Source organism: Novosphingobium sp. (genome assembly GCF_027486195.1).
GTDB lineage: Bacteria > Pseudomonadota > Alphaproteobacteria > Sphingomonadales > Sphingomonadaceae > Novosphingobium.
The window spans coordinates 1-84,004 of sequence record NZ_JAIXPP010000124.1; the positions used below are offsets into that span (position 1 = coordinate 1).

The following is an 84,004-nucleotide window of genomic DNA, read 5'->3' on the forward strand; positions in this document are numbered from 1 at the left end:
AGATGCGCACACGAATCTCGCCGCGCGGGCCGGGGATCATCCGGTCTTCCACATGCGCCACATCCGGGCGCGGCGCCTTGGCGATCAGCGCCTCGTAATTGGCGCGCAGCACGGCGGGTGCGACGCTTTCCATCGGCGGCAGGCCGGCAGAGGCATCGACGATTGCCTGAAGCTGGGGATGCAAGGCCATGTCAGTCTCCATTCGCTATCTGAAAGCCGGCGTATCCGCTGGCCGCGACCGCGTCGCAAATCGCCCGGTAGCGGCCGATACCGCCAACAAAGGGCATGAAAACACGTGGTTTTCCCGGAATATTGGCTCCGAGATACCAGGAGTTCGCCTGCACGAAGAGCGTCGATTCCGCCGCATCGTTGACCTGCTGGACCCAGGCGTCTTCCGCTTCGGGTTCAGGCTCGATCCGCGTGGCACCGGTTTGCGCCAAGTGATGGATGCACCCGGCGATCCAGTCGATGTGCTGCTCGATACCCACCACCATGTTGACGAGCACCGAGGGGCTGCCCGGGCCGGTTACGACGAACATATTGGGGAAGTCCGCAGTCATCAGCCCGAGGTAGTTGCGCGGCCCATCAGCCCATTTGGCGCTCAGCGCCGCACCGCTACGCCCGCGGATATCGATCTGTGCCAGCGCACCGGTCAGCGCGTCGTAGCCTGTCGCACAGACGATCACGTCGACCGGCAAAACGGCTTCACTAGTGTGGATCGAATGCGCATCGATCATCGTGATCGGGTCGAGCTGCAGATCAACGAGCGACACGTTCGGGCGGTTGTAGGTCTCGTAGTAGTCAGAGCCGACGCAAATCCGTTTCGCCCCCAGCGGATAGCCGCGTGGGCAGAGCTTCTCAGCTGTCTCGGGATCATCGACCAGTTCACGGATGCGGGCATGGACGAAATCGGCGGCTGTCTGGTTGGCGGCCAGATCGGTCATGATATCGCTGAACGCGTGGACGAAGTTGACCCCGCCCAGTTCCCACCGGCGGCGATACTCCGCCTCGCGCGCATCGGCGCTGACCGAAAGCGCAGGGGTCTGGCTAAAATCGTAAAGGGTGCCAACTTGCCGCGCCTGCGCGCGGTAATCAGCATAAGCCCCCTTCCAGGCCGTCTGCTTCTCATCACTCAGCGGCTGGTTGCGCGCGGGCACCACGAAATTGGGCGTGCGCTGCAGGACCACCAGCCGCTCGGCCGAACGGGCGATTTGCGGAATGGCCTGCACGCCCGACGAGCCCGTGCCGATGACTGCAACAGACTTGCCCGCAAAGTCCGCGCCGTGATGCGGCCAGGCTCCGGTGTGCAAGATCTGCCCGGCGAACGTTTCGATCCCGGGGATATCGGGCAAGCGCGAGGCCGACAGCGATCCGCTGGCCATGATGCAGAAGCGCGCAGTGACCGCATCGCCACGATCGGTTGTCACATGCCAGCGGTCCAGCGCCGCATCGAAATGCGCCGATGTAACCCTTGTACCAAAGGAAATCAGCGGCCGCAGTTCGAACCGGTCAGCCACATGATGCAGGTAGGCCAGAATCTCGCCTTGTTGCGCATAGCGCTCCGACCAGACCCATTCTTGTTGAAGCGCATCATCGAAGGAGTAGCTGTATTGCAGGCTTTCCACGTCGCAGCGCGCACCGGGATACCGGTTCCAGTGCCATACCCCGCCAACATCGTCAGCGGCCTCGAACGCTTGGACGGCAAGGCCTTGAGCCCGCAGCTTGTGCAGCGCGTAGAGGCCAGCAAACCCCGCCCCCACGACAACAACGTCCAGTTGACGTGTCATAGGCCCGGTTCCACGCATAGCGGCGCGCGCAGCGCGGGGCGCTGGCCATTGAAGGTGGCGGGAAACAGGGTCTGCAAGGCACCATCGGCACACTGGACAAGGCCGCGTGCGCGCACCTGCTCGGAAGAGAGCGCTTCGCTCAGATCGAGCACGGGTGAGAGGCAGCAATCCGCATCGGCGAACTGCGCCGCAATCTCAGCCAGGTTTCGCCCGGCAAAGAACGCGGTGATTTCTGCGATCAGACCCGTTTGGGGCAGCGAGTCGTTCTGCCGCTCTACCCAGTCGGGCCGTTCTGCCGCCGCGCAGAAGTTCTGCCAGAACCGGGGCTCGACCGGCCCCAGCATGACATGCCGTCCGTCGGCGGTCCGGTAGAGGTTGTAGTAAGCCGCAGCCCCGTTGAGATACGTCGAGCCACGTTTCGGCACGGTGCCGTTCGCGCCCCATTCGGCTACCTGCATCGATTGCAGCGGCATCAGGGTGTCGGCAAGGCCAAGCTCGATATGCGCCCCCTCGCCCGTCCGCTGCCGGGCATTGAGCGCGCCGAGAATGGCAATCGCCGCATAGAGCGCGCCCGCCATATCCGCGATCGGCGGGTCGAAGAACACCGGAGCATCGCGGCCGTTGCGGTCCAGAATGCCGCTTTCCGCCAGATAGTTGCCATCATGGCCGGCCGCGTTGGCCAGCGGACCATCGGTGCCATAACCGCTGATCGAGCAATAGATCAGCGCCGGATTGCGTGCTGCCAGCGCCGCGTAGCCAAACCCGAGCCGCGCCATGACACCGGGCCGGAACCCTTCGATCAGCACATCGGCATCGACCAGCAGGCCTTCCATCGCACTGCGCCCATCAGCGGATTTGAGATCGAGCCGTCGCAGCGATTTACCCGCATTCAGGCTGGCGTAGAACACCGGCTCTCCATCCGCGTCCCGCGGCCCCAGATCGCGCATCCCATCTCCGGCGGGGGGCTCGATCTTTATCACCTCGGCGCCCATGTCGGCCAAGATCTGGCTCGTGACCGGCCCCGAAATGTACTGCGAGAGGTCGAGAACTTTCACGCCCGACAGGAAGGAACCGACATCGCCCAAAGCGCTCACCCCAGCGGGATCAGCCCCCGCTTCTTTTAAAACATTCTGACTGGATAGAAACCATACCAACGGGTATTATGCAAGCGCGATTGCCATCAGTTCGACCATCCACCGTCGATTATATGGCACTGGCCGGTGGTGAAACGGGCAGCATCGCTGGCCAGATAGAGCGCGAGGCTGGCAATCTCGTCTGCCTGCCCAAATCGGCCGAGCGGTTGCCGCGCGGCGAAGGCAGCGCGGGTCCGGGCATAGTCTCCACTTGCCTGCATCCGCGCCTCCAGCGCAGGCGTCTCGATCGTGCCCGGACAGATCGCATTGGCGCGGATGCCTTGCGCCGCGTGATCTGCCGCGAGCGCCTTGGTCATGCCGATGATCGCCGCCTTGGTTGCGCCATAGGCAAAACGGTCGGGTACACCGCGAACCGAACTGGCAACCGACGACATGGTGATGATCGAACCGCCTCCTCGCGCGATCATCCCTGGCAGCAAGGCGCGGATCATCCGGAACATGGCCGTGACATTGAGAGCAAACGCCCCGTCCCAGTCCTCATCACTGCAATCAAGCACCGTGCCGTAGGGCACCGTGCCTGCGCATAAGAACGCAACGTCCACTGTACCCGCCGTCCGTGCAAACGCTCCGACCCCGGCGGCATCAGTCAGATCGAGGGCGAAAGGCTCGCATCCGCAGGCACTCTCAAGCGAAGCCAACGCATCCGCGTTGATATCCACCGCCAGCACGCGCGCACCTTCGCGCGCAAAGCGTTCGGCACTGGCCCTGCCGATCCCCTGCCCGGCACCGGTGATGATCGCGGTCTTGCCATGCAAGGCGCCGGGGCCGCTCAATAGGGCGATTCCAGCCCGGCCAGCACCATCTCAGCGTAGATCTTGCCGATTTCCTCGGCGCTGACGTCGCTTTCCGCCGGCCTGAACCAGCGGTGCGTCCACCCGACAATGCCGAGCACGCCATAGGCCACAACCTTGGATGAACCAACGTTGCGGAAGGACTTGTCGGCATAGCCCTGCTCGATGATCGCGATCACCGCATCGGACATCTGCCTGTTGAGATCGCGCATGTAGCGCGACCACTCTGAGCGCTTGTCGCTGACATTGCTGAGGTTTTCGCGAATGTAGATATACATCAGCGGGTAGTGTTCGCCGTAGGACGACATCAGCGCGATGATCAGGTCGCTGAGCTTGCGCCGCGGACGCATGTCGCTGGCCTGAATCTTCTGCGCCAGTGCCACGTTGCGCTCCACCACGGTACGCACGATCTCGTCGAAGAGCTCCTCCTTCGACGAGATATAGTAGTAGAGTGACGCCCGATCGATATTCAATTCGGCCGCGACAGCAGTCATGCTCGCCCGCTGGAATCCCATCCGGTTGAACACCCGGATCGCCGCTTCGCCGATTTCCTTGCGGCGTTGCTGGTGCGAAACGCTGGAATCTTCGCGCGCCGCAGTGCGCCGTTTGCCGATACCGCTTTCGGAGGGTGCCATCATTGGCTTGCCGTGTTTCATCATGCGCCGCCAATTACGCGATCATGCGCGCCATTTCCAGTTGCAGGGCTCATCCGCGTGGCCCTCCGGCAACATAGAGCACTTGCCCGGTTACATAGCCTGACCGTTCATCGACGAAGAATGAAACCGCATGGGCAATATCCTCGGGCTGGCCGACCCTGCCAACCACCGTTCCGGCAATCGCCTGTTGCTTCATGTCCTCGAACGTCATGCCGACCCGCGCGGCCACTTCCGCCGTCATGGCGGTCTCGACAAAGCCCGGAGCAACCGCGTTTGCCGTGATCCCATAGCGACCCAGTTCGATGGCCAAGGTCTTGGTCAGTCCCTGCACACCGGCCTTGGCTGCGGCATAGTTGGCCTCGCCGAGATTCCCGAGCGCGGCCGTGCTGGAAAGGTTGACGATCCGGCCCCAGCCCGCAGCGCGCATGTGCGCTTGCACCGCACGGCTCATCAGGAAGGCGCCGCGCAAGTTGACGTTGATCACGAGGTCCCAATCCGCCAGCGACATCTTGCCGATCGTGCGGTCACGCAGAATGCCTGCGTTGTTGACCACAATCGTGGGCGGCCCGAGCGCAGCGGTCACATCAGCCACTGCCTGCTCAACAGCGGTTTCGTCCGCGACGTCCGCGCCGACCGCAAGGGCCCGTCGCCCGAGTGCCTCGATCCCGCGCACGGTTTCGCTGCAGGCCAACGCATCGAGATCGATCACGGCAATGTCATGGCCATCTGCGGCAAGGCGGAGCGCAATGCTCGCGCCAATGCCGCGCGCGGCCCCGGTGACAATTGCGACCCGCGTTTTGCTAGCGCCTGCCTCGCTCATGCCGCCTCCACCATGCGAGCGACGGCTTCCGCCAACATGAACTTGCGGGCGCGGCCCGATGCGGTTGTGGGAATGTCCGTTGCCTTCACAAAAAACAGGTGACGCGGTACCTTGAAGCGCGCGAGGCGTTCTCGAACGAGAGCCAGCAGCGCCTCACTCGTAATCTCTGCACCATCACATGGCACAACCAGCGCCACGCCAACTTCACCCATGCGTTCATCGGCCAAGGGCACGACATGCGCCTGCATCACATCGGGATGCGAAGTCAGTACGTCCTCCACTTCACTAGGCAGCACCTGCTCCCCCCCGCAGCGGTAGGATTCCTTGAGGCGCCCGGCCAGCGTGAGATAACCCTCGCCGTCGATCCGCCCCAGATCGCCGGTGCGAAACCAGCCCTCGGCATCGAACGCCGCCGCCGTCTCAGCCGGCTTGTTATAATACCCGCGCGTCACGCCAGGCCCCTTCGCGCGCAACTCACCTACCGCGCCGGCAGGCAGGACCGCCTCGCTGTCCGGATCGACCACCCTGTACGCGACCAGTTGGCCGCCAAGCGCCGGATCGCCGGCCACGCCCGCATCGCGCAGCCGGCCGTTGGTCTCGAGCAGCCGCTCGAACGGGTCATCGGGCCGGGTGACGGTGGAGGATGCGGTGACCTCGGTCATGCCGTAGCCGGTCGTGATCTCGGCCACGCCCAACACGCTGCCGATTTCCCTCCAGATCCGCTCGGGAGCACGGGTGCCGGAGGAAAGAACCGAGGTAAGAGAGGAGAGATCGCAAGCAGCATCCCGCGCCGCATCGATCACGGCCAGCGTCATGGTCGGCACCAGCAAGGCATCGGTGACGCGGTGCAGCGCGATGGCCTGAAGCAGATCCGCCGCTTCGAACCGCAACCGCGGAACGATTGCACCGCCGACGAACAGCACCGGCAGCATGCCCTCACCGTAGCCATAGACGTGGTACATCGGCAGCGCGAACACGATGCGCCGTGCGTCTTCGAATGCTCGCGACAAGGCACTGGCGAAGGCAGTGCGCAAGACCTGATCGTGGCTCAGCATCACGCCCTTGGGCGCCCCGGTGGTGCCAGAGGTATAGATGATATCCGCAACAGCATCCGGGGACGAGGAAGGGAAGGCCAGCCCCTCGGGCGCGCGATGCTCCAGCGCGGCCAAGGGTGTGGCCTGGGCCCGGGCTGGCTCCGAACCCGTGGGAAACACGACGACCGTCCGCAACTTCGGAAAGGCCTGCCCGCCACCGTGCTGCTCCCAGCCAGGCATGAGCTGATCGAGCATTGCCAGGGTATCGAGGCCCCGAAAGCAGTCCATGGTCACAAGCATGACCGCATCGGATTGGGCCAGAACATAGCCCAACTCCGCCTGCCGGTTCAGGATATTGATCGGCACGGCCACTGCCCCGACCCGCGAAATAGCGAACTTGAGCGCAACGAACTCAGGGTAGTTGGCCATGAGCAGCGCCACATGGTCACCTGGCCGTACTCCTGCCGAAATCAGACCGGCAGCCAGCCGCAGTGACCAGTCCGCCAGCTCACGATAGGTCCAGGACCGTTCGTCCGTGATGACATACGGCCGGTCGGGAAACTCCCCTGCTGCCGAATCCAGCATGCCGTCCAGCGAGCGCGCAATACATTTCGGAAAGCGCGTCGCCAGCGCGGCTTGTCGGTCCAAAGCGGACGACCGCAGGGCAGCCTCTGCCGTCACGCGTCCGCAGGGCCGCGATCTCGTTCGGCCTCATAGGCCTCAAGATACGTGCGATAGGGCGCGAAAGGCGCATCGCGCATGCGCACGGCCGGGCGGACCCCGCCCTCGCGCCACACCTTGGTGAACTCTTCCATCCCCGGCCCGGCAATGCCGAGCGCATCGAGATCGTTGGCCGCAGCCATGCCGGCCTGCATGCCGGCCGCCTCGAACCAGCGGTTGGTCACTTCCTTGTGACTGTAGATCGCATCGAGCGGCACATTGGATACGCGCTTGGCATAGGCCATCGCCACGGCTTCCAGTTCCTCGCGCGGCACAGCCCGGTTCACCAAGCCCATTTCGGCCGCTTCAACGCCGGTCATGTTGTCGCCGGTGAACAGCCACTCCTTGGTCTTGCGCATGCCGAGATGGATCGGCCACATCGCGAAGACATGAAGCTCACCCATGGCGCGTGCCTCGGGCTGGCCGAGCAAGGCATCTTCGGCGGCAAAGGCAATGTCGCACACGCCGATCAGATCGAGTGATCCGGCAACGCAGTGTCCGTGGACCACCGCGATCGTGCACTGGCGCAGGCGGAACAGGCGCATCCAGCGCTCGCGCGAGAGGTGGAACTCGCGACGCGACCAAACCGGATTACGGCGATGTGGGCGACGCTGCACTTCATTGATCGCGCTGTCGGCATCCCAGAGGTAGGAGAACTCCTTGAGATCATAACCCGTGCCGAAATGGGCACCGTTGGCCTTGATCACCAGGACACGCGTCTCGTCGTCATGATCAAGATCGTCCATCACCCGGTCAAGCTCATCGCGCAGCTGCACCGAAATCGCGTTGCCGGTGTGCGGCCGATTGAGGGTGACTGTCGCGATGCGATCAGCCTTTTCATAGATCAGGGTTTCAAACTGCATTGCCAGCATCCTTGGTTGTCATGTTCTCTGGTCACGATGGCTATCGCCGAGGAACGCCTTAGTCAACATATACGTTGATTTTATCCATCCGAGCCCGAAAACCGAGGCTTTAAATGCACCGAAAGCGGCTCGATCAACATAAGTGTTGATAGATGATCGCAGAAGAGATATCCGATTCGCCATGACGAATGATCTATCCCACGCCACTGTTGACATCCTGATCGTAGGCGCTGGCCTCGCCGGACTCCGCGCGCTCTATTCCATGCGCGAGGCCGGATTCTCGGTCGCCGTGCTGGAGGCGAGCGACGATCTGGGCGGGGTCTGGCACCACAATCGCTATCCCGGCGCACGCTGCGATGTCGAAAGCTACGACTATTCTTACATGTTCTCGCCCGAGCTTGAGCAGGAATGGCGCTGGAGCGAGCGCTACGCGACTCAGCCCGAAGTGCTTTCGTACATCCGCCATGTGGCGGACCGCTTCGACTTGCGCCCTGCCATCCAGTTCAACACGCGCATGGCGCGTGCCGAGTTCAATGAGTCCAGCAATCGCTGGTCCGTGACTACCGAGGATGGCCGCACTTGGGATGCGGACACTCTGATCATGGCGGTTGGCCAGCTTTCAACGACCAAGCAGCCCACTCTGCCAGGGCAGGAAAGCTTCACGGGCGCGATCTATCACAGCGCCGCCTGGCCGCGCGAGGGCGTCGATTTGGCGGGGAAGCGAGTCGGGATCATCGGCACAGGCTCCTCCGGCGTACAGATGACGCCGCTGATTGCCGCCGAGGCCGCGTATCTCACCTTGTTCCAGCGCTCTGCAAACTTCAGCATTCCGGCCGCCAATGCACCGATCTCGGCTGAAGAGGACGCGGCGATAAAGGCGGACTATCGCGCCCGCCGCACCCGCGCGCTCAATTCTCCCAGCGGCCTCGGCTTCGTGCCTAATGGCGCATCGGCCCTCGAAGCCTCGGCAGACGAGCGCCAGGCGGTCTATGAAGCGGCGTGGGTCCGGCTCGGCTTCGGCTTCGCCCTGGCCTACAAGGATATCCTGCTGGACGAGGCCTCGAACGAGACGGCTGCAACGTTTATCCGCGACAAAATCGCCGCGCAGGTGAAGGATCCGTCGACCCGCGAACTGCTGACCCCGCGCGGCTTCCCCTTCGGTGCCAAGCGGCCCTCGGTCGACAGCAACTACTTCGCCACCTTCAACCGCGACAATGTGGCGCTGGTCGATATCAAGGCCGATCCGATCGAGGCCCTGACCCCGACCGGCCTCAGCACCGGAAATGCACACTATCCGCTCGATGTCCTAATCTACGCGACCGGATTTGATGCGTTCACCGGCTCACTGCTGCGCCCCGACATCATCGGCCGGGACGGGCTCAGCCTCCGGGACAAATGGTCAGCCGGCCCGGCGACCTACCTCGGGCTTGGAGTCTCTGGGTTTCCCAACATGTTTGTTCTGGTCGGCCCCGGCAGCCCATCGCTTCTCAGCAACGTAATCCTCTCTATCGAGCAGCAGGTCGATTGGCTGACCCAGATGCTGGTCCATGCAAAGACACTGGGCGCAGCACGGATCGAAGCCAGCCCAGATGCCGAAGCGCGCTGGGTCGATCATGTCAACGAACGCGCGCAGGAAACCCTCTACCCGAGGGCGGCGTCATACTATGTCGGTGCCGAGATTGAGGGCAAGCCGCGCGTCTTCATGCCCTATTCGGGCGGCGTGCGCGGTTACCGGCGCGAGTTGGAGCGCGTGGCCGCGAACGGCTACGCCGATTTTGGGATACCAAGCAAAGCCTCAGCAGGCGGGGGCACACCTGGGGGCATTCAGAACAATTGAATGAGAATTCCCATTTTTTTACATTTGTTTAAGCCATTTTCTAGTCTCCCTCCGTCTCCGCCGCCGATCTGGCGCTGCCGCCGCCTGCCGAGGGGTCAGACGCGGTGGCTGCGCGCGTTGCGGCGGCGCGGCGTGTGCAGACCGCAAGGCTGGAGGGCAGCGGGCGACGCACCAACGCCGAACTGGAAGGCGATCTTCTCGAACGCTTCGCCACGCCCGACGAGCCGGGGCGCAAGCTCCTCGCCCAAGCGGCGGAAGCTATGCGGCTATCGGCGCGCGGCTACACCCGCATGCTGCGCGTGGCGCGCACGATTGCGGATCTGGCCGGGGCAGAGACGATTGGCCGCGTCCATGTGGCCGAAGCGCTGAGCTATCGGCGGATTGCGCCCAGAGCCTGACGACGCAGCTAGCGCCCCGCCATCGCTTTCGCCTTGGCCAGATAGGTCCGGCCGATGCGCAGCAGTTCGCCGTCCACCAGCTGTGCGGACCAGACGCCCAGCCCATCGTGCTTCAGCCCCGCAATCCGGTCGCGGCGCACGATGGTCGAGCGGTGGAGGCGGATGAAGCGTTCGGGGTCGAGCCGGTCTTCGAGGCGTTGGATCGTGTGGAGCAGGAGATAGCTTCGGGTTCCCACATGCAGGCGCACATAATCGCGCTCCGCGTCGATGCGGTCGATATCGCCTGCGGCAATGCGGATCAGCTCGCTGCGATGGGGGACCCAGAATTCCTCGATCCACGTGCTTTCCGCCGGAGCCGCCTCGGCGGGTGCAGCGGTATCGCGGCGGGCGAGGGCGCGCTCGACCGCGCGTTCGAGGCGGTCCTGCGCGACGGGCTTGAGGACATAATCCACCGCATCACAATCGAACGCCTCGACTGCAAAATGATCGTGCGCGGTCACAAAGATCACCGCAGGGCGCGGCGACATCCGCACGAGCCCGCGCGCCACGCCGAGGCCATCGACTTCGGGCATCGTCATGTCGAGCAGCACGAGTTCGGGGCCAAGCGCTTCACACAGACGCAGCGCCGCCGCGCCGTCGCTCGCGGTGCCGACCACGTGCAGCGCCGGGATGCGCGCGCAGAGGATCTGCATGCGCTCCACCGCGAGCGGCTCATCATCGACAATCAGGGTCTTCATTGGCGGCATAGGCATCTGTCCCCCGGTCTCCATCCTCAATCGCAGATCGACCGCACCAGCGGGATCGTCAGCACGGTGGCATAGCCACCCGCAGGCAGCGCCCCGCTTTCCACCCGCGCCTCATCACCGAAGCGCGCCGCCAGCCGGTTGCGCACGTTCTCGAGCCCGATGCCGGTTCCCGCGTTCGCGCCGGTCTTGCCCGGGCCGTCGTCCGCAACGGTCAGCACGAGCTTGCCGCCCGCTTCCTGCGCGGCGATGCGGATGGTGACAGGGCGAGTGCTTGCCGAGACGCCGTACTTGATCGAATTCTCGACCAGCGGCTGCAGGATCATGCCCGGCACGCAGGCGCTCTCAAGCCCCTGCGGCACATCGAATTCGCAGACCAGCCGCTCTGGAAAGCGCACAGCCTCGATTTCCAGATAGTGGCGCTGCAGCGCAATCTCATCGGCCAGCGGCACATCCGCCGTGGGATCGCCGGCGAGGCTGTGGCGATAAAAGCTGGAGATCGTCTGAATCATCTTCTCCGCCTGTTCGCTGCGGCCGACCATCACCAGCGCGGACAGCGAATTGAGCGTGTTGAAGAGGAAGTGCGGATTGACCTGATAGCGCAAGCTCCGCAGCTCTGCCGCCTTGGCCGCGCGCTTGTATTCCCCTTCGCGCCGCTCCGAAGCGCGCGCCATCTCGGCATTGCCGAGTGCGATATAGAGCCCGGCCCAGGCGATCAGCAGGAAATAACGGCCGAGCGCCACATCGGTGAGCTGCTTCCACAGACCCTCGTCCTCGATCATCTTGCTGATGATCGCGCTGTGCATCTGGGTATCACTGTCGGTGGCGGCGGGAGCGGGAGGCGAGGCCGGCGATGCACTCGCGATCGGCGCAGGTGATGGGGTCGGTGACGGCACGGTTGCGGGGGCAGCCTTTGCCGGGGACCGGGTCGCCGCATGACGCACAGGAGGCCGGGGCTTGCTGGCGCGTGCCTTGTGTTCCTTTACGCCGCGCGCGCGCACTTCCTTCACCGCTTCACCGACAGGACCAGCAGGGGCGGGCGGTACGTCTTTCTCTGCAATCAGACCCGCATCGGCGAGGCCGCGCAGCACGTTCCAGCGCACCGCGCTGATTCCGGCAAGGCGCGACTGCGCGACCGAGAACTCCGCCTCGCTCCGCGCACGCTCCATTTCGCGCTGCGCCTGGGCAACTTCGCGCTGGGCCTGCGCCAGTTCGTCGGCGAGTTCATCGGCATGATCGGCATCGGTGGCGATCCGCCGAGGCCCGACGCGCACTTCGGCGCTGCCATCGCTGCGCTTGATGATCGAAACGCCGCCGGGCGCCGTGATCACGGCTTCTTCGTCGCCGTCGTCCCCGCTGCCCGGCTCCTCACTGGCTTCCGGGGATGGCACCGGCGGTGCCTTTGCGGAGTGCGGAGAGACTGGCGGTGCCGGAGGCGCAGGCGGTTCGGGGGGCGGCAAGGGTGCGGGAAAGGCCTGCGGCGGATCGGCGACGTCGATCAGGACGTTGCCCGAAACATCGTGCCGGACGCGTACACTCGGCAACGGCACGTCCGACGGCGCATCGCCGGGCACAGCGCCCTGCCCGGCGCGGATCGCCTTGGCCGCCGCCTCGGCCTGCGCCTGCGCCGCGCGGGCCTCGCGCTCGATCAGCTTCTTCTCGACCGGCGCAAAGCACTGCTGGTTGATTGCCGCGAGGGCCAGGGCCGCGGGGAGCATGATGATCAGCGCCGCACCGATTCGCACCCCGTTGCTGCGCCCGTCGAACCGGCGCAGCACCGGCCATGCCATCACCGTGATCGCAATGCCCGCGAGCGTGACGACCGCGCGGCGCCAGAGCAATTCGTTGAACTCGCCGAGATCGACCACGATCCCGCGCAGGGTGATCAGCAGGAAATAGGTCAGCCACAGTGCCGCCGCAGACAGCAGCACGGCGCGCGTGGGCACGTGCGGTCTCTCGGCAGCAATATCGGCGGGAACACTGGCCATTCGGTCACTCTTACGCCCAACTGCCCGGCCAGCGCCAGCCGGACAGTCGAGCGCAGTCAACCGTTGGTCGATGGATCAGGCCGGGAGCAAGCCTTCTTCCGCAATCTTCTTCTTCCACACGAGCGGTGCAAGCTGGTGCACGTTCTGCCCGGTCGAATCGACCGCGACCGTCACCGGCATGTCCTCCACGGTGAATTCATAAATCGCTTCCATGCCGAGATCGGCAAAGCCGACCACCTTCGACTGCTTGATCGCGCGGCTGACGAGATAGGCCGCACCGCCGACCGCCATGAGATAGGCGGACTTGTGCTTCGCGATGGATTCGGTCGCCGCCACGCCACGCTCCGCCTTGCCGACCGAGGCAAGCAGGCCGAGGTTGAGCATCGTGTCGGAGAACTTGTCCATGCGTGTCGCGGTGGTGGGGCCGGCGGGGCCGACCACTTCCTCGCGCACGGGATCGACAGGACCGACGTAATAGATCACGCGGCCCTTGAAATCGACCGGCAGTTCCTCGCCCTTGGCGAGCATGTCGGCAATGCGCTTGTGCGCGGCATCGCGGCCGGTAAGCATCTTGCCATTGAGCAGCAAGCGGTCGCCCTGCTTCCAGCTCTGCACCTCTTCCGCCGTCAGGGTGTCGAGATTGACGCGCTTGGCCGCTGCATCGGGCGTCCAGTGCACGTCGGGCCATTCATCGAGCTTGGGCGCTTCGAGGAACGCAGGGCCCGAACCATCGAGCGTGAAGTGGGCGTGGCGCGTGGCAGCGCAATTGGGGATCATCGCCACCGGCTTGCCCGCAGCATGGCACGGCGCATCCATGATCTTGACGTCGAGGATCGTCGAAAGCCCGCCGAGGCCCTGGGCACCGATGCCCAGCGCGTTGACCTTGTCGAAGATATCGATGCGCAGGGCCTCGATATCATTTTGCGGCCCGCGCAGCTTCAGTTGCGCCATGTCGATCGGCTCCATCAGCGCCTGCTTGGCGAGCAGCATGCAGTGCTCCGCCGTGCCGCCGATGCCGATGCCGAGCATGCCCGGCGGGCACCAGCCCGCGCCCATCTGCGGCAGCATCTCGACCACCCAGTCGACGATCGAATCGCTGGGGTTCATCATCTTGAACTTCGACTTGTTCTCGCTGCCGCCGCCCTTGGCCGCGACATCGACCGAGACCGTGTGGCCCTTCACCATCTCGACATGAAGCACACACGGGGTATTGTCGCGCGTGTTACGGCGGGTGAACGCGGGATCGGCGAGGACCGAGGCGCGCAGCTTGTTGTCGGGATCGAGATAGGCGCGGCGCACGCCTTCATCGACGACATCCTGCAGGCTCTTGTCGCTTTCCAGCCGGCAGTCCTGACCCCACTTGATGAAGACGTTGACGATGCCGGTGTCCTGGCAGATCGGCCGGTGCCCTTCGGCACACATGCGGCTGTTCGTCAGGATCTGGGCGATCGCATCCTTGGCGGCAGGCCCTTGTTCAGCCTTGTAGGCTTCACCCAGCGCGCGGATGTAGTCCATCGGGTGGAAATAGCTGATGTATTGCAGCGCGTCGGCCACGCTCTCGATGAGGTCTTCCTCCCGGATCGTCGTCATCGTCGTTGTCATCCCTGGCATCGCCGGGTCCTTCCGCTGGTTTCTGCCCGCAGCGCGCGGGCGTAATCGATGAACCGCCGTTTAGCCATCGACCAGCGTCATGCAAAGCGCTTGGCGCGCCGTGGACGATATTCTAAGGGCCTGTAATCAAGAGTTCGATGGATTTGGCCGCAGCGCAAGGCGCGGCCCACGGTCAGGATTGCACCGGCCCCAGCGGCCACGCAGTCTGGCCCCGCAAGTGAGGGAATTCATGACGGTAGTGGAAGAGCGCGCGAACATTGCAGATGCCGGCGGTGAGACCGCACGCCGTGCGATGATCGATAGCCAGCTGCGCGTGAGCGGTATCAACGATCCGGCCATTCTCGCCGCGTTCCTGGCCGTGCCGCGTGAGGACTTCGTGCCCGAAGCACGCCGCGCGGTGGCCTATGCCGATCGCGCCGTGGCGCTAGGCGGCGGCGAAGTGCTGTCCCCAGCGCTGACTTACGGCCAGATGCTGACCGCTGCGGAACCGGCGGCTGACGACAGCGTGCTCGTGATCGGCAACCCCGGCGGCTATCTCGCCGCGCTCGCCGGGAAGCTGGCCGCAAAGGTCACGCTCGTGGCTACCACGGGCGAATGGGCCAAGGCTGGCGCAAATACGCTGGTGCTGGTTGACGGCGCGATCGAGGAACTGCCTGCCGCGCTGGCCGATGTGGTTTCGGCGGACGGCCGCCTTGTCACCGGCGTGGTGGAGCGGGGCGTGACCCGTCTGGCGCTTGGCCGCAAGGTCGGCGGCGCTCTCGTACTGACCGTTCTGGCCGAGGCCGACTTTGCGCCGCTTGCCGCATTTGCGCCTCGCCCGAAGTGGAGCTTCTGAACCTCATGATTCGTTCCACGGCCAATTGGCCCCTGATACGTCGGCTGAAGGCCGGCCCTGCGCTGGCTGCGCTCGCCATCGCCGCCGCCGCGACGCCAGTTCACGCCGACGACCTGCAGGGCGCGCTGGCCGCTGCCTATGCCACCAACCCTGATCTTGCCGCCGCCCGCGCCAACCAGCGCGCGACCGACGAAGGCGTGCCGATCGCCCGCGCACCCGGCCTGCCGAGCCTTACAGGTACGGCAACCTATACCGAGTTTCTCAAGGTCGGACCCAACAGCTTCATCGCACCGAAGCGGTTGCTGACCGTCGATCCCTCGCTCAGCGTGCCGATCTATTCGGGCGGTTCGGTGCGCAATTCGCTCGCAGCCGCCAAGATTCGCGTCGAAGCCGGGCAGGCAAGCCTGCGCGGCACCGAAGCGGGCGTGTTCAGCCAGGTCGTTGCGGCCTACATGGACGTGATCCGCGATGCCGCAACCGTGGGGCTTAATCGCAACAATGTGCAGGTGCTCGAGGTCAACCTCAAGGCGACCAGCGACCGCTTCGAGATCGGCGATGTGACCCGCACCGACGTGGCGCAGTCCAATTCGCGCCTCGCTCTGGCGCGCGCCGATCTGCGCAGCGCAGAGGCCGCACTGGTGGCCAGCCGCGAACGCTATGTGCAGGTTGTCGGGCTGGCCCCGGCAGATCTCCAGCCGCCGCCGCCGCTCGCCGGACTGCCCGCGACGCCGGACGAAGCCGTGCAGACCGCGCTCGACAACAACCCCGATCTCGAAGCGGCGCGCCAGCGCACAAAGGCGGCCGGCTATGACGCCAAGGCCGCCGGTGCAGGCCGCCTGCCGACGATCTCGCTCTATACCTCGGGCGAATATTCGACCTACTTCAACTCGCTGGGCGGCGGCGCAGTCGGTGGCAATTTCGTCCAGAGCCAGACGACGGCGCAGGCCGGCGTGCGCGCCTCGATCCCGCTGTTTCAGGGCGGGCTGCCTGCTGCACAGCAGCGCCGGGCCCAGGCCACGGCGAGCGCGACCGAGGAGCAGGAAATCTCGACCGAGCGGCAGGTCATCGCCAATGTCCGCTCTGCCTATACGCAGTGGCGCGCAGCGAACGACGTCATCACCCTCAACCAGACCGCAGTCGATGCCGCGGCATTGAGCCTTGAGGGCGTGCGCGCGGAAAACACCGTGGGCAACCGCACGATCCTCAACATCCTCGATGCCGAGCAGGAACTGCTGCGCGCACAAGTGGGTCTCGTGGCAGCACGCCGCAATGCCTATGTCGCAGCCTTCAATCTGCTCGCCGCGATGGGCAAGGCGCAGGCCACCGATCTCGGCTTCGATCCGGCCTCGCTCTACGATCCCGAGGCGAACTATCGCCGGGTGCGCGGGCGGGTGTTCGATTGGGCGCTCGATTCCCCGACACTGCCCAAGGCCACTCGGACGGTTGACACTCCGGCCCAAACTGCAACAATTCCTCCACAACCTGTTCCTTGATGGTACAGGGCCGCCCGGGGGCGCCTGATTCGTTCAGGCTGGGCCGGCCAGATTGATGACCAGCTGGTAGATTGTGTGGGGATAAGCATGCGTCAGGCTTCGGAACCTTCGGTCGAGGAAATTCTCGAGTCGATCAAGAAGGTGATCGCGCGCGACAACCGCGCTGAAGCAGCGCGTGAGCGAAACCGCCGCGACGCAGCGCCGGAATCGGCTCTGGCCCCAGCTCCGGCGCAATCGACGCGCGTTTCTGCCCGTTCGGCTGTGCGCGGCGAAGGTCGCCCGGCGTCATTCCCGGCCGACGTGCTCGATCTCAGCGTCGTTGCGGCGCAGATCTTGAACGAGGATCGCGGCGCATCCGTCGAGGCGGAAGAGGATGACGACGCACCGCTGATCGCGGAACAGGCCACCGCTTCGATGCGCGATTCGCTCGCCGCACTGGCAATGCTCTCCGCACCCGGCGCATCGCCGCAGATCGTCCGTTCGGGCGAGACTTCGCTTGAAAGCCTGGTGCGCGAAATGCTGCGCCCGGCGCTGGCCGAGTGGCTCGACAAGAACCTGCCGCCGATGGTTGAGAAGCTGGTCGCAGCGGAAATCGCGCGGATTGTCGGCAAGAAGGGCTGATCCTGCCCATTCGGCTATGCTAGGGCGCGGCCATGGCCAGACCTGATCCCGCGCTGCTCGATCCCGCGCGCTACCCTTTCGGCAATGCCGTCACCACGCGGTTTGCCGATCTCGATCCCAACGGGCACATCAACAACGTGGCGATGGCCGCAGTGTTCGAGGATGCGCGGCTGCGCTTCATCACGGCAGTCGGAATGCCGAAGAACACCGATGGCGCGCGCTTCATGGTCGCCAACGTGACGATCGACTATCTGGCGCAGGCCTATTACCCGGCGGGCCTCGAATGCCGCGTCGGCGCGCTGCCCGGCGGGCGCAGCAGTTGGAGCCTCAGGCAATTGCTGCTGCAGGATGGCCGTCCGGTGGCGACGGCGCAGGTCACCATCGTATTCACCGATGGCGAGCGGCCGCAGTCGATCGACCTCGCCCTTCGCGAAAGGCTCGATGCATGGTTGATCCGGTGAAGCCTGATGAGGTCACGCTGGCGCGACAGGCCGTGGCCGGGCTGGGCGGTTTTGCCCCGCAGCGGCACATCCTGCTCTGCGCCGGTCCCGATAAGGACAAGTGCGCCCCGCGCGAGGCGGGCGATGCCGCGTGGAACTTCCTCAAGAAGCGGCTGGGCGAACTCAAGCTCGGCGGGCCGCAGGGCGTGCTGCGCAACAAGGTCGGCTGCCTGCGCGTCTGCGCGGCGGGGCCGGTCGCGCTCGTCTATCCGGACAACGTCTGGTACCATTCCTGCACGCCGGAAGTGCTGGAGCGGATCATTCAGGAGCACGTGATCGGCGGGGTGCCGGTCGAGGACTACCGCCTCACGCCGCCCGAGTGACCTTCATTTCCACCACTCATCGACATGCTGCTCGAGGCCGTTGTCCACCGCCTCATCATGGCCGGTGCCGCTGGACAGAAACACGAGGCCCATCAGCGCGGCCATCAGCATCATCGTGAAACCGATGCCGAGCATGGCCGCGATATAGAGGTGGATCGAGACGAGCCCGACAGCCTCGTAGAGGTAGAAGGCAGCTGCCGCCATGACCGCCAGGGTCAGGAGCCCCATCCAGCGCATGACGCGGAAATAGCGGCCCCACGCGAATTGGGCGTAATCCGGATCATCGAGCGGAGAAGGGCGAACGGGGTTGGCCATGGCCGGTTTCATGCGCCGCTTGCCCCGCCAAGGCAATCGCTTTCCCCGCCTGCCCTTTGGTGGCATGATCTGCGAATCGGCAAGCTTTGGAACGACTTGCCGGAGAAGTGGGATCTCCCGAAAGGGGAGAAGGAGGATGCCATGTCGATCGCGCTGCTGATCGCCGGCCGTTCGGGAGAGGTATGGCACTGCCATGCCGACGACCTCGTTGCCGACGCTGTCGAAACCCTCGCCTCACGCCGCATCGGGGCCTTGCCGGTCACCGATGCGGGAAACGAGGTGGCCGGGATCTTTTCCGAACGCGACGTGCTTTATGCTCTTAAGCTTCACGGCGGCACCGCGCTGCAGATGCGGGTCCGCGATGTGATGACCGCGCCGGTCATCTCGGTCTCGCCCGATCACAGCGCGCTCGAAGCGCTGGCGCTGATGACTCGCCGCCGTGTTCGCCACCTGCCGGTGCTCGACAACGGCAAGATGGTCGGCTTCGTCTCGATCGGCGACCTCGTGAAATTCCGCATCGACCGGATCGAGGCCGAGGCCGAGGCCCTGCGCGAGTATATCCAGACGGCTTAGCTTGAGAGTGCGGCCGCCCTGCCCTATCTTGGAGTCATGACCACGCTTATCCAGGATTCCGCACTTTCGGGCAGCGTCACGCTCGCCCCCAGCGCAGCGGCGCGCATCGCCGCGATTGCTGCGAAGCAGAACCGCCCCGCCGTGCTGCGCCTCGCGGTCGAAGGCGGCGGCTGTTCGGGCTTTCAGTACAAGTTCGAGATGGGGGACGAGCCCGAGTCCGACGATCTCGTGAGTGAGACCGATGGCGTGCGGCTCCTCGTCGATCCGATGAGCCTTGAACTGATCGCGGGCGCGACTGTGGAATATGTTGAATCGCTCGGCGGCGCTGCCTTCCGCGTCACCAATCCGCAGGCGGCCTCAGGCTGCGGCTGCGGTTCGAGCTTTTCGGTGTGAGTATCAAGGTCGCTTCGTTCAACATAAACGGGATCAAGGCGCGGCTGCCGCGCCTGCTGGAATGGTTGGAGGAAACCCGGCCATCTGTCGCCTGCCTGCAGGAGATCAAGACCCAGGACGCGGACTTCCCCGCCGCCGAGTTCGAGAAGATCGGCTATCACGCGATCTGGCACGGCCAGAAAGGCTTCAACGGCGTTGCCATTCTGGCTGACGGCACCAAGCCGGTGGAAGTGCAGCGCGGCCTGGCCGGAGAGCCTGAGGACGAGCATTCGCGCTATCTTGAGGCCGATGTCTTCGGGCTGCGCGTGGTGTGCATCTACCTGCCCAACGGCAATCCCCAACCGGGGCCGAAGTTCGATTACAAGCTGCGCTGGATGGAGCGGCTGCGGGCGCGCATGGCCGAGATCGCGGCAGAGGAAGTGCCCGCGCTGGTGATCGGGGATTACAACGTGATCCCGGAGGACAAGGACGTGTGGGATACCCGCGCGATGGCAAGCGATTCGCTGATGCAGCCGGAATCGCGCGATGCCTATCGCCGTCTGCTCAACGACGGCTGGACCGACGCGCTCGATCTCCACCATCCGCGCGGCGGCCTGTGGACTTTCTGGGATTATCAGGCCGGGGCGTGGCAGCGCGATCACGGGTTCCGCATCGATCACGCACTGCTTTCGCCCGAACTGGCCGACCGCCTGGTGGGGGCTGGCGTCGACAAGGCCTATCGCGGGCGCGAGAAGGCCAGCGACCATGCGCCGGTGTGGGTCACGCTGCGCGAACCGGCCTAGTTCAGCACTTTCCAGAACCGGATGTGCGATCCGGGAGCGATGTCTACCGGCTGGAGCCATGCGGGCGCCTTGCCATCGAGCAGTTGTGCCATCAGGCCGTTCGGGGCGCGGGTGGCATAGACGGCCGGCTCGTAGATATCCGGGCAGACCGCGATCAGCGTCGTATGGCGTTTGCGCACAATGGCATGGGCTTCCGCTGCGGGTGCAATGAAGGCGGCGATCACATCGTGCATGCCGGCCGCCCCGCGGTGATGGCCGGTTGCCACCACGCGGGCGTGCGAATTCACGATGAGGTCCGGCCCGATATCGAGCGGGGCGAAAATGTCGGTTGCAGGCATCTTGTTGAGCGCGGCGCCGGCGAGGTCATAGCGGCACTTCGACATCCCGATCGCGCCGACCTTGATCCCGGCGATCGACTGGACCGTGGTGCCGGATGCCGAATTGGCCGAAGCCGGATTGACCGCCCCCATCGCCACAACCACAGGAAGCCCAGGCGCCAGAAGCGAGACGACGAGCGCATAACCGCCAAGGCGCGGAAGGATCGCCACGCTGCGCAGACGGTAGACCCAGCCGAGGATCAGCGCCGCTGAAGGCACGGCGGCAAAGACCAGCGCGGTTGCCGAAGCGCGCGCCACCACCACGCCGATCAGCCAGGCACCCGCAAGCAGCAGCATGTGATCGAGCCACAGCAGCCGCGTCGGTGCGTCCTTGGCTTCGCGCCAGAGACGGAACGTGCCGTAGACCCCGACCAGCGGCCCCATGAGGATCGCCGCCGCCATCGGGGCGCTGGTGTGCCAGAAGGGCATGCCTTCAGCGACCGAATCGTACCAGTAGCGCTTGACCAGCGGATCGAGCATCACGAAGGCACCGCCACGGCATTCGGGCGCGACACCGAACATGATCACCGCAGCGCCCGCCCCCATTACGGCGAGGCCAGCGAGCTGCCCGACCAGCGTGCGCGGCGTGGCGAAGCGCAGCGCCGCAGCGCCGGCCGCAACCCACGCGAACAGCGCAAGGTGAACCGGCGAAATGGCGTCGCAATGCGTGATCAGATCATAAGTCCCGCGTGTGCCGAGGAAAATCGCCACGCTTGAAAGTGCAAGACTCATGCTGGCGGTGCAGAACCAGTCGAACCGGGCGGCGGGGGCACGCAGGCCGCGCAGCGCACAGATACCGAGGAACAGCGCCGTCAGTGGCAGACCCTCGATCGAGATTGCCAGCAAGGCCGCGAGCGCGGCGCCGATCACCGCGCCGCCCTTCAGCGCGTCTTTCGCGTGGAGCCCGCTCAACGCAACGAGCGCGAGCACGATCTGCCAGCCATGGTGATCGATGCGCATTGGCGTGAACTGGCACAGCACCGTCGGCGAAAGGCCGATCATCAGGCACGCAAGCGCTACGACTTCATCGTTGAACCAGCGCGCGGCAAGGCGGCCCAGCAGCGCCATGGCGCAAAGCAGCGTGAGCAGCGGCACCGCGATCACCGTGGCGAATTCAGCGCCAGCCGTTCCCAGCAGCGGACGCAGCAACAGAATCATGGCGGCGATCGGAATGTCGACCAGCCGCGACCAATGCATCGCGACGCCTTCGGGGGCGGCGATGCGGTACTGGTGGACATCGAACCACGATTGCCCCGCGAGCAGATCGCGCACCTGCAGCAGGCGCAGCGCGTCATCGGGATCGCCGAAGCGCAGCATGGCGATGAGCCGGAAGTTGATGAGAATCATCGTCACCGCCAGCAGCGCCCAGGTGATCAGGACGCGCCGGTATGGACCCTTGGCGGGATCGGTGACGAAAGCGGTCTGCAACGAGGCGGCCTCGCCCCCGGCATAAAGCGTTGCCATCAGCGGAACACCACGCGCTTGCGCAGGAGCCAGGTCACCGCAAAGCTGACGACGATGGCGCAAAGCTTGGCAGCACGGGGATCGAGACCTGCCGCGCTGGCCCCGCCGACGATAAGGGTGGTCACGCCAAGGCCGATCAGCGCCGAAACGACGAACATCGCTTTCTGCCTGGTGCGCGCGATCCCGCCTTCCGCAACCTGATCGGCAAAAACCTTCCGGCTCGACAGGATCCAGTGGACCATGATGCCGAGTCCATAACCCAGCGCCGAAGCTGCGACGGGCGGAACGCCGGCGGAGAGCAGCGCGAGGAACGTGCCCATATCCACCGCCAGCGCCCCCACGCTGGCGAGGATATAGCGCACCAGCACGATCTGGCGGATGCGATGAAGCGGAGCGATATCGAGCACAGTCACGACAAAATCCTGTTCAGCACGGCATCACGGGCGGGCCCGAAAGGTGGCGGTCAAGCCGCAGCGCGATCCCTGCCGGATGCCGCCTCGGATCCGGCAATCCGCGTCGGCACGTCGCGCAGCGAAGTGAGCGCGGCGGCCTGGTCCTCGCTCACGGCGCGGGCGGGGATAGCGCTTTGGGCCCCCTCATCGCCCGCTTCGTGATACTCGGCGTCCTCGTTCACGCACCAGATGTCGTAAACGCGGCTGCCTGCGATGATGTTTTCGACCGTAAGCATCGCGGTCATCATCGCGTGGTCCTGGTTGTTGTAGCGGTGCATGCCGTTGCGGCCGACAAGGTGCAGTGTCGGGTGGCTGGCTTCCAGTTCGTGGCGCATCGCGGCGACGTTGGCGGCGTACTCGTCGTCGTAGACCGGGTAGGCCTTTTCCTGACGGACGACTGCGCCGCCGATCACCTTGGCCGGATCGACGAGGCCGAGAATGTCCATTTCCTTCGTCGCGAGCTTGATCAGGTCCTCGTCGCTCGAGGCCCAGAGATCATCGCCCTCGAAGCAGAAGTATTCGAGACCGACGCAGGCGACGCTTTCATCGGGCACCATTTCGGGCGACCACGAGCGGAAGTTCTGGACACGGCCAACGCGGACCTTGCTGTCGTGAATGTAGATCCAGTTGTCGGGGAACAGGTCCTCGCTCTGGATCTTGAGCGCCACGGTGAGGAAGTCGCGGTACCTGAGGCGGCTGGCCTCCAGTGTCGAGGCCGGCAGCGGATGGAGGCGCGCGGCGAGTTCACGCATCGGTGCAGAGCTGATGGCATGCCTGGCGCGGATCACCGTCTCGCCGCCATCCTCGGCGCGGGTCGCCGAAAGGCGCCAGCCGCCCTGGCCGTCGCTGGCAAGCTGCTTCATGGCATGGCCCATCAGGACGTGGCTGCCAGCGGCGACGATCTTGTCGCGCGCGGCTTCCCACATCATGCCCGGGCCTTGGCGCGGATAGCGGAAGGTTTCGAGCAGGGTCTTGGTCTGCATGCCGTCGTTCGGGCGCTTGTTGAGCCCGAGGCTGCGCTTCACGCCATCGAACACCGCAGCGCCGAGCGAGAGGCCCTTGATGCGCTGCGCGGCCCAGTCGGCGCTCATCTCGTTGCAGGGCATACCCCAGACCTTCTCGGTGTAGGTCTTGAAGAAGATCGAATAGAGCTTCTTGCCGAACTGGTTGCTGGTCCAGTCCTCGAAGCTCTTCACCTCCCGAATCGGGAACAGCTTCGTCCAGGCATAGCTCGCCATGCAGGTGGTCGAGCGCCAGATGCCGAGGTTGCGCAGCGCTTCGAACGCGCGCAGCGGGTAGGAGTAGAACTTGCCCTCGTAGTAGATGCGGCTCATGCGCGGACGCTGGATGAAGTCGTCGGGCAGGATCTCGTTCCACAAATCGACAACTTGCTGCGACTTCGAGAAGAAGCGGTGGCCGCCGATATCGAAGCGATAACCCTCGTGCTCCACCGTGCGGCTGATGCCGCCGACGTAGCGCGTGTCCTTCTCGATGATCGCGACCTTGAGGCCCTTCTTCGACAACAGGTAACCGGCGGTCAGCCCAGCAGGTCCCGCGCCGATGATCGCAACATCGACCTGAACCTCGCTGCTTTCCCCCTGCAGACCCGTGAAACCGTTACCCATCGCTAGCTCCCGCTCAAGCGTTCATGCCTTGGCAACGGAAGTGAACGAAAATGGCTAAGAGACGGTTAACAATGCGGGCGGGATCAGCGAAACTCCCGCAAGGTCAGGCTTCACCGGAGGAAGGCTGATTCGCATGCGGCTTGGCGTGCTCTTCCAGAGCCTGCGCGAATTGCAGCGGTGCTGAAATGCGGGCCAGTTCTTCGAGCCGGAATGTGTGCTCGAAGATCAGGCCATAGCGCGGATGGCTGCGCCAGCGGACCTTGGCGTAGAGCGGCTGCGTTACACCGGTCTCGAGGCGGATCAGCTCGTTCATCAGCAGCCACTTTTCCGATTCCACGCAGGCACCCTGCTGTGACAGGTTGCGGAACAGCACGGGCACAGCCTCGCCACCCGAATGCAGCACGCCGCTGAGCGCGATCTGCAAGCGGATCTGGCGTTTGGGGAACGTGCCGCGCGATTCGTCGAGCAGCCGTTCGACATCGATTTCCTGCGGGAAGCGAAGCCCGGCATAGTCGTCTGCATGCCAGACCAGTTCGACCGGGTAGCGATCGCCGGTCATCAGTTCGACGGCGAGGTCCCTTGCGTGCGGCAAAGGCGAGAAGAGGCGGATCTTGAGGCCGGTGGCCGAGGCATCGCGGATAATGCAGAGAAATTCGCGTCCGTCGGCGATGATCTTGGCAGTGCGAATCAGCAGGGCATAGCGCGGTGCGGAGCGAAGCTCCGAACCGGGGGGCGCACCCATCTGATTCTGTCGGGAGTTCCCCGGCAGTTGCTGATCCTGTGCCAAGCCTAGTTTCCCCTCGCACATCCTTCCGGACCCTTCCGGCCAGATGTGCGCTCCGCTGTGCGGACAGCCTTCTAACGCACTGATCATTGACATGTTGTTACCCGAGGTAAGTCGCCCAGGTTACCAGAGCACCCAGGCTTCGGCCTTTTCCGACTTGAGAAATGTCTCCGCCTCTCGGCCCAGCAACATCGCCAGAGTGGACAGTGTACCGGCCTGCACACAAGTCCGCGCCGCCACGGTGACCGAGCGCGGCGGGCTTTCCACCGGCCAGCCGGTGCGGGGATCAAGGATGTGGCTGTAGCGCCTGCCCTGCTTCAGCAGGAAGCGCCTGGCATCCCCGCTCGTCGCGATGGCGCCTTCGCCGATCTGGAGGAGCCCGCCAGAGGCCTTGGCCGGATCGAGCGATTCGATGGCCACTGCCCAGCGCCCGCCCGCCTTGGCCCGCGTTGTGCGCAGATCGCCGCCGAAATTGATCAGGGCCGGGCAATCGGCGGCCGCCATGATCGCCATCGCCGCGCGATCGACCGCGTATTCCTTGCAGATACCGCCGAGATCGATTTCCATGCCTGGTGGCAGGATAAGGCGGGGGCACTCCCACTGCACCTTGCCCCATCCGACCAGCGGCATGAGCGCGGCGACCTGCTCCGGCGCCGGCACACGGTCCGATCCATCAAACGTCCACGCACGGCGCAGCACGCCCGAGGTCACATCGAAGCGCCCTTCGCTCAGCGCATGAACCTGCGCGGCATAATCGATAAGACCAGCGGTCTCCTCGTCCACCTCGACCGGCTTGCCGCCAGCGTTGTTGATCGCCCAGACCACGCCGGTCGGCTTGTAGCGGGTGTACTTTTCCTCGATCCGCCGGGCTTCGGCTTCACCGATTCGCGCCAGTTCCGCCGCGAGCAGACTGTCGCGGCTTTCCACCTGCACTTCACAAGGCGTACCCATCGCAGTGAAGCGATGCTTGTGGACTCCTGTCGATTTCATCGCCTTGGCCATCGCCAGTCCACCGATCTTCTAATGCCAGGTATAGCGCACTCCGGTGATCAGACTGGTGGATCGGGTGCCGGCAAACAGGTCGGTCCGCGCCAGCACACCGGGGGCCGACCGATCGAACCGCAACCCTTGCTGCACATATCGCTCTGCCACGCCATAGACTTCCAGCCGCGAGGTCAGCTGCGCTCCGGCCTTGAACGAGAAGGTCCAGGCACGAAACCGCGAGAGACGGCTGTCCGCACTGACATAGCGCGGGGCGGGTACGTCGATGCCGAGGTACGGCGCGAAGAAGCGTGCGGCGGTCTGGCGATAGAACCGCAGCCCTGGCTCGAGATAGGCCGCTTTCCCCAGCGGCAGGTGCTGCGAAAGCGCATAAGTCATTGCCGTGATGCCCCAGCTATCATCATACCAGCGCACCGAAGCGTCCGTGACCGCAGAACCGAGCGCAAACTTGGTCGCCCCGTAAATGCTGCTGCGTCGGCGCACGCCGGGCCGTTCCTCGTAGATGGTGTAGAACGGATCACCGGTGGCGCTGTCTACCAGCGTGAAGACCTTGTAGGGATCGGTGTGATAGCCGCGACTGACGCCGTAGCTGTAGTTCAGCTGCACCAGCCAGGTGGGGCTGAGAATCTGCGTGACCCCGGCGACGAGGCTGGCGACGCGCTTGACCCGGGATCGCGCCACGATCTGATCGCCCATGAACGACTGGGCGCGCGGAATGCCGGTGAAGGGCCGCACCGTGTCGTGCTCGAAATTGAAGCCCATCGAGAGCGTGGTGTTCTTGCCCCACAGGTCCTTGGCGACCGAGGCGCGTGCCGACCAGGATGCATAATCGGTTTCGAACGAAGCAGCCCCGCCCAGGCCGAGCTTGAAGCCATCCTCGAGCGGGAGTGTCACCCCCAGATCATAGGCCTCGCGGTGATCCTTGAACCCCTTGTCCACCGGCAGCTGGCCCGGTGCGACGGTGTAACGGCCGGACGCGCCGGTCTGGGTATCGGGGTTGGTCCCCAGCCCGCTGCCGATGCTCGGCTTGCTCGGCGGGTAGAAATTCTGCGGATAGCGCGATCGGACACCGCCATTGGGCGTCGCGCCGGTCAGTGCATCATAGGTCAACCGGCCGGAGACGACGGCGCCGCTGGCTGCGTTCCAGGTGATGGTGGAGGAGGCCTCGACGGCGCGGACACGGTCGTCGTCCTCCTGGTAGATGAGGAGCGCGGAATCGGCGACCATGGTGCCAGGTTCGCTCGCCGTCTGGTCATAGGCGTTGGCGGCGGCCCCATCGGCTTGTGCTGCAACCGGCTGGGCGCCCAGCAGCGCCCCGGCGAGCATGCCGAGCGTTGCGGACAGCCCGCCGCCGTTCAATTGCACCCGCAGCCTCCGCCATCGAAGCTGCGTCCGCCGGACGCTGCCTCCTTGCTGAAATAGGTGTGCTCGTCGAAGGCAATGATCGACGGATCACGCCCGAGCTGCATCGATTTCCTCGCCAGCACGTCACGCTGCCAGGGCTGGGCACCGACATGCGCGCAGGCACCCAGCAGCGGCAAAACTGCGATGATCAGGAGACGGGCGCAGCGCATGGCCTCAGGCCTCCTGCAAGAGCTGGGCAACATGGCCCTCGTATTCGCGCACCTTGCCGGGAAAGAACCCCTGATGGCGGAAGCGCATCGCGCCCTTGCGGTCGAACACCAGCGAGGTCGGCATGTCGGCCACCTTCCATGTCTGCGCCAGATCGCCGGCCGCGTCATAGATGACCGGCAGGCTGGAGCGGACCTGCCGCAGGAAGGCATCCGCCGCCCCGCGCTGGCGGTCCACGTTCACGGTCACCACGGCAAGGTCGCCCGCCGGATAGCGCCCGGCGAGCTCCTGCATGAAGGGAAAGGACAGCTTGCAGGGCCCGCACCATGATGCCCAGAAATCCACGTAGACGACCTTGCCGCGATACCTGGCAAGATCGAGCGAGGCAGCCGCTTCGACAGGCGTGCACAACCCCGCCAGCGCCATGCCGGCAAGGCCGCCCAAGACCGCGCGGCGCGATGCCGGAACCTGTGCATCCATCAACCCGAAGCGCCCCCCGCGCAGAAACTCACAAAACGAAATCAGTCGATGTCAGCGTGTGGATTCCAAGGATCTTGATGCAGAAATCCGCCGTCGCATCCCCGTTCGTGCTGCCATAGACATAGGTGTTGCCGCCGACGACATCATAGCGCAGCTCCCGGCCCGTCTGGATGTGGAAGCGGTTGTGCCCGATGAACACGAAGGCCTGATCGCCCGGCTGGTTATAGGGCGTGGCCGTGCTCACCGCGTCGACCAGGCTGAGGTCGATCTTGTCGCCCGCCGTGAAGTCCACGATCACGTCAGCCCCGGTCGAGGTCTTGCTCGCAAAATCGCCATCGGCGAAGACGAACCTGTCGTTGCCCGCACCGCCGGTCATCGTATCCATGCCGGTGCCGCCGATCAGCTGATCCGCCCCGGCGCCCCCGTCGAGAATATCGTTGCCAGCAAGTCCCTTGAGGATGTTGTTCCCGCTGTTGCCGGTCAACGTGTTGGCCAGCGCGTTGCCGGTTCCGTTGATGGCAGCCGTGCCCGTCAGCAGGAGATTTTCGACAAAGGCGCCCAGTGTGAAGCTGACGCTGGCCTTGACCAGATCGATCCCTTCGCCGGTCAGCTCGATCACCTTGTCGTTCACGGAATCGACGATGTAGATATCGTCGCCCGCGCCGCCGTACATGGTGTCATCACCTGTGCCGCCGTCGAGCAGGTCGTTGCCGCCCAGTCCTTTGAGAATATCAGAACCGGCAAGCCCGGTAATCTGATCGGACCCGGTCGTCCCGTTCAGCGTATCGGCGTTGATCGTACCTTTGATGACCGCCATGGCCAGCCCCCCTGCAGCGTTCTGCCGGTGTGTGGGCGGCGTACATTAACCCGCAGGCAATAAGTATTCTTACTTGGTCCTAACCAAGTTCCTCTGCGGCGGAGGGAGCAATGGACGCGGCGAGGCGAACCCGCGTCCGGATTGCGCCACCTGGTACGGACGGCGGGACTCGAACCCGCACGAGCTGAGCTCAAGGGATTTTAAGTCCCCTGCGTCTACCATTCCGCCACGTCCGCGTTTGATGGGCAGGGCTGCTCGATGGCACAGAGGAGCGGGCACGGCAACGCCCGACGCGGTCCTCGCGCCGATGGTTGCCGTCTGGACGCCGGGTAGCCGCGGGAAAGCCCCGCGGCCAGCCCACCTTACTCGGCGTTGAGCCGCAGCCGCATGTCCTTGCCGGGCTTGAAATAAGGCACGCGCTTGCCCGGAACCTCGACGGAATCGCCGGTCCGCGGATTGCGTCCCTTGCGCGCATCGCGCTCACGCGTCGAAAACGCGCCGAAGCCGCGCAGTTCCACGCGGCCACCTTCGGCAAGGCGCTTTGCTATCTCGTCGAAGAACACGTCGACCACGCGCTCGATCTCTTCGCCGCGCATGCCTGGGCTTTGTTTGGCAAGCGCCTGCAACAATTCGGATCGGATCATCCGCATCCCCCCTACTTGCATGCCGGGAACAGCGGGTGCCCTTTAGGCTTGATCCGCGCCGCCGACATCACTCCTTCCGGGCGAGTCCCGGTCCGCTGGAGCGATGCAAGTGTGCCAGACCACATGCGGTGCGGCAACTTATCAATCGTTATACGGCAAGGGATTAGCGCCAAGAGTGCTCAGGTTCGTTCCGGCTCGCCCAGCAGCGCCGCCGCATCGAGATGGAGCCGCCGCATGCGCACCCTGATTTCGGGCCATTCGTGGTGCAGGAATGCCTCCCGCTCGCGCGTCCGAAGCGCTTCTGCCGCGCCCGGCGCGACGAACATGCCCACCCCGCGCTGGACCTGTACGAGCCCTTCGGTCTGAAATTGCTGGTACGCCTTGGCCACTGTGAGCGGATTGGCCGCCTCCGCCGCCGCGTAGGCGCGCACCGACGGTAGCATGGCGCCTTCCGCAAACGTGCCGTCCAGTATCGCGGCCGCGATCTGATCGCGCAGCTTCAGGTAGACGGGCCGTCCTGCGGAGGAACTCGGAGATGCCATAGGTGATGCGGTGCCATAATACAGCGAGACGCGCAACCGAGCGCAACAAAATTACACATTGCGGCCGTTCCGCACGCTGTCCGATCCCGGGGGATGCACATCGCGCACGAAACCACCTTGTCGTCTGATTCCGCTAGGAAAACTGTGACAAGAACCTTCCCAAGACGCGGTTAGACGCTAATCATGCTCGCAAATTCCGCACAGGATGCGCGAGGGGAGCTTTTTCACGCCATGACAGAACCGCTTGGAGCCGCAGTCGACGCCGAGCCAACCCGAGCCGCGCGCGATGCCAGCTGGTTTGGCCACCCGGCACAGCTGGCCCGGTTGTTCACGACCGAGGCGATGGAACGGTTCGGCTACTACGGCATGCGCGCGTTGCTCACGCTGTATCTCGCGCAGCATTTCCTGTTCAGCGACACGACGACGACGGGCCTCTACGGGGGCTTCACCGCGCTGGTTTACCTGACCCCGCTGATCGGCGGCATGATGGCGGACCGGTTCCTCGGCTCCAAGCGTTCGGTCAAGTTCGGCGCCATTCTCATGAGCCTGGGCTACGCGGTGCTCTGCTTCTCGAGCACCGGCGGCGCGGCCAAACCCTACGCCACGATCGAGGGCACACGGTATGAAGTGACCGTCGAAGGCAACGGCGAAGCCCGGCGCCAGTATATCAGCGACCACGGCGCTGCGCTTCGGATCAAGGGCAACGAGGACAAGACCGTCTCGCTGCTGCGCGAGGACGGCAGCGAAGCGCGCCGCATTCCGGCAGGCGGGTTTGAAGCGGGCGGAGAACGCAATCCGCTCTATACCTTCCTCCTCATTACCGGCCTCGCTTTCGTCACCGTGGGCAATGGCTTCTTCAAGCCCAACATTTCCACCATCGTCGGTGAGCTCTATGAACAGGGCGACCGGCGGCGCGATGCGGGCTTCACCATCTTCTACATGGGCATCAACCTTGGCTCGCTGTTCTCGCAGATCCTCTGCCCGCTGCTCGCAGTCGGCATGGGCTCGTGGGGCGGGCTCGGCTGGTGGGCGGGCTTCGCGCTGGCGGCGGCGGGCATGGCGGTCTCGTGGCTGCTGTTCCAGTTCGATGGCGGCAAGCTCGATGGCTTTGGCGAACGGCCAGCGGGCGCGAACCCTTCGCGCGATGTCCTCGTCTACATCGGGGCGATCCTGGCAGTCCCGCTCGCCTACCTGCTGTTCGCGAACCTCATGGCCTATGCGAAACCGCCCGAGGGCAGCGGGCTCATCGGCTACATCGCCAGCCTGCCGATCATGGGCAAGATCATGTTCGGCACCTTCATCATCGCCATCCCCGGCATTCTGGTGTGGTCATGGCAGAACGGCGACAAGCGCGAGTTCGAGATGATGGTTGCGGCGATCGTGCTCATCACCTTCAACACTGTGTTCTGGACCCTGTTCGAGCAGGCCGGTTCCTCGCTCACGCTGTTTGCCGATCGCAATACGGACATGAGCGTGTTCGGCCTGTTCTCGATCACGGCGGGGCAGACGCAATTTTTCAACGCCCTGTTCATCGTGGTACTGGCGCCGCTGTTCTCGATCCTGTGGGGCGCACTGGCGAAGCGGGGGATGGAGCCGGGCATCCCGGTCAAGTTCGGCCTCGCACTCGTCGGCGTCGGCGCAGGCTTCCTGTTCCTGGTCTGGGGTGCGCAGTTTGCCGGGCCCGATTTCAAGGTCGCGCTGTGGTGGCTCGCCGGGCTCTACCTGATCCACTCGATGGCCGAGCTGTGCATTTCCCCGGTCGGCCTCTCGATGGTGACCAAGCTTTCGATCGCCCGGATCGTCGGCCTGATGATGGGGACGTGGTTCCTCTCCATCGCGGTGGCGCAGTATGTCGCTGGTGTTGTTGCACAATTCGCCAGTGTGGAGACGGTTGGCGGCGAAGTCACCAACCTCAAGGTGAGCCTTGAGACCTATGTCGGCGTGTTCCAGACCATCGGCGAAGTCTCGGCGGTGATCGGCCTGGTCCTGCTGGTGCTTTCGGTGCCGCTGAAGCGGCTGATGCATGGAGTGAAGTGACAGGCATGCACGGGATACGAGCGATGGGCCGCGTGGCCACGCATATGCTGGCGGGTCTCGCCCTGCTCGCATCGCCCATGGCGGGCATGGCCGAGACGAAGCCTGCCCCGGCCACCGGGCCAACCTGGCAGGAAAACCCCTACCCCTCGACGTACAAGGCTTATCCGGGCGAGCCCACCGCGATCGTTGGCGCCACGGTATTCGATGGCACCGGCGGTGAGATCGCCAACGGCACCGTGCTGCTTCAGGGCGGCAAGGTCGTTGCCGTGGGCGACGCGCGGCTCGCGGTGCCCGATGGCTATCGCCGCATCGATGGCGCGGGCAAGTTCGTCACCCCCGGGGTGATCGACATTCACAGCCACCTCGGTGTCTACGCCAGCCCGCAAGTCGCCGCGCATTCCGATGGCAATGAGGCGACCGCGCCGACCACGCCGCAAGTCTGGGCCGAACACAGCGTCTGGCCGCAGGACCCGGGCTTCAGCCGCGCGCTCACCAACGGCGGTGTGACGACGATGCAGATCCTGCCGGGCTCGGCCAATCTCATCGGTGGGCGCTCGGTCGTGCTCAAGAACGTCTACGCCCGCACCGTGCAGGCGATGAAGTTCCCCGGCGCGCCCTATGGCATGAAGATGGCCTGCGGCGAGAACCCCAAGCGCGTCTATGGCGGAAAGGGCCAGATGCCCTCCACGCGCATGGGCAACATGGCGGTGGACCGCCAGACATGGATCAAGGCGGCCGAATACCGCAAGAAGCGCGCCGAGGGTAAACTGACCGACCGCGACCTGGCCATGGACACGATGGCCGATGTGCTGGACGGCAAGATCCTCGTCCAGAACCACTGCTACCGCGCCGACGAGATGGCCCAGGTCATCGATATGGCCAAGGAATTCGGCTACAAGGTCACCGCCTTCCACCACGCCGTGGAGGCCTACAAGATCGCCGACCTGCTCAAGGATAACGGCATCTGCGCCGCGATCTGGGCCGATTGGTGGGGCTTCAAGATGGAAGCCTTCGACGCCATTCCCGAGAACGCCGCGCTGCTGGCCGATACGGGAGCCTGCGTGATCATTCATTCGGACGACGCCAACGGCATCCAGCGGCTCAACCAGGAAGCCGCCAAGGCACGCGCGGCAGGCAAACGGATGGGCATCACCATTCCCGATGGTGAGGTGATCCGCTGGATCACGCTGAACCCCGCCAAGGCGCTCGGCATCGACAAGCAGACTGGCAGCCTTGCGCAAGGCAAGATGGGCGATGTCGTGCTGTGGAACGGCAATCCGCTCTCGGTCTATTCCCGCCCCGAAAAAGTGTGGATCGACGGCGCCCTGCTGTTCGATCTCGGCGATCCGAAGCGGCGGCCGGTCAGTGATTTCGAACTGGGCCTGCCGGGTGAGGGAGACGTGAAATGAAGCGGACCGCCCTTCTCACCGCCGCGCTGCTGCTCGCCGGCACCGCGCTTCCGGCCCGCGCAGCCGATGCGCCCGCCGCTCTGCCATCCGGTGATTTCGCCGTCACCAACGCCATGATCGCCATCGGTGATGGCAGCGCGCCGATCCCGGGAGGGACCGTGGTGGTGCGCGGCGGCAAGATCGTGGCCGCCGGCAAGGCCATTGCGGTCCCCGACGGCATCCCGGTTATCGATGGCACCGGCAAATGGGTCACGCCCGGCCTCGTCACCGCGATGACCGATCTTGGCCTCGTCGACGTCGGCGCGGTCGATGAAAGCAACGACAGCTATGCCGGCACCGCGCGCTTTTCGGCCGGGCTCGATGTTTCGGTCGCGATCGATCCTGATGCGCCGCCAGTCGCCATAAGCCGTGCCAGCGGGATTACCCGCGCGGGCGTGGCTCCGGTCGCCGCGAACGCAATCTTTGCAGGGCAGGGCGCCGTGATCGATCTGGCGCAGAACGGCCCGGGCACGGTCGAGCCCCGTGTGTTCCAGCTCGTCGAACTGGGCGAGCGCGGTGCCGACCTTGCCGGCGGCAGCCGCGTCGCGGCGCAAGCGCTGCTGCGCAATGCGCTGCGTGAAGCACGCGATCTTGCGCAGGCCAAGCCGGGCAAGGATTCTGCTGCGCAACCGGCCGACGCGCTGCTGACCCGCGTGGATGCGGCCGCGCTGATCCCGGTGGTGACCGGCAAGCAACCGCTTTTCGTTCATGTCGAGCGGGCAGCGGACATTCGCAGCGTAATCGCGCTGGGCCGTGAGTTCCCTGCGCTCCGGCTGGTGATTGTCGGTGCAGGCGAAGGGTGGCGGGTTGCCAGCGAACTCGCTGCAGCCAAGGTGCCGGTGCTGGCCAGCGCGCTCGCGGACCTGCCGAACACGTTCGAGACGCTTGCCGCCACCCAGTCCAACGTTGGACGGATGACTGCGGCGGGCGTGAAAGTGGCGCTGGGCGGCTTCTATGATAACGACCAGCCGCGCTATGCGCCGCAGTTTGCGGGCAATCTTGTCGGCCTTTCGCGTGTGCCCGGAGCGACCGGGCTGAGCTGGGGGCAAGCGCTTGCCGCGATCACCTCGATCCCCGCCGACATCCTTGGCGAAAGCGCCGCGTTCGGCAGCCTGAAGCCCGGCCTGGCGGCAGATGTCGTAATTTGGGACGGTGATCCGCTTGAGGTATCATCCATTCCGGTTACAATATATATAAGTGGTAGGCCGCAGCCACTGGTCAACCACCAGTCAAGGTTGCGTGAGAGATACCGCCACTCCAGTGAAGGGGCGCTGCCCAAGGCGTACGAGTGACCATGCGAAGATCTCGTATGGTTTGATGATAACAATAAGCACGGAAGGACCGAACCGTGGATACAGCAACCGTGATGCTCGCTGTAGGCATGTCCGCATTTGTCGGGACACACCTCCTTATGTCTCATCCCTTGCGCGCCGGAATGGTTCGCCAGTTTGGACAGGGCGGATTTCTGGGGATCTATTCCCTCATTTCACTGGTCGCGTTCAGCGGCGCAGTCATTGCTTTCGGCAAAGCATCATCCTCTCCGCAATTGTGGGAAGGACAAGCCGTGGTGCCATGGGTCCTTGCCTCGGTGCTCACCCTGGTGGCCACAGCTCTGTTCCTTGCCTCGCTTGCCGGCAATCCGGCTCTGGCCGGAACCGATGTGGCGGGCCTCTCGACCAGACTGCCGCATGGCGCCTTCAAGGTCACCCGCCATCCGATGATGTCGGCCTTCACGCTCTGGGGAGTGGCCCATATTCTGGTGGCCCCCAATGCGCGCACCCTGATCCTTGCCGGGGGCATGATCGCTCTCGCGGTGATCGGTTCGCGAGGGCAGGATGCCAAGAAAGTGGCACTACACGGGCAGGATTGGCGCGTGTGGATGAAGCGCACGAATTTCCTGCCAAACCCGGCGGCCCTTGGCCATCTCGGGCTCTATTGGCTGGGCGCAGTTCCGGTCTGGCTGCTGCTCACGTGGCTGCACCTCAAGATGGCGCTGATCCCCGCTGGCATCTGGGTTTGGTTCGAAGCGTACTGAAAAAGTAGAGCGCGCGCGCCGATCAGGCGCGCGCTTCTTGCACCCCGGCGCTGTTGTGGCGCAGCGCCTTGAGCACCGTATCGACGATCTGCGGGGCGTTCAGCCCGGCCGTGTCATACTGCTTCTCGGGCGAATCCTGATCCTGGAACACGTCGGGCAGACGCATGGTGCGAATGCGCAGACCGGCATCGGTCAGCCCTTCGTCGCTCGCCATGGTCAGCACGTGAGCGCCGAGGCCGCCGATCGAGCCTTCTTCCACCGTCACGATGACCTCATGCGAGGCCATCAGCCGGCGGATCAGCGCCTCGTCGAGCGGCTTCGCAAAGCGCATATCAGCCACCGTGGTCGGCAGGCCCTTGGCATCGAGCAAGTCCGCAGCCTTGAGCGCTTCGGCCAGACGTGTGCCGAGCGACAGGATCGCGACCTTGCTGCCCTCGCGCACCACACGGCCCTTGCCGATCTCGAGCCGCTCGGGAACCTCGGGCAGCGCAATGCCCACGCCGTTGCCGCGCGGATAGCGGAACGCGATCGGCCCGCTGTCATGCAGGGCGGCGGTGTGGACCATATGAACCAGCTCGACCTCGTCGGCCGCCGCCATCACCACCATGTTGGGCAGCGTGGCGAGATAGGTCACGTCGAACGAACCGGCATGGGTTGCGCCATCGGCGCCCACGAGGCCCGCGCGGTCGATTGCGAAGCGCACCGGCAGATTCTGGATCGCCACATCATGCACGACCTGATCGTAGGCGCGCTGCAGGAAGGTCGAATAGATCGCGCAGAACGGGCGCATGCCCTGTGCCGCGAGGCCAGCGGCAAAGGTCACCGCGTGCTGCTCGGCAATGCCGACATCGAACAGACGGTCGGGGTAGGTCTTGGCGAACTTGTCGAGCCCGGTGCCCGAAGGCATCGCCGCAGTGATCGCACAGACAGTGCTGTCGCGCGCGGCCTCGGCCAGCAGGGCCTGGGCGAAGACGTTGGTATAGCTCGGCGGGCCGGCAGCGCTCTTGGCCTGCTCGCCGGTGATCACATCGAACTTCTGCACGCCGTGATACTTGTCGGCCGCGTTCTCGGCCGGGGCATAGCCCTTGCCCTTCTGCGTGACGACATGGACGAGGCACGGGCCCTCCGCCGCATCGCGCACGTTTTCGAGCACGGGGATCAGCTGATCGAGATTGTGCCCGTCAATCGGGCCGACGTAATAGAAGCCCAGCTCCTCGAACAAGGTGCCGCCCATCGCCATGCCGCGCGCGAACTCGTCGGTCTTGCGCGCCGCCTTGTGCAGCGGTTCGGGCAGGCGGCGCGAGATCGCCTTGAACATTTCGCGCAGTTCAAGGAATGGCCGCGAGGACACGAGTCGCGCCAGATAGGCTGAAAGCCCGCCAACCGGCGGCGCAATCGACATGTCGTTGTCGTTGAGGATGACGACGAGGCGGTTGCCCGCTGCGGCCGCGTTGTTCATCGCCTCATAGGCCATGCCCGCGCTCATCGCGCCGTCGCCGATCACCGCAATCGCCTTGCCCGGCTGGTTCGCCAGCTTGTTGGCCACGGCAAAGCCCAGAGCTGCTGAAATCGACGTGGACGAATGCGCCGTGCCGAACGGATCGTATTCGCTCTCGCTGCGCTTGGTGAAGCCCGAAAGCCCGCCACCCTGGCGCAAGGTGCGCATGCGGCTGCGACGACCGGTCAGGATCTTGTGCGGATAGGCCTGGTGGCCGACGTCCCAGATCAGTCGATCACGAGGTGTCTCGAACACATAGTGGATCGCGGTGGTCAGTTCGACCACCCCGAGGCCAGAGCCGAGATGCCCCCCGGTCTGGCCGACCGTGGCGATCATCTCATCGCGCAATTCATCGGCGAGTTGGCGCAATTGCGAAGGTTGAAGCTTGCGAAGGTCGTCGGGCGTATCGACCGTATCGAGCAGCGGCGTAACCGGATTAGACATTAAAGCGTCTTACACCCTTGCATCGGCTCTGTCGAACCCGTCTTGCAGGTAAACTGACCAATTGCCGATCAGCCCTCACCCGCACCCACACCGCATGCCCCGCAGCGGCCGCGGATCTCGACGACCGGGCGTACGGCAGCAAACCCGGCGCGGTGTGCTGCATCACGCAATGCGCCTGTCAGCCTGTCATCGTCGATGTGCGTTGCTTCGCCGCAGGCATCACAGATCAGGAAGATGCAATCGTGGTGGCAGCCGGGGTGGCTGTTCGCGACATAGGCATTCGCGCTTTCCACGCGCCGCGCAAGATTGGTGCGAACGAACAGGTCGAGAATGCGATAAACGCTGTTCGCCGCGACCCGCTTGCCGCGCCGCGTGCCGACGCTTTCCGCAATGTCGTAAGCCGATGCCGGCTTTTCGTGGGCCGCAAGCGCCTCGAACACGTCGTTGCGCATATCCGTCCACTGCTCGCCAGCCGCCTGCAGCGCTCCGCGCGCTGCATCGACCAGCTTGTCACCGGCAAAATCGTGATGGTTGTGTTGGCCCGCCATGACAGGGAGATAAACCGCCTTGCGCCTAAGCGCAAATCCGGGGGGATACCCGTTCAGCCGCGCGTGAAATCAGGCTTCCACAGACCGGGGAAAGCACGCTTGAGTGCGGCAACCTTGGGCACATCCCACATGCGGATATAGCCGTGATCCGGGTTCTTCAGCGCGAAGTCCTGATGATAGTCCTCAGCGGCGAAAAAGCCGCGATTGGGCTCGATCGCCGTCACGATCGGCCGCTTCCACAGACCAGCCTTTCTGATCTGCGCGAGGTAGGCCGTGGTGACCCGCGCCTGTTCGGGATTCTGCGGCACAACCGCGTTGCGATACTGGGTGCCGGTATCGGGGTACTGGCGGTTGAGCTGGGTGGGATCGCTCGCCACCGAGAAAAACACCTGCAGCAGCTGATCATAGCGCACCACCGCCGGATCATAAGTGATCCGCACGGCTTCGGCATGCCCGGTCGTGCCGGAGCTGACGATCTCGTAGTGCGCGTCGGTGCGCTTGCCGCCCTCGAAGCCGGACACCACACTGCTTACGCCCTTCACATGGCTGAACACCGCTTCCATGCCCCAGAAGCAGCCGCCGGCGAACACGGCGGTCTTGAGGCCCTTGGCCTCCTTCGCCTGAACCAACGATGCCGGAGCGGAGACCCCCGACTCTGCCTGCGCGGGCTGGAGACAGGCAGCCGCCAGCGAAGCGGCAAGCGCGCCGCCTAGGATGCGGAGCGGCAATCGCATGCGGCTCATCGCGGCACCTGCACTGTAGCGGCGGGCGTCGCGGCCTGCGCCTGCGGCACGCCGAAAGTGAACACCATCGCGACCGAGCCAAGCGCGAAGCCCAGTACCAGAGAGCGAACGAGATCCTTGCCGAAAAGCGTCATTCCATTTCATCCAAACTGGCATGCGCGGGTGGCCGCACCGCTCTGGCACAGGCTCTGCCGCATTGGTTCCGGCCCGGGTGTGAACCAGGGCGCAGTGGTGCCGCAGTACCATTCGCTTGTTTCGGCCAAATGGTTACGGGCTCGCCGATTACAAGGTGCGCCGTGCCGCGAATCGGCCTGCACCTTACCGGGCCGCGAGGGTTCGATTGACCTTCGCTGCGACGCGCGCGAAGAAGGCGTCCCGCAAGCCCCCCCGAGGAGAGGAAAGACCATGCTTCGCCCTATGCTGAGCTGCATTGCCCTTGGGGCTGTCGCGCTTGCCGCCGCACCGCTTGTCGCCAGGGACAAGCCCGCGCTGCCGAAGGAGCTGCCGCAAGTGTTCGAAGCGGTGGTCAACTGCCGGGCGCTGACGTCCGACAGCGAGCGCCTCGCGTGCTATGACAGGAGCGTCGCCGCGCTCGCCGCAGCGCGCGACAAGGAAGACATCGTCGTCGCCGACCGCGCCACGATCCGCGAGACCAAGAAGGGTCTGTTCGGCTTCACCCTGCCCAAGCTCAAGCTGTTCGGCGGGGCCGAAAAGGACGGCGACGAGGTCAAGGAAATCGAGAGCACGATCTCGGCGGTGCGCGATACCGGCGATGGCTTCGCAATCTTCACGCTGGCAGATGGCGCGCGCTGGAAGCAGACCGACGGCGGCAATGCCTTCGCACGGCCCGGTGTCGGCATCCGTATCAAGCGCGGCGCACTAGGCAGCTACCTCGCCTCGATCGACAAGGGCGCTTATGTGCGCGTGGTGCGCCTTTCGCAGTAGTGCTGGCCCTGCCGGTTAGCCGGGCCAGTCTACGCCCTCAGTTCGCCTGATTGATCGACTTGCTGGTCATCGCCTCATAAGTATCGCGCGCGGTCTGGTTGCCCTGCCGTTCCATCGCTGCCCATTGCGACATGGTGTGGCACGTGAAGGTCTTGTGGACGAGCGAGCCGGTTTCCTCACTGCGGCGGCAACGGATGAAATCGGGGTCGTTGACCGAACGGCCCTTGTTGAAGGCGCGGATTTCCGATTGCGACATCGCAGTCGGATCCTTCTCGAGCGCCGGAAGCTCTGTGGCGGAAACCGCAGTGGTCGCCGCAGCAGCGGCAAGAGCGAACAGAAATGACGCAGGCATGCGTGACGGTCCTCTGAATTCGGGGAATGCGCAATTGTACCGTCACGGCACGGCGCGGGCAAGGCAGCGCGCGGGGTTAACCTAGCGCCGCATCATTCGCCGCGAAGTATGCGGTTATTGCGGCACACTCCCGTTCGGAGAGATGCGGGTTCCATGCATCGATGATCAGCACAGCGCGCCGTGCATCGCTGTCGTTCCATGCTTCATGCTCGATGGTATCGTCGAAGGCGAAGGCCTGGCCTTCAACCCATTGGCGCGTTTCACCGCCAACCCGGAAACCACAGCCCGGCGGCACATCGAGCGCGAGGTGGACGATCGCACGCGTGTTGGTCACGCCGGTGTGTGCGGGGATACGGCTGCGCGGGCGCAGCATCGAGAAAAAGGCATTCGGAGCGCGCCCGGGGATCCGCGCCAGCGGCAGGCTTTCCAGCACCCTGGCCGTGTGGGGGCAACGCTCGATCGCGGCCGCATTCGGAACCCCATATTCCCACAGGAAGCAGGCAGACCAATCGAGCGAGCCATCAAGGGCAGTCCACTTGTTCTCGGGGCTGCCCGGCTCCATGCGAACATAGGGCCGGATGGCTTCGCCCGGCTCCGCAAGCAAGGCGTCGAGTTCGGCACGGATCGCGCCGGCCTCGGCTTCCAGCACCGCGAACCACGGAAAGTGTCGCCGGTCGAAGAACTCGTCGGCAGGCAGGAACGGGTAGTGCAGCCCGGCACATTCATTGACATAGATGCGCCGCTGGCCGAGCGCAGCTGCCGCAAAGGCGTCGATCCGCCGACGTTCGGTTTCATCGCGTGCTTCGGCATCGAGGGACAGCGCCGCATGCGTGGCTTCCGCGATGCGTGCGCGCAGATTGGCGCAAAAAGCCTCGCCCGCTGCCAGTTCGGCGCGCACCGGTTCGGGCAGGCCCGGGAAATGCTGGGCCAGCTGCTGCACGCCGTCCCACGCGATCAGCGCCTTGGTCTCTTCACCTTCGCGCTGGAGAAGCTGCGCCATGCGGAGCTGCGCAGTGAAATCGAGCCGATCAAGGTCGAGCGCGCGTTCCAGCGCGAGCCGCTCGCCGGCAAGATCGCTGCCCATGCGGCAGGCCAGCGCCAGATTGATCCACAACGAAAGCGCCCCGGGATCAGCCTCGGCGGCTTCGCGCGCCGCAAGGATCGCGCCCGGTGCATCACCGGCGCGCAGCGCGGACATGGCGCGGGCGTTGGCGGCCTGGGCTCTGGCCCGATCGATAGGTTGCGATGTCATCGGCGAAAGTGTCTACAGCCCCGCGCCTGTCAGGCAAGCGGCGTTGCAGCGGCGCGATGTGCGCGGTAAGGCTGGGCGCATGGCATCCGCTCCGTTCGATCCTTTCGATGCCGAATGGCTCGCGCACCGGCTGGTCGAAGGGACCGATGCGGTCCGTTTTGCCCGCGTGCCGCGCGCGGCCCATGCCGCCATGGCGTTTCTGACCGACGATGGCTTTGCCGCGCATTTCGGCGCCATGCCGCCGCAGGTCGATGTGCCCGCCACCCAGCTTCTGGCGCGCTTTCCCGGCAAGCCCCGGCTTGGCCTGCTGTTCCACTCCGCCTTCTGCGGCTCGACTCTCCTTGCGCGCGCCTTGGCCGAACCCGGCGTGGCGATGGGTTTGTCCGAACCGGTGATTCTCAATGATGTGGTTGGCATGCGCAGGCGCGGAGCGCCGCCCGCTGCGGTTGCCCGCAGCGCAGATCTCGCCCTGCGTCTGCTCGCACGGCCATTCGCGGCGGGGGAGAGCGTGGTGGTCAAACCATCGAACCTGCTCAATCCCTTTGCCGAACTGCTGTTGGCGCTGGCGCCGGATGCGCGCGCCCTGTTCCTCCATGCCCCGCTCGAAACCTTCCTTGTTTCGGTGGTGCGCAAAGGCCTACCTTGCCGCCTCTGGGTTCGCGAGCTCATGGAGGGCTACCTGCAGGCCGGCATCGTCGCCCCGCTCGGGATCACGCCGGAAGATGTGTTCCGGCAGAGCGACCTGCAGGTTGCCGCCACCGGCTGGCTCGCGCAGCAACGGCTGTTCGCCGCGCTGGCGGCAAGGATTGGTCCGGCGCGGCTGCGCACCTTGACCTCGGAACAGCTGACCGGCGATCCGGCGCGCGTGATTGCAGCAGCCGCCGCGCACTATGGTCTGCCGTTGGACGCAGCGGCGATCGCGCGAATCGCGACGGGGCCTGCATTTACCCGGCATTCCAAATCCGGCGTGGCCTTCACGCCCGATCAGCGTCGCGGCGAATATGCTGCGGCCCGCGCAGCGCATGCGGACGAAATCGACATGGTGCATGGCTGGGCGGTCGAGGTCGCGCGCGGGGCCGGCATCGCGATGGATGCACCCCTGCCCTTGCTATAGGGCCCGCTGCTTCACGACGCGTAACCCAGCTTCTCGATCCACGGCTGCAGGATCGGCATGACCGGCGCGAGATACTCGCCATAGGGTTCCCACTGCCGCGTGCCATCGAACAGGCCGCGCCGGACCTGCCGCGCGCTGGCGGTGGAAACACCGCGCGCGCGGGCGGTGCGATCAAAGCGCCTGAGATCGTCGGTCCATGCGAGGCCGACAAACTGGCAGATCTCGTGCGTCATGACGTCAAAATCCTGCACCATGCGGTGATAGGGCACCTCGAGAACGGAAACCGGCAATCGGGCGAGGGCAAGTTCCGTCAGCCGCATCAGGGCATCATAGTGCCGCGCCGCCCCTTCCAGCGTGGTGAAATCCATCGCCGCATTGCTGAGCGCGAAACTGGTGCGGAAGCAGCTCCACACGACATCGCGCGGATCACGACGCACGAGCAGCACTTTGGCGGCAGGAAACAGACGCGCAATCAAGGGCAGGCGGATCGACTTGAGCGGGTCCATGTCGACGAGAGTGGCACCCGCAGGATCGCGACCAAGCGCTTGCCCCACACGCTGCCAGTACGCGGTGCGATAAGGGGCAAGTGCCGCCTCATCCAGTGCAGCAAACCGGGGTAGGCCGTCGGGCTCAGCAAGGAAAGCCAGGTCCGCCTCGCGCAGCGTCGGCATTTCCTCGATCGCCGCCGTACCGGGCAGCGAGGCGAGCACGTTTTCGAGCAGCGTGTTGCCGCTGCGCGGGTAGCCGAGCACGAAGATATGTGGATTTACCGGGGGCGGCGCCCCATCCGGCAAGCCCGAGATATCCATCGCGGCCAGCCCCGCAGCAACACCCTCGATGAATTCGCGGTGGGGCGGCCGCCCGGCGAACGTGGCGGCATGGATTACCGCGAAGTCCTGCTTGGCGCGGGCATAGGCGGCAAAAGCAGCGGCGGGATCGCGCAGGCGGTTGCAGGCATCGCCCAGCGCATGGAGCAATTCCATGCGCTCTGGCGAAGGCTCCGGCATCCGCGCCAATGCAGGTTCGACGAGGCGGCGCGCAGCCTGCGCATCGCCTGCTTCGAGTTCGATCGTAGCGAGCGCGGTAATCGCCCCTGTATGGGCGGGATCGTCAGCCAGCGCCGCGCGGGCATGGTGGCGGCCCGCCTCGGCCTCACCGTCGCGCGCGGCGATCGCGGCGAGCCCCGCGTGCGCCGCAGCGCGCTGCCCTGCGTGGGTGGGCGCACGGGCAAGCACCTCGCCGTAGCAGCGCTTGGCCTCGTCCATCACCCCGCCAGCGGCCATCACAAAGGCGCGTTCCAACCATGCCTCTGCATAGCCCGGCGCGATGGCGAGGGCAGCATCGCAGCGGAGCGCAGCATCACGCAGGCGGCCGGCGGCGCGATGAAGCCCGGCAAGGCCGACCATGGCTTCCACTTCGCGCGGATTCATCTGCAGCGCGCGTTCGAACAGCGCCAAGGCGCCGGCCGCATCACCCGAGACCGCACGATACCAACCGAGCGTGGTGCAATCCGCCGCCGTTCCGCGGCCTGCGCCCAGCGCAGCGGCAGCGGCCCGTGCGGCGGTTTCCAGATCTTCGGACATCGCCCAGCCATCAACCGAGCCCGGCGGAAGGTCAACTCCTGCTGGCGGCGGACACAAAAAAGGGGCGGGCATTGCTGCCCGCCCCCTGTTTGGCATTCTGATCGGTGAGGATCAGAACTTGACGCGAGCGCCGACCGCGAAACGGCGACCCAGCGCGTCGTACGACGACGGATAGGTGTTGCCGCTGTTGTACGAGGTCGAACCGATCGTGTTGCCGACGATCGGCGGCTTCGTGTTGAACAGGTTCTGCACCGTGAAGGTGAAGGTGAACTGCTCGACATTGAAGCGCGTCGTCACGTCGAGGTAGTCGAACGCGTCGATCTTGTTGAAGTCGACCTTCTGACCGCTGAGCGCACCGCTGTCAGCCGGGATCGTCCCGTTGAAAGCGTTGCCATCTTCATAGCGCGCGCTCGACTGGTGACGCCACATCAGCGACAGGTCCATACCACGGAGGCTGAACGTGTTCTGCACGGACCAGGTGTGGCGCGGCTGGATCGAGCCGGTGAACGAGCAGTTCACCGAGTAGAGACCAACGCATTCACGATCGATGCTCGTCGGGGTCGCCTTGAAGCGCGAGGAGAAGGTGACGTTCGCCACGGCGTTGAGCGTCCACTTCACCGCGCCGATCGGACGCGAGTAGTTGAGGATCACGTCGATACCGTCGGTGAACAGCTTGCCCTGGTTGGTGAGACCACCGAACAGGCCCTTCGTCGTCGCCGGGCTGCCGTCGAGACCGCCGGTCGCCGGATCGCGGCGAATGATGGTGCAAGCCGGGTCCGTCGCGCTGGCGGCAGTGACGTTACCGAAGCAGGCAGAGACAAGGTCACCCGGAAGCGGCGTACCGATCTGATCGGTGACCTTGATGTTGTAGTAGTCGACCGAGACCGAGAAGCCCGGCAGGAACGACAGGTTCTGAACCACAGCGCCGAGCGTGTAGGTCGTGGCCTTTTCCGGCTTCAGGTTGATGTTGCCGCCCGAAGTGATGTTGGCCTGCGCCGCAGTCGGGTTGAGGATCTGACCGATCGAGTTCGCCGGAGCGCCCTGCGCAAGGCAGATCGACCGGAGGTTCGCGTTGGTCAGCGGAGCTGCGCCAGCGCAAGGATCAGCCGCGAGGTTGGTCAGGCCAACGGTGTTCGGCGTGAACAGTTCGGCGATGTTCGGCGCACGAACCGCGCGCGAGTAGTTGCCGCGCAGCTTGAGCTGCTCAACCGGTTCCCAGCTGCCGCCGAACTTGTAGGTCCAGGCTTCGGTCTTCCCGCCGCCGCGGACGCTGTACTTCGAGTAGCGCACGCCGCCTTCAGCGGTCAGGCTCTTGAAGAACGGCTTGTCGGAAATCAGCGGCGCCACGAGTTCGCCGTAGCCTTCCCACACGCTGTAGGCACCGTCGATGTCCGGAGCAGCACCGCCCGCACCGCCGAGCTCGCCCGGGGTCTTCGACAGGGTGTCGGAGATCTGGGCCGCGTGATACTTGCGGTACTCGGCACCGGCTGCGAAGCCGACCGGCTCGCTGGCAGTCGGAACGGTGAAGCCGAAGTCACCCGAAAGCAGGCCGCGGACCTGGAGCAGCGAGGTGTTGTTCGCCGTGGTCGAGGGCGACAGCGTGTAGGCTGCCTGCTCCGGCGTGATCGAACCGGCACCGCCGAACAGGTTGATCGGAACGCAGCCGTCGTTGCCGCTGAGGCAGGAGTTCGGGTTGGTCGCCAGCAGGGCATCCTGCACGCGCGACTTCAGCACGTAACCGGTGATGGTCTGCAGACGGTCGCTCTCGCCGTAGCTGGCGCGAACGTCCCAGTTCACCGTCTTCGTCAGCGCGCCGCGGAAACCGAGCGAGTAGTCGAAGATGTTGGTGGTGTACTGCGAGTTGCGGGTGCCGGTTTCGACGAAGCGACGACGAACAACCGTGTTGAACGTACGGTAGTTCGGATCCGTCGGGTCGGTGGCGGCGCGGGCAGCAACGCACTCTGCATCCGTCAGGCCGTTGGCGGCGCAGAACTGGCCGGCAGCGCCGGCAGGCAGGTAGGGGTTGCTGAAGGGGATCTTCATGCTCTCGGCAAAGAGGCCCGAGGGCGCGATGATCGTCTTCACCGTGTTCTTCGAGAACAGGCCGCGGGTGTAGACTTCAACAGCGTCCGAAAGCTGGTAGTTCGCCTGGGCGAAGATGTTGAAGCGCTGGAACGGCGTCTGGAAGATGTTGTAGGGGTTGAAGTTGAACGGCGTGAAGCCGGGCTTCAGCAGGCCGGTCGACGGATCGATCACGCGGTTGGCGCCGTTGATCGAGAAGCGTGCCGGAACGGCAGTGCCCGAACCGCCAGCGGTGCCCGAGAAGCTGTCGAGCTGGATGTTCGAGAAGTCGCGCGCGCCCTGATAGACGGGGTTCGACTTCTGGTAGCCGATGCTCAGCACCGCGTTGCCGCGACCGTCGTCGAAGTTGACGCCGGTGGTCACGTCGGCGCGGAAGTAGTTGCCGTCACCCTGCTCGGTGATCTGGTCCGACACCGCGAGATCGACGCCGGCGAAATCCTTCTTGGTGACGAAGTTCACCACGCCGGTGATCGCGTCCGCACCATAGGTGGTCACGGCCGCACCGGTCAGCGCGTCAACGCGGCTGACGAGCGCAAGCGGAATGTTGTTAAGGTCGACGCGGCCCTGAAGGTCGGCCGGGACGATGCGCTGGCCGTCGAGCAGCACGATGTTGCGGTTCGAACCGAGGCCGCGAAGGTCGACGTAGTTCGAGCCGGTCGCGCCGTTGTTCACGGCCGAACCAATGTTCGGAACGATACCGGGAACCTGACGCAGAACTTCTTCCGCGGTGTTCGACTGCTTGAGGGCAATCTGGTCGGCCGTGGTCACGTTGACCGGGGTGGCCTGAACGAGGTTCGGGTTGCGGATAAGGCTGCCGGTAACGACGATCGCGGTGGGTTCGTTGGTCTCGGTAGCAGTGTCAGCCTGCGGAGCGGCTTCCTGCGCGAAAACAGGAGCCGAAACGAGCGCGAGCGCGAGGGCGAAAGGCGCGGCACCCGCCTTCAAGGCGGCGTTGTTGTTGGTCTTCACGTGTCCAGTCCCTTCAAAGGGCGGCCCCAACCCCTGATGGGATCCCCAAGGCCGCCGGAAGAAGTTCCTCGACCGACATTGCCTCTGGTCCGGTCTGCGCCGGGCATGACAGATGACATTCGATCTACGAGGAACGGTGGGGCTTACTGGTGGATTTTACGGGGGTCATGGAAGGATGTTCTGCAACACATCTGCAAAACGTCCCTGCTATGTGGCGAGAGTGCAACACACTGTCAGCACTTCGCAACGTGTCGGCAATGGCCCCGGATTGGATATCGCGCTCGGAAATTACATCCGGATCGGTTTGGCGATAATTTTTTGCGCGAACCGGGTGTTCTCAGGAAAGAAACGTGCGCAGCCTAGCAAATTCAGCGTGATGGCGAGGCAAACAGCCGGGGATCGAGCCGCCGCCCCCGCCAGGTAAGCGCCCAGTGCAGATGCGGTCCTGTCGCGCGGCCTGTCATGCCGACGTGTCCAATCAGCTGGCCCTGCATCACAGTGTCACCCTCTTGCACCACAAGATCGGAGCAGTGCAGAAACGCAGACGTCAGGCCCATGCCGTGGTCGAGGATCAGCAGGTGCCCCTCGAGCGTGAACGGTGCGGCGCTGGCCGCGAGCGTCACGACGCCGTCTGCGGGGGCCCGGATCTCGGCCCCCTGCGGCGCCGCGAGATCGATGCCGGCATGATAGGCCCCCGGTTCGCCGCGGTAGATTCGTTGTGCGCCGAATTCGCCGGAGATGCGGCCCGCCGCCGGCCAGAGCATCGTCTGTCGCCAACCCTCGGCATCGCTTTCCCTGGCGCGGGCCGCACCGATTCGGGCAAGCTCCGCTTCGCGCCGGGCCTTGAATTCGGCATCGGGCAACTTGCCGGGGCGCTTGGCCACATTGACCGATTCGATCCGCCAGCTGCGCGGAGCAACAGCCAGCTCGGTCGAGAGGGAAAAGCCGCTGGCCGCTGTCACTGCAAGAACAAGGCTGGCCGGTGCGTCCCGGTCGAACGCGGCGAAGAACGTTCCGTCAGGCGCCAGAGGAAGCGTGGTGCCGCCAAGTGACACGAGCTGCGTGCCCTTCGGAGCAGTCCCGCGAATCCATCCGCCCTGCGTAAGCCGCCCGCGATATTGCACGCCCCCGATCGCGCCAGCGGCCGGTTCGGCTAGTGCCGACGGGGCTGGCTGCGCGGTCTGGACGGTTGCTGGAACAGCCGGCGGCGATCCGGCAGAGCCCTGACTTGCGCCGCACGCGCCAAGCATTGCGATGGCTGATAACGCAACGCGCATGGACTGCGCGCCAGCCGGAAACGCTTTTGGCCCGATCATTCCTCGCCGAGCAGGCGGCGCGTCGCGATTTCGGCGCTGGCGTAGGCTTCCTGTCGCTCCACGCTCCAATAGCGCAGCATGTCGAGCCCGATGCGCGCGCCGCTCACCGCGCAGAGCACGTGATCGCCCGCACCGATCTGGCGGAAATGGCTGGGCAAGTAGTGCAGGCGCGCGAGGCGATTGGCAGGATTCATCAGCATGGCAGGCAATCTAGTGCGTCATGGCGCTCAAAGCAATTTCGGCTCACAGCAATTTCGGCTGGGCATCACCCGGCGCAGGCCCGCGCGGCTTCGGCGCAGCACGCGGGGCAGGGGCCGCGGTTGTCCCGCCCGGCACGACGTGGAGCACACCGTCACCGAACTCGAGATGGAGCAGGCTCGCCGCTTCGGCCACCGTGCGCGAGCGGACGAGTTGCCCGTTCGCATCGGTCACCAGCACATAGCCGCGCCGCAGCGGTGCCTTGGGATCGAGCGAACGCCGCACCCGGTCGAGTGCATGGAGGGCGGTTTGCCCTGCTTCGATCCGCGACTGCACGAGCGCGGGGCGCAGCCGCTGCGCGGCGAGCCGCTCCCGCCCCTGCCGCAGCCGCGCCTCGAGCACCGCAGGTCGCAAGCCTGCCGAGCGTTGCGCAAGCTGCGTTGCAGCGAGGCCAGTGCGGTGCACCAGTGCGCGGCGCAACCGGTCTCCAAGATCGTCGAGTCGCTGTGCCTGTCCGTCGAGCAAGGCCTGAGGTTCGGGCAACCGCCGCGCGCGCTGCTCCAGCCGCTCGCGCGAGAGGGCTAGCAGCCGCACCACCGCGCGGCTCTTGCGGGCGTGCAGGTCTGCGAGCCCTGCGATCAGTTCGCCGCGCACCGGCACCGCGATCTCGGCCGCAGCGGTCGGCGTGGGTGCGCGCAGGTCGGCGGCGAAGTCTGCAAGCGTTGTATCGGTCTCGTGCCCCACCGCGCTGATGGTCGGGATCGTGCTGGCGGCAATGGCGCGCACGACATCCTCGTCGTTGAAGCACCAAAGGTCTTCGATCGAGCCGCCGCCGCGTGCGACGATCACCAGATCAGGCCGGGGGACTGGTCCGCCCGGCTCAAGCGCGGAGAAGCCTCGCACCGCAGCCGCGATCTGCGCCGCCGCGCCCGGTCCCTGCACCAGCACCGGCCACACGACGACATGCGTGGGAAACCGGTCGCGCAGGCGGTGCAGGATATCGCGAATCACCGCACCCGTGGGCGATGTCACCACGCCGATCACGCGCGGCAGATAGGGCAGGGGCCGCTTGCGTGAAGGCGCGAAGAGCCCTTCCGCTTCCAGCCGCGCCTTGGTCTTCGCCAGCAGCGCCAGCAGCGCGCCTTCGCCGGCGATCTCCATCCGCTCGATCACGATCTGGTAGTTGGAGCGCCCCGGATAGGTCGTCAGCTTGCCCGTCGCGATCACTTCGACGCCGTCTTCCGGCACGAAGCCCAGCCGCTGCGCGCCGCCGCGCCACATCACCCCGTCGAGCCGCGCATTCTCGTCCTTGAGGCTGAGATAGAGGTGCCCCGAAGCAGCCCGCTTCACACCCGAAAGCTCCCCGCGCACGCGCACGAAACCGAAACGGTCCTCCACCGTGCGCTTCAGCAACTGGGAAATCTCGCTGATCGAAAGCGCCGGGGCGTTGTCGCCTGCAGTCTGGGCGGCTAACAGCCCGGCATTCTCATCACGGTAAGGCGGCATGTCTGGCATGAATATCCTGCTCATCGGCTCGGGCGGCCGCGAACATGCGCTGGCGTGGAAGCTCGCGCAATCGCCGCGTTGCACCACACTGTGGGCTTCACCGGGGAATCCGGGCATCGCCGAGGTGATTGCCGCACGCGGAAAAGGCGGCTGCGTGGCTCTACCGCTAACCGACCATGCGGCGGTTGCCACGTTTTGCGCTGAGCACGAGGTCGCGCTCGTGGTCGTTGGCCCCGAAGCGCCGCTGGTCGATGGCCTCGGCGATTCGCTGCGCGCCGCCGGGATTGCAGTGTTCGGGCCGAGCAAGGCGGCAGCCCAGCTTGAAGGCTCCAAGGGTTTCACCAAGGACATGTGCACGCGCGCGGGCATTCCGACAGCGGGGTATGTGCGCGCGAAGAGCGCCGCTGAAGCCCACGCCGCGCTGGCCGGGTTCTCGCTGCCGGTGGTGATCAAGGCCGACGGCCTCGCGGCGGGTAAGGGTGTGGTCATCGCCCAGACCGCCGAGGAAGCTGCGGCCACGATCGACGACATGTTCGGCGGCGCGTTCGGCGGCGCGGGGGCCGAAGTGGTGATCGAGGAGTTTCTCGAAGGCGAGGAAGTCAGCCTCTTCGCCATCACTGACGGCAGCGCCATCGTCCCGTTCGGTTCGGCGCAGGATCACAAGCGGGTAGGGGAAGGCGATACTGGCCCCAACACCGGCGGCATGGGCGCCTACAGTCCGGCACCGGTGCTCACCGCAGAACTGGAAGCACGCGCGATGGCCGAGATCATCGCGCCGACCGTCAAGGCAATGGCCGAGACGGGGATGCCCTATTCGGGTGTGCTGTTTGCCGGGCTCATGCTGACGGCGGAAGGCCCCAAGCTCATCGAATACAATTGCCGCTTCGGCGATCCCGAATGCCAGGTGCTGATGATGCGGCTGGAGAGCGATCTCGTGGCGCTGCTGGATGCCTGCGCGCGCGGCGAATTGGCGAGTGCCGCTGCACCATCCATGTCCGCCGAGAACGCTATGACAGTGGTCGTGGCAGCGCGAGGCTACCCGGCGACGCCCGCCAGCGGCGGCCTGATCGAGAACCTCTCCGCCGCCGAAGCCCATGGCGCCAAGGTGTTCCACGCAGGCACCGCTGCCACGGCAGAGGGCGCGCTCGTCGCCAAAGGTGGCCGGGTGCTCAATGTCACGGCCACGGGCGCGAACCTCCAGCAGGCGCGGGACCGCGCCTATGCCGCGCTGGCGGAAATCCACTTCGACGACGGCTTCTGGCGCAGCGATATCGGCTGGCGCGAACTGGCGCGCCAGCCGACCTGAATTTCAGCCCAGGCGCTCGGCCACCAGCGCGGCGAGGTCCGCCTCCGGCCGCGCGCCATAGTGCGAGATCACTTCCGCCGCGCAGATCGCGCCGAGCTTGAGGCAATCGGCAAGGCTGCGCCCGCGCACGTGGCCGAAGAGGAACCCGGCCGCGAAGAGATCACCCGCACCGGTGGTGTCGATCACGCGCTCGACCGGCTCGGCAGGCACATGAACATGTTCGCCGTGCGCGACAGCATGCGCGCCGTTTTCGCTGCGGGTGACGACCAGCACCGGCACCTTGGGCGCCAGCTGCGCGATTCCAGCGTGGAAGTCATCTTCACCGGTCAGCGCCGCCAGTTCGTGCTCGTTGGCGAACAGGATGTCGATCTCGCCTGCCGCGATCAGCGCCCGGAAATCATCGCCGTGGCGCGCAATGACGAAGCCGTCGGACAGCGTGAAAGCGACCTGCCGCCCGGCTTCGCGTGCCGCAGCGATGGCGCGGCGCATGGCACGGCGGGGCTCTTCCGGATCCCACAGATAGCCTTCGAGATAGAGCACGGACGAATCGGCGATCACGCTTTCATCGAGCGCCGAGGCGGGCAGGTACTGCGAAGCACCAAGATAGGTGTTCATCGTGCGCTGGCCGTCGGGCGTCACGAAGATCAGGCAGCGGGCGGTTGCCGGGTCATCCCCGCGCGCGGGCGTTTCGAACGCGATCCCGCCGGCACGGATGTCATGGGCAAAGACTTCGCCCAGCTGGTCATCGGCAACCTGGCCGATGAACGCGCACTGCGCGCCCAGCGCCGCGAGGCCTGCGAGCGTGTTTGCCGCCGAACCGCCGGAAATCTCGCGCGCGGGGCCCATCGCTTCATAGAGTTCGTGCGCGCGGGCGGTATCGATCAGCGTCATGCCACCCTTGGCAAGGCCCAGCCGGGTGATGTCATCCTCCGCCGCCGGAGCCATGACATCGACGATGGCATTGCCGATGGCGATCACATCGAAACGGGCGGGGGCAGGGCTCATCCGGTTACTCCAGGCTGGCGACAAAATGGCAGGACTCTTGGAGTGAGGGCGTAGCGGGCGGGGCGAGGCGGTGCAATGCTGCGCTGCGAAGAGCGGCGCTGCCAGCCGGATGCGTTGACACAAGGCAGCGCAGCGGCGATTGGCCGACGTCATGAAAGCATACCAGTGGCTTGCGCTTCCGGCGCTGCTCGCGCTGGCCGCATGTGGCGGCAGCACGGACGCGGTGCGCCCCCTGCCGGCTCCACCGCCGCCGCCCAAGGCTATCCGCCCAGCACCGCCCGCCGCGATCCAGACGCAGCGTCCCCGTCCGCACATTCAGGTCCTGCCCGGGCTCGAAGGGGTGATCGGGGCCGACGCCGATGCGCTCACCCGCCAGTTCGGCGCGCCCCGGCTCGACGTGCGCGAGGGCGACGCGCGCAAGCTGCAATGGAGCGGCGCGCCCTGCGTGCTCGATGCCTATCTCTATCCGCCTGATGGAGGCGGCCGCCCCATCGCCACGTTTGTCGATGCGCGGCGCGGTGACGGGCGTGATGTGGATCGCGCCGCCTGCGTGGCAGCGCTCAGGAAGCCTCGCTGACCGCGCAGGAAATCGGCTGCGGAAGCATGGCCCAGGGCGCGAACGCCGGCACGCCTTCACGGGAAACAGCAGCCAGCGTGTAGCGATCAAGCACGGCGAGGAAGGCCTCAAGCGCCTCGGCCAGGACGCCGCTAAGCGCGCAATCCGTGCGCAAGGCGCAAGTCGCGCAGTCCGCGAGCCGCATGCCCTTTTCGAGCGTGCGCACCACTTCACCAACGGTGATCTGCGCCGCCGGCCGCGCCAGCGCGATCCCGCCGCTGCGCCCGCGATGTGAAACAGCAAACCCCGCCGAAACCAGCGCCTGCGCCACTTTGGCGACATGGTGATAGCTCAGCCCCTGCTGCGCGGAAAACGTGGGCAAGCTGATCGAGCCCCCATCACGGGCAAGCACGATCAGCAGACGCAAGCCGAAATCGGTGTGCTGGGTGAGCTGCATGGCGCCGTCCTGATTCCATTTTTCGCTTGCCTAAATCAAGCAGATTAAATACCGGTATTTTGAATACTGGATTGGAGAGAGCCCATGCGCACCGCTTCCGAACATGCCCGCACCATCGTCAAGGCCACCGCTCCGCTCATCGAGCAGCACGGGCTCGCCATCACCACCGCGATGTACAAGCGCCTGTTCGTGAACGCGGATGTGAAGGATATGTTCGATGCCGCCGCGCAGGAAAGCGGCGAGCAGCCCCGCCGCCTGGCAAACGCGATCCTCGCCTATGCGAAGAACATCGATCATCTCGAAAAGCTTGGCTCGGCAGTCACCAAGATGGTGCGTCGCCATGTCGAAACCGGGGTGCGCGCTGAGCACTATCCCTATGTCGCCGAAGCGCTGCTGCCAGCGATTCGCGATGTCGTCGGTGCCGAAATCGCCACCGACGAAGTGCTCGCCGCCTGGGGCGAGGCGTACTGGATGCTCGCCGATATCCTGATTGCCGCCGAAGCCGAGGCATACGCCGAAGCTGCCTGAACGGGCTGACTCGGCGGTCCGGATCGCCTGCTGCGCGCCCCCCCTCTGGCGCAGCAGGCGGTCCGTCAGGCCTTACTCGGGCGCGAAGGTGATCTCGGCATGGGCGCGCAGGCGCTCGACCAGCGCTTCACCCAGCAGGGCCCCCGGCGTGGCGATCGCGCCTTCCGCCTCGCACGAAAGCAGCGCGATGCCGGTTTCGGCCAGCATGCGGCTGGTCGAGCCATAGCCCGGATCATAGCGGCCCTTGACGCCGTAGCGGATCTCGCGGCCATCGGGCATTTCGCCGACGAACAGCACGTCGTAGTGGCCGTTGAGCCGCTCTTCCGCAGTGGGGCCTTCGCCGGGCTTCGGATCGTTCGGACCACCGATCATCGGCGTCTTCGCGATATGGTCGGCAATCGCCTGGCCCTGCTCGCCCGGGCCGGTAAGCATCATCTCGTCATAGACGAAGTCAGCGCCGTAAGGGTGCCCGCGCAGGAAGTTCGTGCGGTGGACGTTCTTGGTGTTGATCACCGCCATGATGAAAGGCGCAGCCCAGCTGCCGGTCGCATCATCGAGGAACGGCTTGTCGCCCGCCGGCTGCTCCGGCCCTTCGAAACCGGGCGTGAGGCCGAAGGGGCTCGTCATGATCGGAATCAGCGCGGGGTTCGCGCCCAGCGCCTTGAGCGTCGCGCCGAGGCTTGCCGCCGTGCCACCGGAAAAACCACCCTGCATCGCCCGCACGCGGCATTTCACCCGCGGCGCCGGCGCTCCGAAGCGCGCCTTGGCTTCCTGCTGCAGCATGAAGACGCCGAGATCGAAGGGAATCGAATCGAAGCCCGACGAGAACGCCACCCGTGCGCCCGTTTCCTTCGCCTGATCGTGCAGCGCATCGACCATCTGGCGCATCCACACCGGCTCGCCGCAGAGGTCGGCATAGTCCGTCCCAGCGGCGACACAGGCGCGCAGCACCGGTTCGCCATAGAGCTGGTACGGGCCAACCGTGGTCACCACCACGCGGGCCTGCTCGGCCATCGCGGCGAGGCTGGCGGGATCGTCCGAATCGGCAACGACCAGCGGTGTATCCGCCGGCGCACCGATCAGATCGCGCACTTCGGCGAGCTTCTCCACACTGCGCCCGGCCATCGCCCAGCGCGGGCCATCCTTGCCATAATGGTGCGCGAGGTACTCAGCCACCAGCCGACCGGTATAGCCGGTCGCGCCATAGACGATAATGTCGAAGGGCCGTTCAGCCTTGCTCGTTGCCATTTATCTCTCCCGTTTTTCTCGTAATTTCAAAGTTTCGGCAAAGTTACCCCGCGCTGCCCCATGTATTTGCCCGCGCGGTCGGCGTAGCTCACCTCGCAAGGTTCGTTGCCTTGCAGGAACAGGAACTGGCACGCGCCTTCGTTGGCATAGATCTTGGCGGGCAGCGGCGTGGTGTTGGAAAACTCCAAGGTCACATGGCCTTCCCAGCCGGGCTCTAGCGGCGTCACGTTCACGATGATCCCGCAGCGGGCATAGGTCGATTTGCCAAGGCAGATCACCAGTACGTCGCGCGGCACGCGGAAGTATTCGACCGTGCGGGCGAGCGCGAAGGAATTGGGCGGGATCACGCAGACGTCCGTCTTCCGGTCCACGAACGAGTTCGAATCGAAATCCTTGGGATCGACCACCGACGAATCGATGTTGGTAAAGATCTTGAACTCGTCTGCCACCCGGGCATCATAGCCATAGGAGGAGAGGCCGTAGGAAATGCAGCCATCGCGGCGCTGGCTTTCCACGAACGGCTCGATCATGCCGTTTGCCAAGGCCTGCGTGCGGATCCACTTGTCGGAAAGAATGGCCAATGCGGCGCTCCGGTATGCTGGGAAGGGAAGAAAGACGTTCAGGCCAGATTGGCCGGTCCGAAGGCATGGGGCAAGAGGGCCGAGAGCGGCAGCCGCGTCAGCGAACCATCGGCCGCGCCGATGACCTCTGGATCGGTATCGCCCAATGCCGCGAGCTCGTGCAGCATTTGCCGGCAGCGTCCGCAGGGCATGACCGGCTCAGGCCCGAGCGCAATCGCCCCTGCCGCGTCTGCCTTGCCGCCGGCGATGGCAACCGCGACCAGCCCGCCGCGCCGTCCTTCGGTCATTGCGCGGGCCACGGCATTGGCTTCGGCGCAGAGCGAGAGGCCGTAGCTTGCGTTCTCGACATTGGCGGCCTGCACCACCGCGCCATCATCGAACAGCAGCGCCGCGCCGACGTGAAAGCCCGAATAAGGCGCATAAGCGTTGCGCGCAGCTTCGATGGCGGCGGCAACAAGATCGGTGATCGGTTCGCTCATCGGTGCACCGCCACCCACCGCAAGGGCCCGGCCACGCCGGCGACATGCAGCCGCGTCGTTGCGGTCCACATCACCCAGCGCCGCCCGGCATACGTGGGTTCGAGAAAATCGCCCGCCACCCACAGGTTGCGATCCAGCCGGGCGGCGAGATGGTAGCGCGCGTCGAACGTGCGGGAGATCATCAGGATCGCCGGGCGTTCGGTATGCTTCTCGATCTGGTTGAGGAACGTCGTCAATTCACTCTGCATCGCCGCTTCGCCCGGCGGCTGCGGGCAGGATCGCGAATCGAGATCGAGCATGACCGCGGGGGGCAGCAAGGCATCATCGCGCGGCACCACGGTGACGAAACTGCCAGCCTGCGCATCCGCCGGAGCGCAGAGATCATAGACGTGAACCGCACCCACCTGCAGCCCGGCCTTGCGCGCGGCGTCGAGGCCCGCAGTGAACGTCTCGTCGCGCCGGCCCGCTCCTTCGCTGGCGGTGAGGTAGACGAAATCGGCCCCATGCGCCTTGAGCGAGGGCCATTCGACTGCACCGTCATGCGCATCAAGCCAGGCGCCCTGCACGGGGAAGCGCGCACGGTCAGGCTCCCAGCGCCGCGATTCCCACCATGCAGCCAGCGTGGCACCGGCCAGCAGCACCACGGCCAGCAGGATCCACACGCGCCGACGCGCTGGTTTTCCGGGGTTGTTCACGCTGAGTCGCCTCGCAGAGTCTAGTCTTGGGGGCTGTTCATCCCCTGATATGCAGGACGCAGATCAGGGTGAAGAGCCGCCGTGCGGTGGCAAAATCGGTCTCGATCTTGCCCTCCAACCGTTCCAGCAGCAGTTCAGCCGCTTCGTTGTGGACCCCGCGGCGGGCCATGTCGATGGTCTCGATCTCCTGCGCAGTCGCGCGGCGGATCGCCTGGTAGTACGAATCGCAGATCGCAAAATAATCGCGAATCGGACGGCGGAAACGCCCGAGCCCGAGCACGATGGTTTCGAGCGGACTGCCGTCGTCCGCCGCAATCGCCAGCGCAAGCCGGCCATCGTCCACCGAAAGGCGCAAACGATAGGGACCTTCATAGCCCGCTGCAGCCGCGCGTACGGGGCGGAAGGTGTTCTCCTCGATCAGATCGAAGATCGCGATCCGGCGTTCCTGCTCGATATCGGCATTGCGCCACACGATCGTCGCTTCGTCGAGCTCGATATGCGAAATGCGCGGGTCGGCCATGGCGGCCAGTGTCTTGCAGACGCGTCCCGCGCGGGCAAGCCATTTGCGGAAGGAAACCGCGCTCTTTCGCGATCCCTCCCCGCTATCCACAGGCGGTGTGGCATCCGCGCCGCTTGCCGCGGAGGCAGCGCTCCTTCACAAGGCCCGCATGTCCAACGTCCAGCCGATCCCTTTGCGTGAACCCGATCATTCCGGTTCCCCCGCCGCCTCGCTTCCTGCCAATGTGGAGGCAGAGGCCGCGTTTCTCGGCGCGGTGCTGATCGACAACCGGATTCTCGAGGAACTGCCAACCCCGCTGCGCGCGGAGCACTTTTTCGCGCCGGTTCACGGCCGGGTCTATGAACGAATCCAGGCGCTGATCGACCGCAAGGCGGTGGTCACCCCGGTCACGCTCAAGCCCTACTTCGAGGCGGACGAGGGCCTCAAGGAACTCGGCGGCACCGCCTATCTCGCGCGGCTGACGGCCGACGGGCAGGGCCTGCTCGCCCCGAAGGAGCTGGCCGAGCAGATCTACGATCTGGCCCTGCTGCGCGAGCTGATCACGGTAGGGCGCAACCTCGTGACCGGCGCGATGGACACGAGCGAGACGGTCGCGCCGCTCAAGCAGATCGAGCAGGCCGAAGCCGCGCTCTATGCCGTGGCGGAAGGCGCGCAGTCCGGAAACGAGGCGCAGAGCTTCGGCATTGCCACGCGCGCCTCGCTCGAAATGATCGAGAAGGCGCTGCTTTCGGGCGGCCATATCTCGGGCAAGACGACGGGCCTCACCTCGGTCAACGAGAAGATCGGCGGGTTGCATGACAGCGACCTCATCATCCTTGCCGGACGCCCGGGCATGGGCAAGACCTCGCTCGTCACCAACATCGCCTACAACTGCGCCGCGCGGTGGATGGAAGAGGAGCAGTCCGGAACCCCCGCGAACAAGCGCGTCGGCGCGAGTGTCGCCTTCTTCAGCCTCGAAATGAGCGCGGACCAGCTCGCCACGCGTATTCTGGCCGAACAATCGGGCATCAGCTCCGAAGCGCTGCGCATGGGGCGCATCAGCCGCGAGGATTTCCAGCAGCTTTCCTTCGCCAGCCAGCGCCTCGCCGAACTGCCGCTCTACATCGACGATACGCCGGCGCTCACCATCGGCGCGCTGCGCACCCGCGCCCGCCGGCTGAAGCGCCGGCACGATATCGGCCTCATCGTGGTCGATTACCTGCAGCTGCTGCAAGGCTCGGGCCGCGCCAACGACAACCGCGTCAACGAAATCTCCGAGATCAGCCGCGGCCTCAAGACGCTGGCAAAGGAACTCGGCGTGCCGGTCATCGCGCTATCGCAGCTCAGCCGCGCGGTCGAGCAGCGCGACGACAAGCGTCCGATGCTTTCGGACCTGCGCGAATCGGGCTCGATCGAGCAGGACGCGGACATGGTCTGGTTCGTGTTCCGCGAAGATTACTACGTCGCATCGCGCGAACCCAAGGTGCCGCAAGGCACTGACGACGCCAAGGTGCAGGAAGCCCACGCCGCCTGGCAGGCGGAGATGGAGCGCGTTTTCGGCCTTGCCGAACTGATCGTCGCCAAGCAGCGCCACGGCTCCACCGGCAAGGTGCGCCTCAAGTTCGAGGCGCGGATCACCCGCTTCAGCGACCTTGCGCCCGATCATATGGCCTACGACTACGGCGACGAATGATTCGCTGAACCCGCATTTTCTTGACTTTCGGGCAGGCGCGGCCTAGCCCGCCGCTCTTCCATCCATTCCTGTTTTTACGGAGTGCCCTGCATGGCGCGCGTTACCGTCGAAGATTGCGTCGACAAGATCCCCAACCGCTTCGATCTCGTGCTGCTGGCTGCCGAGCGCGCCCGCGCCATCTCGGGCGGCGCGGAACTGACCGTCGATCGCGACCGTGACAAGAACCCGGTCGTCGCACTGCGTGAAATCGCGGAATCGACCGTGCGCCCCACGGTGCTCAAGGAAAACCTGATCCAGTCGATGCAGCGCGTGCTGCCGGACGACGACGATCAGGTCGACGAAATCGGCTCGCTCTCGCAATCGGCTGAAGCGCTGCGCATCACGGCGGCTGCTCCGGTGCGCAACACCTCGCTCGGCGCAGACTACGACGGCTGACGGCCAGGTTTGACGACTTGCCCCCTCCTCGAGACGGGAGGGGGATAAAGCCCCAAAGGCCGCTTGCACCGCGCAGGCGGCCTTGCCACATTCGAAGGCATGGCCAGCCCCTTGCCTTCGCGCGCTGACCGCGACCGAGCTCCGGTGAAGGCCGTGCTTGGCCCGACCAACACGGGCAAGACTCACCTCGCGATCGAACGTCTCTGCGCTCACTCCTCCGGCGCCATCGGCTTCCCGCTGCGTCTGCTGGCGCGTGAGGTCTATGACCGCGTCTGCAAGATCAAGGGCGAGGCCAACGTTGCGCTGATCACCGGCGAGGAGCGGATCGAGCCACCGAACGCGCGCTGGCACCTCTGCACCGTCGAGGCCATGCCGAGCAGGCCCGACTTCGCCTTCGTCGCGCTCGATGAAGCGCAGTTGGCTGCCGATCCCGAGCGCGGCCATGTCTTTACCGATCGCCTGCTCCACACGCGTGGGCGCGAGGAGACCATGCTGCTCGGCTCGGCCACACTCGAGCCCATGGTCCGCGCGCTGGTGCCTGGCGTGGACGTCGTCAGCCGCCCGCGCTTTTCCACGCTGAGCCATGTCGGCGCGAAAAAACTGAGCCGCATACCCCCGAGAAGCGCGATCGTCGCCTTCTCTGCAGAGCAGGTCTACGCCATGGCGGAGATGCTGCGCCGGTTCCGTGGCGGCGCGGCGGTGGTGATGGGGGCCTTGAGCCCGCAGACGCGCAATGCGCAGGTTGCGATGTATCAGGCGGGCGAGGTCGATTACCTCGTCGCGACCGACGCCATCGGCATGGGTCTCAACCTCGATGTCAGCCACGTCGCTTTTGCCGGCCTCTCCAAATACGATGGCCACCGCCACCGCCGCCTGACGACCGCCGAGATGGCGCAGATCGCAGGCCGCGCAGGGCGCCACCACAAGGATGGCACATTCGGCACGCTGGCGGGGATGGGCGGGCACGATCCCGAATTCGCCGACGAGGAAGTCTACGCGATCGAGGAGCACCGCTTCCCTCCGCTCACCCGCCTGTTCTGGCGCGAGGCCGAGCCGCGCTTCGACAGCCTGACGACCTTGATCGATGACCTCGAAAGCCCGCCGCCGCAGCCTGAGCTTTCCTCCGCGCCGCCGGCCATCGATCTCGCCGTGCTGAAGCGCCTTGCCGATGAGGCGGACGTTGCCAGCACAGTGCGCGGCCGCGGCTCGGTTCAGCGCTTCTGGCAGGTCTGCTCGCTCCCCGATTTCCGCCAGCAGGGCGCGGAGACTCATTCCCGTTTTGTCGCGCGCCTCTGGCAGGATCTCCGCCACGGCTATCTCGGTTCGGACTATGTCGCGCAGGCGATTGCGCAGCAGGATAACCCTTCGGGCGATATCGACACGCTGCAGGGCCGGATCGCGGCCGTGCGCAGCTGGGCCTACATCACCCAGCGGCCGGACTGGGTGCTGGCGCGCGAGGAAATGGCAGCGCGCGCCCGCGCAGTGGAGACGCGCCTGTCCGATGCGCTCCACGCCCGGCTTACCGAACGCTTTGTCAACCGCCGCACCACGGTGCTGATGCGCAAGGCCGGCGGTGATGCCTCGCTGCTGCCAGTGCGGATCAGCGAGGCGGGCGCGGTGCTCGTCGATGATGAACCCATCGGCCACCTCGAAGGCTTCCGCTTCGTGGTCGATCCGTTGGCGCGTGCGGCCGACCGCAAGCTGCTTCTCGCCGCTGCCGAGCGCCATTTGCCCGGCCTGCTCGCCGCCCGCGCCGATGCCTTGATTGTTGCGGCCAGTGAACGGGACGGCCTCGTGCTTGAAGGTGGCGCGCTCGCCTGGAACGGTCTGGTTGTCGGGCGGCTTGAGCCGGGTAAATCAGTGCTCGAACCACGACTTCGACTCGATGCGGCGCTCGGCCTGCTGTCGGCGCGCCAGCGGCCCCAATTGATCAGCGCGCTGGAAGGCTGGCTTTCCCGCCAGATTGCCGCCGATCTCACCCCGCTGGTTCGCCTCGCCGAAGCCGCGCGTGCACCGGAATCGGGGCCTGACCTGCGAGCGCTGCTGCTGCTCCTTGTCGCAGGAGGCGGCGTGCTGGCGCGCGAGGATGCTGCGCTCGAGCGGCTCGATCCTCGCCAGCGTGAAGCGCTGCGCCGACTTGGTGTGCGCATCGGAGCGCTGGATCTGTTTATCCCCGCAGTGCTCAAGCCCGGCCCGCTCGCACTCTGGTGCCGGCTTGCCGCGCTGCGCGGCGAAGCACGGCTGTTGCCGCCGGCCAATCTACCGGCGGTGGTCACCACCAGGATGCCCCCTGCCGGTTATCGCCGCGCGGGCGGACAGGCGATCCGAATCGACCTCGCCGAAAAGCTGCTGCAGGCCGCGCACCGTTGCCGGATCGGCGCGTCGGCGAAGCGGTATCCGCTCGATCCCGCACTCGCCCGTTCGATGGGCCTTGCCACGGCGGGCTATGCAGCACTGCTGCGCGCTGCAGGCTTTCGCGTGCATATGCCGCGCCTGCTTGATGAAGCAGCGCACGGCCCTCCCGCCCCGCCAATGTGGGACTGGCGCCCGCCGCGCAGCGCGCCGGTGCATGGCCCTGCGGCGCCGATGCCGCCTCCGACCGGCGCCTTCGCCGCGCTGGCCGAGCTTATCCGCTGATGGTGGGCGAAGGCTCCTTGCGTATCGACAAGTTGCTGTGGTTCCTGCGTTTCGCGGGGTCCCGCAGCCTTGCGCAGGAGTGGGTCGCAGAGGGGCATATCCGCCTCAATGGCCGCCGCATAGAGCGGGCAAGCACCGCGGTTCGTTGCGGCGACGTGCTGGTCCTGCCGCTTCGCAGCGGGGTCAGGGTGATCACGGTGGAGCAGCTTCCCCGGCGGCGCGGCCCTGTCGAAGAAGCCAGGGGTTGCTATGTGGTGCTTGACGCGGCGGGCTCACCACCTCTAGCAAGCCAATCGGATTTACCTGAACCCGCCCAAACCTGAAGCCGAGGGATTGCCACTGCCATGACCTATGTCGTTACCGAAGCCTGCATTCGCTGCAAGTTCATGGATTGCGTCGAGGTTTGCCCGGTGGATTGCTTCTACGAGGGCGATAACATGCTGGTGATCAACCCCAGCGAGTGCATCGACTGCGGAGTGTGCGAGCCCGAATGCCCGGCGGAGGCAATCCTGCCGGACACCGAAAGCGGCCTCGAACAGTGGCTTGAGCTCAATGCCAAGTATTCTGCCGAGTGGCCCAATATCACCACCAAGAAGGACGCGCCGGCTGACGCCGACGACCACAAGGGCGAAGACGGCAAGTTCGAAAAGTACTTCTCGGCCGAACCGGGGGAGGGCGACTGATCGGTAATAACGGGGACGCTTGCCCGCGTCCCCGCAAGTGCTGCGAATGTGGCGCACTATCCGCGCCCTTACCTCTGGCAATTTTATGACAGAGCTGCTATATACGCCCGCAAGCGCTGGGCGGAACAATCCTCCCGGTCGCCAACAACACGCTAAGGCAGGACAAACGGCAAACGGATCGCAGTGCTTGTAGACCGCGTTAAAGACGGTCGTTTGCCGGACCTCTCCCCCAAAGGGCCCGGATTGCTGTCCGGGGGCGTGTCTGCCCCACCTTGCCATCGTACCTGCTGCGCCGAAAGGATAAGCAATGGCAACCAAGGCACTTGCCTTCGATGTTGGGGATTACGTCGTCTATCCCAAGCACGGCGTCGGCCGTGTGGTGGAACTTCAGAACGAGGAAATTGCAGGCATGAAGCTGCAGCTCTATGTGCTGCGCTTCGAAAAGGAACGCATGACCCTGCGCGTGCCCGTGAACAAGGTTGAAGCAATCGGCATGCGCAAGCTGTCTTCGGACAAGACGCTGCGTGAGGCGCTCGATACCCTTAAGGGCAAGCCCAAGGTCAAGCGCACGATGTGGTCGCGCCGCGCGCAAGAATACGAAGCCAAGATCAATTCGGGTGATCTCGTTTCGATAGCCGAAGTGACACGCGATCTGTTCCGCGCCGATGACCAGCCGGAGCAGAGCTACTCTGAGCGTCAGATCTTCGAAGCGGCTTCTTCGCGTCTGGCACGCGAGCTTGCCGCCATGGAAAAGACGGACGAGCCCGCCGCGCTCAAGAAGATCCTCGCGATCCTCAACGAGCACGCGCCGAAGTACTACGAAACGGCCTGACGGCCAGCCGCGCCTCCCGCTTCTTTGGGGAGAGGTGGAGGCGCTGAAAAAGGGGCCGCCGGATCGTTCCGGCGGCCCCTTTCTTGTGTCCTGCTCGTCAGGCCTGCGTCATCCGGCAAACCGCCGATAGGGATCGGCAGATGACTTGGCGGATGGCGCCTCAGTGCGTTATATCGATAACACACCAGGCTCAGGGAGAGCGCCATGATCAAGGATATTGCCCGCACGCTCGGCGGGATCGCCGTAGCCGCCATCGCTCTTTCGCTCAGCGCCTGTGACGGCGCGACGGTCGAGATGGGCGGCATGAAGGGCGTACGGCTCGCCGAACTCGATCTTTCGGCCAAGGCACCCGAGGAAATCACCCTGCTCGGCCCCGACACGGTGCGCGTGGTGCAGGGCGACAAGCTCGCCATCACAGTGGAAGGAAAGCAGGATGCCAAGGACCGGCTCCGCTTCGTGCTCAAGGATGGCAAGCTTGCGATCGGGCGCGAAGGCTGGAAGATCGGCGGCAGCGACGATCTCGCGACAGTCCAGGTGACGGTTCCCGCCGCCAAACGGTTAGTCATGGCCGGTTCGGGCACGATGCACGCCGATGTGCTGCGCGGCGATGCGGCAAGCGTCAGCATTGCCGGTTCCGGCGATATCGATGTCCCTGCGATCGACACGAACGAACTCAAGATCGAAGTGATCGGCTCGGGCGATCTGAAGGCCGGAGGCAAGGCGAAGTCGCTCAAGGTCTCGGTTGCAGGTTCCGGGTCGGCCGATATGGCCAGCCTCACCGCGGAGCAGGCCAATATCGAGATTGCAGGATCGGGTGACGTGCGCTTCGCGTCGGACGGCATGGTCAAGGCCGACATCATGGGTTCCGGCTCGGTAACGGTCAAAGGCCGCGCACAGTGCAAGGTCAATTCGATGGGTTCGGGCACGCTGACCTGCGAGCCCTGATTGTAGCATCGCGTGGTCTCGGCCGGGCAAGTGTCATCGCACCGCAAGGAAACATCGGATAGGCATGGCCTGAGACCCTGACCGAAAGGCCACTGATCTTGCCTCGTCCTCTGCTGTTTCTTGCTCCGCTCGCCGCGCTGACACTCTCCGGCTGCGTTGCGAGCACCGCCGCCAAGATCGTCACCGCGCCGGTGCGCGTGGGCGCAAAGGCAGTCGACATAGCGACCACCAGCCAGTCCGAGGCCGACGAGAACCGCGGCCGCGCCATGCGCAAGCGCGACGAGAAGATCAGGAAGCTGGAGAAGAAGTACGACCGCGCCCTCAAGGCCTGCAACCGCGGCGAAACAGCGGCCTGCTCCGAGGCCAACCAGATCAGCGGCGAGATCGTAAGATTGCGCGCCGAGCGCTAGACAGCCGCGCGGCGCAGGCGGTCGTTGATCGCCACCCCGATGCCCTCAAGTGGGATCGGCGCCACCGCGATGCACGGTTCGGGTGCTGCCGCCGCTTCATGCAGACAGGCGTAGAGCCGCGCCGCCGCCTCGGTGAGTTCGCCAGATGGCGACAGCGAAACCTGCCCTGCCACCGCGCCAAAGCCGATCAGGAACTCGTCGGCCGCTGCGGCTATAGCGCCGAGCCGCACCGGCTTGCCCGGTGCATAGTGGCTGGCAAGCTGACCCGGCGCTTCGATGCGCGCGTCACCTGACGTCATGACTGCGGGATCCGTTCCGAGAACCGTAGCCAGATCCGCCTCGGACACCGGTCCCGGTCGCAGCACCTGCCAGCCCCCGTCGGCGCGCAGCGCAACGATGGTCGATTCCAGACCCTGCGGCGTCACGCCCCCGTCGAGGATAAGGTCGGCCCTGAGGCCCAGCGAGGCCGCGACATGGGCCGCGCTGGTCGGGCTGACACCGCCGCTGCGGTTGGCCGAGGGCGCTGCCAGCGGCAATCCAGCCGCGACAAGCAAGGTCCGCATCACGGGATGGGCCGGAACCCGCAGCGCAACAGTGGGAAGCCCGGCAGTCACTGCGGCAGCCAGCGGCGCATCTTCCCGGCGCGGCAGGACCATGGTCAGCGGCCCCGGCCAAAATGCTGCGGCCAACGCCCTGGCGTGCGCATCCAGCACCGCGAGCCCCTCAGCCGCCGCCACATCGGTTACGTGGACGATCAGCGGATTGAAATCGGGCCGCCCCTTGGCGCGGTAGATCGCTGCCACGGCTGCATCGCTGTCCGCACGGGCGGCCAGTCCATAGACCGTCTCGGTGGGCACCGCCACAGTCCCGCCCGCCCTCAGCAAGTGCACGGCCGCGGCAATCCCGGCGCTATCCGCGAGCAGCACGTTTGGAGACGTTTGCGTGGTCATGGCTTGCCGCTATAGGCCTGCGCAGAAGCTGCCAAGGAAAAGAGCGCATGAGCTTTATCGCCCCCACCGAAGACCAGGTCCTTGCCATGCGCATTTGCGCCGGAATCGACGAACTGGCGGACCATGAACGCTACGGCGCGGCCACGCCCGATGTGGTCGAGGCAATTGCCGAGGGCATCGGTGCATTTGCCGCCGGTGAATGGGCTCCGCTGAACCGAATCGGCGATACCGAAGGCGCGCGCTGCAAGGATGGCGTGGTTTCCTCGCCGGCGGGCTATGCCGAGGCCTACAAGGCCTTCGTCGAGCAGGGCTGGGGCTCGATTGCCGGGCCAGCTGAATTTGGCGGACAGGGACTTCCGTTCACACTCGCAACTTGCGTGCTCGAGACGCTGGGCGCAGCCAACATGGGCTTCACCCTGCTGCCCATGCTCACGGTCGGCGCAATCGAGGCGCTCGATCACCACGGCAGCGAAGCGCAGAAGGCGATGTACCTGCCGAACCTGATTTCCGGCGCATGGTCGGGCACGATGAACCTGACCGAGCCGCAGGCCGGCTCCGATGTCGGCGCGCTGCGCAGCACCGCAACGCCGATCGAGGAGGGCCCACATGCGGGCAAGTACCGCATCGCCGGCACCAAGATTTACATCACCTGGGGCGAGCACGAGCTGGCCGAGAACGTGATTCACCTTGTCCTCGCCCGCACCCCCGGCGCGCCTGCGGGCTCGCGCGGCATCTCGCTGTTCATCGTGCCCAAATACCACGTGAATGCCGATGGATCGCTGGGCGAACGCAACGACCTGCGCGCTGTCTCCATCGAGCACAAGCTGGGCATCAACGTCTCGCCCACTTGCGTCATGTCGTATGGTGACAACGGGGAATGCATCGGCGAACTGGTTGGGCACGAGAACGAAGGCCTCAAGGCCATGTTCACGATGATGAACTCGGCGCGCATCAACGTCGGCAGCCAGGGCGTGCAGATCGCCGAGCGCGCGCTCCAGCAGGCCCGGATGTATGCGCGCGATCGCGTGCAGTCCGCCCGCGCCGGTTCGCCTGACAAGAACCCTGTTGCGATCATCGAGCACCCCGATGTGCGCCGCATGATCCTGCGCATGCGTGCCCTCACCGAAGGCTCGCGCGCGCTGCTCTACTACACCGCCGGGCAAGTCGATCGCGGCCTGCTGGGCGACAAGGCGGCGCAGCAGCGCGCCGAACTGCTTGTGCCGCTGCTCAAGGCATGGGGCACCGATATCGGCTGCGAAGTCACCAGCATCGGCATCCAGATCCACGGCGGCATGGGCTTCGTCGAGGAAACTGGCGCTGCGCAGCACTATCGCGACGCACGCATCGCGCCGATCTACGAAGGGACCAACGGCATCCAGGCCGCCGATCTCGTCACCCGCAAGCTCGGCATGGAAGCTGGCGGCGTGCTGCAGGCGCTGATGGCCGACATTTCGGCCGAGATGCAGGACGTTCCCGAGGTCGCCTCGCTCGCCAAGGATGCCGCCGCGATCGGAACGTGGATGGCGAGCGGCGATGCCAGCCTTGATGACAAACTGGCTGGCAGCGTGCCGTTCCTGACCATGTGCGCCGTTGCAGTCGCCGGGTGGCAGCTCGCCCGTCAGGCCCGCGCGACCGGCAGCCACGAGAAGACCGCCGTCACCAAGGTGTTCAACCGCACGATCGTGCCCGAAGCGCGCGGACTGGGTGCGGCCGCCATGGCCGGAGCGGCGCTGTATTACGAGCTCGGCACCGAGGCGCTGACCGGATGAGCGCCGACGAGCCCCAATTCGAACTTTCTGGGCTCGACCGGATCGCTGCCGCGCTTGAGCGCCTTGCTCCGCCCGCCCCGGTGGCGCCGGATTGGCTTGCGCATCCTGCCTATGTCTGGACGGGGACCAGTGCGCGCCCGGTCGATCCGCTCGAGGCCCCGGCTCTGGCGCTGATCAGGGGTGTCGATGCGCAGAAAGCGGCGGTAGCGGAGAACGTCCTGCGCCTTGCCGCCGGTGCGGCGGCGCACGACATGCTGCTGTGGGGCTCACGCGGCATGGGCAAGTCCGCGCTTGTCCGCGCCGCCGTCCGCTCGGCGCAGGACGCCTATTCGGGCCGGATCGCGCTGATCCAGGCCGCGCCGGACGAGAGCCTTGCCACGCTGCTTTCCGAGCTGCGCGCCACGGACCGCCAGTTCCTGATCCTGCTCGATGATCTGGGCTTCGATGCGGGCGACGCAGGTTCGGCGCGGCGCCTGCGTTCGTGGCTTGAAGGCGGCGTCGAAGCGCGGCCCGCCAACGTCCGCCTCGCCGTCACCTCGAACCGCCGCGCGATTGTCGAGCGGCATATGGCCGAGCAGGACGACCCGATCAATCCGCGCGACGTCGTCGACGACCGCCTCGCGCTGGCCGACCGGTTCGGCCTTTCGCTTGGGTTCCACGCCTGCTCACAGGACGATTACCTCGCGATCATCGCGGGGTACGCCGTGCACTACGGACTCGCATTTGCCGAGGACGATGCACTCACATGGTCCAAGCAACGCGGCAGCCGGTCGGGCCGCGTCGCCTGGCAATATGTCAATGAACTTGCAGGGCGGGCGGGCCGCAGCCTCTAGTTCTGCGGCTTGGTGAGGTCCGAATCCATCGTCGGCTTGACGATGAACTTCGTGCCCTGCTTGGGTGCGGGCGGCATCGGCGTCGCCGGAATCGGAGTGATCGCGGCGGCCGGCTTTGCCCCCGGCGCCACCACGCGCCAGATCACGCCGCCCGTATCATCGCTCACCAGCAGCGCACCGTCCTTGGCGAAAGCGACCCAAGTGGGCCGTCCGTGCGTCGTATTGTCCTTGGTCAGGAACCCGGTCAGCACCGGAACTGGCGGCTTGGGCAGCGCATTGCCGTTGTTGTCGAAGGCCACAAACACGACATCGTAACCCGATAGCGGCTTGCGGTTCCAGGAACCGTGCCGCGCCACGAAGGCGCCGCTGGCAAAACGCTCGCCCATGAGGTTGCCTCCGCGGGCGAAGGCGAGGCCGAGCGGCGCGACGTGTGAGCCGAGGCCATATTCGGGCTTGCGCACGTAAAAGAACATGTCGCGCGGCATCGGATCGTTCACGCGCCAGTCGATGTTCTTCTTCCAGTAGACCCAGGGCCAGCCATACTGCGCGCCCAGCGGCACGTTGGTGAGATAGTCGGGCACAAGATCGGAACCGAGCATGTCGCGCTCGTTGACCGTGGTCCACAGCTCGCCGCTGCGAGGATTCCAGTCGAGCCCGTTAGGATTGCGCAGGCCCTCGGCATATTCGCGCGAGGTCTTGCGGTCGAAATCGTACTCATGGATCGCCGCGCGGCCCTTTTCCTTGTCGAGTCCGTTCTCACCGATGTTCGAGGAGGAACCGACCGTGACATAGAGCAGCTTGCCGTCCGGGCTCAGCGAAAGGTTGCGCGCCCAGTGATTGCCGCCGCCGGGGAGGTCCATCAGCTTTTCCGGCTTGCCGCTCAGCGTGGTCTGCCCGGGCGTAAACGGCCAGGACACTACGGCGTTATGGTTGCCGACATAGAGCCGACCTTCGCGCAGAACCATGCCGAAGGGCGAATCGAGCCCGGGGTTGCTCATCTCGAAGCGCTGATCGGCGACACCATCGCCATTGCTGTCTCGCAGCACCACGATCTTGTTCGGCGAAGCCTCGCCCGCGCCGGCGGACGAGAGCAGATAGCCCATGACGAGGCCGGTGATCCCGCCCGGCCCGCGCTGCGCGGGGCCGTTGGTCTCGGCGGCCAGCACATCGCCATTTGGCAGCACGGTCATCGTTCGCGGGTGATCGAGCTTGTCGGCAAAGCGGGTTACGATGAGCCCCTCCGCCGCCACGGGTGCCTCTCCGGCTGCCCAACCCACGGGCTTGGCGATACCGATCGTGGGAAACCACTGCGGCGCCGCTTCGGCCAGTTCGGGCTTCGGCCCGGTGGTCTTGTCGAGCGTGAGCTGCGCCGAATCGCCTCGCATGAGCCACGCGGCTGCGAGGCCGAGCACAACAAGGACGATGATGAGCCCGGTCAGGGTCTTGCGGATGGTGAACATGATCCCTTGTCTAGAAGCCGCATTGCTGTCTCGCAATGGTCCTCGCGATACGCGCCGCGCCCTGCTAAGTTCCAGCAATGTACGAATTTGCTCCCACACCGGGCCAGTCCAAGGCTGCGCTTTACGGCGACCTGATCGATGCCGCCCGCGCGATCACCCACGATGAACCCGACGCGGTTGCCAATATGGCCAATTGCGCCGCGCTCCTCGCCCAGTTTCTGCCCGATCTCAATTGGGCGGGCTTCTACCGGTTGGTCGGTGGCGAGCTCGTGCTGGGGCCCTTTGCCGGCAAACCGGCCTGCATCCGCATCGCGCTGGGCCAGGGGGTGTGTGGCAGCGCAGCTGCCACGGGTGAGACGCAGCTGGTGCCCGATGTCCACGCATTCCCCGGCCACATTGCCTGCGATGCGGCCAGCCGTTCCGAACTGGTCGTTCCGGTGAAGCGTGATGGCACCGTCATCGCGGTGATCGATCTCGACAGCCCGCTCCTCGATCGCTTCGATGCCGAGGATGCCGCCGGGATCGAAGCCCTCGCCCGCGTGCTAGCTGATCGGCTCTAGCCCCTCCCTGCCCCGTTTCGGCACATCGATGCCGCACCCTGTGGTCCAGCACGGAGCAGGATGCTAAACAGCGTGTTAACGCTGAATGCCGCCTGCGCATCGTGCGCACAAAGCGGGTTCGGATCACGCTGACAGGGGAACAAGATGGCCAGACTACTCCAGGCCCTCGTGGTAGCCGCGATGACCTCCAGCCTTGCCGTGCCGGCGCTTGCGCGCGGACATCAGACGCAGGTTGCACAAGGCAGCTGGCAGTCGGGCTATCCCGGCGCCTATCAAGGCTCATGGCAGGGCCAGTACCCGGTTCAGTATCCTGTTTATGGCGCCCCCGTCTACGCGCCGCCAGTCTACAGCGCTCCGGTCTACAACCCCCCGGTCTACAGTGCCCCAGCCTACAACGGTCAGGTCGCCCCGCCGCAGGGCTATGTGCCCGCTCCGCAGGCCGCGCCTGACGCCGATCCGCGCTACCGCGAAATGGTCGAAAGGTGCCAGGGCGTGACGACGCGCCACAGCGGTACGACCGGTGCGGTCATTGGCGGCGTTGTGGGCGGAGTCGTCGGCAACCGGGTCGCCTCGGGCAATCGCACCATCGGCACAGTTGCCGGTGCTGCCGTCGGTGCTGTCGCCGGCGGCGCGATCGGCAAGTCGGTCGACAAGAACCGCGAGCGGGAATGCGAGGAGTTCTTCAGCAGCTATGCCCCGCCGGCTCCGGCCTACTATGGCTATGGCGCGCCCGCTGGTGGCTATGCCTACGGCTATCCGTCCTATGGCTATGCTCCGATGCCGGGCGCGCCAATGACGGGCGCGCCGATGGGCTATGTCATGGTGCCGGCGAACGCGCCGCAAGCAGTCGCGCCGGGTCAAGGCGCCTGCACCGAAACGCGGACTGTGTCTTACGAATACGTCCCGGTGAAGAAGCGCTACATTGGTGCGCCACCGCGCCGTCCGGTGGTGCACGACAAGCGCGTCAAGGTGCCGTCCGGCAGCTGAACCGAGGCGGATTCCCGCCCCTTGCCCGAGGCATCGTGATACGGTGACCATGCCTCACCGTGCGGCGCAGGATTCTAGTTTCCGCTCGGCGCGTTCGGGAGGAGCGCCACCACGACGCCTACTTCATGCATGCCCCCGGACGGCAGGCGCATCAGCACGTGGCCGCCATAATCAACGTCGAACCGGGCTGCATCCGTCTGGAAGGTCCAGGCAAAGTCCGCCGAGCTCGGCACGGCTTTTCGGCCAACCGGGCGCCGCGTCCCGTCATAGGCATCGATGCGCCCGCTCTTGGTGATGTAGAAGTCGCTGGGATCATCATAGAGGATGATCCGCGCTGCCAGCCCCAGATCGGAAGCGCCATCGCCTTCGCCATCCGGATCAAACCGGACCTGGTTCATCGGCACTAGACCGCGGTTGTGGCGCGCCTGGGTAAGCGCGGCAGCGACGAGAGCCTCGGCATTTTGCCAACCGTGGACAATCGCTGCGATGCGGTCCTTGCGACCGGGATGAGTCGGGGTCGCCTGCTCCGGGAGAATCCGGGCCGCTGCCGAAGTCGTCTCGGCAAGAGACGCACCGAGACGGGCGAGCACAAAGCCCGAAAACTCGTCCGCCTCAAGCTCGTCACGCCAAGGCTCGGCCGATTGGCGCAGGGTGTGGCCGGCAAGATGATGGCCGACCTCATGCGCCAGAATACTCATGGCACCCCAGTCCGGGCAGATGCGATCAGCCACTTGCGCCATGAACCGAGGGTCGAACAGAATCACGCGGCGGCCGTTGATGATCTCGGCTGCGGCAGGGGTGGAGGGATCGACGATCATCTCGAAATTCATCTCGAGCCCGCTGACGCGGACCACGCGCTCCACTTGGGTCCGGGCCTCCGCCAGATCAGCCTGCTTCGAGGCGTTCTGCTGGCCCATGTAGCCAAGCGCGCCAAGGCCTTGCACCCGGCCCTCGGTGGGCCAGTACTCGTGCAGCCGGGCATCGGACCATTCCTTGCCCAGTTCGCACTGCCCTTTTTCATGATCGCTGACGGGTTGCCCTTGCTGATCGCGCGCAGCCTGGGCGAAAAGATGATGCGGCAATGCCGCGCTCATGGCCACGGCAACGACCAAGCGGAAGGTCCGCAGCCTCATGTGCGATCAACTGCTGGATGGGCTGGCGCCGCATCGCGGCGGTACGCAGGGAGACCTTGCGGCGCTACGCATGCGGACGACGGCAATCGCGCCGACCTTCTGCGCACGCAGCTACTCCCACTTCAATTCTTGCCTGAGCTTTATAGGCTAAACATCTCAGGCAAAATACATATATCTACTGATCCCATGTGTGGTCAATTTTTGGCAAGCAACGGAAAATAATGCCAATTCTAATTCAGGATCCGAAACGTGTAACTGTAGTGATCGCGCGGTGCATCCCGGATGCCGGTGATTGTCACCGTGTAAGTCGGGCCTGCTACAAGGCCGTCGACTCGCCAGGAGAGGCAATTGGCGACGCCGTAGCCCTCATTGTCCCAGAGCTGATCGCGGACGGGCAGGGTCCGTTCGGCATCCCGTATCGCAACCCTGGCATCGGAGAAATCAACCTTGGTGTCTGTGTCAGGGTCCTGGCTGACCGAGAACGAGAGGCGCGCGCGGGGTGAGAAAAACACGGCCGGATAGTCGCCCTGAGGCCACGCGACGATATCCGGAGCACTCGGACGGTGGGCGTGACCGGGCGACGTTCCCGGGAAGTCGAACACCTTCATGACCACCGAATCAACCCGCGCGCCCCCGGGCAGAACCGCGATGACCCGGCCGAGAGCCGTCTGGTCTAGGTAGGGATCAAGCATCCAGCGGCGATGGCCGATCTCGTCGCCCTCGCCTTCGATCAGCCATTCGGCGAGAATGGCGTTATCATCCTCGTATGTAAGGTACGGTGAGGAAACGCCCCCCAGCAGATTCGAGCTTCCTGCAGCGGCAGCGCCCGCAGCAGTCCAGCACGTCCAGTTCGGCGGGGGATCATGGCTCAGCGCGTTGTTGGTGGCCATGATCAGCGCGGCTTCACCGGCTGCAAGGTCGGCTGCTTCGTTGTAACGCACTGGTGCAAGTCCATGGCGAGCCCGCAGTGCATTGAAGGCATCAAGAAAGCGGAACTTCGTCTCCGGCCGGAGAACGCCGGCTATGCAGTGAGCCGGATCGGGCGGCTGTGCATAGAGCGACGCCGTGTTGGACCACGCATGTTCGTCAATCGGCGCGATCGCGCCGTGGTAGGGAACGGACGAAGCGGGAGAGGACGCATCGCTCTCCTCGATGATCACTTCGTCCGGCTCGGGATCATATTGCGCGGTGGCAGACACGGGACCGCCTGCCACCCACAAGGCAAAAGCTGCTGCCGAAGCACGACAAAGCGCACGCAGTTTCAGGGGATTTCCTGTCCGCGTGCGCATTGCCAATCGGCTTAGCAGCAAGGGCTGATCATGGCCGCCGCTTCAGAGCTTGCGACCGATCAGTTCCTTCATGATCTCGTTGGTGCCACCAAAGATGCGCGTGACACGCGCGCCGCGCCAGGCACGGGCAATCGCGTACTCGTTCATGTAGCCGGCGCCGCCATGCAGCTGGAGGCACTTGTCCATCACTTCCCACTGCAGTTCGGTGTGCCAAAGCTTGGCCGCCGCGCCTTCCTCGGCGGTCAGTTCGCGCTTGAGATGGCGAGCCAGCGCCCAATCGAGGTGCGCCCAGCCCACCTGCAGCTTGGACTTGAGGTCTGCCAGCGTGAAGCGGGTGTTCTGGAAATCGAGGATCGGCTTGCCGAACGCCTTGCGCTCGCGCGTGAAGGCGACCGTATCGTCGAAGGCCTTCTGCGACGAAGCCTGCGCGCTGACGGCAATCGAGAGGCGCTCCTGCGGCAGTTCGCTCATCAGGTAGATGAAGCCCTTGCCCTCTTCGCCAAGGCAGTTGGTGATGGGCACGCGCACGTCCTCGAAGAACAATTCCGAGGTATCCGCTTCGTCCTGACCGATCTTGTCGAGGTTGCGGCCGCGCTTGAAGCCTTCGCGGTCCGCCTCGACCAGCACGATCGAGACACCCTTCCATGCTGGCTGGACTTCGGTGTCGGTCTTGCAGCAGACGAGGATCAGGTCGGCGTTCTGGCCATTGGTGATGTAGGTCTTCGACCCGTTGATCACGTAGTGGTTGCCGTCCTTCTTGGCGCTAGTGCGCATGCCCTGAAGGTCTGAACCGGTGCCGGGCTCGGTCATCGCGATGGCGGTGACCACTTCGCCCGAGACCATCTTGGGCAGCCACTTGCGCTTCTGCTCTTCAGAACCATACGAAACGAGGTAGTTCACCACGATGTCGGACTGCAGCGAAAAACCGGTGGCGACGCGGCCGTAGTAGGCGCTCTCTTCATCGACGATGGCGTTGTAGCCGAAGTCGAGGCCGAGGCCGCCGTATTCCTCCGGCACGGTCGGGCAGAGCATGCCAAGCTCGCCTGCCTTGGGCCAGATCGACTTGGGTACGATGCCCGCCTCTGCCCATTCATTGGCATGCGGCGCGATTTCGGTTTCAAGGTAGCGCCGTACCGTCTGGCGAAACGCCTCATGGTCCGCGTTATAGGCAGAGCGGGGGATCAGATCGAGCGACATGGCAGGCTCTCCGGTTTCAGGTCTCTTATTGCCCTGAAGGATAGGCAAACCCGTCCGGTTCGGTCAATCAAAATTAATCGACCGGTTAACTAGTCCTTGGGGGCAGAATCCTGAGGACTTAGATCGCCCCGCCTGTGAGCCGCTGGCAGATCAGATCGAGCTGATCGAGGGTCTTGTAGCGGATCGTCACCGATCCTGTGCGCGGATCGGCATCGGCCTGGATCGTGACCTTGAGGCCGAGGAACTCCTCGAGATGCGCCTGGACCGCGGCGATATCCGCCGAGCTTGCCGGATCGCGCTCGGCCCGCGCCCGCCGCGGTGCCGATTCGGGCCGCATGACGCGCTTCGCCAGCCGCTCGACGTCGCGTACCGAATGCCCCTTCGCAATTGTCTCGCGCGCCAAGGGAACGGGATCGGGAAGCACTGCCAGTGCGCGGGCGTGGCCCATCGACAGTTGCGCGCGCTCGACCATGTCGAGCACTTCGCCCGGAAGGACGAGCAGCCGCATCAGGTTCGCGACATGGCTGCGCGACTTGTCGACGAAGGTGGCGATCTCCTGCTGCGTCAGTCCGTCCTGCTCGGACAGGCGCTGATAGGCCCGCGCTTCCTCGATGGGATTCAGGTCCTCGCGCTGCAAGTTCTCGATCAGCGCCAGTGCGGTCACTTCGCGGTCATCCAACTGGCGGACAATCGCCGGGATCTCGTGCAACCGCGCACGCTGTGCCGCCCGCCAGCGCCGCTCGCCCGCAACCAATTGATAGCGCCCGCCGCCCAAGGGTCGCACCACCACCGGCTGGATCACGCCGCGCGCGGCAATCGAGCGTGCCAGTTCCTCGAGCGCATCCTCATCGAAATGCCGCCGCGGCTGTTCCGGATGCGGCTCGATCGAAGCCACCGAAAGCGACGCGAGGCCGCTGACCACCTGCTCGCCCGGTGCTGAAACCGAGATCCGCGAAACCGCTTCCTCGCGCCGCGTCTCACCCAGCAGCGCGCCGAGACCGCGACCCAGCGCCGGCCGCTTCACCGCCTTGACCGCCGCGCTGCCGTCCGCTTCCCCGCTCATGCTGCAATCCTCCGCTCTGGCAGGCGGCCGATCAACTCGCGCGCCAGCTTCATGTAGGCCTGCGATCCGGCGCAGGCATGGTCGTAGATCAGGGCCGGCAGCCCGTGGCTAGGCGCTTCCGAAAGGCGCACGTTGCGCGGAATGACTGACTCGAAGACGAGCCCGTGCAGGCACGACCGCACGTCGTCAGCCACCTGATCCGTCAGCCGATTGCGCCGGTCATACATGGTCAGCACGATGCCCAGGATGCCGAGGTCCGGGTTGAACCGCTCCTGCACCCGCTCCACGGTCTGGAGAAGCTGGCTCAGCCCCTCGAGCGCGAAGAACTCGCACTGCAGCGGCACCAGCAGCGAATTGGCTGCCGTCATCGCATTCAGGGTGAGCAAACCCAGCGAAGGCGGGCAATCGATCAGGCAGATCTCGTGCCCCGCATCCTCGGCCAGAGCCGCACGCAGCTTGCCCGTCCGATCCGTCTCGCTGACAAGCTCCACCTCGGCGCCGGACAAATCGACAGTCGCCGGGATGAGGTCGAGGCCCGGAATCCGTGTGGGGATCATGCAGGAAGCCACACTCGCCTGCTCGATCAGCAGATCATAGGAAGAGCGCTCACGTTCCGCAGCCGAAACGCCGATCCCGGTCGAGGCATTGCCTTGCGGATCAAGGTCGATCAGCAGAACCTTCCACCCCGTCGCCGCCAGCGCCGTGGCAATGTTGATCGCCGTGGTGGTCTTGCCCACCCCGCCCTTCTGATTCGCGACGGCTATCGTGATCATCGACCTGAACCTCGTTTGCGAGTCTGTGAAGCGAGTGTGCCAGTGCGTACAATTTCGGCGCGCCCGTGGAGATGGCCAACGATGATGCCAGCCGAAAGATCGGTCAACGACTGTTCCACGTGAAACACGCGATTCCATTCCGCACCGAGCGTTTCCAGTTCATGCTGTGCCTTGGCCCCCTTCGGCAACAGCCAGAGTGTCTCCGGTGTGGAAAAGCGCCAAGCAACGTCTAGCAACCGGTCCAGCGGCGCAAAGGCCCGTGCAGATATCACCTGCCATTTGCGGTCCGGCACGTCCTCGACGCGCGACAGGACGACCTCTACATTTGTCAGGCCCATCAGCGCAGTGGCCCGTGCCAGCCACTCGGTGCGCAATCGCCGCGAATCGACCAGCGTCACCGGTCGCTCAGGCTGCAGCGCCGCGATGACCAGTCCGGGGAACCCCGCCCCGCTGCCGAGATCCAGCCATGGCCCCGCCGGAACTGTTTCACGTGAAACATGGAGAAGCTGCGCGCTGTCCAGAATATGACGCAACCACACAGACATCAGCGACGGCCGCGAAACGAGGTTCTGCCGCCCATTCTCCTCGCTCAGTGCGTCAACAAGCCGAGTAAGCCGCGCCATGGCATCGGCATCATAGCGCGCCTCCAGCCAGGCCCGCGCGTCTGCCTCGCTCTCCACGTTCATGCCGCCACTCGCCGCCGCGCGGCGACGAGCAGGCTGGCCAGCGCCGCCGGCGTGATCCCAGGCACCCGCCCGGCAGCAGCCAGAGTGTCGGGCCGCGCCAGCTCCAGCCGCTCGACCATCTCCCGCGACAGTCCGGGCACGTCCCCATAAGGGAAGTGATCGCCCAGTGGCACGCCATCGCTGGCCCGCAGCTGCTTCAGTTCCGCCTCCTGCCTCGCCAGATACGGGGCATAGGCTGCATCCTCGGCCATCTCCTCGGCAAGATCTGCGCTCGGCATGGCGTCACCCAGCCATGGAGCAAGTGCCGCAAAGTCCACCTCTGGGAAGCGCAGCCATTCCTTCAAGGAGCGACGCACGCCATCCCCCCGCACCAAGACGCCGTGATCGCTGAGCGCGCCCGGCAGCACAACCTGCGCAAGCGCCGCCTCGGCCCGCTCGCGAGCTTCCTCACGCGCAACGAACCAGGCCGTCCGCTCAGGGCCGATGCAACCAGCGGCCAGCCCAAGCGGCGTCAATCGGGTGGAGGCGTTATTCGCTCGCAGCCTCAGCCGATACTCGGCCCGAGCGGTCAACATCCGATAGGGCTCCGAAACACCGTGCAGCGTCAAGTCATCGACCATCACCGCCATATAGCTCGAAGCACGATCAAGCGGCGGCGCCTCCCGCTCCAGCACAGAAGCTGCGGCATGAATGCCCGCGACAAGCCCTTGCGCCGCCGCTTCCTCATAGCCCGTCGTGCCATTGATCTGACCCGCGCAATAAAGACCAGGCATGTCACGCAGCTCCAGACTCCGGCGCAGCGCACGCGGATCGATATGGTCATACTCCACCGCGTAGCCGGGCACGAGAATCTCGACCGCCTCAAGCCCCTCCATCGAACGCATCATTGCCACCTGCACATCGGTCGGCAACGACGTCGAAACGCCATTCGGATAGATGATATGGTCATCGAGGCCTTCGGGCTCGAGAAACACCTGATGGCCATCCCGATCGCCGAAGCGGTGGATCTTGTCTTCGATCGAGGGGCAGTAGCGCGGCCCTTGCGCATCAATCGCCCCACTGAACAGAGGTGAGCGATCAAGGCCGGCGCGAATGGCGTCATGGGTTCGCGCGTTGGTGCGGGCAATCGCGCAAAAGACCTGCGGCTGCGGCCTGGTGCCCGTAAGTGCTGACATAGTCCAATGCACGGCATCGCTCGGCTGGACTGGCAGTCGCGACCAGTCGATCGTCCGCCCGTCAAGCCGCGGCGGTGTCCCGGTCTTGAGCCGCGCCATCGGCAGCCCCGCTCCGCGCAGCTGTTGTGCAAGGCGATGCGCTGCAGACTCGCCAATCCGGCCGCCTTCCATCCGCTCTTCTCCGCGGAACAATCGCCCGCCGAGGAACGTTCCGGTGCACAACACCACCGCACGCGCGGCCAGTGCCGATCCATCGGCAAGATCGACACCGCAGACCGTCCCGCCTGCCATGCGCAGCGCTGCCGCCTCTCCGGCAACAACAGTCAGCCCGTCCTGCGCCGCCACCATCCGCTGGATCGCGGCGCGAAACAGCCGCCGGTCCGCCTGCACGCGCGGACCCTGCACCGCGCTGCCCTTGCTGCGATTGAGCATCCGGTAATGGATCCCCGCCTCGTCAGCCGCGCGGGCGATCAGCCCATCGAAGGCATCGACCTCACGAACGAGGTGTCCCTTGCCAAGCCCGCCGATCGCGGGATTGCACGACATCGCCCCGATCATCACGGGATCAAAGCTTACCAGAGCCGTGCGCGCGCCCATCCGCGCGGCGACCGCAGCCGCCTCAACGCCGGCGTGTCCGCCCCCCACCACGATGATGTCGAACTGGTGCATGCATGCGCGCGATATGCGATTCGCGCTTCCGCGTCAAAGCTGGCAAAGCCCGTCGGTTAGTGTTTCACGTGAAACATCACTTCCCGATACAGAACCGCCCGAACAGCGCATCGAGCATGTCTTCGGTCCCGGCACGCCCTACGAGCCGATCGAGTGCGAGGCGCGCGATCCGCAGCGATTCGGCGGCAAGGAGTGGATCGATCTGGAATGCCGCCTCGCTGAGAGCCGTCGCAACCTCACCCAGCAACCCATGCTGCCGCGCGTTGAGCGCTACGTCGCCCGGCGCAGGCAGAGCCGAACGCGCATGCTCGATCAGAGCTTCGCGCAAACGGTCAACACCCTCACCAGTCCGTGCAGACAGGCGGAACATTGCGGCCGCCTTCGCGAGGGCATCCGGTCTGTCGCATTGCGCTGCGATTTCCCAAAGCGCGGCGCCCGGCGGACCCACGCCTTCCGGTCCGAGCCAAAGCACAAGGTCTGCACGCCCAGCCTCATTCCGCGCTCTTTCAATGCCGATCTGCTCGATGGCACCCGCCCCCTCCTCCCGCAGCCCGGCCGTGTCGACGAAGGTGAATGGGACACCGCCCAGCGCAACACTGCGCAGCAGGACATCACGCGTCGTCCCCGGTTCGGCTGCCGTAATGGCTGCTTCATCTTCAACCAAAGCATTGAACAGTGTTGATTTTCCGGCGTTGGGCGGCCCTGCCAGCACCACCCGGAAACCCTCGCGGAGGGGTTCGGCCCGAGGGCGGCTCAGCCACGCGGCCAGTTCCTCCGCGAGTGCGGCGCAAGCCGGTGCAAAGCCGTCCGGAAGACCACCACCCACCTCGTCGATATCGTCATCCCCGGCAAAATCGAGCGAAGCCTCCAGCGCCGCCGATAGCGTCAGAACTTGGGTGCGCCACCTGCCCACCTGCTGTGAAAGTACGCCTCCCGCCATCGCCATTGCCGCGCGGCGCTGCAATTCCGTCTCTGCGGATAGCAGGTCTGCCAACCCCTCAGCTTCAGCCAGATCAATCCGTCCTTGGGCAAAGGCCCGGCGCGTGAACTCTCCCGGCTCAGCTCGGCGCAATCCGGGCAGCGCTGCGAGCGCGGCCTCGACCGCAGCGACCACAGCGCGCCCGCCGTGCAGATGCAGTTCTGCACAATCTTCGCCAGTCGCCGTGCCCGGTCCCGGGAGCCACAGCGCCATGGCCTTGTCGAGCGTGAGGTCATTTGCATCCCGCAGCACAGCCAGCACGGCTCGGCGCGGTGCTGGCAGCTTGCCCGCCAGTCGCCGCAGAGCCGACCCAGCCTCAGGCCCGCTCACCCGAATAACGGCAATACCCGCCGGCGGCGCGCCGGAACTCAGCGCGAATATCGTCTGGGTCACACTGGCAGTTCGCTCAGGTCTTGGGCTTGTCGCCGGAAGCACCCGCCTTGAAGCCGGCCATCGCTGCGCCCGCGCCCTGCTCGACAAACTGCTGAAACAGCTTGAGGCCCATCTCGCCCATCGGCGCGATCTGCTTGGCAAAGCCCTGGAGCTGGTCAACGCTGTTCATGCCTTGCATCGCCTTGGCGATCGCATCGACATAGACATCGTTGGCGCGCGTCACATCCGGCAAACCCAGAAAGCGGCGCGCCTCTTCCGGTGAGCATTCCACCTCGACATTGACTTTCATGGACGCACCTCTCGCTCTAGCACAGCAACACTGTCATGTGCTCTTGGCAAAGTCCATGGACAGCGCCAATCAGAGCCCAGAAGAACAGTTTCCGCGAACAACCATCCGAAAAGGACCAGCACCATGGGCGAGATGACGACGATCCCCACCCTCAATGGCGATAACGAGATACCGGTCTATATCGCCACGCCCGAAGACCAGACCGAGGCTGCGATCATCGTCATCCCGGAAATCTTCGGCGTGAACGCCGGCATCCGCAAGAAGTGCGACGATTGGGCAGCACTTGGCTATGTCGCGCTTGCTCCGGATATCTTCTGGCGCTTTGCCCCTGGGGCGGAGCTCGATCCCGATGTGCCAGAGCAGTTCCAGACCGCACTGGGCTATTTCGGGCAGTACAACCCGGATCTCGGCGTGCAGGATATCGAAGCAGCGATCCACTGGCTCCGGCACGAACAGGCGGTGGACAAGGTCGGTCTGGTCGGCTTCTGCCTCGGTGGGCGCATGGCCTACATGGCAGCTGCACGCACGGATATCGATGCCTCGGTGGGCTATTACGGCGTGATGATCGATCAGATGCTGGGTGAGGCGCATGCGATCGCCAATCCGCTGATGCTGCACATCCCTACGGCTGACCACTTCGTCGGGCCGGAAGCGCAGGCCGCTATTCACGCCGCATTGGATGCGCACGCCAAGGTCGTGCTCCACGACTACGTCGGGCTCGATCACGGCTTCGCGGCGGAAATGGGCTCACGCCGTGATGAAGCGGGCGCGCAGCTGGCGGATGAACGCACCCGCGACTTCTTCAAGGCCCACCTGACCTGAAGAGCAATCACGCCGCGCCGTCGTAACCTGCAATGCCTTCGAGCAGGCGGGCAATCGCGGCGCGGTCATCCTCGGTCACTTCAGGCCGCCAGATCTCGAACAACAGCACCGTGCGGGTTTCAGCACCCGCATTGCGCGCCTCGTGCTCCATGGAATCGTCGAAGATCAGCGGCACACCTGGCTCCCAGATGCGTGTCTCGCTACCCACTCGCAGCGTGCAGTTCGGCGCGGTGCGGATCGGGACGTGGCAAATCAGGCGCGTGTTGAGCATGCCGGTGTGCGGCGCGATGTGGGTGCCGGGCTTGAGCCGCGACCAGAGTGCATTGGGCGCTCGCCCCGGGATCATCGGCATCGGCGCGTGAGCCAGCGCGGCCATCGTCGCCGGGCAGCGCGCAGCGTTGGTCGCCACCGGGGCGCCATCTTTCCAGAAGTAGAATGCACCCCACGCCGGATCGCCCAGCAGGGGATTGTTCGGTGCAGGCCGGTCGTCCGCGGCTATGACATAGGGCGCGAAGGTATCCGCCGCTTCGTCGGCCGTAACAGCCGCAAGCTCGGCCTGCATTTGCGGCAGCAGAGCCAGCACGGCCTCCATCCAGCCGAACTCTGCCGGATCATAGAACCGCCGCTGCGGCAGGCCGGGAAAATAGAACAGCGAGGGTCGCTGCAGATCAATCTCGCGTGCACCGCGTAGCAGCCCCAGCGCTTCCTCCATCGCCGGTGACAGGCCTCCTGCCATCACCGTGTCGAGGTGTTGCCGGAAGGCGCTCTGCGCCTCACCGATGAATGCCTGTGCAGCTGCCGCCATGCCTTCCATGCCGCGCGGAATCCCGCTGACTGCCGCCTGCGCCAGTGCCGTGGTGTAGAAACTCACAGCCGCACGGTCATCGCGCGCATGCTGCCGGAGCTGCCCCTTGGCCAGCAACGCGCCAACATCGCGGGGAGCAAGCGACAGCTGCCGATCAAGCGCCATTTCGGCGGCGGCGTGGTTGCCCAGCGCAAGCTCCGCCTGCGCCAGCGCCGGCCAGGGCATACGCTCGGGGGCGATGCCGCCGCTAGCATTGCGCAGCAGTTCTACCGCACGCGCCGGATTGCGCGCCCTTAACGCGGCGAGTCCTTCGCTGATCAGGTTTTCCGGCGAAGCGGTTGTCATGACGCCACGACTAGCGCAAACCTGCGCTGGATCAATGGCAGGCGCGCCCCGGCGTGCCACAAGGCCTCACCACGACAGGCCCACGACAAGGAGAGACACCCCATGCACACCGGCCTCGCCGCCTGGCACCGCTACATGCAGACCGGCGACACCGACCTGCTGGCCGAGCTGATCGCGCCCGATGCGGTGTTCCACTCACCGGTCGTCCACACCCCGCAGGAAGGCCATACCAAGGTGCTGATGTACCTTACGGCCGCCGGCCAGGTCTTCGCCGATACCGGCTTCACCTATGTCCGCGAACTCGTCGATGGTCCCGAGGCACTGCTCGAGTTCACCGCGACGGTCGATGGCATCCACGTCAACGGGATCGACCTGATCCGCTTTGATCTTGAAGGAAAGATCATCGATTTCAAGGTGATGGTGCGGCCGCTGAAGGCCATGAACAAGCTTTGGGAAATGATGGCGGCGGCGCTGCAAAACACCTGAGCGCCGCCGGTTTTCCCTACTGATTCATCGTTGCGAAGAAGTCCTCGTTGGTCTTCGAGTTCTTCATCTTGTCGAGCAGGAATTCCATCGCATCGATGGTGCCCATCTGCATGAGGATGCGGCGCAGTACCCACATCTTGCTGAGCTGATCCTGCGGCACGAGCAGTTCTTCCTTGCGGGTGCCGCTCTTGCCCACATCCAGCGCCGGGAAGATGCGCTTGTCCGCCACCTTGCGGTCGAGCACGATTTCCGAGTTGCCGGTGCCCTTGAACTCTTCGAAGATCAC

At 65.3% G+C, this 84,004-nt stretch carries 83 protein-coding genes, 1 tRNA gene and 4 pseudogenes; 33 read left to right on the plus strand and 55 right to left on the minus strand.

Features of this window, described 5'->3' with window-relative positions; translation table 11 throughout:
* The 8 genes and pseudogenes from Q0071_RS20860 to Q0071_RS20895 form a co-directional block, all read right to left on the minus strand.
* Positions 1 to 190, minus strand: a pseudogene (locus Q0071_RS20860) (hypothetical protein); the annotation flags it as partial.
* Position 191: 1 nt separating this feature from the next.
* A complete protein-coding gene (locus tag Q0071_RS20865) occupies positions 192 to 1,787 on the minus strand; it encodes an NAD(P)/FAD-dependent oxidoreductase (RefSeq protein ID WP_298174261.1) in 1,596 nt (531 codons plus the stop codon).
* Complete coding sequence (locus Q0071_RS20870; RefSeq protein WP_298174262.1) at positions 1,784 to 2,881, minus strand: CoA transferase; 1,098 nt, start codon at positions 2,879 to 2,881, stop codon at positions 1,784 to 1,786. The genes Q0071_RS20865 and Q0071_RS20870 overlap by 4 nt, the downstream gene beginning before the upstream one ends.
* An 86-nt stretch (positions 2,882 to 2,967) precedes the next feature.
* The gene (locus tag Q0071_RS20875) at positions 2,968 to 3,714 is read right to left on the minus strand and encodes an SDR family oxidoreductase (protein WP_298174264.1); all 747 of its coding nucleotides are present in this window, start codon (positions 3,712 to 3,714) and stop codon (positions 2,968 to 2,970) included.
* Positions 3,711 to 4,370 carry a TetR/AcrR family transcriptional regulator gene (locus Q0071_RS20880; protein ID WP_298174265.1) on the minus strand — a complete coding sequence of 220 codons (660 nt, stop codon included), beginning with the start codon at positions 4,368 to 4,370 and terminating at the stop codon, positions 3,711 to 3,713. Before Q0071_RS20880 ends, Q0071_RS20875 begins: the two co-directional genes overlap by 4 nt.
* Before the next feature lie 67 nt (positions 4,371 to 4,437).
* The gene (locus tag Q0071_RS20885; protein WP_298174267.1) at positions 4,438 to 5,208 is read right to left on the minus strand and encodes an SDR family oxidoreductase; all 771 of its coding nucleotides are present in this window, start codon (positions 5,206 to 5,208) and stop codon (positions 4,438 to 4,440) included.
* Positions 5,205 to 6,890 (minus strand): AMP-binding protein, encoded by a 1,686-nt coding sequence (locus Q0071_RS20890; RefSeq protein ID WP_298174269.1) that lies wholly within the window; start codon positions 6,888 to 6,890, stop codon positions 5,205 to 5,207. Before Q0071_RS20890 ends, Q0071_RS20885 begins: the two co-directional genes overlap by 4 nt.
* A gap of 29 nt (positions 6,891 to 6,919) precedes the next feature.
* Positions 6,920 to 7,825, minus strand: a complete 906-nt coding sequence (locus tag Q0071_RS20895) for an enoyl-CoA hydratase-related protein (protein WP_298174271.1) — start codon at positions 7,823 to 7,825, stop codon at positions 6,920 to 6,922.
* 181 nt (positions 7,826 to 8,006) lie between these two features.
* Between Q0071_RS20895 and Q0071_RS20900 the strand changes: the two genes are divergently transcribed.
* Both Q0071_RS20900 and Q0071_RS20905 read left to right on the plus strand, forming a co-directional pair.
* A complete protein-coding gene (locus Q0071_RS20900; protein ID WP_298174273.1) occupies positions 8,007 to 9,662 on the plus strand; it encodes an NAD(P)/FAD-dependent oxidoreductase in 1,656 nt (551 codons plus the stop codon).
* A gap of 53 nt (positions 9,663 to 9,715) precedes the next feature.
* Positions 9,716 to 10,060 (plus strand): annotated as a pseudogene (locus Q0071_RS20905) (ATP-binding protein); the annotation flags it as partial.
* An 8-nt stretch (positions 10,061 to 10,068) separates the two neighbouring features.
* Here Q0071_RS20905 and Q0071_RS20910 read toward each other — a convergent pair.
* From Q0071_RS20910 to Q0071_RS20920, 3 genes and pseudogenes are all read right to left on the minus strand, one after another.
* A complete protein-coding gene (locus Q0071_RS20910) occupies positions 10,069 to 10,797 on the minus strand; it encodes a LytTR family DNA-binding domain-containing protein (protein WP_298174275.1) in 729 nt (242 codons plus the stop codon).
* A gap of 35 nt (positions 10,798 to 10,832) precedes the next feature.
* Positions 10,833 to 11,555: pseudogene (locus Q0071_RS20915) on the minus strand (histidine kinase); the annotation flags it as partial.
* 1,311 nt (positions 11,556 to 12,866) lie between these two features.
* The gene (locus Q0071_RS20920) at positions 12,867 to 14,381 is read right to left on the minus strand and encodes a fumarate hydratase (RefSeq protein WP_298174412.1); all 1,515 of its coding nucleotides are present in this window, start codon (positions 14,379 to 14,381) and stop codon (positions 12,867 to 12,869) included.
* Positions 14,382 to 14,631: 250 nt separating this feature from the next.
* On the opposite strand from Q0071_RS20920, the gene Q0071_RS20925 reads away from it, so the two are divergent.
* The 5 genes from Q0071_RS20925 (at position 14,632) to Q0071_RS20945 (ending at position 18,174) form a co-directional block, all read left to right on the plus strand.
* Positions 14,632 to 15,237, plus strand: coding sequence for a protein-L-isoaspartate O-methyltransferase (locus Q0071_RS20925; protein WP_298174277.1), 606 nt, complete (start codon positions 14,632 to 14,634; stop codon positions 15,235 to 15,237).
* Positions 15,238 to 15,242: 5 nt separating this feature from the next.
* The gene (locus Q0071_RS20930) at positions 15,243 to 16,730 is read left to right on the plus strand and encodes a TolC family outer membrane protein (protein ID WP_298174278.1); all 1,488 of its coding nucleotides are present in this window, start codon (positions 15,243 to 15,245) and stop codon (positions 16,728 to 16,730) included.
* Positions 16,731 to 16,817: 87 nt separating this feature from the next.
* Complete coding sequence (locus Q0071_RS20935; protein ID WP_298174280.1) at positions 16,818 to 17,351, plus strand: DUF2497 domain-containing protein; 534 nt, start codon at positions 16,818 to 16,820, stop codon at positions 17,349 to 17,351.
* A 32-nt stretch (positions 17,352 to 17,383) separates the two neighbouring features.
* A complete protein-coding gene (locus Q0071_RS20940) occupies positions 17,384 to 17,812 on the plus strand; it encodes a thioesterase family protein (RefSeq protein ID WP_298174282.1) in 429 nt (142 codons plus the stop codon).
* Positions 17,797 to 18,174, plus strand: a complete 378-nt coding sequence (locus tag Q0071_RS20945; RefSeq protein ID WP_298174285.1) for a (2Fe-2S) ferredoxin domain-containing protein — start codon at positions 17,797 to 17,799, stop codon at positions 18,172 to 18,174. The genes Q0071_RS20940 and Q0071_RS20945 overlap by 16 nt, the downstream gene beginning before the upstream one ends.
* A 3-nt stretch (positions 18,175 to 18,177) precedes the next feature.
* Here Q0071_RS20945 and Q0071_RS20950 read toward each other — a convergent pair whose 3' ends face one another.
* A complete protein-coding gene (locus tag Q0071_RS20950) occupies positions 18,178 to 18,489 on the minus strand; it encodes a hypothetical protein (protein ID WP_298174287.1) in 312 nt (103 codons plus the stop codon).
* A 141-nt stretch (positions 18,490 to 18,630) separates the two neighbouring features.
* Between Q0071_RS20950 and Q0071_RS20955 the strand changes: the two genes are divergently transcribed.
* Genes Q0071_RS20955 through xth form a run of 3 tightly spaced genes read left to right on the plus strand, consistent with a single transcriptional unit; the run spans position 18,631 to position 20,237 of the window.
* Positions 18,631 to 19,062: a CBS domain-containing protein gene (locus tag Q0071_RS20955; protein WP_298174289.1), complete on the plus strand. Its 432-nt coding sequence runs from the start codon at positions 18,631 to 18,633 to the stop codon at positions 19,060 to 19,062.
* A gap of 36 nt (positions 19,063 to 19,098) precedes the next feature.
* On the plus strand, positions 19,099 to 19,455 hold the full coding sequence (gene erpA / locus Q0071_RS20960) for an iron-sulfur cluster insertion protein ErpA (RefSeq protein ID WP_298174291.1): 357 nt from the start codon (positions 19,099 to 19,101) through the stop codon (positions 19,453 to 19,455).
* A 2-nt stretch (positions 19,456 to 19,457) separates the two neighbouring features.
* Positions 19,458 to 20,237, plus strand: coding sequence for an exodeoxyribonuclease III (xth, locus tag Q0071_RS20965; RefSeq protein WP_298174414.1), 780 nt, complete (start codon positions 19,458 to 19,460; stop codon positions 20,235 to 20,237).
* Here the strand turns inward: xth and Q0071_RS20970 are convergent.
* The 12 genes from Q0071_RS20970 to Q0071_RS21025 all read right to left on the minus strand — a co-directional run bounded on the left by Q0071_RS20970 (position 20,234) and on the right by Q0071_RS21025 (position 29,996).
* On the minus strand, positions 20,234 to 22,078 hold the full coding sequence (locus tag Q0071_RS20970) for a hypothetical protein (RefSeq protein ID WP_298174293.1): 1,845 nt from the start codon (positions 22,076 to 22,078) through the stop codon (positions 20,234 to 20,236). The genes xth and Q0071_RS20970 overlap by 4 nt on opposite strands.
* On the minus strand, positions 22,078 to 22,491 hold the full coding sequence (locus Q0071_RS20975; RefSeq protein WP_298174295.1) for a GtrA family protein: 414 nt from the start codon (positions 22,489 to 22,491) through the stop codon (positions 22,078 to 22,080). The genes Q0071_RS20970 and Q0071_RS20975 overlap by 1 nt, the downstream gene beginning before the upstream one ends.
* A gap of 50 nt (positions 22,492 to 22,541) precedes the next feature.
* Positions 22,542 to 24,155, minus strand: a complete 1,614-nt coding sequence (locus Q0071_RS20980; protein ID WP_298174297.1) for an NAD(P)/FAD-dependent oxidoreductase — start codon at positions 24,153 to 24,155, stop codon at positions 22,542 to 22,544.
* Positions 24,156 to 24,258: 103 nt separating this feature from the next.
* The gene (locus Q0071_RS20985; RefSeq protein ID WP_298174299.1) at positions 24,259 to 24,897 is read right to left on the minus strand and encodes a PilZ domain-containing protein; all 639 of its coding nucleotides are present in this window, start codon (positions 24,895 to 24,897) and stop codon (positions 24,259 to 24,261) included.
* A gap of 165 nt (positions 24,898 to 25,062) precedes the next feature.
* Entirely contained in the window at positions 25,063 to 25,929 is an 867-nt protein-coding gene (locus tag Q0071_RS20990) for an FAD:protein FMN transferase (protein ID WP_298174301.1), read from the minus strand.
* 30 nt (positions 25,930 to 25,959) lie between these two features.
* A complete protein-coding gene (locus tag Q0071_RS20995; RefSeq protein WP_298174303.1) occupies positions 25,960 to 27,306 on the minus strand; it encodes a DUF3570 domain-containing protein in 1,347 nt (448 codons plus the stop codon).
* Positions 27,297 to 27,515 carry a DUF4266 domain-containing protein gene (locus Q0071_RS21000; RefSeq protein WP_298174305.1) on the minus strand — a complete coding sequence of 73 codons (219 nt, stop codon included), beginning with the start codon at positions 27,513 to 27,515 and terminating at the stop codon, positions 27,297 to 27,299. Before Q0071_RS21000 ends, Q0071_RS20995 begins: the two co-directional genes overlap by 10 nt.
* A 4-nt stretch (positions 27,516 to 27,519) precedes the next feature.
* Positions 27,520 to 27,993, minus strand: a complete 474-nt coding sequence (locus Q0071_RS21005) for a TlpA disulfide reductase family protein (protein WP_298174307.1) — start codon at positions 27,991 to 27,993, stop codon at positions 27,520 to 27,522.
* Between the two features lie 28 nt (positions 27,994 to 28,021).
* Complete coding sequence (locus tag Q0071_RS21010) at positions 28,022 to 28,810, minus strand: hypothetical protein (RefSeq protein WP_298174309.1); 789 nt, start codon at positions 28,808 to 28,810, stop codon at positions 28,022 to 28,024.
* A 151-nt stretch (positions 28,811 to 28,961) separates the two neighbouring features.
* Positions 28,962 to 29,046: transfer RNA gene (locus tag Q0071_RS21015), tRNA-Leu, on the minus strand.
* A gap of 126 nt (positions 29,047 to 29,172) precedes the next feature.
* Entirely contained in the window at positions 29,173 to 29,454 is a 282-nt protein-coding gene (locus Q0071_RS21020; protein WP_067909296.1) for an integration host factor subunit beta, read from the minus strand.
* A gap of 179 nt (positions 29,455 to 29,633) precedes the next feature.
* A complete protein-coding gene (locus Q0071_RS21025; protein ID WP_298174313.1) occupies positions 29,634 to 29,996 on the minus strand; it encodes a GntR family transcriptional regulator in 363 nt (120 codons plus the stop codon).
* Between the two features lie 231 nt (positions 29,997 to 30,227).
* On the opposite strand from Q0071_RS21025, the gene Q0071_RS21030 reads away from it, so the two are divergent.
* From Q0071_RS21030 to Q0071_RS21045, 4 genes are all read left to right on the plus strand, one after another.
* Positions 30,228 to 32,033: a peptide MFS transporter gene (locus tag Q0071_RS21030; protein WP_298174315.1), complete on the plus strand. Its 1,806-nt coding sequence runs from the start codon at positions 30,228 to 30,230 to the stop codon at positions 32,031 to 32,033.
* A 77-nt stretch (positions 32,034 to 32,110) separates the two neighbouring features.
* Positions 32,111 to 33,442, plus strand: a complete 1,332-nt coding sequence (locus Q0071_RS21035) for an amidohydrolase (protein WP_298174416.1) — start codon at positions 32,111 to 32,113, stop codon at positions 33,440 to 33,442.
* Positions 33,439 to 34,773, plus strand: a complete 1,335-nt coding sequence (locus tag Q0071_RS21040; RefSeq protein WP_298174317.1) for an amidohydrolase family protein — start codon at positions 33,439 to 33,441, stop codon at positions 34,771 to 34,773. The genes Q0071_RS21035 and Q0071_RS21040 overlap by 4 nt, the downstream gene beginning before the upstream one ends.
* Before the next feature lie 74 nt (positions 34,774 to 34,847).
* Positions 34,848 to 35,516, plus strand: coding sequence for an NnrU family protein (locus Q0071_RS21045; RefSeq protein WP_366886917.1), 669 nt, complete (start codon positions 34,848 to 34,850; stop codon positions 35,514 to 35,516).
* Positions 35,517 to 35,538: 22 nt separating this feature from the next.
* Here Q0071_RS21045 and dxs read toward each other — a convergent pair whose 3' ends face one another.
* The 4 genes from dxs to Q0071_RS21065 form a co-directional block, all read right to left on the minus strand.
* Positions 35,539 to 37,458, minus strand: a complete 1,920-nt coding sequence (dxs, locus tag Q0071_RS21050; RefSeq protein WP_298174319.1) for a 1-deoxy-D-xylulose-5-phosphate synthase — start codon at positions 37,456 to 37,458, stop codon at positions 35,539 to 35,541.
* A 68-nt stretch (positions 37,459 to 37,526) separates the two neighbouring features.
* Positions 37,527 to 38,006: a transcriptional repressor gene (locus Q0071_RS21055; protein ID WP_298174321.1), complete on the minus strand. Its 480-nt coding sequence runs from the start codon at positions 38,004 to 38,006 to the stop codon at positions 37,527 to 37,529.
* Positions 38,007 to 38,059: 53 nt separating this feature from the next.
* Complete coding sequence (gene msrA, locus Q0071_RS21060; RefSeq protein ID WP_298174323.1) at positions 38,060 to 38,749, minus strand: peptide-methionine (S)-S-oxide reductase MsrA; 690 nt, start codon at positions 38,747 to 38,749, stop codon at positions 38,060 to 38,062.
* Complete coding sequence (locus Q0071_RS21065) at positions 38,746 to 38,883, minus strand: hypothetical protein (protein WP_298174326.1); 138 nt, start codon at positions 38,881 to 38,883, stop codon at positions 38,746 to 38,748. Before Q0071_RS21065 ends, msrA begins: the two co-directional genes overlap by 4 nt.
* A gap of 271 nt (positions 38,884 to 39,154) precedes the next feature.
* Between Q0071_RS21065 and Q0071_RS21070 the strand changes: the two genes are divergently transcribed.
* Positions 39,155 to 39,694, plus strand: coding sequence for a hypothetical protein (locus Q0071_RS21070; RefSeq protein ID WP_298174328.1), 540 nt, complete (start codon positions 39,155 to 39,157; stop codon positions 39,692 to 39,694).
* Positions 39,695 to 39,731: 37 nt separating this feature from the next.
* On the opposite strand, the gene Q0071_RS21075 is transcribed toward Q0071_RS21070, so the two are convergent.
* Together Q0071_RS21075 and Q0071_RS21080 are read right to left on the minus strand one after the other, a co-directional pair.
* Positions 39,732 to 40,046, minus strand: coding sequence for a hypothetical protein (locus tag Q0071_RS21075; RefSeq protein ID WP_298174330.1), 315 nt, complete (start codon positions 40,044 to 40,046; stop codon positions 39,732 to 39,734).
* Between the two features lie 76 nt (positions 40,047 to 40,122).
* Positions 40,123 to 41,298, minus strand: a complete 1,176-nt coding sequence (locus tag Q0071_RS21080; protein WP_298174332.1) for an aspartyl/asparaginyl beta-hydroxylase domain-containing protein — start codon at positions 41,296 to 41,298, stop codon at positions 40,123 to 40,125.
* Positions 41,299 to 41,377: 79 nt separating this feature from the next.
* On the opposite strand from Q0071_RS21080, the gene Q0071_RS21085 reads away from it, so the two are divergent.
* Positions 41,378 to 42,412: a hypothetical protein gene (locus tag Q0071_RS21085; RefSeq protein ID WP_298174334.1), complete on the plus strand. Its 1,035-nt coding sequence runs from the start codon at positions 41,378 to 41,380 to the stop codon at positions 42,410 to 42,412.
* Positions 42,413 to 42,423: 11 nt separating this feature from the next.
* Here Q0071_RS21085 and Q0071_RS21090 read toward each other — a convergent pair whose 3' ends face one another.
* The 5 genes from Q0071_RS21090 to xseA form a co-directional block, all read right to left on the minus strand.
* Positions 42,424 to 43,995 carry a tetratricopeptide repeat-containing sulfotransferase family protein gene (locus Q0071_RS21090; RefSeq protein WP_298174336.1) on the minus strand — a complete coding sequence of 524 codons (1,572 nt, stop codon included), beginning with the start codon at positions 43,993 to 43,995 and terminating at the stop codon, positions 42,424 to 42,426.
* A 111-nt stretch (positions 43,996 to 44,106) separates the two neighbouring features.
* Positions 44,107 to 47,046: a TonB-dependent receptor gene (locus tag Q0071_RS21095; RefSeq protein ID WP_298174338.1), complete on the minus strand. Its 2,940-nt coding sequence runs from the start codon at positions 47,044 to 47,046 to the stop codon at positions 44,107 to 44,109.
* A 368-nt stretch (positions 47,047 to 47,414) separates the two neighbouring features.
* Positions 47,415 to 48,362: a M23 family metallopeptidase gene (locus Q0071_RS21100; RefSeq protein ID WP_298174340.1), complete on the minus strand. Its 948-nt coding sequence runs from the start codon at positions 48,360 to 48,362 to the stop codon at positions 47,415 to 47,417.
* A complete protein-coding gene (locus Q0071_RS21105) occupies positions 48,359 to 48,562 on the minus strand; it encodes a DUF2093 domain-containing protein (protein WP_298174342.1) in 204 nt (67 codons plus the stop codon). Before Q0071_RS21105 ends, Q0071_RS21100 begins: the two co-directional genes overlap by 4 nt.
* A gap of 43 nt (positions 48,563 to 48,605) precedes the next feature.
* Positions 48,606 to 50,066 (minus strand): exodeoxyribonuclease VII large subunit, encoded by a 1,461-nt coding sequence (gene xseA / locus Q0071_RS21110; RefSeq protein WP_298174419.1) that lies wholly within the window; start codon positions 50,064 to 50,066, stop codon positions 48,606 to 48,608.
* Positions 50,067 to 50,073: 7 nt separating this feature from the next.
* Here xseA and purD point away from each other — a divergent pair, with 7 nt between their 5' ends.
* Entirely contained in the window at positions 50,074 to 51,372 is a 1,299-nt protein-coding gene (purD, locus tag Q0071_RS21115; RefSeq protein WP_298174344.1) for a phosphoribosylamine--glycine ligase, read from the plus strand.
* Positions 51,373 to 51,375: 3 nt separating this feature from the next.
* Here purD and Q0071_RS21120 read toward each other — a convergent pair whose 3' ends face one another.
* Positions 51,376 to 52,377, minus strand: a complete 1,002-nt coding sequence (locus Q0071_RS21120; RefSeq protein ID WP_298174346.1) for an adenosine kinase — start codon at positions 52,375 to 52,377, stop codon at positions 51,376 to 51,378.
* Between the two features lie 151 nt (positions 52,378 to 52,528).
* Between Q0071_RS21120 and Q0071_RS21125 the strand changes: the two genes are divergently transcribed.
* Positions 52,529 to 52,954, plus strand: a complete 426-nt coding sequence (locus Q0071_RS21125) for a hypothetical protein (protein ID WP_298174348.1) — start codon at positions 52,529 to 52,531, stop codon at positions 52,952 to 52,954.
* Here the strand turns inward: Q0071_RS21125 and Q0071_RS21130 are convergent.
* On the minus strand, positions 52,938 to 53,390 hold the full coding sequence (locus Q0071_RS21130) for an Rrf2 family transcriptional regulator (RefSeq protein ID WP_298174350.1): 453 nt from the start codon (positions 53,388 to 53,390) through the stop codon (positions 52,938 to 52,940). The genes Q0071_RS21125 and Q0071_RS21130 overlap by 17 nt on opposite strands.
* An 84-nt stretch (positions 53,391 to 53,474) precedes the next feature.
* On the opposite strand from Q0071_RS21130, the gene Q0071_RS21135 reads away from it, so the two are divergent.
* Positions 53,475 to 53,918 (plus strand): globin domain-containing protein, encoded by a 444-nt coding sequence (locus tag Q0071_RS21135; RefSeq protein ID WP_298174352.1) that lies wholly within the window; start codon positions 53,475 to 53,477, stop codon positions 53,916 to 53,918.
* 72 nt (positions 53,919 to 53,990) lie between these two features.
* On the opposite strand, the gene Q0071_RS21140 is transcribed toward Q0071_RS21135, so the two are convergent.
* The 5 genes from Q0071_RS21140 to Q0071_RS21160 are packed head-to-tail and all read right to left on the minus strand — an operon-like array spanning position 53,991 to position 57,441.
* The gene (locus Q0071_RS21140) at positions 53,991 to 55,166 is read right to left on the minus strand and encodes a saccharopine dehydrogenase NADP-binding domain-containing protein (RefSeq protein WP_298174355.1); all 1,176 of its coding nucleotides are present in this window, start codon (positions 55,164 to 55,166) and stop codon (positions 53,991 to 53,993) included.
* A gap of 26 nt (positions 55,167 to 55,192) precedes the next feature.
* Positions 55,193 to 55,747: a dCTP deaminase gene (dcd, locus tag Q0071_RS21145; protein WP_298174357.1), complete on the minus strand. Its 555-nt coding sequence runs from the start codon at positions 55,745 to 55,747 to the stop codon at positions 55,193 to 55,195.
* A 38-nt stretch (positions 55,748 to 55,785) separates the two neighbouring features.
* The gene (locus Q0071_RS21150) at positions 55,786 to 56,226 is read right to left on the minus strand and encodes a cytidine deaminase (RefSeq protein ID WP_298174359.1); all 441 of its coding nucleotides are present in this window, start codon (positions 56,224 to 56,226) and stop codon (positions 55,786 to 55,788) included.
* Positions 56,223 to 56,921 (minus strand): glycoside hydrolase family 25 protein, encoded by a 699-nt coding sequence (locus Q0071_RS21155; protein WP_298174361.1) that lies wholly within the window; start codon positions 56,919 to 56,921, stop codon positions 56,223 to 56,225. The genes Q0071_RS21150 and Q0071_RS21155 overlap by 4 nt, the downstream gene beginning before the upstream one ends.
* Before the next feature lie 37 nt (positions 56,922 to 56,958).
* Positions 56,959 to 57,441, minus strand: a complete 483-nt coding sequence (locus Q0071_RS21160) for a UPF0262 family protein (protein ID WP_298174363.1) — start codon at positions 57,439 to 57,441, stop codon at positions 56,959 to 56,961.
* Between the two features lie 148 nt (positions 57,442 to 57,589).
* Between Q0071_RS21160 and Q0071_RS21165 the strand changes: the two genes are divergently transcribed.
* The 8 genes from Q0071_RS21165 to Q0071_RS21200 all read left to right on the plus strand — a co-directional run bounded on the left by Q0071_RS21165 (position 57,590) and on the right by Q0071_RS21200 (position 65,055).
* Positions 57,590 to 59,113: a replicative DNA helicase gene (locus Q0071_RS21165; protein WP_298174365.1), complete on the plus strand. Its 1,524-nt coding sequence runs from the start codon at positions 57,590 to 57,592 to the stop codon at positions 59,111 to 59,113.
* A gap of 90 nt (positions 59,114 to 59,203) precedes the next feature.
* Positions 59,204 to 59,548 carry a DNA-directed RNA polymerase subunit omega gene (gene rpoZ / locus Q0071_RS21170; protein WP_298174367.1) on the plus strand — a complete coding sequence of 115 codons (345 nt, stop codon included), beginning with the start codon at positions 59,204 to 59,206 and terminating at the stop codon, positions 59,546 to 59,548.
* A gap of 99 nt (positions 59,549 to 59,647) precedes the next feature.
* On the plus strand, positions 59,648 to 62,185 hold the full coding sequence (locus tag Q0071_RS21175) for a helicase-related protein (RefSeq protein WP_298174369.1): 2,538 nt from the start codon (positions 59,648 to 59,650) through the stop codon (positions 62,183 to 62,185).
* A complete protein-coding gene (locus Q0071_RS21180; RefSeq protein WP_298174371.1) occupies positions 62,185 to 62,508 on the plus strand; it encodes a S4 domain-containing protein in 324 nt (107 codons plus the stop codon). The genes Q0071_RS21175 and Q0071_RS21180 overlap by 1 nt, the downstream gene beginning before the upstream one ends.
* Positions 62,509 to 62,529: 21 nt before the next feature.
* A complete protein-coding gene (gene fdxA / locus Q0071_RS21185; protein ID WP_147159436.1) occupies positions 62,530 to 62,868 on the plus strand; it encodes a ferredoxin FdxA in 339 nt (112 codons plus the stop codon).
* Positions 62,869 to 63,175: 307 nt separating this feature from the next.
* On the plus strand, positions 63,176 to 63,700 hold the full coding sequence (locus tag Q0071_RS21190; RefSeq protein WP_067906430.1) for a CarD family transcriptional regulator: 525 nt from the start codon (positions 63,176 to 63,178) through the stop codon (positions 63,698 to 63,700).
* 204 nt (positions 63,701 to 63,904) lie between these two features.
* The gene (locus Q0071_RS21195; protein ID WP_298174374.1) at positions 63,905 to 64,645 is read left to right on the plus strand and encodes a head GIN domain-containing protein; all 741 of its coding nucleotides are present in this window, start codon (positions 63,905 to 63,907) and stop codon (positions 64,643 to 64,645) included.
* A gap of 98 nt (positions 64,646 to 64,743) precedes the next feature.
* Entirely contained in the window at positions 64,744 to 65,055 is a 312-nt protein-coding gene (locus tag Q0071_RS21200) for a hypothetical protein (protein WP_366886909.1), read from the plus strand.
* Here the strand turns inward: Q0071_RS21200 and Q0071_RS21205 are convergent.
* A complete protein-coding gene (locus tag Q0071_RS21205; RefSeq protein ID WP_298174377.1) occupies positions 65,052 to 66,005 on the minus strand; it encodes an L-threonylcarbamoyladenylate synthase in 954 nt (317 codons plus the stop codon). The genes Q0071_RS21200 and Q0071_RS21205 overlap by 4 nt on opposite strands.
* 47 nt (positions 66,006 to 66,052) lie before the next feature.
* Here Q0071_RS21205 and Q0071_RS21210 point away from each other — a divergent pair, with 47 nt between their 5' ends.
* Positions 66,053 to 67,774: an acyl-CoA dehydrogenase gene (locus Q0071_RS21210; protein WP_298174379.1), complete on the plus strand. Its 1,722-nt coding sequence runs from the start codon at positions 66,053 to 66,055 to the stop codon at positions 67,772 to 67,774.
* Positions 67,771 to 68,607 carry an ATP-binding protein gene (locus tag Q0071_RS21215; protein ID WP_298174381.1) on the plus strand — a complete coding sequence of 279 codons (837 nt, stop codon included), beginning with the start codon at positions 67,771 to 67,773 and terminating at the stop codon, positions 68,605 to 68,607. The genes Q0071_RS21210 and Q0071_RS21215 overlap by 4 nt, the downstream gene beginning before the upstream one ends.
* On the opposite strand, the gene Q0071_RS21220 is transcribed toward Q0071_RS21215, so the two are convergent.
* On the minus strand, positions 68,604 to 70,067 hold the full coding sequence (locus Q0071_RS21220; RefSeq protein WP_298174383.1) for a sorbosone dehydrogenase family protein: 1,464 nt from the start codon (positions 70,065 to 70,067) through the stop codon (positions 68,604 to 68,606). The two genes, Q0071_RS21215 and Q0071_RS21220, sit on opposite strands and share 4 nt — an antisense overlap.
* 77 nt (positions 70,068 to 70,144) lie before the next feature.
* On the opposite strand from Q0071_RS21220, the gene Q0071_RS21225 reads away from it, so the two are divergent.
* Positions 70,145 to 70,627: a GAF domain-containing protein gene (locus tag Q0071_RS21225; RefSeq protein ID WP_298174385.1), complete on the plus strand. Its 483-nt coding sequence runs from the start codon at positions 70,145 to 70,147 to the stop codon at positions 70,625 to 70,627.
* Between the two features lie 144 nt (positions 70,628 to 70,771).
* A complete protein-coding gene (locus tag Q0071_RS21230; protein ID WP_298174387.1) occupies positions 70,772 to 71,614 on the plus strand; it encodes a glycine zipper 2TM domain-containing protein in 843 nt (280 codons plus the stop codon).
* A 74-nt stretch (positions 71,615 to 71,688) separates the two neighbouring features.
* Here Q0071_RS21230 and Q0071_RS21235 read toward each other — a convergent pair whose 3' ends face one another.
* From Q0071_RS21235 to Q0071_RS21275, 9 genes are all read right to left on the minus strand, one after another.
* A complete protein-coding gene (locus Q0071_RS21235; RefSeq protein ID WP_298174389.1) occupies positions 71,689 to 72,708 on the minus strand; it encodes a hypothetical protein in 1,020 nt (339 codons plus the stop codon).
* A 269-nt stretch (positions 72,709 to 72,977) separates the two neighbouring features.
* Positions 72,978 to 73,946: a CAP domain-containing protein gene (locus Q0071_RS21240; RefSeq protein ID WP_298174391.1), complete on the minus strand. Its 969-nt coding sequence runs from the start codon at positions 73,944 to 73,946 to the stop codon at positions 72,978 to 72,980.
* 132 nt (positions 73,947 to 74,078) lie between these two features.
* Positions 74,079 to 75,233: an acyl-CoA dehydrogenase family protein gene (locus tag Q0071_RS21245; RefSeq protein ID WP_298174393.1), complete on the minus strand. Its 1,155-nt coding sequence runs from the start codon at positions 75,231 to 75,233 to the stop codon at positions 74,079 to 74,081.
* Positions 75,234 to 75,351: 118 nt separating this feature from the next.
* On the minus strand, positions 75,352 to 76,296 hold the full coding sequence (locus tag Q0071_RS21250; RefSeq protein WP_298174395.1) for a ParB/RepB/Spo0J family partition protein: 945 nt from the start codon (positions 76,294 to 76,296) through the stop codon (positions 75,352 to 75,354).
* Complete coding sequence (locus tag Q0071_RS21255) at positions 76,293 to 77,069, minus strand: AAA family ATPase (RefSeq protein WP_298174397.1); 777 nt, start codon at positions 77,067 to 77,069, stop codon at positions 76,293 to 76,295. The genes Q0071_RS21250 and Q0071_RS21255 overlap by 4 nt, the downstream gene beginning before the upstream one ends.
* Positions 77,066 to 77,755 carry a 16S rRNA (guanine(527)-N(7))-methyltransferase RsmG gene (gene rsmG, locus Q0071_RS21260; RefSeq protein ID WP_298174399.1) on the minus strand — a complete coding sequence of 230 codons (690 nt, stop codon included), beginning with the start codon at positions 77,753 to 77,755 and terminating at the stop codon, positions 77,066 to 77,068. The genes Q0071_RS21255 and rsmG overlap by 4 nt, the downstream gene beginning before the upstream one ends.
* Entirely contained in the window at positions 77,752 to 79,599 is a 1,848-nt protein-coding gene (gene mnmG, locus Q0071_RS21265; protein WP_298174401.1) for a tRNA uridine-5-carboxymethylaminomethyl(34) synthesis enzyme MnmG, read from the minus strand. The genes rsmG and mnmG overlap by 4 nt, the downstream gene beginning before the upstream one ends.
* 76 nt (positions 79,600 to 79,675) lie before the next feature.
* Complete coding sequence (gene mnmE, locus Q0071_RS21270; RefSeq protein ID WP_298174403.1) at positions 79,676 to 80,971, minus strand: tRNA uridine-5-carboxymethylaminomethyl(34) synthesis GTPase MnmE; 1,296 nt, start codon at positions 80,969 to 80,971, stop codon at positions 79,676 to 79,678.
* Positions 80,972 to 80,984: 13 nt separating this feature from the next.
* A complete protein-coding gene (locus tag Q0071_RS21275; protein WP_298174405.1) occupies positions 80,985 to 81,260 on the minus strand; it encodes a DUF6489 family protein in 276 nt (91 codons plus the stop codon).
* Between the two features lie 123 nt (positions 81,261 to 81,383).
* On the opposite strand from Q0071_RS21275, the gene Q0071_RS21280 reads away from it, so the two are divergent.
* Positions 81,384 to 82,082 (plus strand): dienelactone hydrolase family protein, encoded by a 699-nt coding sequence (locus Q0071_RS21280; RefSeq protein ID WP_298174407.1) that lies wholly within the window; start codon positions 81,384 to 81,386, stop codon positions 82,080 to 82,082.
* Positions 82,083 to 82,089: 7 nt separating this feature from the next.
* Here the strand turns inward: Q0071_RS21280 and Q0071_RS21285 are convergent, their stop codons facing one another.
* Positions 82,090 to 83,232, minus strand: coding sequence for an aspartyl/asparaginyl beta-hydroxylase domain-containing protein (locus Q0071_RS21285; RefSeq protein ID WP_298174408.1), 1,143 nt, complete (start codon positions 83,230 to 83,232; stop codon positions 82,090 to 82,092).
* A gap of 102 nt (positions 83,233 to 83,334) precedes the next feature.
* On the opposite strand from Q0071_RS21285, the gene Q0071_RS21290 reads away from it, so the two are divergent.
* Complete coding sequence (locus tag Q0071_RS21290; RefSeq protein ID WP_298174410.1) at positions 83,335 to 83,718, plus strand: nuclear transport factor 2 family protein; 384 nt, start codon at positions 83,335 to 83,337, stop codon at positions 83,716 to 83,718.
* Positions 83,719 to 83,734: 16 nt separating this feature from the next.
* Here the strand turns inward: Q0071_RS21290 and Q0071_RS21295 are convergent.
* A pseudogene (locus Q0071_RS21295) lies at positions 83,735 to 84,004 on the minus strand (transcription termination factor Rho); the annotation flags it as partial.

Coding starts and splice junctions, on each gene's coding strand:
- Q0071_RS20865 (WP_298174261.1), bottom strand. CDS start 1,787: ATGACACGTCAACTGGACGTTGTTGTCGTGGGGGCGGGGTTTGCTGGC.
- Q0071_RS20880 (WP_298174265.1), bottom strand. CDS start 4,370: ATGATGGCACCCTCCGAAAGCGGTATCGGCAAACGGCGCACTGCGGCG.
- Q0071_RS20885 (WP_298174267.1), bottom strand. CDS start 5,208: ATGAGCGAGGCAGGCGCTAGCAAAACGCGGGTCGCAATTGTCACCGGG.
- Q0071_RS20895 (WP_298174271.1), bottom strand. CDS start 7,825: ATGCAGTTTGAAACCCTGATCTATGAAAAGGCTGATCGCATCGCGACA.
- Q0071_RS20900 (WP_298174273.1), top strand. CDS start 8,007: ATGACGAATGATCTATCCCACGCCACTGTTGACATCCTGATCGTAGGC.
- Q0071_RS20910 (WP_298174275.1), bottom strand. CDS start 10,797: ATGAAGACCCTGATTGTCGATGATGAGCCGCTCGCGGTGGAGCGCATG.
- Q0071_RS20920 (WP_298174412.1), bottom strand. CDS start 14,381: ATGACGACGATCCGGGAGGAAGACCTCATCGAGAGCGTGGCCGACGCG.
- Q0071_RS20925 (WP_298174277.1), top strand. CDS start 14,632: ATGACGGTAGTGGAAGAGCGCGCGAACATTGCAGATGCCGGCGGTGAG.
- Q0071_RS20930 (WP_298174278.1), top strand. CDS start 15,243: ATGATTCGTTCCACGGCCAATTGGCCCCTGATACGTCGGCTGAAGGCC.
- Q0071_RS20935 (WP_298174280.1), top strand. CDS start 16,818: ATGCGTCAGGCTTCGGAACCTTCGGTCGAGGAAATTCTCGAGTCGATC.
- Q0071_RS20940 (WP_298174282.1), top strand. CDS start 17,384: ATGGCCAGACCTGATCCCGCGCTGCTCGATCCCGCGCGCTACCCTTTC.
- Q0071_RS20945 (WP_298174285.1), top strand. CDS start 17,797: ATGGTTGATCCGGTGAAGCCTGATGAGGTCACGCTGGCGCGACAGGCC.
- Q0071_RS20950 (WP_298174287.1), bottom strand. CDS start 18,489: ATGGCCAACCCCGTTCGCCCTTCTCCGCTCGATGATCCGGATTACGCC.
- Q0071_RS20955 (WP_298174289.1), top strand. CDS start 18,631: ATGTCGATCGCGCTGCTGATCGCCGGCCGTTCGGGAGAGGTATGGCAC.
- erpA (WP_298174291.1), top strand. CDS start 19,099: ATGACCACGCTTATCCAGGATTCCGCACTTTCGGGCAGCGTCACGCTC.
- Q0071_RS20970 (WP_298174293.1), bottom strand. CDS start 22,078: ATGGCAACGCTTTATGCCGGGGGCGAGGCCGCCTCGTTGCAGACCGCT.
- Q0071_RS20980 (WP_298174297.1), bottom strand. CDS start 24,155: ATGGGTAACGGTTTCACGGGTCTGCAGGGGGAAAGCAGCGAGGTTCAG.
- Q0071_RS20985 (WP_298174299.1), bottom strand. CDS start 24,897: ATGGGTGCGCCCCCCGGTTCGGAGCTTCGCTCCGCACCGCGCTATGCC.
- Q0071_RS20990 (WP_298174301.1), bottom strand. CDS start 25,929: ATGAAATCGACAGGAGTCCACAAGCATCGCTTCACTGCGATGGGTACG.
- Q0071_RS21000 (WP_298174305.1), bottom strand. CDS start 27,515: ATGCGCTGCGCCCGTCTCCTGATCATCGCAGTTTTGCCGCTGCTGGGT.
- Q0071_RS21005 (WP_298174307.1), bottom strand. CDS start 27,993: ATGGATGCACAGGTTCCGGCATCGCGCCGCGCGGTCTTGGGCGGCCTT.
- Q0071_RS21010 (WP_298174309.1), bottom strand. CDS start 28,810: ATGGCGGTCATCAAAGGTACGATCAACGCCGATACGCTGAACGGGACG.
- Q0071_RS21020 (WP_067909296.1), bottom strand. CDS start 29,454: ATGATCCGATCCGAATTGTTGCAGGCGCTTGCCAAACAAAGCCCAGGC.
- Q0071_RS21025 (WP_298174313.1), bottom strand. CDS start 29,996: ATGGCATCTCCGAGTTCCTCCGCAGGACGGCCCGTCTACCTGAAGCTG.
- Q0071_RS21030 (WP_298174315.1), top strand. CDS start 30,228: ATGACAGAACCGCTTGGAGCCGCAGTCGACGCCGAGCCAACCCGAGCC.
- Q0071_RS21035 (WP_298174416.1), top strand. CDS start 32,111: ATGGCGGGCATGGCCGAGACGAAGCCTGCCCCGGCCACCGGGCCAACC.
- Q0071_RS21040 (WP_298174317.1), top strand. CDS start 33,439: ATGAAGCGGACCGCCCTTCTCACCGCCGCGCTGCTGCTCGCCGGCACC.
- Q0071_RS21045 (WP_366886917.1), top strand. CDS start 34,848: ATGCTCGCTGTAGGCATGTCCGCATTTGTCGGGACACACCTCCTTATG.
- dxs (WP_298174319.1), bottom strand. CDS start 37,458: ATGTCTAATCCGGTTACGCCGCTGCTCGATACGGTCGATACGCCCGAC.
- Q0071_RS21055 (WP_298174321.1), bottom strand. CDS start 38,006: ATGGCGGGCCAACACAACCATCACGATTTTGCCGGTGACAAGCTGGTC.
- msrA (WP_298174323.1), bottom strand. CDS start 38,749: ATGAGCCGCATGCGATTGCCGCTCCGCATCCTAGGCGGCGCGCTTGCC.
- Q0071_RS21065 (WP_298174326.1), bottom strand. CDS start 38,883: ATGACGCTTTTCGGCAAGGATCTCGTTCGCTCTCTGGTACTGGGCTTC.
- Q0071_RS21070 (WP_298174328.1), top strand. CDS start 39,155: ATGCTTCGCCCTATGCTGAGCTGCATTGCCCTTGGGGCTGTCGCGCTT.
- Q0071_RS21075 (WP_298174330.1), bottom strand. CDS start 40,046: ATGCCTGCGTCATTTCTGTTCGCTCTTGCCGCTGCTGCGGCGACCACT.
- Q0071_RS21080 (WP_298174332.1), bottom strand. CDS start 41,298: ATGACATCGCAACCTATCGATCGGGCCAGAGCCCAGGCCGCCAACGCC.
- Q0071_RS21085 (WP_298174334.1), top strand. CDS start 41,378: ATGGCATCCGCTCCGTTCGATCCTTTCGATGCCGAATGGCTCGCGCAC.
- Q0071_RS21090 (WP_298174336.1), bottom strand. CDS start 43,995: ATGTCCGAAGATCTGGAAACCGCCGCACGGGCCGCTGCCGCTGCGCTG.
- Q0071_RS21100 (WP_298174340.1), bottom strand. CDS start 48,362: ATGATCGGGCCAAAAGCGTTTCCGGCTGGCGCGCAGTCCATGCGCGTT.
- Q0071_RS21105 (WP_298174342.1), bottom strand. CDS start 48,562: ATGCTGATGAATCCTGCCAATCGCCTCGCGCGCCTGCACTACTTGCCC.
- xseA (WP_298174419.1), bottom strand. CDS start 50,066: ATGCCGCCTTACCGTGATGAGAATGCCGGGCTGTTAGCCGCCCAGACT.
- purD (WP_298174344.1), top strand. CDS start 50,074: ATGAATATCCTGCTCATCGGCTCGGGCGGCCGCGAACATGCGCTGGCG.
- Q0071_RS21120 (WP_298174346.1), bottom strand. CDS start 52,377: ATGAGCCCTGCCCCCGCCCGTTTCGATGTGATCGCCATCGGCAATGCC.
- Q0071_RS21125 (WP_298174348.1), top strand. CDS start 52,529: ATGAAAGCATACCAGTGGCTTGCGCTTCCGGCGCTGCTCGCGCTGGCC.
- Q0071_RS21130 (WP_298174350.1), bottom strand. CDS start 53,390: ATGCAGCTCACCCAGCACACCGATTTCGGCTTGCGTCTGCTGATCGTG.
- Q0071_RS21135 (WP_298174352.1), top strand. CDS start 53,475: ATGCGCACCGCTTCCGAACATGCCCGCACCATCGTCAAGGCCACCGCT.
- Q0071_RS21140 (WP_298174355.1), bottom strand. CDS start 55,166: ATGGCAACGAGCAAGGCTGAACGGCCCTTCGACATTATCGTCTATGGC.
- Q0071_RS21150 (WP_298174359.1), bottom strand. CDS start 56,226: ATGAGCGAACCGATCACCGATCTTGTTGCCGCCGCCATCGAAGCTGCG.
- Q0071_RS21160 (WP_298174363.1), bottom strand. CDS start 57,441: ATGGCCGACCCGCGCATTTCGCATATCGAGCTCGACGAAGCGACGATC.
- Q0071_RS21165 (WP_298174365.1), top strand. CDS start 57,590: ATGTCCAACGTCCAGCCGATCCCTTTGCGTGAACCCGATCATTCCGGT.
- rpoZ (WP_298174367.1), top strand. CDS start 59,204: ATGGCGCGCGTTACCGTCGAAGATTGCGTCGACAAGATCCCCAACCGC.
- Q0071_RS21175 (WP_298174369.1), top strand. CDS start 59,648: ATGGCCAGCCCCTTGCCTTCGCGCGCTGACCGCGACCGAGCTCCGGTG.
- Q0071_RS21180 (WP_298174371.1), top strand. CDS start 62,185: ATGGTGGGCGAAGGCTCCTTGCGTATCGACAAGTTGCTGTGGTTCCTG.
- fdxA (WP_147159436.1), top strand. CDS start 62,530: ATGACCTATGTCGTTACCGAAGCCTGCATTCGCTGCAAGTTCATGGAT.
- Q0071_RS21190 (WP_067906430.1), top strand. CDS start 63,176: ATGGCAACCAAGGCACTTGCCTTCGATGTTGGGGATTACGTCGTCTAT.
- Q0071_RS21195 (WP_298174374.1), top strand. CDS start 63,905: ATGATCAAGGATATTGCCCGCACGCTCGGCGGGATCGCCGTAGCCGCC.
- Q0071_RS21205 (WP_298174377.1), bottom strand. CDS start 66,005: ATGACCACGCAAACGTCTCCAAACGTGCTGCTCGCGGATAGCGCCGGG.
- Q0071_RS21210 (WP_298174379.1), top strand. CDS start 66,053: ATGAGCTTTATCGCCCCCACCGAAGACCAGGTCCTTGCCATGCGCATT.
- Q0071_RS21215 (WP_298174381.1), top strand. CDS start 67,771: ATGAGCGCCGACGAGCCCCAATTCGAACTTTCTGGGCTCGACCGGATC.
- Q0071_RS21220 (WP_298174383.1), bottom strand. CDS start 70,067: ATGTTCACCATCCGCAAGACCCTGACCGGGCTCATCATCGTCCTTGTT.
- Q0071_RS21225 (WP_298174385.1), top strand. CDS start 70,145: ATGTACGAATTTGCTCCCACACCGGGCCAGTCCAAGGCTGCGCTTTAC.
- Q0071_RS21230 (WP_298174387.1), top strand. CDS start 70,772: ATGGCCAGACTACTCCAGGCCCTCGTGGTAGCCGCGATGACCTCCAGC.
- Q0071_RS21235 (WP_298174389.1), bottom strand. CDS start 72,708: ATGAGCGCGGCATTGCCGCATCATCTTTTCGCCCAGGCTGCGCGCGAT.
- Q0071_RS21245 (WP_298174393.1), bottom strand. CDS start 75,233: ATGTCGCTCGATCTGATCCCCCGCTCTGCCTATAACGCGGACCATGAG.
- Q0071_RS21250 (WP_298174395.1), bottom strand. CDS start 76,296: ATGAGCGGGGAAGCGGACGGCAGCGCGGCGGTCAAGGCGGTGAAGCGG.
- Q0071_RS21255 (WP_298174397.1), bottom strand. CDS start 77,069: ATGATCACGATAGCCGTCGCGAATCAGAAGGGCGGGGTGGGCAAGACC.
- rsmG (WP_298174399.1), bottom strand. CDS start 77,755: ATGAACGTGGAGAGCGAGGCAGACGCGCGGGCCTGGCTGGAGGCGCGC.
- mnmG (WP_298174401.1), bottom strand. CDS start 79,599: ATGCACCAGTTCGACATCATCGTGGTGGGGGGCGGACACGCCGGCGTT.
- Q0071_RS21275 (WP_298174405.1), bottom strand. CDS start 81,260: ATGAAAGTCAATGTCGAGGTGGAATGCTCACCGGAAGAGGCGCGCCGC.
- Q0071_RS21280 (WP_298174407.1), top strand. CDS start 81,384: ATGGGCGAGATGACGACGATCCCCACCCTCAATGGCGATAACGAGATA.
- Q0071_RS21285 (WP_298174408.1), bottom strand. CDS start 83,232: ATGACAACCGCTTCGCCGGAAAACCTGATCAGCGAAGGACTCGCCGCG.
- Q0071_RS21290 (WP_298174410.1), top strand. CDS start 83,335: ATGCACACCGGCCTCGCCGCCTGGCACCGCTACATGCAGACCGGCGAC.